Origin of the sequence: Pseudomonas sp. efr-133-TYG-23 (assembly GCF_030209215.1) — a bacterium.
Taxonomy (GTDB): domain Bacteria; phylum Pseudomonadota; class Gammaproteobacteria; order Pseudomonadales; family Pseudomonadaceae; genus Aquipseudomonas; species Aquipseudomonas rhodesiae.
Genome location: NZ_JARVSL010000015.1, coordinates 111,624 through 226,966, shown reverse-complemented (window position 1 = coordinate 226,966; position 115,343 = coordinate 111,624). Strand labels below are relative to the sequence as shown.

Here is a 115,343-nt window from a genome sequence, read left to right as displayed (position 1 = left end):
TCCCAAACAATGTCGGAGAACGTCTTTCGGCGTATCCAGGCCGCCATCGTTAAAGGTGAGATCGCCCCCGGCAGTAAGATCTCCGAGCCGGAACTGGCGCGCACCTACGGCATCAGCCGCGGCCCGCTGCGTGAAGCGATCCATCGCCTGGAAGGCCAGCGTCTGCTGGTGCGGGTGCCCCATGTAGGCGCGCGAGTGGTTTCGCTCAGCCATGCCGAGCTGATCGAGCTGTACGAAATCCGCGAATCCCTGGAAGGCATGGCCTGTCGCCTGGCGGCCGAGCGCATGACCGACGCCGAGATCGAAGAGTTGCGCCAGGTGCTGCATACCCATGAGCGGGATGCGGCGTTCCAGGCCGGTGTCGGCTATTACCAGCAGGAAGGCGACTTCGATTTCCATTACCGCATCATTCAAGGCGCGGGTAACCGCACCCTGACCCAGATGCTTTGCGGCGAGCTGTACCAATTGGTGCGCATGTACCGCATCCAGTTTTCCGCCACGCCCAACCGTCCACGCCAGGCGTTTGCCGAGCACCATCGCATTCTGGATGCGATTGCCGACCGCGACGGCGAACTGGCCGAATTATTGATGCGCCGGCATATCGGCGCCTCCAAGCGCAATATCGCCCGTCATTTCCCCGACGGCGCCACCCAGACAGCCACTCAGCGAGGTGAGTCATGAGTTCCAACAATAACAGCACCCCAGGCCAGCGTTTCCGTGATGCGGTGGCCAGTGAGCACCCCTTGCAGGTGGTCGGCACGATCAACGCCAACCATGCGCTGCTGGCCAAGCGCGCCGGCTTCAAGGCCATCTACCTCTCGGGCGGCGGGGTGGCCGCCGGCTCCCTGGGCGTGCCGGACCTGGGCATCACCGGCCTGGATGACGTGCTGACCGACGTGCGCCGCATCACCGACGTGTGCGACCTGCCGCTGCTGGTGGACGTGGACACCGGTTTCGGCTCCTCGGCGTTCAACGTGGCGCGCACCGTCAAGTCGATGATCAAGTTCGGCGCGGCCGCCATCCATATCGAGGACCAGGTCGGGGCCAAGCGCTGCGGCCATCGTCCGAACAAAGAAATCGTGTCCCAACAGGAAATGGTCGACCGCATCAAGGCTGCCGTGGATGCGCGCACCGATGACAGCTTCGTGATCATGGCGCGCACCGATGCCCTGGCCGTCGAGGGCCTGGAGTCCGCTCTGGAGCGTGCCGCAGCGTGCATCGAAGCCGGTGCTGATATGGTGTTCCCGGAAGCAATCACCGAGCTTGAGATGTACAAACTGTTCGCCGCGCGGGTGAAAGCGCCGATCCTGGCCAATATCACCGAATTCGGCGCGACCCCGCTGTACACCACCGAACAGTTGAAATCTGCGGATGTTTCCCTGGTGCTGTACCCGCTCTCGGCCTTCCGTGCCATGAACAAGGCCGCCGAAAACGTGTACACCGCGATCCGTCGCGACGGCACTCAACAGAATGTGATCGACACCATGCAAACCCGCATGGAGCTTTACGATCGCATCGACTACCACACCTTCGAGCAGAAGCTCGACGCGCTGTTCGCCGCCAAAAAATAAGCGCAGCGCCTCCCAGATAACTACAAAATTGGAGAAGAACCATGGCTGAAGCAAAAGTATTGAGTGGCGCCGGCCTGCGTGGTCAGGTGGCCGGGCAGACTGCACTGTCCACCGTGGGCCAGGCCGGTGCCGGCTTGACCTATCGCGGCTACGATGTGCGTGAATTGGCCGCCGACGCGCAATTCGAAGAAGTCGCCTACCTGTTGCTGTACGGCGAGCTGCCGAGCAAGACCGAATTGGCAGCCTACAGTGCCAAGCTGAGCAAATTGCGCGACCTGCCTCAGGCGCTCAAAGAAGTGCTCGAACGCATCCCCGCCGACGCCCACCCGATGGATGTGATGCGCACCGGTTGCTCGTTCCTGGGCAATGTCGAGCCGGAAAAAGACTTCAGCGCCCAGCGCGATGTCACCGACCGCCTGCTCGCCGCGTTCCCAGCGATCATGTGCTACTGGTACCGCTTCAGCCACGACGGCCAGCGCATCGACTGCGTGAGCGACGAGCCGAGCATCGGCGGGCACTTCCTGCACCTGCTGCACGGCAAGACGCCGAGCGAGTTGCACGTCAAAGTGATGAACGTGTCGTTGATCCTCTACGCCGAGCATGAATTCAACGCCTCGACCTTCACGGCGCGAGTCTGTGCCTCGACCCTGTCCGACCTGTATTCCTGTGTCACCGCCGCCATCGGTTCCCTGCGCGGCCCACTGCACGGCGGCGCCAACGAAGCGGCGATGGAGATGATCGAACGTTTCGCCTCGGCCGAAGAAGCGGTGGAAGGCACCCTCGGCATGCTGGCGCGCAAAGACAAGATCATGGGGTTCGGCCACGCGATCTACAAAGACAGCGACCCGCGTAACGAAGTGATCAAGGGCTGGGCGAAGAAACTCGCCGATGAAGTGGGCGACACCGTGCTGTTCCCGGTGTCCGAAGCCATCGACAAGACCATGTGGGAGCAGAAGAAACTGTTCCCCAACGCCGACTTCTACCATGCCTCGGCATACCACTTCATGGGCATCCCGACCAAGCTGTTCACGCCGATCTTCGTGTGCTCGCGCCTGACCGGCTGGGCCGCCCATGTGTTCGAACAACGTGCCAACAACCGCATCATCCGTCCGAGCGCCGAGTACATCGGCGTCGAGCAGCGCAAGTTCGTGCCAATCGAACGTCGCTGAATGGGAACACCGACGATCTCGAAGTAGAAACCGGACCCAGTGTGGGAGGGGCAAGCCCCTTCCACATTTAAGTCGCATTTCAATTTTGGATCGGCGCAGGTCTTCCTTTTGCAATCACCGTGACCGAGTCCTGACCGATGAACACTGAATTTCGCAAACCGCTCCCCGGCAGTCGCCTGGATTACTTCGATGCCCGTGCGGCGGTCGATGCCATTCGTCCCGGCGCCTATGCCACGCTGCCTTATACCTCTCGTGTGCTTGCCGAGAACCTGGTGCGTCGCTGCGACCCCGCCACCCTCAACGCCTCCCTGAGCCAACTGATCGAGCGCAAGCGCGACCTGGACTTTCCGTGGTTCCCGGCACGTGTTGTGTGCCATGACATCCTCGGTCAGACCGCCCTGGTGGACCTCGCCGGCCTGCGCGATGCCATCGCCCAACAAGGCGGCGACCCGGCGCAGGTCAATCCGGTGGTGCCGACTCAGTTGATCGTCGACCACTCCCTGGCCGTCGAAGCGGGCGGTGCCGATCCGCAGGCTTTTGAGAAAAACCGCGCCATCGAAGACCGTCGCAACGAAGACCGTTTCCACTTTATCGAGTGGACCAAGAAGGCTTTCAAGAACGTCGACGTGATCCCGCCGGGCAACGGCATCATGCACCAGATCAACCTGGAGAAAATGTCTCCGGTGATCCAGGTGCGCGACGGGGTGGCGTTCCCCGATACCTGCGTCGGCACCGACAGCCATACCCCCCATGTGGATGCTCTGGGTGTGATCGCCATCGGCGTCGGCGGCCTGGAAGCCGAGAGCGTGATGCTCGGCCGCGCCTCATGGATGCGCCTGCCGGAAAGCGTGGGCGTGGAGCTGACCGGCAAGCTGCAACCGGGCATCACCGCCACCGATATGGTGCTGGCATTGACTGAGTTCCTGCGCCAACAGAAAGTGGTTGGCGCCTGGCTGGAATTTTTCGGTGAGGGCGCGTCCAAACTGACCCTCGGCGACCGCGCGACCATCTCCAACATGGCTCCGGAGTACGGCGCCACCGCGGCGATGTTCTACATCGATCAACAGACCATCGCTTACCTCAAACTCACCGGGCGTGAAGACCAACAGGTCGCGCTGGTCGAGCAGTACGCGCGTCACACAGGGTTGTGGGCCGACGATCTCAAGGGCGCCCAATACGAGCGCGGCCTGACCTTCGACCTCTCCAGCGTCGTGCGCAATATGGCCGGCCCGAGCAACCCCCACGCTCGCGTCGCCACCCGCGACCTGGCCTCCAAAGGCATCAGCGGCCAATGGGACGAAGTGCCCGGTCAAATGCCCGACGGTGCCGTGATCATTGCCGCCATCACCAGCTGCACCAACACCAGCAACCCGCGCAACGTGATCGCCGCCGGCTTGCTGGCGCGCAATGCCAACAAACTGGGGCTGACACGCAAGCCGTGGGTCAAATCGTCCCTGGCACCGGGTTCGAAAACCGTGGCCATGTACCTGGAAGAAGCCGGCCTGGGCCATGAACTGGAAAAACTCGGTTTTGGCGTGGTGGCGTTTGCCTGCACTACCTGCAATGGCATGTCCGGCGCGCTGGACCCGGTGATCCAGCAGGAAATCATCGACCGCGACCTGTACGCCACCGCCGTGCTGTCGGGCAACCGCAACTTCGATGGGCGTATTCACCCGTACGCCAAGCAGGCGTTTCTCGCCTCGCCGCCGTTGGTAGTGGCCTACGCGATTGCTGGCACCATCCGTTTCGATATCGAAAAGGACGTGCTCGGCCACGACGCCCATGGCAAGGAAATCCGCCTGCAGGACATCTGGCCAAGCGATGAGGAAATCGACGCAGTGGTTCAGGCGTCGGTCAAGCCGGAGCAGTTCCGCGCCGTGTATATCCCGATGTTCGCGGTGCACGAGGACACCGGCCCGAAAGTCGCGCCGCTGTACGACTGGCGCCCGCAAAGTACCTATATCCGCCGTCCGCCGTACTGGGAGGGCGCGCTGGCCGGGGCGCGGCCGCTCAAGGGCATGCGCCCGCTGGCGGTGCTGCCGGACAACATCACCACCGATCACCTGTCGCCTTCCAACGCGATCATGCTCGACAGCGCCGCCGGCGAATACCTGGCGAAAATGGGCCTGCCGGAAGTGGACTTCAACTCTTACGCCACCCACCGTGGCGACCACCTGACCGCGCAGCGCGCCACCTTCGCCAACCCGAAACTGTTCAACGAAATGGTCGTCGAGAACGGCAAGGTCAAGCAGGGCTCCCTGGCGCGCATCGAACCGGAAGGCAAGGTCACGCGGATGTGGGAAGCCATCGAAACCTACATGGAGCGCAAGCAGCCGTTGATCATCATCGCCGGCGCCGATTACGGTCAGGGCTCGTCGCGAGACTGGGCGGCCAAGGGCGTGCGTCTGGCCGGTGTGGAAGCGATTGCCGCCGAAGGCTTCGAGCGTATTCACCGCACCAACCTGGTGGGCATGGGCGTGTTGCCGCTGGAGTTCCTGCCGGGCACCAACCGCCATACCTTGCAGATCGACGGCAGCGAAACCTATGACGTGGTCGGCGCCCGCACCCCGCGCGCGCAATTGACCCTGGTGATCAATCGCAAGAATGGCGAACGTGTCGAAGTGCCGGTGACCTGCCGCCTGGACACCGCCGAAGAAGTGTCGATCTACGAGGCGGGCGGCGTGTTGCAGCGTTTTGCCCAGGACTTCCTGGAATCGGCGGCCACCGCCTGAAGAGGATGAACATGGCACACGCACCGCAAATCAAAATCCCCGCCACCTATATGCGTGGCGGCACCAGCAAGGGCGTTTTTTTCAGCCTCCAGGACCTGCCCGCGTCGGCGCAGGTGCCGGGGGCCGCACGCGACGCCTTGTTGCTGCGGGTGATCGGCAGCCCCGACCCCTATGACAAACAGATCGACGGCATGGGCGGCGCCACGTCGAGCACCAGCAAAACCGTGATCCTGGCCAAAAGCACTCGCCCCGAGCACGACGTGGACTATCTGTTCGGCCAGGTCTCCATCGACAAGCCCTTTGTGGACTGGAGCGGTAACTGCGGCAATCTGTCGGCGGCGGTGGGCTCGTTCGCCATCAGCGCCGGCCTGGTGGACCCGGCCCGCGTGCCGCGAGATGGCGTGGCCGTGGTGCGCATCTGGCAGGCCAATATCGGCAAAACCATCATTGCCCATGTGCCGATCACCGACGGCGCGGTCCAGGAAACCGGCGACTTCGAGTTGGACGGCGTGACCTTCCCGGCCGCCGAAGTGCAGTTGGAATTCATGGACCCGGCGGCGGAAGAAGAGGGCGGCGGTGGCTCGATGTTCCCCACCGGCAACCTGGTGGACGAGCTGGAAGTGCCGGGTGTGGGCACGTTCAAAGCCACGCTGATCAACGCCGGCATCCCGACGATTTTTATCAACGCCGAAGACCTCGGCTACACCGGCACCGAACTGCAAGGCGCGATCAACAGCGACCCCAAGGCCCTGGCGATGTTCGAGACCGTGCGCGCCCATGGCGCCTTGCGCATGGGCTTGATCAAGCATCTGGACGAAGCCGCCCAGCGTCAGCACACGCCGAAGGTCGCGTTTGTGGCCAAGCCCGCCGATTACGTGGCGTCCAGCGGCAAGGCAATCAAGGCCGGCGATGTCGACCTGCTGGTGCGCGCCCTGTCCATGGGCAAGTTGCACCACGCCATGATGGGCACCGCGGCGGTGGCGATCGGCACCGCGGCGGCAATCTCCGGGACGCTGGTCAACCTGGCGGCCGGGGGTGTCGAGCGCAACGCCGTGCGTTTCGGGCATCCGTCCGGCACCTTGCGCGTCGGCGCCGAGGCCACTCAAGTAAACGGTGAATGGGTGGTGAAGAAAGCCATCATGAGCCGCAGTGCGCGGGTGTTGATGGAAGGTTTCGTACGCATCCCCGGTGACTCTTTCTAAGCCCGACACCCATCCTCTGTGGGAGGCGGCAAGCCCCTCCCACAGCCATAAGCAGGCACTCAGACCTGCGAAGCGATCAACCCTGACCCTGAGGACGGAGCACCCCCCAACCAACTGTGGAGAACTGCCATGAGCGCCAATGTCGACCAGAATAATCGTCCTGACTATGACCAGGTCTTGCAGGACATCGCCGATTACGTCCTCACCTACCGCATCGAGTCGCAAACCGCCCTGGACACCGCACGCCACTGCCTGATGGACACCCTCGGCTGCGGCCTGCTGGCCTTGCGTTTCCCGGAATGCACCAAGCATCTGGGGCCGATGGTGGAAGGTACGATGGTGCCGTTCGGCGCGCGAGTGCCGGGTACTGCCTATCGGCTGGACCCGGTCAAGGCGGCCTGGGACATTGGCTGCAGCGTGCGCTGGCTCGACTACAACGACACCTGGCTGGCCGCCGAATGGGGCCACCCCTCGGATAACCTGGGCGCCATCCTCGCCGTGGCCGATCACCTGTCGCAAAAGCGCGTGGCCAATGGCGATGCGCCGCTGACCGTGCGTGCGGTGCTGGAAGCGATGATCATGGCCCATGAAATCCAGGGCGTAATTGCCCTGGAAAATTCGTTCAACCGTGTCGGCCTCGACCATGTGCTGCTGGTGAAAGTCGCCTCTACCGCCGTCAGCGCAAAGCTGATGGGCGCCAATCGCGAGCAGTTGCTGTCGGCGCTGTCCCATGGGTTTGTCGATGGGCAGGCACTGCGCACTTATCGCCATGCGCCGAATGCCGGTTCGCGCAAATCCTGGGCGGCGGGGGATGCTTCCAGCCGCGGCGTGCGCCTGGCAGACATCGCGCTGCGCGGTGAAATGGGCATTCCCGGGGTGTTGAGCGCGCCGCAATGGGGCTTCTATGACGTGTTGTTCAGCCACACCAACCAGGACCTGGCCCTCAAGCCCGAAGACAAGCGGGCGTTCAGCCTGAATCAGCCTTATGGCACTTACGTGATGGAAAACGTGCTGTTCAAGATCAGCTTCCCCGCCGAGTTTCACGCGCAGACCGCTTGCGAAGCGGCGGTGACGTTACATCCGCAGGTCAAGAACCGTCTGCACGAGATCGAACGCATCGTGATCACCACTCACGAGTCGGCGATTCGCATCATTTCCAAGGTCGGCCCACTGGCCAATGCCGCCGACCGCGATCACTGCCTGCAATACATGACCGCCGTGCCCCTGGCGTTTGGCAACCTGGTGGCCGAGCACTACGAAGATGCGTTCCACGCTGCGCACCCGATCATCGACGAGCTGCGCGACAAGATGGTCATCGTCGAAGACCCGCGCTACAGCCGCGAATACCTGGAGGCCGACAAGCGTTCGATTGCCAATGCGGTGCAGGTGTTCTTCACCGACGGCAGCTGTACCGAACAGGTGGCAGTCGAATACCCCATCGGCCATCGCCGTCGCCGCGTAGACGGAATTCCTTTGCTGGAAGACAAGTTCAAAGCCAACCTGGCCACGCGGTTTACCGCGCAGCGCAGTGCTGAGATTTTTGCATTGTGCAAAGACCAGGCGAAGCTTGAGGCCACGCCGGTCAATCGTTTCGTGGACCTATTCGTGATCTGATAAACGCCGCAAAACAATGTGGGAGAGGCAAACGCCCTCCCTCATGTGCAACCCCACTTACTCGAACCGTAGGATCACGCGACGGTTGTGCTTGCTCTTCTTCTCGATCTTCTCGCAGAACACCCGCCCGATTTCCTCGGTGTTGAGCACATGGGTGCCGCCGCAAGGCTGGATATCGATACCGGCAATTTCAATAACCCGCACCGAGCCCTGCATCACCGGCGGTGCGACGGCCTGGGTACGGGTGATCTGCAATAAAGTGCTGTATTCCGAGGCGGGCATCGACAGGGTGTTGACCGGGTGCGCCTGTTCGATCAGGGCATTGAGGTCGCGGGTGAGGGTGTCTTTGTCGAGGGTCATTTCCGGCAGGTCGAAATCCAGGCGGCCTTTGTCGGCGCTGATGCTGCATCCGGTCACTGGCGCGTCGATAAGCGAGCACAGCAGGTGCAAGCAAGTGTGCATCTTCATGTGCTGGTAGCGCCGCTCCCAGTCCAGGCCGGCATCCACCTGCACGCCGGCGGTCAACTGTTCGGGCCGCTGCTCGACCTGGTGCCAGATAATCGAACGCAAGGCCGGGTCGCGCACGGTGCCGATCACCTCCACCCGGGTGCCGTCCGGCAAGGTGAAGTGCCCGGTGTCACCCGGTTGGCCGCCACCGGTGGGGTAGAACAAGGTGTGCTCCAGCGCGATTCCTTGTTCGCTGACCGCAATCACCCGGGCGCTGAAAGCGTTCTGATAGGGCGCGCTGTCGAACAGCGCCAGGGTTTCCATGGTATGCACGGACATGTTCATCCTCCGACGATCAGTGGGCTGGCTTGCAATAGATGACGCACCATTGCACTCAAGCCAGGGGGGGAGAGCAGGGTGATCTCGAATTCCGGCCCGCAAACCTTGAGGTTCAGCGGCAGGCGCGGCAGGTGGCTGGCGGGTTCTACGCGGTGCAGACGAAACTGCAGGTGATGGCGCTCCTTGACGGTGGGCTCCAGCATCAATCCCGGCAGCGGGTGGAAATCGGCATCGAGCACGGTGACCTTGTGGCTCGTATTGATCTCGCCGACCACATGCAGGCGCTCGTCCAAGGCGAACGCACCGAGGTACTTGCTGTTGTCCGACTCATCGTGCTTTTGCAGCTGGATCTGGTTGACCACCTTGACCTTGGTGCCGGCCGGCACGTCCTGGGTAATCACACAGGACGGGCTGATAAACACGTTGTCACCGATCAGCACATAGCCGAGCACGCGGGCCCCGGAGCCAACCTCGACATTGTTGCCCAGGCGCGGATGGCGCTTGCCGTCGGGGTTGTTGGCAATGCCTCGGGCACCCAGGGTCACGCCGCAGAGAATGTAGCAGTCGTTGCCGATCTCGCAGGTTTCGCCAATCACCGTGCCGTAGCCGTGGTCCAGCACAAAACGCCGGCCGATACGGGCCGCCGGGTGAATTTCGGCGCCTGAGAGCACCTTGCCCTGGTTGCTCAGTTTGAGGGCGATGCGCGAGAACATGCCGTTGGGGGTGTCGGGAAAATTCCACACCAGATGGGCCAGGCGGTAGTACAGCACCGCTTTGAACGACGCATAGGACTCCAGAATCAACTCGCCCCTTCCACGGGATGCCGGGTCGCGATAGGCATAGGCGATCAAATCCTCGGCAATCGCTTGGGCGGCGTTCTGGATCAGCGGCGCCAGATGCGGCTCCAAATGCTTCATCTGCGCGGGCGTCAGGGTCTTGATGAGATGGGTGAGCAACTCATCGTGCAGGTGTTGCATGTCGATAAAGCCGCCCATGGAGGCATCCCCGCATTCTGGAGGGTTGGAAAACCGGTTAGTCGAAACTGGGCAGGTAGCTGTCGGCATTGTCGTAGACCATGGTCAGCACCACCGTTTCGGGCGGTAATTCGGGAGCGAGCCTGGCGATGGCCACCATATTGGCGGCGGATGACAGGCCCAGGCTGATGGCATCGGTGCGCATGATGCGTTTCATCATGTCATTGCAGTCCTGGTGCGACACCTTGAGCATGCCGTCGATCACATCCACGTTGAGGATGCTGGGGATCAGCCCGATCGACAGGCCCTGGATATGGTGCGGTGCGTGCTGGTTTTTCAGCAGGTCGCATTCTTCCGGCTCCACGCCCATTACACGGATGGCGGGCCAGGCGGTCTTCAGGGTTTCGCCGATACCGGTGATATGCCCGCCGGTGCCGATGCCGCTGACGAAGTAGTCCACATGGCGGTCGCCGAAGGCGCGGATGATTTCCCGTGCGGTGGTGTCGCGGTGGGTTTGCGGGTTGGCGCCGTTGCGCTGCTGGTTGAGCATCACGTAGCTGGGGTTCTCCAGCTGTAATTCCATGCACTTTTCGCCATGGGAATTGTTCCCGAGGCGGCTGTCCGACAGCACCACCTTGGCTCCGTACAGGCGCAGCAATTTTTGTTTTTCCGGGCTGTAATTGTCGGGAATCACCAGCACCACTTTATAGCCGAGCACGTTGCCGGCCATGACCAGGCCGATGCCGGTGTTGCCGCCGCTGGGCTCGATGATGGTTTGCCCGGAGTCCCGGATCAGCACGCCTCGGCGCTCGGCGTCGAGGATCATGCCCAGGGCGATGCGCGCCTTGTGGCTTCCGCCGGGGTTGAGCGATTCCAGCTTGGCGTAGACCTCGATGCCGAGGTCTTCGGAAAATTGCGCCAGGCGCACGATGGGCGTCTGGCCGATGGCGTCGAGAATAGAGTTATGCAGCATGAGGTAGGAGCCCATGGCCGGTGGTCAGTACAAAGGCATGTCGGGTTCGACGTCGCGAACCCAGTGCTTCATGCCGCCTTGCAGGACTTTGGTGTTGGCAAAGCCCGCCGCCAGCAACGTGCTGGCGGCCTGCTCGGCGCGGGTGCCGGCATAGCAGATCAGGTAATGGGTGTTGTCGCGGTTGAGGCGATCCAGCTGCCCATCCAGCTCCGCCAGGGGGATATGCACCACCCCCGGCAACTTGCATACCTCCAGTTCACTGGCGTCGCGTACATCCAACAGTACGTCGGCGCTGCTGGGGTGTTCGATGACCTGTTTGAGCCCTTGGGGCTTGATGTAGCGTTCCTCGGCCAGTGAAGGCGCGCGCAGCATGGCATCGGCGCACACGGCCGGCGCCACGGCTTGGCTGTGGCGCAGTTCCGAACAGCACGGGCAGTCGGCGCGGCGCTTGAAGCGGATCTCGCTGAATTTCATCGCCAGGGCGTCGAAGCGCATCAACCGGCCGGACAACGGTTCACCAATGCCAATCAACAGCTTGATGGCCTCGGTGGCCTGGATCATTCCGACTACCCCCGGCAGCACGCCGATCACGCCACCGGCGCTGCAATTGGGCGCCAGTTCGGCGGGCGGTGGGCTGGGGAACAGGCAGCGGTAGCACGGCCCGCCCTGGTAGTTGAGCACGCTGATCTGCCCGTCGAAACGGTAGATCGCGCCGTATACCAAGGGCTTGCCCAACTGTACGCAGGCATCGTTGACCAGGTAGCGGGTGTCGAAGTTATCGGTGCCGTCGATCACCAGGTCATAGGCGCCCACCAGGTCCAGGGCGTTGTCGGCATTCAGGGCGGTGTCGTGGGCATTGATCCGGATATGCCGATTGAGGTCCAACAAGCGCTGTTTGGCTGATTCGACCTTGGGCAGGCCGAGAGTGCTGTTGCCGTGGACGATCTGGCGTTGCAGGTTGCTGCTTTCCACCACGTCGAAGTCCACCAGCCCCAGGGTGCCGACGCCGGCCGCCGCGAGGTACAGGCTGATGGGCGAGCCGAGGCCGCCGGTGCCGATGATCAGCACCTTGGCTTTCTTGAGGTTCAACTGACCTTCGCGACCCACGCCGGGCAGCGTGATATGGCGCACGTAGCGCTGCACTTCTTCGTTGCTCAAGGTGTCGACGTCCATCCCGCCCGATGTAGCGAGCAGCACTTCGATGCTGGCTTTTTCCGGCAGCGGGTCGTCGGCGCTGATCAACTCTTGCTCGGCGGTAAACAGGAAGTGTTCCTTGAGCTGGTTGTTCTTTTCGTGGAACAGATGCGGACGCAGTTGCGGGTGGCTGCTGCAGAGGTTTTCAATGACTTCGCGCAATGTCGATCCGGTGCCCTCAAGGGTCGATTCCGGCAGCTTGGCCACGCGGACCAGAATGTCGGGGAAAGAGACAGCGTTCATGGACAACTCCGTGTGCAGGTCGTTGAAAGGGTTAAGGGCGAACTGCTTGCCATCCCAGGCAAACAGCTTGGAACCCAGGGCCTGGCCCTGGCGAACATCGACCACCAGGTAGCTGACCGGGTAGATCGGTTCGCCCATGAACAGCGCCTTGTCCTGGTCTTCGTCGCTGAAATAGGCGCCGACATCCGGGTGTGAGTGGTAGATCACTACCACCGGGTTGTCGCTGCGAAACGCCTTGTTCATCAGCAGGGTGTCGGCTACCGAGAAGGTGTAGCCATTGGCCGCGCTGCGCGGGTACATCTCGGGGTTCTTGCGGTGCAGCTCATTCTGGATATTGCTGCCCTGGTACACACTGCCGTCGGCGAAGACGAAGCCACAGCATTCCTCTGGATAGGTGCGGCTGGCGTGGGTGTAGATCTGTTCCAGGGCGTCGGGGCGGAGCACGTCCATGTTTCTCTCGCGTGGTTGAAGGTGATGGGTCGGGCAGGTCAATTTTTCTTGGCCAGGAATTTTTCGATCGGCAGTTTGGTGATTGCAAAACCGGCCAGCAGGATGGCCGAGTACAGCATCAGGTCGCGGGAAATCGGCACGCCTTCGTACCAGGCGCCGATGATCACTGCGAACACCGGAAAAATGATGAACACAAACGACAGGATGATCGGGCTCAAGCGCTTGAGCAGCATGAAATACACGATGAACCCGCCCACCGAGGCCACCAGCCCGAGGTAAACCAGCGCGCTCCATGAGCGCAGGGTGATGGCATCGAACGTCGGCGTTTCAAACAACAGGCCGGCGATAAACAGCATCATCCCGGCAATCCCGATGGGCAGGGTGTTGTAGGTGATCACGCTGATGGCGCTGCCTTTTTGCTTGGTAATGACATAGCACAAGGCATGCATGATCGCGGCGGTCAGAATCGCCAACACCCCGAAGAACTCGGCGTGGTCCAGGTGCAGGCCCTGGCTGCGGATGATCATGTAGAGGCTGCCGAAGCCGATGCCGATGCCGACCACCTGGGAAAAATAGATGCGCTCGCGCAGGAACAGCGCCGAGAAAATCAGGATGAACACCGGCATGCAGCTGAACAGCAGGGCGGTGAGGCCGGACGACACATGCATCTCGCCGTAGTTGAGCAGGTAGTAGGGCACGCTGAAGTAGGACAGGGTCACGAACACAAAGAACCAGCGGCTCTCGCGGGGAAACAGAATCGGCTCGCGACGGGCCATGGCAAAGCATAGGAACAACGGAAAGGCGATCAGAAAACGCAGGCCCGCCGAGGTCAGTGGCGGCACGCTCTCCACGGCGATCTTGATCCCAAGCCAGGTGGTGCCCCAGCTCAGGCACACGATCAGAAACATGACGCTGGTTACCAGCCCGGCCACCCACTGTTTCTGGGTTTTGGTTTTGGCGGTGTTTTCGAGGACGGCGGACATTGGCATCGTTTATTGCTTCCCTGAGCCGAAATTGAACTCTATATTGAACTTGTAATGACTGGTTAAATTCGGCGATTGAACCCGTAAAAGCACACTATTAGGGCGAAAGATGGCTGTCAAAACAAATATTGACATGGTGTCAATTATGCGTGAGGGGCTGTCCAGCGGGCAGGGCGTGAAGTACAAGCGCCTGTCCGATGTGATGGAGCGAGGCATCCTTGAAGGCTTGATTGAACCGGGGCGAAAACTGCCGCCCCATCGGGTGCTGTCCGATAACCTGGGGGTGACTATCGGCACCATCAGCCGGGCTTACGGTGAACTGGAGCGCCTTGGGTTGGTGGTGGCTCGGGTAGGTGACGGCACTTTCGTGCGCAAGCGTGGGATGGAGCGCCAGCGCGATGAAGGGTTTCGCAACTTCAGTGAGGAACCGCGCCAGTACTTCGACATGAGCCGCAATATGCATATCCCGGGGCAGGAAACCACGTTCCTGGCCCAGAGCTTCCAGACCCTGTCGACCAACGCCAAGTTCTTGCAGGACATCAGTGCCTACACCCCGGATGCCGGTCTGCCGCGCTACCGCGACGCGGGCGCGCAGTGGCTGGTGCAGAGCGATTTCCATCCGATTCCCGAACAGGTTATCTGCGTCAATGGCGGCCAGCATGGCTTGCTCTGCGCAATGATGGCGCTGTTGCGCGCGGGCGACACCGTGGTCACCGAACAACTGACTTACCCTGGACTGATCACTGCCGCGCGTATGCTCGGCGTCCGCTTGATCGGCCTGGAAATGGACGACGAAGGGGTACTGCCCAGTGCGCTGGATGAAGTCTGTCGTAATCACCGGATTTCGGCGTTGTACTGCACACCGACGATTCAGAACCCGACCACCGCAGTGTTATCGGTGGCGCGTCGCGAAGCACTGGTCAAGGTGTGCCGCGAACACAACCTGCTGATTCTGGAGGACGAAGCCCATGGTGTGCTGGTGGAAGATCGGCCACCGCCGCTGAGTTTTTTCGCACCTGAGCGTACGATTTTGATCAGTAGCCTGAGCAAGGCCGTATCCGCAGGCCTGCGGGTGGGCTATGTGCATGCACCGCCGGCATTGGTCAGCCGTATCTCGGCAGCGTTGCGTTCGACGTGCTGGATGGCCACGCCGGTTACCCTGGAGCTGGCCACGCAGTGGATTGAAAACGGCACGGCGCAATACCTGCTCAGCCAGCAGATCAATGAGATCAGCCGGCGCAAAGCCCTGGTGCGCGGCCTTCTGGAGGGGCTGGAGTACCGCACCCATCTCAACAGTCCGCACTTCTGGATTGAAGTCCCTGAGCCGTGGCGTGCGTCGGAAATCGAGGCGGAACTCAAGCAGAATAATTACCTGATCGCCACTGCCGAAGCCTTCGCCGTGGGGCAGACCGCCGTGCCGCAGTTTATCCGGGCGAGTATCTGCAACACTTCGGGGGACGATCAGTTGTTGCGCGCGGGGTTCGATGCGTTGGCCACGGCGTTAGGGCAGGGAGGGGGGCGGTTTCAGCTGTAGTTGGGATAGCGGCAAGCTGCAAGCTTAGAGCTGAGTGGCCGTGGCCTGCGGCTTCAACTTGCAGCTGCCTCACTTAAACCTACGCTCTACGCCCTTCTCCACCAGAATCTTCGCGGAAATCTCTTCCACCGAAAAATGCGTGGAATTGATGTGCGCAATATTCTCGCGGCGGAACAGATTCTCCACCTCGCGCACTTCAAACTCGCACTGGGCGTAGCTCGAATAGCGGCTGTTGGGCTTGCGTTCGTTGCGGATGGCGGTGAGGCGGTCCGGGTCGATGGTCAGGCCGAACAATTTGTGCGAATGGGCGCGCAGAGCGGCCGGCAGGGTCAGATGCTCCATGTCGTCTTCGGTCAGCGGGTAATTAGCCGCGCGGATACCGAATTGCATGGCCATGTACAAGCAGGTGGGCGTTTTGCCGCAGCGCGACACGCCCACCAGGATCAGATCGGCCTTGTCGTAGTAGTGGGTGCGGGCGCCATCATCGTTGTCGAGGGCAAAGTTTACCGCCTCGATACGCTCCATATAGTTGGAGTTATGCCCAATGGAATGGGACTTTCCGACCGAATAGGAGGAATGTTCGCTCAACTCCTGTTCCAGTGGCGCCAGGAACGTGGAGAAAATGTCGATCATGAAACCATTCGAGGTTGCGAGAATCTCACGAATGTCTTGATTGACGATGGTGTCGAAAATGATCGGCCGAAAACCGTCTTTTTCAGCCGCCAGATTGATTTGTTGTACCATGGCCCGCGCTTTTTCCACGGTGTCGATGTAAGGCCGCGTGAATTTGGCGAAGGTAACGTTTTCGAACTGCGCGAGCAGGCTTTGACCCAGTGTTTCGGCTGTAATGCCGGTGCCGTCGGAAATAAAGAAAGCAGATCGTTTCATTTGAGCCCTGGGCCTTAAGCTGATGACGAATCTTGGATATGATAGGCGCGATTTTGCCGTCCCACAGTGGGCCGCATTCTCACTTATTTTCCAGGTCCAGGCCACAAACGCTGGCGAATGCTCCTACGAGCAGCCGGCGTCCTGAGCTTTTCCAACACAGTTAGTGGAGAGATCACCTTGGTAGAGTACGTAGTTTCCCTCGATAAGCTCGGCGTCCATGATGTAGAGCATGTGGGGGGCAAGAACGCATCCCTCGGCGAGATGATCAGTAATCTTGCGGGCGCCGGTGTCTCGGTGCCGGGTGGTTTCGCCACCACGGCCCAGGCTTACCGCGATTTCCTCGAACTGAGCGGTCTCAATGCTCAGATCCACGCCGCGCTGGATGCCCTGGACGTCGACGACGTCAATGCCCTGGCCAAGACCGGTGCCCAGATCCGCCAATGGATCATGGAAGCCGAGTTCCCCGAGAAGCTCAACGAAGAAATCCGCACCGCGTTCGCGACCTTGTCGGCGGGCAACCCGGATATGGCCGTTGCCGTGCGCTCGTCAGCTACCGCCGAAGACTTGCCCGACGCTTCTTTCGCCGGCCAGCAGGAAACCTTCCTCAACATCCGCGGCGTGGAAAACGTGATCCGCGCGGCCAAGGAAGTGTTTGCCTCGCTGTTCAACGATCGCGCGATTTCCTACCGCGTGCACCAGGGCTTCGACCATAAGTTAGTTGCCCTGTCTGCCGGCGTGCAGCGCATGGTCCGTTCCGAAACCGGCACCGCCGGCGTGATGTTTACCCTCGATACCGAATCCGGCTTCCGTGACGTGGTGTTCATCACCGGCGCCTACGGCCTGGGTGAAACCGTCGTACAGGGCGCGGTCAACCCCGACGAATTCTACGTACACAAGGGCACCCTCGAAGCGGGGCGCCCGGCCATCCTGCGCCGTAACCTGGGCAGCAAGGCCATCAAGATGATCTACGGCGACGAGGCCAAGGCCGGTCGTTCGGTAAAAACCGTTGAAGTCGACAAGGCCGAACGCGCGCGTTTCTGCCTGACCGACGCTGAAGTCAGCGAGTTGGCCAAACAAGCGATGATCATCGAAAAGCACTACCAGTGCCCGATGGACATCGAATGGGCCAAGGACGGTGACGACGGCAAGCTGTATATCGTGCAGGCCCGTCCGGAAACCGTGAAGAGCCGCACTTCGGCCAATGTCATGGAGCGCTACCTGCTCAAAGAAACCGGTACCGTATTGGTGGAAGGCCGCGCCATCGGCCAGCGCATTGGCGCCGGCAAGGTTCGCATCATCAAAGACGTCTCCGAGATGGACAAAGTCCAGCCAGGCGACGTGCTGGTCTCCGACATGACCGACCCGGACTGGGAGCCGGTGATGAAGCGCGCCAGTGCCATCGTCACCAACCGTGGCGGGCGTACCTGCCACGCGGCGATCATCGCTCGTGAGCTGGGGATTCCTGCGGTCGTGGGCTGCGGCAATGCCACGCAGTTGCTCAAGGACGGCCAGGGCGTGACCGTGTCCTGCGCCGAAGGCGACACCGGTTTCATCTTCGAAGGCGAACTGGGCTTCGATATCAAGCAAAATTCCATCGACGCCATGCCGGACCTGCCGTTCAAGATCATGATGAACGTTGGTAACCCGGACCGCGCCTTCGACTTCGCGCAGTTGCCGAACGCCGGCGTGGGCCTGGCCCGCCTGGAATTCATCATCAACCGTATGATCGGCGTGCACCCCAAGGCTTTGCTGAACTACGATGGCCTGCCGCTGGATATTAAGGAAAGCGTCGATAAGCGCATCGCCGGTTACAACGACCCAGTGGGTTTCTACGTCGAGAAACTGGTGGAAGGCATCAGCACTCTGGCGGCGGCGTTCTACCCGAAAAAGGTCATCGTGCGTCTGTCGGACTTCAAGTCCAACGAATACGCCAACCTGATCGGCGGCAAGCTCTACGAGCCGGAAGAAGAAAACCCGATGCTGGGCTTCCGTGGCGCCTCGCGTTACATCAGCGAAACCTTCCGCGACTGCTTTGAGCTTGAGTGCCGCGCGCTCAAACGCGTGCGTAACGAGATGGGCCTGACCAATGTCGAGATCATGGTGCCATTCGTACGGACCTTGGGCGAGGCGAGCCAGGTGGTTGACCTGCTGGCTGAGAACGGCCTGACCCGCGGCGAGAACGGCCTGCGTGTGATCATGATGTGCGAACTGCCATCCAACGCGATCCTGGCTGAAGAGTTCCTGGAATTCTTCGACGGTTTCTCCATCGGTTCCAACGACCTGACTCAGCTCACCCTGGGCCTGGACCGTGACTCCGGGATCATTGCGCACCTGTTCGACGAGCGTAACCCGGCGGTCAAGAAGCTGCTGGCCAATGCCATCCAGGCCTGTAACAAGGCCGGTAAGTACATCGGCATTTGCGGCCAGGGCCCTTCGGACCACCCTGACTTGGCCAAATGGCTGATGGAACAGGGCATCGAAAGCGTTTCGCTGAACCCCGATTCGGTGCTGGAAACCTGGTTCTTCCTGGCGGAAGGCCAAGCGTCCGCCTGAGGTCGATCCGTGAAAAGTGCCGGTCAGCCGTGAGGTTGACCGGCATTCTTATCTGTACAGGGCGGGAATCCATGTGGACGCCGCCCTTTTTTGTGCAAGAACATTATGCAAAGCAGCAGCAACCTGTTTCCCGTCGCCTTGATCAGCGCTGAGCGTCGTGGCGACCTGAGTGAAGATGTGTATCGCCTCAAACCCGGCAACAGCCCGGACGGCAGCGTCGAACTGGCGGTGACCCGTTTGGGGCTGGCCGATGTCCCTGAAAACCGGGGCATCCCGGTTATTTTGTTGCACGGCAGTTTTTCCAATCGACGCTTCTGGTACTCGCCCAAGGGCATTGGCCTGGGCGCCTATCTGGCTCGTAGAGGCTTTGACGTGTGGATTGCGGAAATGCGCGGCCATGGTCTGTCCAAGCGCAATCAAGCGTATGCGCGTAACCGAGTGGCTGATTATGCGCGTTACGACTTGCCGGCCATCGGCGCGTTCGTGCGTGAGCAAAGCGCGCAAATCCCGCACTGGATCGGCCATTCTCTGGGCGGTACGACCTTGGCGGCGGCCCTGGGTGGGCAGTATCTGGGGGCGCCGGCGGTGGCTTCGGTCGCGTTGTTTGGCTGTCAGGTCAGCCGCACCTACTGGCCGTTGAAAATTCCACCGGTGGAGTGGGGCGGGCGCTTTATTCTCAAGCGAATGGCTGAAGTGTCCGGTGCGCGTTTCAAACGCGGGCCCGAAGACGAGCCGGTGGGTGTATTGATTGAAAATATGCGCTGGCACGGGCTGTTCGGGCGCTTCGGCGATGCCGAGCGTGACTGGTGGAAGGGCTTGGCGGACGTCGACGTGCCGTTGTTGGCGGTAAGTGCGGCGGGCGACCATCAGGACCCGGACTGGGCTTGCCGCAAGCTGTTCGAACAAGTCGGCACTGAGCATCGGCAATATGTGTGTCTGGGACGCAAGCACGGGTTTACCGAAGATTTCGGGCATGTCGAGATGCTGGTCAGCAAAGCTGCCCAAGACGAGGTCTGGCCTCTGGTGGAGCAGTGGTTGAAAGACCCAATTACACCATTGCTCGGCGCGCCGGCGCAGGCCCTCGCGGCGGTTTGACCAAGCGCTCTACCAAGGGCGTTTCACTCCTGCGAGGTTGCGGCTAAGATATGACGCGCCGGACGCTTCTGGTCATATTCAGTCGCGTAGAGGCTATTGCGTTGCAGTGGAACCGATGGGATGTTTCCCACCCGTTTCGCCCGGTACTTCTTTGAAAGACACTTCTCTGGCAGAAAGGAATTTTTCGATGAACCATTACGTGACCCCCGACCTGTGCGACGCCTACCCTGAATTGGTGCAGGTGGTCGAGCCGATGTTCAGCAATTTTGGCGGCCGAGACTCCTTTGGCGGCGAGATTGTCACCATCAAGTGCTTTGAGGATAACTCGCTGGTCAAGGAACAGGCCGAGCAGCCGGGCACCGGCAAGGTGCTGGTGGTCGACGGTGGTGGTTCCCTGCGCCGCGCGCTGCTGGGCGACATGATCGCCGAGAAAGCTGCAAAAAACGGTTGGGAAGGGCTGGTCATCTACGGTTGCATCCGTGATGTCGACGTCATCGCCCAGACCGACCTGGGCGTACAAGCCCTGGCCAGTCACCCGATGAAAACCGACAAGCGCGGCATTGGCGACCTGAACGTGGCGGTCACGTTTGCCGGCGTCACCTTCCGCCCGGGTGAATACGTGTATGCCGATAACAATGGCGTGATCGTGTCGCCCAGCCCGTTGAAAATGCCTGAATAAATCGTAAAAGCCGACAGGGGTGAGGATGTTCGAGGAAGAAAACGCGCAATGGGGGCTGGTGCATGCCCTGGTGCTGGACGGTAAAGGCGGTGCGCGTTCGATTGCCCGGACTGAGCTGGATGACCTGCAGTTGCAGCCCCAGGAAAGCCTGTGGCTGCACTGGGATCGCAGCCATCCCCAGACGCAGACCTGGCTGCGCAAATCCAGTGGCTTGAGTGAATTCGCCTGCGACCTGTTGCTTGAGGAAAACACTCGCCCGCGCCTGTTGCCGCTGCCGGATTCGCAGTTGTTGCTGTTTCTGCGAGGGGTCAACCTCAATCCCGGCGCCGAACCGGAAGACATGGTCTCGGTGCGCATTTTCGCGGCGGCCAACCGGGTGATTTCCCTGCGTCTGCGCCCGTTGCGCGCCACCGATGAGTTGCTGTTGCAACTGGCGGATGGCAAGGGGCCGCGCACCGCGTCGGAACTTATCCTTTATATGGCGCAGTACCTGACCAATAAAGTGCAGGATCTGGTCACGGATTTGTCTGAAATCGTCGATGCCGAGGAAGAAAAACTCGATACCGACGAACGGTATACCCCGGAGCATGGCAGCGTGTTGCAGATCCGCCGGCGAGCAGCCGGGCTCAAGCGATTTCTGGCACCGCAGCGGGATATTTTTGCTCAGCTCACGCGGATCAAATTGCCGTGGTTCTGCGACGACGATGCTGATTACTGGAACGAATTGAACAACAGCCTCACACGCTATCTGGAAGAGCTCGAATTGACCCGGGAGCGCGTGGGGCTTGTGCTGGAGGCCGAAGACCGGCGCTTGAGCGTACGCATGAACCGCACCATGTACCGCTTCGGAATCATCACTGGAATCTTCCTGCCGATGAGCTTCCTGACCGGTTTGCTGGGCATCAATGTGGGCGGCATTCCGTTCTCGGCCAGCCCCTATGGATTCATGCTTGCGTGCCTGCTGATGGTCGCGGTGGCGCTCGGGCAATGGTGGCTGTTTCGACGGTTGCGCTGGGTTTGAGCTGAATATGAGCTGAACGTAGGAAGGGTCCCATGTGACCCCATGAAATTTACCCTCGTCTTTTAAATCACTTGCGAGAGGTCTTTATGCACGATCCGTTCGAACAGTCTTTGCGTGACATGCTCAATGCTTCGCCGTCCAACCGCGATGACGATGCTTGCCTGGGGCGCGTGTTGAAAACCGCCAACCGCCAGGTCGGGGCGGGGGATCTGTTCGGTCTGCTCGGTCGTTGGCTGCCGGCCTTGATGATGGCGCTGAACAATGGTTCTGCCCACGTTTCACCGGTTTCCCGTCGTAAACCTCTTGCTCGCACTGCTGATAAGGCTGATTGAATATGGAACTTGATCTCTGGACCCAGAGCCTGGTCACCGCGATGACCGCATTGTGGACCAAGGTGGCGAACTTCATTCCCAACCTGTTCGGTGCGCTGGTCCTAGTGTTGCTGGGTTTTGTCGTGGCCAAGCTGCTCGACACCCTGCTGTCCAAATTGCTCGCGAAACTGGGCCTTGATCGCTTGATGGCAGGCACCGGCCTGACCAAGCTGCTGGGGCGCGCCGGGTTGCAAGTGCCGATCTCCACACTGGTCGGCAAGATCGTCTACTGGTTCGTGTTGCTGATTTTTCTGGTTTCTGCCGCTCAATCCCTTGGCCTTGAGCGAGTTTCAGCTACGCTCGACATGCTTGCGCTGTATTTGCCGAAGGTTTTCGGCGGCGCGCTGGTGCTGTTGGTAGGTGTTTTACTGGCGCAGTTGGCCAACGGGCTGGTGCGCGGAGCCGCCGAAGGCGTGGGGTTGGACTACGCTGCCGGTCTGGGGCGGATCGCCCAGGGGCTGGTGATCATCATCAGTATTTCGGTCGCGATCAGCCAGTTGGAGGTCAAGACTGACCTGCTCAACCATGTGATTGTGATCGTTTTGATTACCGTTGGTCTGGCCGTTGCGCTGGCCATGGGCTTGGGTAGCCGGGAAATTGCCGGTCAGATTCTTGCAGGAATTTATGTGCGCGAGTTGTACCAGGTGGGCCAACAGGTGCGTGTGGGCGAGGTCGAAGGGCAAATCGAGGAGATCGGCACAGTCAAGACGACCGTGTTGACCGATGACGGCGAGCTGGTGTCGCTGTCCAATCGCATTCTCCTGGAACAGCAGGTCAGTAGCCGCTAAACCGGCAAACCCTGCTAATGTACGCCGCCGCGAACCCGGGTGACCGGGCCGCAGCGGACATTGACCTGACTGTCGGCACGACTTGTTTTGAATAAAGCCCAATCGCTGTCCACGCGCTATGACCCCCGTGAGCTCTCTGATGAGGAGTTGGTCGCGCGTTCGCACACGGAGCTGTTTCACGTAACTCGCGCGTACGAAGAATTGATGCGCAGATATCAACGCACTCTGTTCAACGTTTGTTCAAGGTATTTGGGGAACGATAGAGATGCTGACGATGTCTGTCAGGAAGTGATGCTCAAGGTGTTGTACGGCCTGAAGAACTTCGAGGGCAAATCGAAGTTCAAGACCTGGCTCTACAGCATCACGTACAACGAGTGCATCACGCAGTATCGAAAGGAACGGCGAAAGCGTCGCTTGATGGACGCTTTGAGCCTGGACCCCCTTGAGGAGGCGTCTGAAGAAAAGGCGCCGGCACCCGAGGAAAAGGGCGGGCTCGATCGCTGGTTGGTGCATGTGAATCCGATTGACCGAGAAATTCTGGTGCTACGTTTTGTCGCAGAGCTGGAGTTTCAGGAAATCGCCGACATCATGCACATGGGTTTGAGTGCTACAAAAATGCGTTACAAACGTGCTCTTGATAAATTACGTGAGAAATTTGCGGGCGAGACTGAAACTTAGTGCGTGGCAAATATCTCTTACGTGTAGGCAAGTTCTGTTAGACTTGTCGCCGAGTTGTCCCCCGGTTTGTGGGACTGCTTTACAATCACCAGATGGGGATTTAACGGATGAAACTGAAAAACACCTTGGGCTTGGCCATTGGTTCTCTTATTGCCGCTACTTCTTTCGGCGTTCTGGCACAAGGCCAAGGCGCAGTTGAAGGCGAGCTGTTCTACAAGAAGCAGTACAACGATAGCGTCAAGCACATCGAAGACGGCTTCAATCCTGGCGCTCGCATCGGTTACTTCCTGACCGACGACCTGTCCTTGAACCTGTCCTACGACAAGACCAACCACACCCGTTCGAACGACGGTACTGGTAACCAGAAGATCAAAGGCGATACCGGCAGCCTGGTTGCCCAGTATCACTTCGGTCAAGCTGGCGTAGACTCCCTGCGTCCATACGTAGAAGGCGGTTTCGGTCACCAGAGCCGTACCAACGTACAGGCTGACGGTCACAGCGGTCGCGATCAGACCACTTTCGCCACTGTCGGTACCGGCGTTAAGTACTACTTCACCAACAACCTGTACGCTCGTGCCGGTGTTGAAGCTGACTACGGTCTGGACAACGGCAAGTGGGATTACTCCGCACTGGTCGGCCTGGGCGTGAACTTCGGCGGTAACGCTGGCGCAGCTGCTCCAGCTCCTACCCCAGCACCAGCTCCAGAGCCAACTCCAGAGCCAGAAGCTCCAGTTGCTCAGGTTGTTCGTGTTGAGCTGGACGTTAAGTTCGACTTCGACAAAGCCGTTGTTAAGCCTAACAGCTACGGCGACGTGAAAAACCTGGCCGACTTCATGGCTCAGTACCCATCTACTAACGTAGAAGTAGCTGGTCACACTGACTCCGTAGGTCCAGACGCTTACAACCAGAAGCTGTCCCAGCGTCGTGCTGACGCTGTTAAGCAAGTCCTGGTTAAAGACGGCGTGGCTCCTAGCCGTGTAACTGCTGTAGGTTACGGCGAATCCCGCCCAGTTGCTGACAACGCAACTGAAGCTGGTCGCGCTATCAACCGTCGCGTAGAAGCTTCGGTTGAAGCTACCGCTCAGTAATTACTGAGTTGTAGAAAAAACCCGGCTCAGGCCGGGTTTTTTTTCGCCTACCATTTGTGTCATGCGCTGGCGGCGGCTGCGACATATGCAGCTTGTTCTCTGGCGGCAACACGGCCAATGACCAGGATCGCCGGGCTTTTAAGGGCGAATGCGTGGGCATCCTTGTGCATGCGCGATAACAGGCTACGGTACTCGCGCTGCTGGGGCAGCGAGGCATTCTCGATCATCGCCACGGGCATATCTGCCGCCATGCCACCCTCCATCAACTGCTGACGAATCTCTTCCAGTTTTGCCACCCCCATGTACACGACCAGGGTAGTCCCGCCCTCGGCCAGGGCGCGCCAGTTCAGTTGGCTGTCATCCTGGGTGTGCGCAGTAACCAGCGTTACGCCACGGCTTACACCACGCAATGTCAGAGGAATCCCACAGTTGGTCGCGCCTGCCAGCCCTGAGGTGATGCCATTGACCAGTTCCACCTCAATGCCCCGATCCCGCAGCCACAGCGCCTCTTCGCCGCCTCGTCCGAAAATGCACGGGTCACCGCCCTTGAGGCGTACCACGCATTTGCCCTGGCGTGCGTAGCGCAACATCAGGCGGTGGATAAAGTCCTGAGGGGTGGAGCGGCAGCCACCGCGTTTGCCCACGGTGATCACGCGCGCCGCGGCGCAGTGGTCCAAAACTGCCGGGTTGACCAGATCATCGATCAACACCACGTCGGCTTCACACAGGGCGCGGACCGCCTTGAGGGTCAACAACTCCGGATCGCCGGGACCTGCGCCCACCAACCAGACTTTTGCGTTCATAAGGTTGCCCTCGTGTAGAGATACTCAGTTATGAAGGAGTGCATACAGCAACACCAGATTGATCAGCACCGACAGCAGTGCCACGGTTTGCCAGACTTTTAGCGGTTCTCGCTCCAGCAAAGGCCTGGGGCGGACGCTCAGCTCACGCCGGTCAGCCTGCTCCAGTACCAGTAGCCATTCTTCGGCGGTTTCGTAACGCTGCGACGGCTGGGCGGCCACCGCCCGTTCCAGGCTCAGCGGCAGCCAGTCAGGCAGGTCGGGGCGATAGCGGCTTGCGCTGACAGGCTGGGTGAATCTGGGCCGTTGGAAGGCTTCGATTTCGCCGTAGGGGTAATGCCCGGTCAGCAGGAAATACAAGGTGACGCCAACGCTGTATAAATCTTGTTGGGCAGTAGGCCCTTGGCCATTGAAGGCTTCGGGCGCGATAAAACTTGGAGTGCCCGGCAGTTCGTGGGCACGGTCTTCCGACAGGCCGGGGCAGTAAGCCAGGCCGAAATCCAGCACGCGCAACTCGCCGTCGTCTCCCAACAACAGGTTTTCCGGTTTGATATCGCGGTGCAGGATTTGCCGCCGGTGCAGCAGGCCCACGGCCCGCAGCAAGCGCTCGGCGACGGACTGCCATTGGGCCAGAGGCAGGGGCCCCTGAAGCTGGAACAGGGTGGCGAGGGTCTGCCCCGGATACTCGCGCATGACGTAATACAAGTGCTGCCGGCTACCGGCGCTGTGCACTTCTGGGAATGCGCGTCCGGCCATGCGCCGCAAAAACCACTCTTCGGCCAGCAAAGCCTGGCCGGCTTGGCTATCGTCGTCATGGCTCAGTGGCAAGGTTTTCAACAGCCAGGGCTGTTGCTGGGTATCGCGGACCCGGTAGAGCAAGGATTGTCGACTTTGCGCCACTAATGCTTCCACCCGCCAGCCTTCGAACGGTTGGCCGGGTTTCAATGGCGGTGGCAGCGGCCATTGCTGTAACTGGACTAGGGCGTCGCCGAGGGTGGCGGCACCCAAGGCATCAACGCGTACCAGCAACGCGCTGGCATTGTCCTGGCTGCCGGCCAAGTGGGCGGTGTTGACCAAGGTGGCCACGGCTATGTCCAGGTCCGCCTGCTCACGCAGGATGGCCTGGATGCTGTGCTCGGCCAAGGTTGCCCATACGCCGTCGCTGAGCAGCAGGAAGTACTCGCCCTCGCGCAATTGGCCGTCGAGAAAATCCAGCACCACATGTTGATCCAGGCCCAGCGCACGTTTAAGAACGTGCTGCATGCCCGGCTGTTCCCAGACGTGATCCTCGCTGATGCGTTGCAGCTGGCCGTCCAGCCAGCGATAGACCCGGCAATCGCCGACATGGGCCAAGGTAAAACGCTGACCCCGAAACACCAGGGCACTTAGAGTCGTTAGCAGCGGCTGGCCACCACCGTTGGCTTGCAACCAGCGATTCTGGGCCAGCAGTAAACGTTCCAGTGCCTGGGCTACGCTCCAGGTTTGCGGCGTGGCGTAGTAGTCCATCGCCAGGGCTTGCAAGGTCGAGCGCGCGGCCAATCCGCCATCGGCACATTGGCTGACGCCGTCGGCCATGGCGCACAGATAGCCTTTGCTGGCCGCCAGTTCCGCCACGGGGGTGACCACCCGCAGCGCATCCTGGTTTTCCGGGCGCGGGCCGATGGCACTGGCCTGGGCGACGCTCAGTTGCAGGCTCATCAGACGCGTGCAGCCGTCACGGCGGCCGAGCCCCAAGTGGTTCTCCAGCGACGCTTGACGCCGTGCAGGCCGAACCATGCCAATACGCCCAGGCTGGCGAACAACCACAGGGCCAGTTGATAGCTACCGGTGCTCTGTTTGATCGCGCCCATGCCGGCCGCGAGCGCGAAGCCACCGATGCCGCCGGCCATGCCGATCAACCCGGTCATCACGCCGATTTCACGGCGAAAGCGCTGCGGAACCAATTGGAACACCGCGCCGTTGCCTGCGCCGAGACCGAGCATGGTGCAGACGAAAAGCGCCAATGCTGCGTACGAACTGGGTAGGTTGAAGCCCACGGCGGCAATGCAGATGGCCGCGATGCTGTACATGCCCAGCAGGGTGCGGATGCCGCCGAATCGGTCCGCCAGAGCCCCCCCCAGCGGACGCATCAGGCTGCCGCCAAACACGCATGCGGCGGTGTAGTAGCCGGCAGTCACCGGACTGAGGTGGTATTGATCGTTGAAATAGCCGGGCAATGCGCTGGCCAGGCCGATAAAGCCGCCGAACGTTACGCTGTAGAAAAACATGAACCACCAGCTGTCACGATCGCCCAGGGCCTTGAAGTAGTCGGCCATGGATTTGGCTTTCGGCCGTTCAGGGGCATTGCGCGCCAGCCAGGCGAAGACCACAAGCGTCAAGATCAACGGAATCAGCGCAAACCCGAACACATTGCTCCAGCCAAACGCCGCTGCGAGCACCGGGGCCAGCAAGGCAGCGAATACCGTGCCCGAATTGCCGGCACCGGCAATGCCCATGGCTTTGCCCTGGTGTTCGGCTGGGTACCACTGTGAAGCCAGGGGTAGCGCCACGGCGAAGGACGCGCCGGCCATGCCCAGAAACAGCCCCAGCAGCAGGGCCTGTTCGTAACTGTGGATGCCCAGTTTCCAGGCCCCGAACAGCGCGACAATCACGATCACCTGGCCGATCAGCCCGGCGGTCTTGGGCGACAGCCTGTCGGCCAGCATTCCCATCAGAAAACGCAGCACCGCACCGGCCAGGATCGGTGTTGCCACCATCAGGCCGCGTTGCTGGGTGGTCAATTGCAGGTCGGCGGCAATCTGCACCGCCAGCGGGCCCAGCAGATACCAGACCATGAAACTCAGGTCGAAATACAGGAACGCGGCAAACAGGGTCGGGGTGTGCCCGGATTTCCAGAAGCTTGATTTCATCACGCACCTCAACGGTTAGGAGTCTTGTAAGAAGGCCTGGTGATGGAACAGCCACTACGGCCGCCCCACCGGCCCCACACAGGGGCCAAAACGAAAAAAACGCCGCCACCGGGTTCGCGAGGGCAAACCGGATGTGCGACGTCTTTGTCGTGGAGGGGCAACCGCCGTTGGTTACCTGTGATGATTCATTAGCAAGAGCTGAGCCAAATCAACCGAGCAGCTCACTCATGGCGATGATCTGCTCCGCCACCTGGATCAATTTCTGCTGGCGGCTCATGGCTTGGCGGCGCATCAAGGTGTAGGCGTCTTCTTCATTGCAGTCCTTTATTTTCATCAGCATGCCCTTGGCCAGCTCGATGCGTTTGCGTTCCGCCAGCTGTTGGTCCCGCGCCTGCAACTGCGCGCGCAAGGCCTGATCGCTCTCGAAGCGGGCCATGGCCACATCGAGGATCGGCTGCAGACGCTGGGCCTGGATGCCTTCCACGATATAGGCGCTGACCCCGGACTTGATGGCCTGGCGCATCACATTCGGGTCATGTTCATCGGTGAACATCACAATGGGGCGTGGCTGGTCGCGACTGACCAGCACCACTTGCTCCATCACATCGCGGCCCGGTGACTCGGTATCGATCAGAATCACGTCCGGACGCACCGTTTCGACGCGTGCTGGCAGGTCGATGGTCAGGCCGGACTCGTCGATCACCTCGAAACCGGCTTCGATCAGCGCCGTGCGCAAGCGCCCGACCTTGCGGGGGGTGTCATTGATCAACAGGATTCGCAGCATGGCAGTTCTCCTGTCAGCGCAAGGCTTGGCGGTTGGCGTGATCGGCCAGCGCATGCAAGCGGAAGCTGCGGGCGTAGCCGTTCGGGTCCGAGCCGTCCCAGACTTTGCCGTCGATCAACTGGCTGCTGCGCAGGTCCTGGTCCCCGGCGTTGAGGCCTAAGGCGGTGGCGGCCTCGCGATACAGCGCCAGTTGCTGCACCTGGCGCGCCACGCCCAGGTAATCCGGGTCGTCGCGCAACAGGCCCCAGCGGCGAAACTGGGTCATGAACCACATGCCGTCGGAGAGGTACGGCAGGTTGACCTCGCCACCCGCAAAAAACCGCAGCGCGTGAGGGTCCTGCCAGTGGTTGCCCAAGCCGTCGTCATACGCCCCGAGTAAACGTGGCTCAATACAATCGAGCGGCGCGTCGAGGTATTCGCGGCCGCTGAGTAATTGCGCCGTGGAGCGCCGGTTTTCAATGCTCTGTTCAATGAAGCGGCTGGCTTCGAGGATGGCCATCACCAGTACCCGCGCCGTGTTGGGGTATTGCTCGACGAACGCGTGGGTACAGCCGAGGACTTTCTCTGGATGGTTTGGCCAGATCGCCTGGCTGGTCGCCAGGGTAAAGCCCTGATCTTGCGCGACCGCGTTGGCGCTCCAGGGCTCGCCCACGCAAAACCCGTCGATCCGGCCGGCTTGCAGATGCGCAAGCATTTGCGGGGGCGGCACCACCACACTGTCAACGTCCTGCAACGGATGAATGCCTTGGCTCGCCAGCCAGTAGTACAGCCACATCGCATGGGTGCCGGTGGGAAATGTCTGAGCGAAGGTCAGTTTTGTTCGGCTTTGGTGCACATGGCGATCCAATGCCTCAGGAGTGACCACCCCTTGTTGTTGCAGACCACGGGAAAGATTGATGCTCTGACCGTTTTGGTTCAGGCCCATCAACACGGCCATGTCGGTGGGCGCCACGCCACCGATACCCAGGTGTACGGCGTAGATCAGCCCATACAGGCTGTGGGCGGCATCCAACTCCCCACTGACCAGCTTGTCACGCAGGTTGGCCCAGGAAGATTGACGCTTGAGATTCAGGGTAAGGCCGTAGGGTTGTGCGAAACCCTGGGTCGCCGCCACTACCAACGAGGCGCAATCGCTCAAGGCCATAAAGCCCAGGTCGAGAGTGCTCTTTTCCGGCGCATCGCTGCCGTTCACCCACGCCAGCGCGTTGCTTATCGGGCCGTTGCCCACCGAATCGTTCATCCGCACCTACCTTTTCATTCAAAAAAAAGCGTCGCTCCCTCAGATGGCGATGCATGGCCATTGCGGGTAACGACGCCTTTGTCCGTAAGCCCGTTCCGCCGTTGGTACGCGCTTTGATACAGAGTTCATAGCAAGGCACATGCCACGGGGTGAGCGTGATGGGCAGCCGTTAAATTTCCATCAAGATTGAAAAGAGGCGGCCTCGCAGTATGGCCGCTTTCCTCTGCCAGCCCCCAGGAACTTCCACGGTGTACGCTGACTTCCTCGAACGCATGTCTCGCCGCCGCCTTCGCCGCTGGTGGCTGTGTGCCGCGCTGTGGCTGGCATGTGGAGTGGCCTGGGGCGAGACCTATCAGGCCCGGGAGGAGAGCCTGCATACCGTGTTCACCGCGCTGTCGGTACCCTTGGGTCTGCCGATCGTGGTGAGTCGCGAGGTGGCGCGCAAACGCGTCAGTGGTCTGTTTGATTTGACTGCGCCACAGCAGACCCTGGAAGAACTGGCACGGCAGCATGGCTTGATCTGGTACAGCGACGGCCAAGGGTTTTATCTCTATGACGCCAGCGAAACGAAAAGCTCGGCGGTGTCGTTGCGGCATATTTCCATTGATCGGTTTCGCAGCCTCATGCGTCGCTCTGGGCTGCAGGAATCCCACTTTCCCCTGCGTGCCGACGGCGCGCGCACATTCTATGTGTCCGGCCCGCCGAGCTATGTCGACCGGGTGTTGCGGCTGGCGCAATTGATGGACCGCGAGCGCGCTGAACTGCGCGTGGGTGACCAGGCCTTTGGGGTGGTTCAGGTACTCAACACCCATGTGGCGGACCGTGAGTACGCGATAGGTGAGGGCAAGGTCAGGGTCGCGGGGATAGCGTCAATAATCGAAGCGGTGCTGGCCAGTGAGCACAAGGGGGTGCTGGCCGACAAAAGTCTTGCGGTCATCGCTTATCCGGACACCAACAGCCTGCTGATCAGAGGCAAACCTGCACAGGTGCGGTTTATCGAACAACTGGTGGCGGAACTGGATACGCCCAGGCGATCGATCGAAGTGTCGCTGTGGCTGGTCGACATGGGCCGCGATGAGCTGAAAAAACTCAACCTGGCCTTGGATGAAGATGCCAAAACCTCGACCACTCGTGTCATGGAGCCGCTGGAGGATAACCGCCTGATGGCGCAGATCGCTGCGCTGGAGCGCCGCCGTCGAGCAAAGGTGGTGACGCTGCCGGTGATTCTGACTCAGGAGAACGTGCCGGCGGTGTTTAACGACAACCATACGTTCTATCTGCCGGCCCGCGCGGATGACACCGCCGAGTGGAAGCCTGTGCATTACGCCACTCAGGTCAGTGTGCTGCCGCGTTTTGCCGAGGCGAACGAAATCGAGATGCTCCTGGATATTGAGGATGGTCGCCCCATGAGTGCCAAGGGGCGGCGCGATAAACCGGCAGGGGTCGGGCGGGTAGGGGTCAGCAGCGTGGTGCGAGTCTCCCAGGGCAAGCGCCTGTGGCTGGGCGCGTTCCCCCGTGACTCGCGCGAACAGAGCCGTAGCACGGTGCCCGCACGCTCGGCTGATGTCCGCCTGTTTGTGATTCAGGCCCGCGCTGCCGCAGCAGAGGCGAAAGGCGCGGCCGCAGGCAGCGGGCCGCCTCCATTGACCGCGGCGCAATACGAGCGTGTGCAACGTGCGTTCGTGCGGCCAAATCGCGACGGATCCCGTGAATAAAGGCATTGACCCATGCATTTGGAAATTCTTCTGCAGGAACAACTGATCAGCCGCAAGCGTCTGGCCGCTTTTGCGCCAGGGAAGGTGTTGCCGTTGGCGCCAGCGGTCATTCACTGCGTGGAAGTTCGGGTCAACGGCCAACTGCTGGCCTTGGGCGAGTTGGTGCAACTGGAGGACCGCTTGGGGGTTGAGCTGCATGAGGTTTATCAAGAGTGGGCCCCAGGTGCGTTCACGTTGTGAAACGCCCTACGCAGTGATCCCAAAAAACGCAGGATCTCTGAGCTTTTTCCTAGGGTGGGTTGTCAGGCGGGTTTTTATAGTCGTCGCGTGGGCGCAAGCGCCAGTCAAGGAAATAAGGACTTCAATGTCAGTTGTCGGATACCGAGGTAGATATGGGCGTCGTGAATGATGAATTGACGACGGTTTCCCTGGCTTTTGCCTGTTGGACCTTGCATGGCGATGGGCGCTTGACCGGTGAGGGCGCCGATATTCAATTGCCGCCCAAGGAGTGGCATGTCTTGCGATTGCTGCTGGTGTCGGGTGGTGCGCTGATGACTAAGGATCGCTTGCTGGAGCTGGTTTGGCCCCAAGGCGAGGTCGCCGAAGAATCCCTGACACGGTGCATCTACTCGCTGCGCAAACATTTGGGCGCCGATAAGGGGTTTATCAAGACGATCTACGGCAGGGGCTATCGCTTTAACTGTCCGGTCAAAGTGCGCCGAGACGGGCACACTCAAGGGGGGCAAGTGTGTTCTGCCTGCGGTCAGGTCCGACATGGATAAGCGTTGGAGCAAGGCGCTGCTCTTTGGTTGGTTGATGAGCGCGCATCCGGCGTTGGCCTACTGCTGGGAGGAAATTGCCGGTCGTTACGACATTGAACCGGAGTTATTGCAAGCCATCGCCGCGGTGGAGTCGGGCTATCGAGCTGACGCGGTAAACACCGCCAACAGCAACGGCACCCGAGACATCGGCCTGATGCAGATCAACAGCATGCATTTGCCGCGCCTGCTCAAGTTGGGGATTACCGAGGAGCGTTTGTTGAACGAGCCGTGCCTGTCGGTGGAGGTTGGCGCGTCGATACTCGCCGAGTTTATCCAGCGCTTCGGCTACAACTGGACAGCAGTGGGCGCCTACAATGCGGGACCGGGTTCTGGGCCGGAGCGCGATGTACTACGCCAGCGCTATGCCGAAAAAATCTGGGCGCGTTATGAGGCCCTGGTCATGCAGCGTTAGCGACGTTGGGCGGCACGCCTCGCCTGCGCGCGGTTACCCCGGCTATAATCGCCGCCACCTTCGTCGCCATCCGAGTCTAGCCCGCCCATGTATACCCTGGCCCGCCAGCTGTTGTTCAAACTCTCCCCGGAAACCTCCCACGATCTGTCCCTGGACCTGATCGGTGCCGGTGGCCGCTTGGGACTCAATGGTCTGGTGTGCAAGGCGCCGGCAAAAATGCCAGTATCGGTGATGGGGCTGGACTTCCCCAACCCGGTCGGGCTGGCTGCCGGCCTGGACAAGAACGGTGCGGCCATTGATGGTTTCGCGCAATTGGGCTTTGGCTTTGTTGAGATCGGCACCGTGACGCCGCGACCGCAGCCGGGCAACCCCAAGCCTCGCATCTTCCGCCTGCCGGAAGCCGAGGCGATCATCAATCGCATGGGCTTTAACAACCTGGGCGTCGATCACCTGCTGTCACGGGTCCAGGCCGCGAAGTACAGCGGCATTCTCGGCATCAATATTGGCAAGAATTTCGACACGCCGGTCGAGCGCGCGGTGGACGACTACTTGATCTGCCTGGACAAGGTCTATGCCCACGCCAGCTACGTCACCGTTAACGTCAGTTCGCCGAATACCCCAGGCCTGCGTAGCCTGCAGTTCGGTGATTCCCTCAAGCAATTGCTCGAAGCCCTGCGCCAGCGTCAGGAAGACCTGGCCGTTCGGCATGGCAAGCGCGTGCCGCTGGCGATCAAGATCGCCCCGGACATGAGCGACGAAGAAACCGTGCTGGTGGCCCAGGCTCTGGTGGATTCCGGAATGGACGCGGTGATTGCCACCAATACCACTTTGAGTCGTGCCGGCGTTGAAGGTCTGGCCCATGGTGACGAGGCGGGCGGTCTGTCGGGTGCGCCGGTCCGCGATAAAAGCACTCATATCGTCAAGGTGCTGGCCGCCGAGCTGGCGGGGCGCTTGCCGATCATCGCGGTGGGCGGCATCACTGAAGGCAAGCACGCGGCCGAGAAAATCGCCGCGGGTGCGAGCCTGGTGCAGTTGTACTCTGGCTTTATCTATAAAGGCCCGGCGTTGATTCGTGAGTCGGTGGATGCGATTGCCGCATTGCCCAGAAAGGCCTGAACGGCGCCCATAAAAAAGGGCTCCATCAAGGAGCCCCCTGGGCCGAAGCCCGCCGCCCGGATGGGGCGCGCATGGTAAGTCGTTACAGCTTCAAAGGTGGTGTGTCGGAATTAAGTGCCCTGATTAGCCGACGGCGTGAAGTTCGTTGAGTCTGTGGATTCCCGCAGTGCCTGTCATACCGTCCCAGTTGTCGCCGCGTCCTTCGCGCCAGCCGTTGATCCAGGCTTGGCGTACCGACGGTAGAGTAAATGGGCAAAGCTCACGGGATTTGCCATGAACGCCATATTGATATCCGCGTAAAAACGCTCTTTCCAACGGATCACGCTTAAGTCTTCTCATAGGGTGTTTCCCTCACTTGTTGACTGTCTTGATATCCTTCGGCCTCGTCTGAGGCCGGGCAGAGTTTTTCTGCCGTTGGTGGGCTCGCTGCCGGCGTGGCGAGCCGATGTGTCGGCGTCGTTACGGCGCCAACCTGTGGTGAGTTCTAACCAATAGGTCACATGGATTCAATGATCGTTTTGTCATAAGCACGTAACGATAACGATGCTATAGCCATAAGCTGGGATGGCTTTACGCCCCATTTGTCTGGCAAAGCCAGCTATGATGCACCCCGCATAGAGGAAAGGTTTAATCCTTAAGTAAGAATGTCCGTCTGTTGCAGTCGGTTATTATTCGACGAAGGGTCGGAATATTTCTTTTTGTTGCTGCACATTTTTATCTGCCCCGTAAATAAAGGCTCAACGGCCTGGCAGCCGGGGTGGAACGGCACATTCGTGCCACGCGAGCACTCTTCAAGAAAAGTGCTTGATTGAAAACCGAACCGGCGATGCGTCGCCCGTTCACTTATTGCTGAAAAGCCTGGAATGCCCCATGTCGGACCGTTTTGAACTCTTCCTCACCTGCCCCAAGGGCCTCGAAGGCCTGCTGATCGAGGAAGCCGTCGGGCTTGGCCTTGAGGATGCGCGCGAGCACACTTCGGCCGTGCGCGGCATGGCCGACATGGAGACCGCTTACCGGCTGTGCCTCTGGTCGCGCCTGGCCAACCGCGTGCTGCTGGTGCTCAAGCGTTTCCCCATGAAGGACGCCGAAGACCTCTACCACGGCGTGCTGGATATCGACTGGGCCGACCACATGGTCCCCGACGGCACTCTGGCAGTGGAGTTCAGCGGTCACGGCTCCGGTATCGACAACACCCACTTCGGCGCGCTGAAGGTCAAGGATGCGATCGTCGACAAACTGCGCACTCCGACCGGCGAGCGCCCGTCCATCGACAAGATCAATCCGGACTTGCGTATCCACCTGCGCCTGGACCGTGGCGAAGCCATCCTGTCCCTCGATCTCTCCGGTCATAGCCTGCACCAGCGCGGCTATCGCCTGCAGCAGGGCGCGGCGCCGCTGAAGGAAAACCTGGCGGCCGCGATCCTGATTCGCGCCGGTTGGCCGCGTATCGCCGCTGAAGGCGGTGCGCTGACCGACCCGATGTGCGGCGTGGGTACCTTCCTGGTGGAAGGCGCGATGATTGCGGCCGATATGGCGCCCAACCTCAACCGTGAACTGTGGGGCTTTACCACCTGGCTCGGTCATGTCCCAGCGCTGTGGAAAAAGCTGCACGCCGAGGCCAGCGAGCGCGCCGCGATTGGCATGAACAAAACGCCGCTGTGGATTCGAGGTTACGAAGCCGACCCGCGCCTGATTCAACCCGCGCGCAACAACATTGAGCGCGCCGGTCTGAGCCATTGGATCAAGGTGTACCAAGGGGAGGTCGGGACCTTCGAGCCGCGCCCGGACCAGAACCAGAAAGGCCTGGTGATCTGCAACCCGCCTTACGGCGAGCGTCTGGGCGATGAAGCCAGCCTGTTGTACCTCTACCAGAACCTCGGCGAACGTCTGCGCCAAGCCTGCATGGGCTGGGAAGCCGCAGTGTTCACCGGTGCGCCCGACCTGGGCAAGCGCATGGGCATCCGCAGCCACAAGCAGTACTCGTTCTGGAACGGCGCCTTGCCGTGCAAATTGCTGCTGATCAAGGTCAACCCCGACCAGTTCGTCACCGGCGAGCGCCGTACCCCGGAACAGCGCCAGGCCGAACGCGAGCAGGCTGCATACGACCAGGCCCCGACCGAGCCGCAAGAGCGCCAGTACAACAAGAACGGTAACCCGATCAAACCGGCCCCGGCTCCCGTGGTCGAGCAGGCGCGCCTGAGCGAAGGCGGGCAGATGTTCGCCAATCGCCTGCAAAAAAACCTCAAGCTGCTGGGCAAGTGGGCCAAGCGTGAGGGCGTGGATTGCTACCGTGTGTATGACGCCGATATGCCGGAATACTCCATGGCCATCGACCTGTACCACGACTGGGTGCATGTGCAGGAGTACGCCGCGCCCAAGTCCATCGACCCGGAAAAAGCTTCCGCGCGCATGTTCGATGCTCTGGCGGCCATTCCCCAGGCGCTGAACATCGACAAGAGCCGCGTGGTGGTCAAGCGTCGCGAGCGTCAGAGCGGTACCAAGCAGTACGAGCGTCAGAGCGCCCAGGGCAAGTTCACTGAGGTGAGCGAGGGCGGTGTGAAGCTGCTGGTCAACCTCACGGATTACCTGGACACCGGCCTCTTCCTCGACCACCGCCCGATGCGTATGCGCATTCAGAAAGAGGCGGCCGGCAAGCGCTTCCTCAATCTGTATTGCTACACCGCCACTGCCAGTGTGCACGCGGCCAAGGGCGGTGCGCGCAGCACTACAAGTGTCGATCTGTCCAAGACCTACCTGGACTGGGCGCGTCGCAACTTCTCCCTCAACGGTTTCTCCGACAAGAACCGCCTGGAGCAGGGCGATGTGATGGCGTGGCTGGAAGCCAGTCGCGATGAGTTCGACCTGATCTTCATCGACCCGCCGACCTTCTCCAACTCCAAGCGCATGGAAGGCATCTTCGACGTGCAGCGCGACCATGTGCAGTTGCTCGACCTGGCCATGGCCCGCCTGGCACCGGGCGGCGTGCTGTACTTCTCCAACAACTTCCGCAAGTTCCAGTTGGAAGACAATCTCAGCGAACGCTATGCGGTCGAGGAAATCAGCGACAAAACCATCGACCCGGATTTCGCGCGCAATGCGAAAATCCACCGTGCGTGGAAAATCACCGCTCGCTGATGGCTGCATAAAAAGCCGCAAGCCAGGATATTCCAGGCTTGCGGCTTTTTTGCGCTGGTCAAACTACTGGCCGATAGCTATAACTTAAGGCCAAGCCAAAGTGACACCCCCCGCACGCTGGCGTTGTGAGTGTTGCCTATGCCGTTGCAAGCCGTTCGCCCGAAAATCCTAGGCTTCATCAGTGAGCAGGCATCGGCTTGGCTGGTGGCATTGGTGGTGCTATTGGCCGGTTGTACCTTGACGGGTATCGTCGCCTGGGCCACTCACGATCTGTATCAGCAGCAGGTACGCCAGCGCTTTCAACTGCTGGTCAACGAGCGCTACACCCGTTTGCAGGAGCGCTTTGAAGATCAGGAACAACGCCTTAACAGCCTTCGGCGTTTTTTTGTCAATTCCTCCGATGTGTCCCGCGAAGAGTTCGATGGGTTTACCCAGCCATTGCTCCTGCGCGCCCGCGCATACGCCTGGGCGCCACGGGTGGTGCGTCAGCAACGCAGCCAGTTTGAACAGCAAGTGTCCCGAGAAAGGGGCGTGGATTTCGTGATCCGTGAGTTGAACGCGGCGGGTGAACTGGTCCCCGCGCCGGAGCGCGATGAGTACGTGCCGGTGCTCTACAGCCAGACCCAGAGCCTGTTGGGTTCGCCCTTGGGCTTTGACCTATTGGCCCAGCCCTTGCGGCGTTCGGCGCTGGAGCGCGCGCATAAAAGCGGCAAGCTTGCAGTGTCTCAACCCATGCAGTTGGTGGGCTTGGAGCCGGCCTATGCAGCCGGCGTATTGCTGGTGGCCCCCGTGAGCCGAGAGGCGGGTACTGAACAGCCCTATGGCTACGTCATGGCGGTGATCAGCATGCGCCAGCTGATGGCCGACGGTTTGCCCAAGCCGGAGCGGGACAACCTGGTGATGCAGATTGTCGACACCTCGGACCAGCAACAACGTGTGCTCTATGAATCCAACAATGCCGTGGCCGACAGCCGCCTCGAGGGGGTACGGCGCCTGACCCTGGGCGATCATGTCTATGCCTTGACCCTGCGCCCGAGCGAAATATTCGCGCGGGCCAACCATTCTTCGCTGGCCGCTATCCTGATCATGGGCAGCTTGCTCAGCCTGCTGCTGAGCATCTTGCTGTATATGCTGGTCAGCCAGCGCCAGCGTGCTTTGAAAATGGTCGAGCAGCGTACCCAGCAGTTGCGTCTGCGTGAGCAGGAATTGCGCGGTGCCCACGGCCAGTTGCGCAGTGTGCTGAACGCGGCCACCCAGGTTGCCATCATTGCCACTGACTTGCGCGGTGTGATCAACACGTTCAATGCCGGCGCTGAACAGATGCTCGGCTTCACCGCCGACCAGGTGGTGGGCAAGTTGACCCTGGAAAGTCTGCACCTGGCGACAGAACTGGAAATGCGTTCCGCCAAACTGGGCGTGACCCTGGGCAAGCGCATTCCCGCCAGCCAGGCCATGTTGGTGGAAAGCCCCGACAGTTTGCACGAAGCGCGCGAGTGGACCTTGATCCGAAACGACGGCAGTCCGCTGAGCGTCACCATGCTGGCCACCGTCCTGCTGGATGACCACGGCCTTTGGGTCGGGCATCTGGCGATTTACCTGGATGTGACCGAGCAAAAGCGCGCCTACGAAGCTCTGGCCGTCCGCGACCGGCTGCTTAAAAAGCTCAGCGCCCATGTCCCCGGCGGGATCTTTCAGTTCACCCTGGAACCTCAGGATAACTGGCGCTTTATCTATGCCAGCGACGGCATGCGCGATATCTACGAAATCGAAACGGGGTTGTTGCAGCAGGATGCCAAGCGCGTGTTCGAGCGCATCCATCCGTTGGACGCAGAGCGGGTGCGCGCTTCGGTGCGCCTGTCCGCATTGCAACTGAGCCATTGGCGCGAAGAGTATCGCGTGCTGTTGCCGCAGCGCGGCCTGCGCTGGATTCGTGGCGAAGCAACCCCGGAAGAGTTACCCGGCGGCGGTACGTTGTGGCATGGGTATGTGTCGGATATTTCCGATCTCAAGCGGGTGGAAGAAGAGTTGCGTGCCTTATCCATCACCGACTCGCTGACCGGCATTTACAACCGGCGCTACTTTCAGGATCGCTTGCGCGCCGAAATTGCCAGGCTCAATCGAACCCAGGGGGCATTGTCGGTGATCATGTTGGATGTCGATCATTTCAAGCGCATTAACGACAAGCATGGCCACGCAGTAGGCGATGGCGTGTTGCAGGAGTTGTGCTCGCGCATCAGCCAGCGTCTGCGCCGCACCGATGTGTTCTGTCGTTTTGGGGGTGAAGAGTTCATGGTGTTGTGCCCCACCACCGATGCTGAACAGGCCTACAGCCTGGCGTTGGAATTGTGGCAGTCGTTGCGCAGTGCGCCGATGGACCCGGTGGGGATCGTCACCGCCAGCTTTGGCGTGGCCAGTTGGCGGGGCGATGAAGGCATCGATGGGTTGCTGCTACGCGCCGACTCGGCGGTGTACGTGGCCAAGCAGGCGGGTAGGGACCGGGTTGAGGCGCAGAGGGTTCAGGCTTGAAAGCCCGGTGGGATACTTAAAGGCTCACACATGACTCGGTGGTGAGCAGGACAAGCCTACTCGCCACGATAAACCCCTTCCACAGGTGAACGACGGTGGGTGCTAGAGCACCGGTGCCGCCGCCGTCAGTTTTGGCTGGCGATACAGATCCAGCAGCACCTGGTCGAGCACTGACGATGCGCCCCATGGCTTCGGATCGTTGAGGATCGCCACCACGACCCACGAATTGCCGTTGTTGTCGCGGCTGAAGCCGGCGATGGCGCGCACAGTGTTCAAGGTGCCGGTCTTGACGTGGGCTTCGCCGCGCATGGCGGTGGTCTTCAAGCGCTTACGCATGGTGCCGTCGGTGCCGGCGATGGGCATCGAGCTGATGTACTCCGCCGCGTAAGGGCTTCGCCACGCGGCTTGGAGCATGGCTGCCATCTCACGGGCGCTGACCCGTTCGGCGCGGGACAGGCCGGAGCCGTTCTCCATCACCAAGTGCGGCGCGGTGATGCCTTTTTTCGCCAGCCACTGACGCACCACGCGCTGCGCAGCCTTGGCATCGTCGCCGTCGGCATCGTTTCTGAATTGTGCGCCCAGGCTCAGGAACAACTGCTGGGCCATGGTGTTGTTACTGTATTTGTTGATGTCGCGGATGATTTCCGCCAGGTCCGGCGAGAATGCGCGCGCCAGGACCTTGGCATTCTTGGGCACCGGCGCCTGGATGTCGCGGCCCTGGATGCTGCCGCCCAGTTCCTTCCAGATCGCCCGCACCGCGCCGGCCGTGTAGGTGGCGTGGTCGAGCAGCGACAGGTACGTCTGTGAACTGCAGCCGTCGGCCAGTTGCCCGCTGACGGTCACCGTCACGCTGCCATCGGCGGCGGTCACCGGGTTGTAGCGCACATCGCCGGTGCATTGCTTGGCGTTGGAAACCTTGACCTGATTGTCGATACGAATGCTGGCAATCGGTGGCTCTACCGAAACGAGCACCCGTCCGCCATCGTTGCGCGTGACGAAACGCAGGGCCTTGAGGTTGACCAGCAGCGCATCGGGCTTGACCAGGAACGGCTTGTTCTCGTCATTGCCATCGTCGTTGAATTCCGGCAATTGCGGTGGGATGAAGAAGCCGCGATCCAGCACCAGATCGCCGGTGACTTGCTGCACACCGTTGGCGCGCAGATCGCGCATCAGCAGCCACAGCTTTTCCATGTTCAGCTTGGGGTCACCGCCGCCCTTGAGGTAGAGGTTGCCATGCAGCACGCCACCGTTGAGGGTGCCGTCGGTATAGAACTCGGTTTTCCACTGGTGGTTGGGGCCGAGCATTTCCAGGGCCGCATAGGTGGTGACCAGTTTCATGGTAGAGGCCGGGTTCACCGAAACGTCGGCGTTGAATACGGTGGGCGTGCCGGGGCCGTTGAGCGGCAGCATAACCAGGGACAACGCAGTATTTTGCAGTTTGGCTTTTTGCAGGGCCTGCGCAACGTTGGGCGGCAGGGTGGTGTTGATCGGAGCGGCGGTGACGGAAAAGGCCAGCGGCAGAAGAAACCCGGCAAGTAACAATGGACGCAAAGATTTGATCATAAAGAATAAGACCCTACTGCTGAGGAGGGTGAAAAAGGCGAGGGGTAAATAGGAAAAATCCCTCAATGGTCAAGAAAGTGTCGGCATTATGCCCCAAGGCATAGATACTTGTAGCTGAACGATAGCTGCTAATCCGCGTTTTTTTTCCAGGCAAAACGCCGCCTGTCCCAGAGAGTCGGGCAATCGCCGCCTTAAGCTGCTAAAGTGCCGGCCGTTATTACTTAAGAGGACTGTTCCAATGGCGACTAACCGTTCCCGGCGTCTGCGCAAAAAACTGTGCGTTGATGAATTTCAAGAGCTGGGTTTCGAACTGAACCTGGACTTCAAAGAAGGTTTGGACGATGAAGCGGTTGACGCTTTCCTCGAAGCATTCCTGACTGAAGCGATGGACGGCAATGGCCTGGACTACGTAGGCGGCGACGACTTCGGTCTGGTGTGCTCGGCCAAACGCGGTTCGGTCAGCGAAGAGCAGCGTGCAACCGTCGAGGCGTGGCTCAAGGCCCGCCCAGAGCTGACTCGCGTTGAAGTGAGCCCGCTGTTGGACGCATGGCACCCAGAGACGCCGATCAACCCGGTAGCCTGATGTGCTGAAACAGCGACCCGCCCGGGTCGCTGTTTCGTTTGGGGCTTTGAAAACTCAGGCCTTGCGCCCATTCAGAATCAACAGCGTCAACACCCCCGCCACGATCCCCCAGAACGCCGAGCCGATGGAAAACAACGTCAAGCCTGACGCGGTGACCATAAAGGTGATCAGCGCCGCTTCCCGTTCCTTGGGTTCATTCATGGCAATGCTCAAGCCGTTGATGATCGAGCCAAATAACGCCAACGCCGCAATCGACAGCACCAGCTCCTTGGGCAACGCTGCGAACAATGCCGCCAGTGTCGCGCCGAACACCCCGGCAATGCCGTAGAACACACCGCACCAAACCGCTGCTGTGTAACGCTTGTTACGGTCTTCGTGGGCGTGGGGGCCGGTGCAGATGGCCGCGCTGATCGCCGCCAGGTTGATGCCGTGGGAGCCGAACGGTGACAGCACCAACGAGGCCAGGCCGGTGGCGGTGATCAGCGGCGAGGCCGGCACGTCATAGCCATCGGCACGTAACACCGCCACGCCCGGCATGTTCTGCGAGGTCATCGCCACCACGAACAGCGGAATGCCGATGCTGATGGTGGCTGCCAGCGAGAAGTGCGGGGTGGTCCACACCGGCGTGGCGACTTCCAGATGAAACCCGCTGAAATCCAGCAACCCCATCGCGCCCGACAACAGGGTGCCGATGATCAGCGCGGCAAGCACGGCATAGCGCGGCGACATGCGCTTGATGATCAGGTAGGTGAAGAACATCCCCAGCACCAGGCCGGTGCGATGCTGCGCCGCGACGAAAATCTCACTGCCGATCTTGAATAGAATGCCAGCCAGTAACGCGGCCGCCAGCGACGCCGGAATGCGCTTGACCAGTTTTTCAAAGCTGCCGGTCAGCCCGCATAGCGTCACCAGCACCGCGCAGGTGATATAGGCGCCGATGGCTTCGCCGTAGGTGACACCGCCCAGGCTGGTGATCAACAGCGCCGCGCCGGGCGTGGACCAGGCTATGGTGATCGGCGTGCGGTAACGCAGGGACAAGCCAATGCTGCACACCGCCATGCCGATGGAAATCGCCCAAATCCATGAGGAGATCTGCGCCGTGGTCAAGCCCGCGGCTTGTCCGGCTTGGAACATCAGCACCAAGGAGCTGGTGTAGCCGGTCATCATGGCAATAAAACCGGCGACAACCGCCGAAGGGGAAGTGTCGGCCAGTGGGCGCAGGGGCGCTTGGGTGGCGTCAGTCATGAACGCTGTTCCTTTTTACCTGGGGTTTGCCGGTGAAGGCGCAGATTCAAGCCTAAACTCAAACGTAACGACGCATTGCAATACAGCCGACCGCGCAAACAGCCGTACAGTGTGTTGGCCCATTGGGTTGTGTACAATGTGCGCTGTTTTTAGCGGATACTTGCCAGCGACCCGCTGTTGCCGTATTACCGTAAAGTCGCCGTATCACCGATAATTCGCCGCCGTTCTCCAAACCCGAGTGCCCATGAACGAACAGTTGCAACCTCTCAAGAAACAACCGCGAGCCGGCAAGGCCGGTCGCAGCGGAACCCAGGACGATATTGTCTATGCGCATATCTTCGAGGCCATCCTTGAACAACGCCTGGCGCCTGGAACCAAGTTGAGTGAAGAGGCACTGGGGGAAATCTTCGGCGTGAGCCGCACCATCATTCGTCGCGCCCTGTCGCGCCTGGCCCATGAAGGCGTGGTATTGCTGCGGCCCAATCGCGGCGCGGTGGTGGCCAGCCCGAGCGTCGAAGAAGCGCGTCAGGTGTTCCTGGCCCGTCGCCTGGTAGAGCGGGCGATCACCGAGCTGGCCGTGCAGCACGCCACTGCCGAGCAACTGGCCGAGTTGCGCCAGATGGTCAACGACGAGCGCGACAGTTTTTCCCGTGGCGATCGCGGTGCCGGTATCCGCCTTTCCGGCGAGTTCCACCTCAAGCTGGCCGAAGCGGCAAAGAATGCACCGCTGATCAGCTTCCAGCGCAGCCTGGTGTCCCAGACCTCATTGATCATCGCTCAGTACGAAAGCGGTAACCGCTCCCACTGTTCCTACGATGAGCACACCCAGTTGATCGATGCCATCGAAGCTCGCGACGCGGCGTTGGCGGTGAACCTGATGATGCATCACATGGATCACATCGACAGCAAGCTCAACCTCGATGAAGAGAGCGCGTCGGATGATCTGCATGCGGTGTTCTCGCATCTGTTGCAGACCAAGAAGCCTGGGCGTTCCTCGATAAAGCTGTAATTTTCCTGGTTTGCCAAGGACAAAATGTGGGAGGGGGCTTGCCCCCGATAGCAGTGGAACAGTCACCTCATGCAGTGACTGACACTCTGTTATCGGGGGCAAGCCCCCTCCCACATTGGTTTTGTGCTGGTGCCAAGATCAGCGCTGGTGCACCCGTTGGCCGGCGGCATAGGTCTGCAGCACGGTGCGGTCATCTCCCAGGGTCATCAATACAAACAACGTTTCGTCGATGCTGTTCGACTGCTTCAGACGGTAGCTGAGCAGCGGTGTGGCGTTGTAGTCCAGCACCAGGAAGTCCGCATCCGTGCCCGGTTGCAACGTGCCGATCTTGTCTTCCAGGCGTAGCGCCCGCGCGCCGCCCAGGGTCGCCAGGTACAGCGATTTGAACGGGCTCAACCGCGCGCCTTGCAACTGCATGACTTTGTAGGCTTCGTTCAAGGTTTGCAGCAGCGAGAAACTGGTGCCGCCGCCCACATCGGTGCCCAGGCCAACGTTCAGTTTGTGCTTCTCGGCCATCGGCAAGTTGAACAGGCCGCTGCCCAGGAACAGGTTCGAGGTCGGGCAGAAGGCGACCGCCGAGCCGGTTTGCGCCAAGCGCGCGCATTCGTCGTCGCACAGGTGCACGCCGTGGGCAAACACCGAGCGCTCGCCCAGCAGCTTGTAATGGTCATACACGTCCAGGTAGCCGCTGCGCTCCGGGAACAACGCCTTCACCCACTGCACTTCCTGCAGGTTCTCGCTGATGTGGGTCTGCATATACAGATCCGGATATTCCCCCAGCAGCTGCCCGGCCAGTGTCAATTGCTCCGGCGTGCTGGTGGGGGCGAAGCGTGGCGTGACCGCATAGTGCAGCCGGCCTTTGCCATGCCAGCGCTCGATCAACATCTTACTGTCCTGATAACTGGACTCGGGCGTGTCGGTCAGATAGTCCGGCGCGTTGCGGTCCATCATCACCTTGCCAGCGATCATGCGCAGGTCGAGTTTCTGCGCCGCTTCGAAAAACGCGTTCACCGATTGCGGGTGCACACTGCCGAACACCAATGCGGTGGTGGTGCCGTTGCGCAGCAGTTCCTTGATGAAAATATCCGCCACTTGCTCGGCATGGGCCTTGTCGGCGAACTGGCTTTCGCAGGGGAAGGTGTACGTGTTGAGCCAATCCAGCAACTGTTCGCCATAAGCGCCGACCATCCCGGTTTGCGGCAGGTGGATATGGGTGTCGATCAGGCCGGGGGTGATCAGCGCGTCCTGGTAGTGGGTCACGTCAATATCGGCCGGCAGTGTCGGCAGCAATTCGCTGGCGTGCCCGAGGGCGCTGATCTGGCCGTTATCAATCACCAGCAGGCCGTCTTCGAAATACTCATAGGACGCTTCGATGCCCACCTCGGCGGGGTCGGCAATGCTGTGCAGGATGGCGGCGCGGTAGGCTTTGCGGGTCAAAGGCATGGTCTTCTCAATGGGTCGCTTGGCTGCGGCGTGACACCGGCAGCAGTTTGGCAATCGGTTCGGCGCTGGCGTTGTGCTGGCCGAAATTGGCGTTGTAAGTGGCGATGATTTCGCCCGCGATGGAAATGGCGATCTCCACCGGTAATTTGCCCTTCACCTCGGTGAGGCCCATGGGGCAGCGCATGCGTTGCAACTGGGCGGCGTCGAAGCCGCGATCACGCAGGCGGTGTTCGAACTTGACGCGTTTGGTCTGCGAGCCGATCAGGCCGAAGTAGGCGAAATCGTTGCGTTTGAGCAACGCGGCGCTCAGTTCCAGGTCGAGTGCGTGATTGTGGGTCATGACGATGCAGTAGCTGCCCACCGGCAAGTCGGCGATTTCGTCGACCGGTTCTTCGCTGACGATTTTACGCACGCCCTCGGGGATCTGTTGCGGAAACTCCTGCTCGCGCGAATCGATCCAGCGCACCCGGCACGGCAGGCTCGCCAGCAACGGCACCAGGGCGCGTCCCACATGGCCGGCGCCGAATACCGCAATCTGCGCCTGCACCTGGCCCATGGGTTCAAACAGCAGCACTGTGACGCCGCCGCAGCACTGGCCCAGGCTCGCGCCTAGGCTGAAGCGCTCCAGATGGGTGTTTTGCTGGCCACGGGCGAGCATCTCGCGGGCGATCTGCATCGCTTTGTATTCCAGGTGCCCACCGCCAATGGTGTCGAAGGTCTGCGATGCACTGATGACCATCTTGGAACCGGCATTGCGTGGCGTGGAGCCGAGTTCTTCAATGATGGTCACCAGGACGCAAGGTTCGCCCTGGTTCTGCAGGTCGGCGAGGGCGCTGATCCAATTGTTCATAGTCACCTCATAGTGGTGTCTGTCAGGCCGCTATCGGGGGCAAGCCCCCTCCCACATTTGAACGCATTCGCAGATCACTATGTGGGAGGGGGCTTGCCCCCGATGGCAGCACCTCGATCTAGAGCGAAGCCATCTCGGCTTCAGTCTCAACGGCTGTCGCCGCCTGCAACTTGCGCATCTGTTCGCAACCCCACAACACCCGCTCGGGTGTCGCCGGCGCGTCGATCTTCGGCTGATGGCGATAACCTCCAAGGCTCGCCACCGCATCCTTGATGGCGCACCACGAGGCAATGCCGAGCATGAACGGCGGTTCACCCACGGCCTTGGAGTGGAACACCGTGTCTTCCGGGTTCTTGCGGTTTTCCACCAGCTTCACCCGCAGGTCCAGGGGCATGTCGGCGACCGCCGGGATCTTGTAGCTGGCCGGGCCGTTGGTCATCAATTTGCCTTTGTCGTTCCACACCAGTTCCTCCATGGTCAGCCACCCCATGCCCTGGATGAAACCGCCCTCCACCTGGCCGATGTCGATGGCCGGGTTCAGCGAAGCGCCCACATCATGAAGGATGTCCGTGCGCAGCATCTTGTATTCGCCGGTCAGGGTATCGACGAGCACTTCGCAACACGCCGCGCCGAACGCGTAGTAATAGAACGGCCGGCCACGGGACTGGCTGCGGTCGTAAAAGATTTTCGGGGTCTTGTAGAACCCGGTGCTCGACAGCGAGACCTGGGCGAAGTATGCCTGCTGAATCAGCGCCTCGAAGGTCAGGATCTGCTCGCGCACCCGCACATGGCCATTGTGAAACTGCACATCCGCTTCACTGACGTCGTACTTGCGCGCAGCGAATTCCACCAGGCGCTGCTTGATGGTTTCGGCGGCATTTTGCGCGGCCTTGCCGTTCAGGTCGGCACCGCTGGAAGCGGCGGTCGGCGAAGTGTTGGGCACCTTGTCGGTGTTGGTGGCGGTGATCTGCACGCGGTCGATGCTGACCTGGAACACTTCGGCCACCACCTGGGCGACCTTGGTGTTCAGCCCCTGGCCCATCTCGGTGCCGCCATGGTTCAGGTGGATGCTGCCGTCGGTGTAGACATGGATCAGCGCGCCAGCCTGGTTGAGGAAACTGGCGGTAAACGAAATGCCGAATTTGACCGGGGTCAGCGCCAGGCCTTTTTTCAGGATCGGGCTATGGGCGTTGTAGCGACGAATGGCTTCGCGGCGTTCGGCATATTGGCTGCTGGCTTCCAGTTCGGCAGTCATCTCTTCGAGCATGTTGTGCTCGACGGTCTGGTAGTAGTGGGTGACGTTGCGCTCGGTCTTGCCATAGTAGTTGGCCTTGCGCACGGCCAGCGGGTCGAGCGCCAGATGGCGGGCGATGGCGTCCATCACTTCTTCGATGGCAACCATGCCTTGCGGGCCGCCGAACCCCCGGTAAGCGGTGTTGGACGCGGTGTTGGTCTTGCAGCGATGGCCGTTGACCGTGGCGTCGCCCAGGTAATACGAGTTGTCGGCGTGGAACATGGCGCGGTCGACAATCGAGTTCGACAGGTCCGGCGAGCAGCCGCAATTGCCGGCTAGCTCCAGATTGATGCCGTGCAGACGACCGGTGTCGTCGAAGCCCACGTCGTATTCGATATAGAAGGGGTGGCGCTTGCCGGTCATCAGCATGTCTTCGACCCGCGGCAGGCGCATCTTGGTCGGCTGGCCGGTCAGGTGGGCAATCACCGCGCACAGGCATGCCGGGCTGGCGGCCTGGGTCTCCTTGCCGCCGAAACCGCCGCCCATGCGACGCATGTCCACGACGATTTTATTCATCGAAACGTCCAACACTTCGGCCACCAGCTTCTGTACTTCGGTGGGGTTTTGCGTGGAGCAATAGACGATCATGCCGCCGTCTTCGGTGGGCATCACCGAGGAGATTTGGGTTTCCAGGTAGAAGTGCTCCTGGCCGCCGATATGCAGCGTGCCCTGAATGCGATGTTGAGCCGCGGCCAACGCGCCCGCCGAATCGCCACGCTGGTGGGTGTGGCTGTCGAGCACGAAGTGTTTATTGCGATAGGCCTCGACCACATCCAGCGCCGGTTCCAGGTCCTGGTATTCGATCACCGCCGCCATCGCCGCTTTACGCGCGGTCTCCAGGTCGCGGGCGGCGACAGCCAGCACCACCTGGCCGACGAACTGCACAGTGTCGATGGCCAGCAGTGGATCGCCAGGCAACAGCGGGCCGATATCTTTCAAACCTGGCACGTCTTCATGGGTGATGACGATGCGCACACCCTCGAAGGCGTAGCAGGGGGCGGTGTCGATGCTGAGGATGCGGGCGTGGGCGCGGTCGGACAGACGCGCGTACACATGCAACTGGTTGGGGAATTCCAGGCGGTCGTCGATGTACTGCGCCTCTCCCGATACGTGCTTGGCGGCGCTGTCATGCTTGACGCTGCGCCCGACTCCGCTGGTCAAGTCCTGGGCGAACAGTTCTGCCAGCTCGGCCTGGGTTTTTTCCACGGCGTGATGGTTAGACATAAGCGGTCACCCGAGTCTCGATATGCGGCGTTTGCAGCTCGATGAAATATTTGCGCAGCAGGTTCTGCGCGCTGAGCAGGCGGTATTCCTTGCTGGCGCGGAAGTCCGACAGCGGGGTGAAATCCTCGGCGAGGGCGGTGCAGGCTTGCTCGACCGTAGCGGCGTTCCAAGTCGCGCCCACCAGCACGGCCTCGCAGTGCCGCGCGCGTTTGGGGGTGGCGGCCATGCCACCGAAGGCCACGCGGGCGGCTTGGACCACACCGTTGTCGAGGGTCAGGTTGAAGGCGGCGCAGACCGCGGAAATATCGTCATCCAGGCGTTTGGAGACTTTGTAGGCACGGAACAGCGTATGGCCCTTGGGCACGATGATTTTCTCGATGAATTCGCTGTCCTGGCGCGCGGTCACGCGGTAATCGATGAAGTAGTCCTCCAGCGCCAGGGTGCGCCGGGTGTTGCCTTTGCACAACACGATCTGCGCGCCCAGGGCGATCAGCAGCGGCGGCGAATCGCCGATCGGCGAGGCGTTGCCGATATTGCCGCCCAGGGTGCCCTGGTTGCGGATCTGCAGGGAGGCGAAGCGGTGCAGCAGATCGCCGAAGTCCGGATACGCCTGGTGCAACGCGGCGTAGCAGTCGGAGAGCGGGGTGGCGGCGCCGATTTCCAGGCGGTCGTCGAACGACTCGATGCGCTTCATTTCTTCAATGTTGCCGACGTAGATCATCACCGGCAGCGTGCGGTGGAACTGGGTGACTTCCAGCGCCAGGTCGGTGCCGCCGGCCAGTAAGCGGGCTTGCGGATAGGCGTCGTAGAGGTCGGCCAGGTCGGCCACGGTCAGGGGCACCAGGCAGCGTTTATCGCCACTGTTAAGTTCGCCGGTCTGGGTCGGGGCGATGGCTTTAAGGCGTGCAATGGTCTGGGCTTGGCGGCTGTCGAACTGGTCTGCGGGCTTGTTGCAGCAGGCCTGTTCGGCGGCGGCGAGAATCGGCCGGTAGCCGGTGCAGCGGCACAGGTTGCCGGCCAGGGCCTCATGGGCCTTGGCGCTGTCGGGGGCGTCGCTGTTTTTTTGCAGGGCAAACAACGACATCACGAAACCGGGGGTGCAAAACCCGCATTGCGAGCCATGGCACTCGACCATCGCCTGTTGCACGCTGTGCAGTTGGCCTTGGTGCTTGAGGTCTTCGACGCTGATCAGTTGTTTGCCGTGCAATGACGAAACGAAGGTCAGGCACGAATTAAGGCTGCGATAGCGAATCTGCTCGACGCCCTGGGCATCGCTGTGCAGCTCGCCGACTACCACGGTGCAGGCACCGCAATCGCCGCTGGCGCAGCCTTCCTTGGTGCCGGATTTGCCCACATGCTCACGCAAATAGTTGAGCACGGTCAGGTTGGGGTCCAGGGCGTGCTCGCTACGGAGTTCCTGGTTGAGTAAAAACTGGATCACGGAAGGCCTCGCAGACTCATTATTGTTGTTAACCGCTGTGGGCCGAATCTAGTCATGTCTGACTTTTCGGTCAATTGTTTTCTGACCTAAGGGTCAAGAAAATGCGGTCACAACCCATTCAATTATGGTTCAGTCTTCTGGAACCGGCGTTTTTGGCGGCGTGTAGACAGGCAGAGCTGCTTATTTCATGCCAATTCGCGACAGTGGGCGTAGCGCCATCAGCGGGCCAATGCGCTACACTGCCGCGCTTGTACCGATAGACGATTTTGAAGGAAAACCATGACGTTCAAGGCGCCGGACAGTCTCGCCGAGCAGATCGCTCACCACCTCGCCGAACGTATCATTCGCGGCGATCTCAAGCCTGGGGAGCGCATCCAGGAACAGAAGGTCACGCTGGCACTCAATGTCAGCCGCGGCTCCGTGCGCGAAGCCTTGCTGATCCTTGAACGCCGGCACCTGATCGCGATCCTGCCGCGCCGTGGCGCCCACGTCACCGAACTCACCGCGCACAAGGTGCAAAGCCTGTGCACGTTGATGGGCGAGCTGTACATCCTGCTTGGCAATGCGGTGGCGCAGGGCTGGCAGACCCAGGCCGATATGGCGCCGTTCGTGCAGATCCAGCAGCGTCTGGTGAGCAATTTCGAACGTCAGGACATCCGCGCGTTCGTCGAAGAAAGCTTCAATGTGATGCGCGCCGCGTACCCCTTCGCTAACAACCCGTACCTGCAGGAAACCGTCGAAAACCTGCAACCGGCGATGAACCGCGCCTATTACCTGGCGCTGGACCAGCGCAAGGCCGAGATGAGCGAGTACCTGGCGCTGTTCGAGCAACTGCTCGCCGCCGTGCTGGCCCGTGACTTGCCGCAGATCCGCCAGGTGCTGTCGGCCTACGGTCAGCGCAGTTGCTCGCTGGTTATCGCAGCGTTGGCGGACGCCTAAACGTGCGGCTCAAGTGCATCAAACTGGCGGGGTTCAAATCCTTCGTCGACCCGACCACGGTGAACTTCCCCAGTAATATGGCGGCGGTGGTCGGGCCCAATGGTTGCGGCAAGTCGAACATCATCGACGCCGTCCGCTGGGTGATGGGCGAGAGCTCGGCCAAGAACCTGCGTGGCGAGTCGATGACCGACGTCATCTTCAACGGCTCCACCAGCCGCAAGCCAGTGAGCCAGGCCAGTATCGAGCTGGTGTTCGACAACTCCGACGGCACCCTGATCGGCGAATACGCGGCCTATGCGGAAATCTCCATCCGCCGCAAAGTCACGCGCGACAGCCAGAACAGTTATTTCCTCAACGGCACCAAGTGCCGCCGTCGCGACATTACCGATATTTTCCTCGGCACCGGCCTGGGCCCGCGCAGCTATTCGATCATCGAACAGGGCATGATCTCCAAGCTGATCGAAGCCAAGCCCGAGGACCTGCGCAACTTTATCGAGGAAGCGGCCGGCATCTCCAAGTACAAGGAACGCCGCCGCGAGACCGAAAACCGCATCCGCCGCACCCACGAAAACCTCGCCCGCCTGACTGACTTGCGCGAAGAGCTGGAGCGCCAGTTGGAGCGCCTGCACCGTCAGGCCCAGGCCGCCGAGAAGTATCAGGAGTACAAGGGCGAAGAGCGCCAGCTCAAGGCGCAATTGTCGGCCCTGCGCTGGCAAGCCTTGAACGATCAAGTGGGCCAGCGAGAAGCGATCATCGGCACCCAGGAAATCAGCTTCGAAGCGCTGGTGGCTGAGCAGCGCAACGCCGACGCCAGCATCGAACGCCTGCGCGACGGGCACCACGATCTGTCCGAGCGCTTCAATCTGGTGCAGGGCCGCTTCTATTCGGTGGGCGGCGATATCGCCCGGGTCGAGCAGAGCATCCAGCACGGCCAGCAGCGTCTGCGCCAATTGCAGGACGATCTGAAGGAAGCCGAGCGCGCGCGGCTGGAGACCGAATCCCACCTGGGCCACGACCGCACCTTGCTGCTGACCCTCGGCGAAGAGCTGGACATGCTCACCCCCGAGCAGGAGATCACCAGCGCCGCCGCCGAAGAAGCCGCCGCCGCCCTGGAAGAAGCCGAAACCACCATGCACGGCTGGCAGGAACAGTGGGATGCCTTCAACCTGCAATCGGCCGAACCGCGCCGCCAGGCCGAAGTGCAGCAGTCGCGCATCCAGCAACTGGAAACCAGCATGGAACGTCTGGCCGAGCGCCAGCGCCGCTTGCAGGAAGAGCGCGTGCTGCTCGCCGCCGACCCGGAAGACGCGGCGATCATGGCGCTCAGCGAGCAACTGGCCGAAAGCGAAATGACCCTGGAAGAACTCGAAGCCAGCGAAGAGCAGCAAGTCGAGCGCCTGGAGCAACTGCGCCAGCAACTGCAACAGGCGACCCAGGCCCAGCAGCAGGCTCAGGGCGACCTGCAACGGCTCAACGGGCGTTTGGCGTCCCTTGAAGCCTTGCAACAAGCCGCGCTGGACCCGGACACCGGCACGGCCGAGTGGCTGCGCGACCAACACCTGGCCGAGCGCCCGCGCCTGGCCGAAGGTTTGAAGGTCGACGCCGGTTGGGAGCTGGCCGTGGAAACCGTGTTAGGCGCCGACCTGCAAGCCGTGCTGGTGGACGATTTCGGCGGCTTCGACCTCGCCGGCTTTGCCCAGGGCGATCTGCGTTTGCTCAGCCCCGCCGCCGATGGCGCGCGGGTGCCGGGCAGCTTGCTGGATAAGGTCGAGGCCGCAATTGATCTGTCGCCGTGGCTGGGCCAGGTGCGGCCGGTGGAGTCCCTGGAGCAGGCCCTGGCCCAGCGCGGTCAACTGGCGGTCGGCGAAAGCCTGATCAGCCGCGACGGTTACTGGGTCGGCCGGCACTTTTTGCGCGTGCGTCGCGCCAGTGAAGCGCAAAGCGGCGTTCTGGCCCGTGGCCAGGAAATCGTCAATCTGAGCGCCGAGCGCGAAGAGCGCGAAGCCACCCTCGAACGCCTGGAAACCGAACTGCAAACCCTGCGCGCCACCCAGCGTCAGCAAGAGACCGGCCGCGAGCACCTGCGTCGCCTGTTGCAGGATGAGGCGCGCCAGCAAGGCGAACTCAAGGCGCAGCTATCGGCGAGCAAGGCCAAGGTCGAGCAACTGAGCCTGCGTCGCACCCGTCTCGACGAAGAAGTCGCCGAGATGGGCGAGCAACGCGCGCTGGAGCACGAACAAATCGGCGAAGCGCGCCTGCACTTGCAGGAAGCCCTCGACAGCATGGCTCAGGACACTGAGCAACGGGAACTGCTGCTGGCCCAGCGCGACAGCCTGCGCGAACGTCTCGACCGCGTGCGCCAGGAAGCGCGCCAGCACAAGGATCACGCCCATCAGTTGGCGGTGCGCCTGGGCTCGCTCAAGGCCCAGCACGCGTCCACGGCCCAGGCCCTTGAGCGCCTGGAGATGCAATCCGAGCGCCTGACCGAAAAGCGCGAACAACTGAGCCTGAATCTGGAAGAGGGCGAAGCGCCGCTGGAAGAGCTGCGCCTCAAGCTCGAAGAGTTGCTCGACAAGCGCATGACCGTCGACGAAGAACTCAAGACCGCACAGATCGCCCTGGAAGACGCCGACCGCGAACTGCGCGACGCGGAAAAACGCCGGACCCAGGCGGAACAGCAGTCCCAGTTGATTCGTGGCCAGCTCGAACAACAGCGCATGGAATGGCAAGCCCTGACCGTGCGCCGCAAAACCTTGCAGGACCAACTGCTCGAAGACGGCTACGACCTGCACGGCGTGCTCAATACCCTGACCGCCCAGGCCAACGAGAAAGACGCCGAAGAAGAACTCGAACGCATTGCCGCGCGGATTCAACGCCTCGGCGCGATCAACCTCGCGGCCATCGACGAATACCAGCAGCAATCCGAACGTAAGCGCTACCTGGACGCTCAGGACGCGGATCTGGTGGAAGCCCTCGACACCCTGGAAAACGTAATTCGCAAGATCGACAAGGAAACCCGCAACCGTTTCAAAGATACCTTTGATCAGATTAATGGCGGTTTACAGGCGTTATTCCCAAAAGTTTTCGGTGGCGGCAGCGCTTACTTGGAACTGACGGGCGAAGATCTACTCGATACAGGGGTGACGATCATGGCGCGCCCACCGGGTAAGAAGAACAGCACCATTCATTTGCTGTCCGGTGGGGAAAAAGCCCTGACCGCCTTGGCGTTGGTGTTTGCGATCTTCAAGCTGAACCCGGCGCCGTTCTGCATGCTCGATGAAGTGGATGCACCGCTCGATGATGCGAACGTTGGACGCTACGCGCGGTTGGTCAAAGAGATGTCCCAGACCGTGCAGTTCATCTATATCACCCACAACAAGATCGCCATGGAAATGGCTGATCAACTGATGGGGGTGACGATGCACGAGCCGGGTTGTTCGCGCTTGGTGGCGGTGGACGTGGAAGAGGCGATGGCCATGGTGGACGCCTGACGGCAAGCTTCAAGCGGTAAGTGAGTCAGCTTGAAGCTTGTCGCTCAGGGCCGTGACTCACAGTTGGCGTCTGCTGTAGGAGATTGCCTGCTACGCCTGAAAGCTGGCAATTCGACACATTTCGCGCCAACTGTGTAAAGTTATCTTTGGTCGTGCTAGTTTAATGTCAATTTTTCGTGTGCGTGGGCAAAACGTCAGTCAGAACATAGAGTTGGCGCCACGTTTTAAAGCGGTTTGCACGATGCTAAACCCCTTATTTTTCAGCATTTTTTATTAGAGGCACGGGATTACATGGAAATCGGTCTGCGCGAGTGGCTGATCGTCATCGGCATTATTGTCATTGCCGGTATTCTTTTTGATGGCTGGCGCCGCATGCGCGGTGGCAAGGGCAAGCTCAAATTCCGTCTGGACCGTAACCTGTCCAACCTGCCCGACGACGACGGCAGCGCCGAGCTGCTGGGGCCGCCCCGTGTGCTGGACACCCATAAAGAGCCGCAACTGGACGAGCACGACCTGCCGTCGATGAGCGCGCCGGTGCGTGAAGCCCGCGAGCCATCGTCCAAACGCGGCAAACGCAGTGGCGCAGCGGTTGCCGAACCCCATCAGGGTGACCTTAACCTCGACGTGGATGAAGGCCCGAGTTTCAGCAGCCGTGACGACGATTTCCCCGATGAGAACGCCGCCAAGAACGCGCCGCGCCAATCGGTCAACGATCAGCCGGCCGCCGAAGAAGTGCTGGTGATCAGCGTGATCTGCCGCGACGCCGCCGGTTTCAAAGGCCCTGCGCTGTTGCAGAACATTCTCGAAAGCGGCCTGCGGTTCGGCGAGATGGATATCTTCCACCGCCACGAAAGCATGGCGGGCAACGGCGAAGTGCTGTTCTCCATGGCCAATGCCGTCAAGCCAGGTACTTTCGATCTGGACGATATCGACCTATTCAGCACCCCTGCGGTGAGCTTCTTCCTCGGTCTGCCAGGTCCTCGTCACCCGAAACAAGCGTTCGATGTGATGGTGGCCGCAGCACGCAAGCTGTCCCAGGAACTCAACGGCGAGCTGAAGGACGACCAACGCAGCGTCCTGACCGCCCAGACCATCGAACACTACCGTCAGCGCATCGTCGAGTTCGAGCGTCGCGCCCTGACACAGAAACGCTGAGGATTGGCCTCAAGCGTTGTCGATAGAATAAGCGCACCACCATTTGAGCAGCTTCGGCTGCTCTTTTGCTTTATGAGAGAACACCCATGACCGCCGCCCATACCCGCATCCTCGAACTGCGCGCTGAACTGGATCAGCACAACTACCGGTATTACGTCCTCGACGAGCCGAGCATCCCGGACGCCGAATACGACCGGCTGTTCCACGAACTCAAGGCACTTGAAGACGAGCACCCGGAGCTGGTCACGCGGGATTCACCGACGCAGCGGGTCGGCGGCGCGGCGCTGTCGGCGTTCACCCAGGTCAAGCATGAGATTCCAATGCTCAGCCTGGGCAACGCCTTCGATGAAGCCAGCATGCTTGAGTTCGATCGTCGTGTTACTGAAGGTCTCGATCTGCCGGTGGGGGATCTGTTTGGCGGTGGCGCGGCGGTGGAGTACAGCTGCGAGCCGAAACTCGATGGCCTGGCGGTCAGCCTGTTGTATCAAGACGGCGAGCTGGTGCGCGGCGCCACCCGGGGCGACGGCACCACCGGCGAAGACATCAGCGTCAACGTGCGCACCGTGCGCAATATCCCCTTGAAGCTGCATGGCAGCGGCTGGCCGGCGACCCTGGAAGTGCGCGGCGAGGTATTTATGTCCAAGGCCGGGTTCGAGCGGCTTAACGCTTCGCAACTGGAGGTGGGCGGCAAGACCTTTGCCAACCCTCGCAATGCCGCTGCCGGTAGCCTGCGCCAGTTGGATTCGAAAATCACTGCCAGCCGCCCGCTGGAGTTCTGCTGCTACGGGATTGGTCAGGTCACGGCGGATATCAGCGACACCCATATCGGCAACCTCAAGCAGTTGCAGAAGTGGGGGCTGCCGATCAGTCACGATCTGAAGTTGGCCAAGGGGATTCAGGAGTGCCTCGATTACTACCGCGACATCGGCGAGCGACGTAACAGCCTGCCGTATGAAATCGACGGTGTGGTATTCAAGGTCAACAGCCTTGCCTCCCAGCGCGAGCTGGGCTTTCGCGCCCGTGAGCCGCGCTGGGCCATCGCCCACAAATTTCCGGCCATGGAAGAACTCACCGAACTGCTCGACGTGGAATTCCAAGTCGGCCGTACCGGCGCCGTGACTCCGGTGGCCCGCCTGAAACCGGTCAAGGTCGCGGGGGTGACCGTGTCCAACGCCACCTTGCACAACATGGACGAAGTGGCGCGCCTGGGCCTGATGATCGGCGACACCGTGATCATCCGCCGTGCCGGCGATGTGATCCCGCAGGTGGTCTCAGTGGTCACCGATCGCCGCCCGGAACATGCGCGTGCGGTGCAGATCCCTGAAAGCTGCCCGGTGTGCGGTTCCCATGTGGAACGCACGCAACTGGTCAAGCGCAGCAAGGGCAAGGAAACCGTCAGCGAAGGCGCGGTGTACCGTTGCGTCGGGCGCCTGGCCTGTGGCGCGCAGCTCAAGCAAGCGATCATCCACTTTGTGTCCCGTCGCGCCATGGATATCGACGGCTTGGGCGACAAAACCATCGAGCAATTGGTGGATGAACATCTCATCGCGTCACCGGCCGACCTGTACAAGCTCACATACGAGCAGATCATCGACCTGGAAGGCTTTGCCGATGTTTCCAGCAAAAAGCTGATCGCCGCCATCGAAAACAGCAAATCGCCGACCCTCGCGCGCTTTATCTACGCCCTGGGCATTCCCGATGTGGGCGAGGAGACCGCCAAGGTGTTGGCGCGCTCGCTGGCGTCCCTTGCGCGCGTGCAGCAGGCGCTGCCAGAGGTGCTGACGTACCTGCCGGATGTGGGCCTTGAGGTGGCGCATGAGATCCACAGTTTCTTTGAGGACAGCCATAACCAGCAGGTGATCGGCGCGTTGTTGTCACCGGACGAATGCGGCCTGCAATTGCAGGATCAGGGCGACCTGAGCGCGGAATTTGCCGCCAGTGCGACCCTGGGTGGGCTGCTTGACAAGCTCAATATCCCCAGCGTCGGCCCCGGCGCTGCGCAGAAATTGGCGGACAAGTTCGGCAGCCTTGACGGCGTAATCCAGGCCGACTGGCTGGACATGCGTCAGGCACTGCCGGAAAAGCAGGCCAAGGCCGTGCGCGACTTCTTCGATAATCCGCAGAACGCCCGCCGTGCACAGGCCATCGAGCAGCAGCTCAAGGATTTCGGCATGCACTGGCACAGCGCGAAGAAAGTCGTCGAAGGCTTGCCGGAAGCCGGTCACACCTGGGTGCTGACAGGCTCGTTGGAGCTGATGAGCCGCGATGTGGCCAAGGACAAACTGGAAAGCCTGGGCGCCAAGGTCGCCGGTTCCGTCTCGGCCAAGACCCACTGTGTGGTCGCTGGCCCTGGGGCTGGTTCAAAGCTGGCCAAGGCCACCGAACTGGGCCTGAAGGTGCTGGATGAAGAGGCGTTTGTTGCCTTTCTGGCCCAGCACAACGTGACTGTCTGATGGCGTGTGCCGGGCGCGGGCTTGTCGCGCGCCGGGCGGCGTTGCAACCCTTACAGCAGTGAAGTGGAACGATCCCAAGCCCTGAATGATCTAGTCTGGGTCACCTAGGGAGAGATCGCCATGTTCCGCTATTTCGAGCAACTCAGTTCGCGCATCGCCGCACCGTTCATGGCCGATACTTCGCGTAACAGCAAAGTCTGGCAATGCCGCTGCGGCCAGCCGCTGTTCTTTCGCAATAGCCAGTGTCTGGCTTGCGCGGCGCTGTTGGGGTACCAGCCGCAGCAGAGCCGCTTGGCGTCCCTACAGCCCGGGCCCGTTGCCGGAACGTGGCTGCAGGACGGCAATCTCGACGCCGGGGCCTTCCGTCGCTGCGCCAACCTTGACACCCCGGCGGCCTGCAACTGGCTGATCCCGGCCCACAGCACCGCGCCGCTGTGTGTGGCTTGCAGCCTCAATCGCACCATTCCCGACCTGTCCATCGTGGACAACCACGAACGCTGGCGCAAAGTGGAAACCGCCAAGCGTCGCCTGGTGGCGCAATTGATCAGCCTGGGCCTGCAGGTGGTGCCCAAGAGCGTCGACGAAGAGACCGGCCTGGCCTTCGACTTTATCGGTGTCGACCTGGAGGGCAACGCGCCCACCACCGGGCATGCCAACGGCCTGATCACCCTCGACATCAAGGAAGCCGACGACGCCCACCGCGAGAAAGTCCGCGTGCAGATGCACGAGCCTTACCGCACCTTGCTCGGTCATTTTCGCCATGAAGTCGGCCATTACTATTGGGATCGCCTGATCGCCGGCAGCCACTGGATCGAACCGTTTCGCCAACTGTTCGGTGACGAACGCGCCAGCTACGCCGAGGCCCTCGACCGGCATTATCAGCACGGCCCGCGGCCGGACTGGCAGGAAACCTGCGTCAGCGCCTACGCCACCATGCACCCCTGGGAAGACTGGGCGGAAACCTGGGCACATTACCTGCACATGATGGACGCCGTGGATACCGCCCTAGGCTTCGGCATGAGCGCGCGGGAGATGGACCTGGATTACCAGCCATTCCCCCTTGCCACCCTCTACGATCCCGCGCACCCCGGCGGTCCGGCGTTTCTGGCGTTCGTCAATGCGTGGATCGAACTGGCCGGCATGCTCAACGAACTGTCGCGCAGCATGGGCCAACCGGATTTCTACCCCTTCGTACTGCCACCGGCAGTGATCGCCAAACTGCACTTTATCCATCTGGTGATCCAGGAAGAGGGCGGCCGCGCGGACGAGGTGCTGCAAGCACAATGATTAACCATGTGGGAAGGGCGTGCTGACGGCCATGGCAAGTGCTTGAACCTCTTCATATTTTTAATCCGTCACCAACGGTTGTAACTTCCGATGAGATCGGTACAATGGCGCGGCTTGCCGAGAGGCCAGCGTCGTTATGGTGACCCCATCGGTCCCCCCGCAACGATTACCCGTTAACCTGGTCAGGCCCGGAAGGGAGCAGCCACAGCGGGAACATTGTGTGCCGGGGTGTGGCTGGTGGGGTTGCCTCCATAACGCTCTTCTTTAGTTGTTCATCCCAATATCCAAAAAAACTGTTTGCGAACCATCTGCCCTTGAGCAGTCCATGGTGGCATTGTCGCGACGGTCAAAAACTCACGCCAGCTCGGCAGTTTATCGGTGGCATACTTCATTGCCTGGCAACCGGAGGCAGCGCAAGTGGAAAAAGTTGACGACCTCACACGAGAAAAACTGCGGGAATGGCAGATGCGGCGTTTGGAGATCAAGGACCGTATCCAGGCACACCCGGAGCAGACCCTGGCGTTGTCGAAGGTGTTGGACCTGATGGACGAGGAGCACGCCGAGATTATGAGCGGTGCGCAGTTTGTCCGTACTGCCGAGCCGAGCCCTGGGCCGAGCGTCGATCAGCCTCCACCGATCGCCGCTACCTACCAGTTGCACTTGGACGTGTCCGCCCACAGCGCCGAAGACCTGCGGCGTTTGCTCGATATGGCCGTTCATGAACTGCAACGGCAGATTGAACTGGCCAGCGCCCCGGCCTCCACCGGGCCACGGCGTTACCCCGGTGGCATGGCGGGCTCTCTGGGTGGCTATCAATTCGAGGTGGGCGTCGGTCAGGATGCCTGACAGGCTTAACCGCTGAATCCATTTGACTGACCTCATTCGGCCTCTGGCCGCGAGGATGTATGCAACCGGAACACTTCGATTTATCCAGCCCCGTTTTCCTGCCGGTTACCGACGACACCTGCAGCGCCTTGCTCGGTGCCGACGGTGCCACGCACCTGGACACCCTGACAGACCTTGAGCTGGCGGCGGTGCTGGTCATTCAGAACCTGGCGCAGGCCGCGCCAGCGGACCTCAACGGTGCCGCCGCCGAGCGTGTGCTGGTCAAGTTGATCGGTTGGGCGCTGAACACGCCGACGTCCGGCACGGCGGCGTTGCTGTCCGAAGCGCGGCGGTTGTTCGATCCGCGCAAGCTGTACTTCGGCATCAATGCGCTCAAAAACCTCAACCTGCGTCTGTTACTGGCCGAAGAAGTCGCGGCGCGCGATTATCTGCTGCCCGACGGTCAGTGGGATGTGACCTACAAAGTCCGCCAACGGCGCGGCAACGATCCCTTCAGCCAGCAGATGATCACTCCCCGGCACCGCGAGCGTTGGCTCAGCCCGGCGCAGGACAAGCTGGTGCGTACCTTTCGCGCCAACCTCAATGAAGACCTGCATGTGCAAGGCTATGCCGGTATCGGCAAGAGCCACTTGCTGGGCGCGTTGCTGGAGTGTCTGCGCCCGGAAAAAACCCTGATCCTGGCGCGCACCGGAGCCAAATTAGCTACGTTGCGCGAGCGCATGGGGCTGACGCGGGACAGCAAGGCCGGTTCGACCTTCGCCGCGTTTGCCAAAGCGCTGTTGCAGAACGGGCGGCCAACCGCAGACAAAACACCGGCCAGGTTGCCCAGCAAGCAGGCGGTGGCCCAAGCCCTGGATATCCTGGGTTGGCGCGGCCACGATGGTCAGGCGACGTTGAATGTGTGCCTCAAGGTGCTTGAGAACTACTGCGACTCCAGCCATCACAGCCTCTCGGCCCGGCACTTTCCTCACTTCAAGCACGCCTTGTCCAGTCTGGATGCACAGGTCTTGCTGGAATACTCAAGCCGCGTGTGGACGTACCTGGAGCGCCATCCGCAGTGGGTCGTCCAGACCGAGTTCGCCACATTGTGGTTGATCAAGCGCGCCAGCCTGGAAGGCTGCGAAGTGCCGCCGCGGTTTACCCATGTGCTGATCGATGAAAGCCAGGACATCCCGGCCTCGTTGCTGCAGATCATCGAGCGCGGCCGTCAGGTGCTGATCACCCTGGGCGACGAATACCAGTTGGCCACCGGCGTGATGGTGCGGCGCAAGCGTGAGGTCCGGCACACCGATATCAGCTATTCGGTGCGTTCCGGCCGCAATGTCGAGCGCCTGGTCAACCCCTTGATCAGCGTGCATTCGCAGAAGAGCAAGGTTCCGTTTGAAGGCGCGCGGGACGCCGATGTCAGCATCGAACATTACCCCCAGGGCTTCGTGCCGCCGGAAGGCTGCGTAGTGTTGACCGCGTCCCCTTGGGACACGATGAAGTGGGCGATCCAGTTACAGCAGGCCCATTGCCCGTTCGCCTTGTTCGACAGCGCGGCGCAGCGCGATTTGGAGCGTTTTATGATCAGCGCCATTGCGTTGTTCAAACCGCAGTTCTACAGCACCGAGCACACCGACAAAGGCCCCCACGCCTATTTCAGCGACCTGGCCGACTGGCAGCAGGTGCGCGAGGCCGGGCAGTTCGACGAAGCGTTCCTGTGGGTCGAGCATGAGCTGGAAAAAGGCTTCAACGTGGCCGATGTCACCCGCCTGAACCGACTGGCCGGCGAGCCCGACAAACGCTGCCGGCTGATGCTGGCGCAAGAGGCCGGCGGCATGGAGTTCGACTGCGTGTTGCTCACCCCGGAATTGCTGAGCAACGTGAAATTCAAGGATGCGTATGCCTTCGATCAACGATTGTGCGAGGTGTACATCGCGATTTCACGGGCCAGGCGCCAGCTCTATCTGCCTTACGATGTGGTCGAGTGGATCGATTACCACAAGTATCAGAAGACCCGTGAAATTCATGGTTATTAAGGGATTTAGTTCGGTTGTCTCACAACTTTTGAGCGCCCCTCTGGACAACCTAAAACTGCCTTGCTAGTTTCCGCCAGCTGCATGTTTCAGAATATGACAACAGTAACGCATTGATATTGAAGTGATATCACTTCTTTAACTAACAAGGATGTCTCTGATGAAAAGCCTGCAAGGGTTGCCCCGTCTGATCAGTGCTTCGGTGGGTGCTCCCGGTAAAGCCCGCAATTTGCCCGCCGATGTGCAGTGCATCCAGTATTTATTCAATCTGATCATTCCAAAAATGGGCTTTCCCCTGCCGGAAAACGGCAAGTGCGACGGCCAGTTGGTGCAGTGCATCAGCCAGTATCAGTTTCGCCACCTCAAGTACGCCCATCCCGACGGCGTGATCGACCCCACCGGCCGTACGTTCAACAGTCTGATCGAAGAGGCCGTCAAGGTGCCGGTCAAGGCCTCTCCAACGCTGCGCATTCCAACCTTCCTGAATGCCTTCGGCAATAACCACGGCGATGCAGTGCAGGCTACGGTGAATGTGTACTTGGACCGCATGCGCGCGATGATCGAGGCGGAGCGCCGCAACCGGCAACTGATGTTGCAGCCCACCTGCGACGGTGGCATGACCCTCTCCGACACTGATTTCCAGAACGCCGCCACCCAGTTGGGCAACGGCATTTCGGTCAATATCATCAAGGCCTTCGCCACCGTGGAATCCGGCGGGCGTTCGGGGTTCGGGCCGGCCAAGTTGCCGGTGATCGCCTTCGAAGGGCACCTGTTTCGCAAGTACACCAAGCGCATCTACGACCAGGCCCACCCGCTGCTGTCTTACCCCTACGTGAAAAAGGCCGGGCCGCAGTGGCAGACCAACAACAAGGACCAGACCAAGGCCTGGGAAACCATGGCGACGGCATTTGCTCTGGATCAGGAAGCGGCCTTGATGTCGGCGTCCTGGGGCATGTTCCAGATCATGGGCTTCAACTTCGAATCGTGCGGTTACAAGACCGTGTTTGAATTCGCGGCCGCCTTGAAAGTGAATGCTGGCAACCAGCTCAAAGCCTTCCTGGGTTTCTGCAGCAAGAGCCCAGCGTTGATGAAAGCCATGAAGGCCAAGGATTTCACCGGCATGGCGCGTAATTACAACGGTGAGGACTACGGCAACTACGACGTCCTGATGAAGAAAGCCTACGAAAAACTTGAAGGGAAAAAATAGGATGACGCGTTTTCTGACGATGGGTGTGTTGTCGTTGTGCTTTGCAGTGCCGGCATTGGCCGCCAGCAGCGCTTTGCATTCGGGCAAGTATGAAGGCCTGATGCTGGCGGTCACGCCGCAGCAGCAGGTCGAAGGCTACTACGCCGAAGAGATGGGCGAGGGCGTCACCCGCGGCTGCACGTTTTACCTGCAGGGTAAACCGGGCGCGCTGACCACTTGGGGCCAGGAAGCTTATCCCGGCAGCATCGCAGCGTCTGGCGATGGCGTGACCCTGACCGTGGAACAAGGCCGCCAGCACCCCGGTTGCCTGAACGTGTTGATGCCGGAAATCGCCACCGGCCTGGACCTGAGCCAGACCGCCAGCAAAAACTGGATCGGCCTGGTCACGGTGTCCGCCGACAAGGCTTACTTGCAGAAAACCCCAGGTGCCAAGGTCGCCAAGCGCCCGTATATCGTGAAGCGAGACGTGGTCGGTGTGCTGGCGTACAAGGACGGCTGGGCCCAGGTCGAGTTCGTCAACGCCGAAGGCCGCTCGTTCATTGGTTGGATCAGCCAGGACCAGTACAGCCGTCTGGCTGCGCCCACCGCGCAAAACTGAGCCACAAAAAAACGCCGCCGTGTGCCTGGTACACGGCGGCGTTTTTTATGGGCGGGGTTCAGCCCTTATTGCGGCTGAACAACTTGCGGATACCGGCGAGCAACGCCACCACGCCGATGACCAAAAACTTCTTCGCCGCCAGCAGGAAAATGCCGATCTTGGCGAACAACCCGGCCTTGGCGGCGATCCCACCGGCCACCAGTGCCGCTAGGCCATAGGTGGCCATTTTGTCGGTGCTGGGGTTGAAGTCGGTGTACAGGTTGCCATCGGTGAAGTTGGTGAAGGCCAGCACCTTGGGCAGCTCTTGCTTGATGGTCGGCAGGTCGGCCATGGCGGCAACGGCATTGAGTTCCAGCACGCCTTCACGGCCCAGTACGCGGATGCTGTAGTTGAGGGTGTTCTGATCGGCGTCGTCGGCTTTCAGCTCGCGGGCCCAGTACATCTTGTGGGTGGTGTCGTCATAGTGCGGCGGCTCGGCCCAGCCCAGCAGATGCAGGCCGGCGTAGCCTTGTTTCTTGCGTTCCTGGTTCTCGGCCTCGTCTTCTTCCTGCATCTGCTTGAGCAGGTCGGCGTAGTCGATTTTTGCCGCGTCCTCGTCGGAAATATGCCCATCGGCCTTGTAGCTGACGATCACGCCCCAGCCACGCTCGGACAGCGGGCTAACGGCTTTGGGTACGATCATGCCCAGGGTCTTGAAGCCCGGTGGGTTGCCCCAGCCGTCGGTCAGCAGGCGCTCGGTATCGGCCGGGTCGAGGTAGTAGAACTCGTCGTTGAGTTTGAGGGTGGCGATGCCGCTGGGCAGGGTGACCGTGCCGGTTTTTTTCTTCAGCGAAGCCAGGAAATGTTCGGCGGTTTCAGCCGGTTCAGCGGCGGCGCTGGCTTCGACCGGTGCAGGCGTGGCGGCGGCGAAGGCGGGTACGACGGGCAGGCTCAGAGCAGCCGCCGCAAGCAACAAGCGGAAGTAATTCACGGTAGTCCCTTACATTTTGAATTAATTTCGCGGGAGGATAACGGAAAAACCTGCTACAGGCATCCAGATATGGCTTAGCCAAAGGTTTCGCGCAGCAAATCGGCAAAGGCATCCCGCGCCAGGTGCCGCTGCGTGTCGGTGTGCCAGAACAGCAGATTGTCCACGGCCTCAAGCTCCTCGAACCGGTACGACGCCAACTGACTGGCCTGCTCATAACGCGCCAGAATCCCTTCCGGCGCCAACGCCACGCCGATTCCGGCGCTGACACAGCCGATGATCGTGCCCCAGCTGGCATAGGTGGCGATGCTCGGTGTGACGTCATGGGGTTTAAGCCAGTTCTCCAGCGCCGCGCGATAGGGGCAGCCACTTGGCCACACCAGCAGCGTGCGGCCCGCCAGGTCCTGTGCGCCGTGAATGGGCGCGCTGCACGCGCTGGCGATCAGCACCAGGCGTTCGCGGTAGACCACGCTGTGTTCGAGTTTGGCCCGCGAGTTACCGGCGGCCACCAGGGCCACGTCCAGGCGATGGTGTTGCAGGTCGTCCAGCAATGGGCTCCAGGCTCCGGTCACCAGTTCCAGGCTGACCTGTGGGTAACGCCGGTGATATTCCGCCAGCAGCGGTGGCAAGCGGCCGCTGGCGCTGGATTCCACCGCGCCGATGCGCAAGGTGCCACGGGGGATGGCAGTGGCATCCACTGCGCGTTTGGACTCATCCACCAGCGCCAGGATGCGCTCGCAGTAGTCGAGAAAAATTTCACCCGCCGCACTGATCGCCAGCCCGCGTCCGGCGCGGATAAATAACGGCGTGCCCAGTTCGCTCTCCAGCTGCTTGATGCGCGTGGTGATGTTGGAGGGCACGCAATGCAGCTGCACGGCTGCCTGGGCCACGCTGCCCGTCTGCGCCACGGCGCGCACCATTTTCAGTTGGGCCAGTTCCATTGCTCAATTCCCGTGATTTCAGAAGTCAGAAACGCTTAATTGTCCTGCGCCGCGTCCGGGCCAAGACTGAAGGCCTTCTTTCGCGGTTTCCGGACGCTCTCGATGAACACACCGTCACGCCTGAAGCTTACGCTAGTCACCGCCAGCGTGATCCTCTGCTGGGCCTATTCGCCGATTGGCGTGCATCTTGGCCTGCACAGCTACAGCCCCGGCCAGCTGGCGTTGTTGCGCTTTTTGATCGCGTCGCTGTTTATGGCCGGGGTGGCGCTGGTACTGGGCATTGGCCGACCGCGCTGGCGGGACGTGCCCTGGTTGCTGGTGCTGGGGTTCTTCGGCGTGTTCCTGCACCACACAGCCCTCAACTATGGACAGCAATGGGTCACGGCGGCGGCCTCCAGCGTATTGGCGCAGTCGGCACCGCTGTTCAGTGTGCTGATCGCGTTTTTGGTTTTAAAGGAGCGGGTGAGTGTGTGGCGTTGGGTGTGTGTGTCATTGGGGCTGGTCGGGGTAGGGGTGGTGATCTGCGGTGATCGGGGCATCGGCGAGATCGACCCGCGCGGCGTGCTGATCCTGCTGGCAGCGCTGTCCTGGAGTGTGTATTTCGCCCTTCAGAAACACTACGCCCATCGCTACAGCCCGCTGACCATGGCGTGCTACATGGTGTGGGCGGGCACCCTGATGCTCTGCGTGAACCTGCCGGGCCTGCCCGCGGCGGTGCTGCGGGCGCCGTTGACGGAAAACCTGGCGGTGCTGGTGCTGGGCATTTTCCCGAGCGCTCTGGCCTATCTGGCGTGGGGCTATGTGTTGAAACATGTGGAGGTCAGCCGCGCGTCGGTGGCGATGTACCTGATTCCGCCCGTGGCGATGCTGATGGCCGCCACTCTGCTGGGTGAGCAGGTGACGCCCTGGGTGGTGCTCGGTGCGCTGATCGTGCTGGCCAGCGTGGCGGCCATCAGCCTGGAGGGGCGCAGGCGCTTAGTCGTGCAGGCAGAATGCGCGCAACCGGTGGCCGTCGAGGTCCTCGGCGACGAAGGTATAGCCGAAGTCCAGATCCGTCGGTGACTGAATGATCGTGGCGCCCCGTGTCGACCACTGCGCGTGCAAGGTGTCCACAGTGGTTTTGTCCGCCAGTGACAGCCCCACTTCAGCGCCGCCGCCCGTCAGCGTGGCGGCCGGTTCTACGGTGTGGCGCGACCACAGCCCCAGCTTGACGCCGTTATCGAGTATGAACAGGGCAAAGGTCGGGTTGAGTTCCACGGGCGGCTTATCGAGCAAGCGGCTGTAGAAATTCGCGCTGGTGGCCGGGCTGTCGACATACAGCAGGAAATAATGGGCGACGGTGTGCATGCAGGCTCCTTGAGGGCAGGCGGTTAAGTCAGCCCAGTCTAAAAGGTCGCACTGTCAGTTCTTGTCAGGAGCGTGGGGCGCCGATGGAATTTGGCCGGTGTACAGCTGAATGATCTTGTCGATTTCCCCTGACATTTTCATGCGCTGCAATGTGTCCAGAATCTGTTGCACCGGCAGGTTTGGATCGTTGCGCACCAGGCAGCTCAGGTTCAACTCATCGACCACGGCGACCTTATGCAGACGCCGACCAAGCGGCAGGGATTGGTTGAAGCGATCAACCGTCCATTCGTTGATGACGGCGTACTGAAAGCGTCCGGCCAGCAGTTTGTGCAAGACCTGTTCTTCGCTGCGGGCATCGTCACGGGTCAGCCGGCCGCTGGCGAACAACGCGGCCAGGCCGGTGTAGCGGTAATTGAGCACGGTGCCGATGGCTTGCGGGGCCAGGTCGGCCAGCGTGATCGGTTGCTCGGCGGCACTGACCAGGACGCTGCGCTGCACCATCAGCGGCACGCTCCAGGCGTAGTCGCCGGGGAGGTCATCGAGCCAGGCCTGGGTGACATAACAGCGCACGTCGATGTCGCCATGGAGCAAGGCAGTGGCGATGCGCGCGCGTGCCAGCACCTGGAACCGGGCCGGTAGGCCGAGCTGTGTGGCCAGGCTCGCCATCACGTCATACAAAATGCCCTGGGTCGGCTGACCGTTCTCCACCTGCACCATCGGCATCGCCCAACTGTCGGAAATCGAAAAACGCAGCGGGGCAGGCGCCGCCAGGCTGGCCGTGGTGATCATCCATAAAGCGCCCAGGACTACGCGCATACACTCTCCAGGTTCAGGCCGTTTCGGGGGCCAGTCAGCAGAGCTTAGTCAGATTAGACGAGCGTGCCGGATGCAATTTCCCCCTTGCTCCGCTAGCATTACCGGCCTCTGCTTCCCAGTTGCGACGGTTTTCGATGAGTTATCAGGTTCTTGCACGTAAATGGCGCCCGCGCTCGTTCCGCGAAATGGTCGGCCAGACCCATGTGCTCAAGGCTCTGATCAATGCCTTGGACAGCCAACGGCTGCACCACGCCTACCTGTTTACCGGTACCCGGGGGGTGGGCAAGACCACGATCGCGCGGATCATCGCCAAGTGCCTGAACTGTGAAACCGGGATCACCTCAACGCCCTGCGGCACCTGTTCGGTATGCCGGGAAATCGACGAAGGGCGTTTCGTCGACCTGATCGAGATCGACGCCGCCAGCCGCACCAAGGTCGAAGACACCCGCGAGCTGCTGGACAACGTGCAGTACGCCCCGAGCCGTGGCCGCTTCAAGGTCTACCTGATCGACGAAGTGCACATGCTGTCCAGCCATTCCTTCAACGCCTTGTTGAAAACCCTGGAAGAGCCGCCGCCCTACGTCAAATTCATCCTGGCCACCACCGACCCGCAGAAACTTCCTGCAACCATTCTGTCGCGGTGCCTGCAGTTTTCCCTGAAGAACATGACTCCCGAGCGAGTGGTCGAGCATTTGACCCATGTGCTGGGTGTCGAGAACGTGCCGTTCGAAGACGACGCGCTGTGGCTGCTCGGCCGCGCGGCCGATGGCTCGATGCGTGACGCCATGAGCCTCACCGACCAGGCCATCGCCTTTGGCGAAGGCAAGGTCATGGCCGCCGATGTGCGTGCCATGCTGGGCACCCTGGATCACGGCCAGGTCTTCGACGTGCTGCACGCATTGATCGACGGCGATGCCAAGGCGTTGCTGGAGGCCGTGCGCCATTTGTCGGAGCAAGGCCCGGACTGGAACGGCGTGCTCTCCGAAATCCTCAATGTGCTGCACCGCGTCGCCATCGCCCAGGCCCTGCCTGAAGGTGTCGACAACGGCCACGGCGACCGCGACCGGGTGCTGGCGTTGGCCCAGGCATTGCCGGCCGAAGACGTGCAGTTCTATTACCAGATGGGCCTGATCGGCCGTCGCGATTTGCCCCTGGCGCCGGATCCGCGCGGCGGTTTTGAAATGGTGCTGTTGCGCATGCTGGCGTTCCGGCCCGCCGATACGGCGGATGCGCCGAGACAGCCGCTAAAGCCAGTGGGGATCAGCCAGGCCACAGTTGATTCCGCCAAACCTGTGGCTGGCGCCGCCGTGGTTGCGCCAGTTGCCGCAGCGCCTGCGCCGGTAGCGCCTCCAGCCGTGGCGCCTGAGCCAGTAGCGGTTGCCGCGCCTGAGCCCGAACCTGTGGTCGACCTGCCGTGGAACGAGCCGGCGGACGCTGAGCCCGAGCCCGAGTTGCAGCCCGCCGTGGAGCCCGTGCTGGAAACCACCGGCGAGCAACCCGAACTGACCCCGATGCCCACGCCGACGCCTGACAGCGTGGTGCCGGATGCGCCGGAGTGGGTGTCCGCGCCGGTGCCAGAGCCGACGGTCGCCCAAGTCGACGCGGCCACGCCGGGCATCGACCTCGACGACGAGCCGCCGCTGGACGAAGACTACATCGAGCCGGACATGGATTCGGCCTACAGCTACCTGGACGAATTGGCCAGCGAACACGCCGCCGAACCGGCCCCGGAGCCCGAGCCTGAACCCGCCGCGGCGCCGGCCACCGGCCTGGCTCTGCAGTGGCTGGAACTGTTCCCGAAATTGCCGATTTCCGGCATGACCGGCAGCATCGCCGCCAACTGCACGCTGATCGCTGTCGACGGCGACCACTGGTCGCTGCACTTGGACCCGGCCCATAGTGCCTTGTTCAACGCAACCCAGCAGCGTCGCCTCAATGATGCCCTTAACCAGTACCATGGGCGCACGCTGACGATCAGCATCGAATTGATCAAGCCTGAGCAGGAAACCCCGGCCCAGGCCGCGACGCGCCGGCGTCTGAACCGCCAGCGTGAAGCCGAGGACGCGATCCACGCCGATCCGCTCATCCAGCAAATGATGCAGCAGTTCGGTGCGGTGGTGCGCCACGATACTATTGAACCTGTCGAAGCTCCGGTGCCCCAGGCGTCATGACACCGGGCTACTAACTTGATCCACGTACTTTTGAGGTGATTCCCATGATGAAAGGTGGCATGGCCGGCCTGATGAAGCAGGCGCAGCAGATGCAGGAAAAAATGGCCAAGATGCAGGAAGAACTGGCCAACGCCGAAGTCACCGGTAAAGCCGGTGGCGATATGGTCAGTGTGGTGATGACCGGTCGTCACGACATCAAGCGCGTGAGCATCGACCCGAGCCTGCTTGAAGGCGTCAGCGATGACGACCGTGAGGTGCTGGAAGATCTGTTCGCGGCTGCCGTGAACGACGCCGTGCGCAAGATCGAAGCCAACAGCCAGGACAAAATGTCCGGTATGACCGCCGGCATGCAACTGCCGCCGGGGATGAAGCTGCCGTTCTGATCCGCAGGCTTTAGCTAGACTCCAATGCCAGGCATCGCGCCTGGCATTTTTGTTTATGCCGATCCGATCGAACCCCGGCACGGCACCCATGGTCTGCACCCTATACCGATGAATTCGATAAGGAGCCCTCTGATGCCTCACGAACCGACACTCAACCAGCGAATCGTCCTGGTTTCGCGCCCTAAAGGTGCGCCGACCCCGGAGAACTTCCGCCTGGAGCGTGTGACTTTGCCGGAGCTGGCGGACGGCCAGGTGCTGCTCAAAACCCTGTACTTGTCCCTTGACCCCTACATGCGTGGGCGGATGAGCGATGCGCCGTCCTACGCGGCACCGGTGGAAATCGACGAGGTAATGACCGGCGGTGCTGTCAGCCGTATCGAGCAGTCGCGTCATCCGAAGTTTGAAGTGGGTGATCTGGTGGTCGGTGCGACCGGCTGGCAGAGCCACAGCATTTCCGACGGCCGCAACCTGATACCGGTGCCTAAGGGGCTGGCCAGTCCTTCCATGGCGCTGGGTGTGCTGGGCATGCCCGGCATGACCGCCTACATGGGCCTGATGGACATCGGCCAGCCCAAGGCCGGCGAAACCCTGGTGGTGGCCGCGGCGTCCGGAGCGGTCGGCTCGGTGGTGGGGCAGGTGGCTAAGCTCAAGGGCCTGCGTGTGGTCGGTATCGCGGGCGGCGCGCAGAAGTGCCGCTATGTGGTGGACGAGTTGGGCTTTGATGCCTGTATCGACCATAAAAGCGAGGACTTTGCCGACGAGCTGGCCCAGGCCTGCTTCAAAGGTGTGGACATCTATTTCGAAAACGTCGGCGGCAAGGTCTTCGACGCAGTGTTGCCGCTACTGAATGCCAAGGCACGGGTGCCGCTGTGCGGCCTGATTGCCGGCTACAACGCCCATGAGGCGCCCAGTGGTCCAGATCGTCTACCGGCCCTGCAACGGACTCTGCTGACCAAGCGCGTGCGCATCCAGGGCTTTATTGTGTTCGATGACTACGGCGACCGTCAGCCCGAGTTCCTAAGCGCCATGGCGCCGTGGGTGCGCGAGGGTAAGATCAAGTTCCGCGAAGATGTGGTCGAGGGCCTGGAGCAGGCGCCCGAAGCCTTTATCGGCCTGCTCGAAGGGCGCAACTTCGGCAAGTTGGTGGTGCGCGTCGCGCAGGATTGATCATTTGACGCTAATCCGGGGCGCGGGTATAAACCGCGTCTCGTCGTTTTGTCGGACCCATGCCCCATGAGCTTCAGCCCCCTGATTCGTCAACTGATCGACGCCCTGCGTACTTTGCCGGGTGTCGGCCAGAAAACCGCCCAGCGCATGGCGCTGCAATTGCTGGAGCGTGACCGCAGCGGCGGCACTCGCCTGGCCCAGGCCCTGAGCCAGGCCATGGAAGGCGTTGGCCACTGTCGCCAGTGCCGCACTCTCACCGAAGAAGAGCTTTGCCCGCAATGCGCGGACCCGCGCCGCGACGACACTTTGCTGTGCGTAGTGGAAGGGCCGATGGATGTGTATGCGGTGGAACAGACCGGTTATCGCGGACGCTACTTCGTGCTCAAGGGCCACCTCTCGCCGCTCGACGGCCTCGGCCCGGAGGCCATCGGCATCCCGCAACTGGTGGCGCGTATCGATGAGCAGGGCACCTTTACCGAAGTCATCCTCGCCACCAACCCCACGGTGGAAGGTGAAGCGACTGCCCATTACATTGCCCAACTGCTGACCAACAAAGGCCTGATTACTTCACGCATCGCCCACGGCGTGCCGCTGGGTGGCGAGTTGGAACTGGTGGACGGCGGCACCCTGGCGCACTCTTTCGCCGGCCGCAAACCCATCGCCCTCTAGCCATCCCGGCTGTTGTAGTGAGCAGGCTTGCCCTGCGCTGGGCTGCGAAGCCGCCCTACAACCAGGCGACCGTTTCCGCCTGACCCACCGGAGCGCCTGCAGACAGGGCCGCTTCGCGCCCCAGCGCGGGGCAAGCCCGCTCACCACTGCAAGCATGTGCGCCGCTCCCTGTGTAGTGAGCAGGCTTGCCCTGCGCTGGGCTGCGAAGCAGCCCTACAACCTGGCAACCGTTTCTGCCTGACGCACCGCAGCGCCTGGAGACAGGGCCGCTTCGCCGCAACAAGTGCGTGGCGTGTTCAGTTCGGATTTCTTTGGCACCGCGCTCTCTCGAATGCTTGTTAACCAAGCAAGCGCTTGGTAATTTCTCTCCACCGTAGCGTGGAGTTTGCCGATGTCTGCCTATCAGGATTACTTCGACCCCCATCACCAACTGATCCGCGACAGCGTGCGTCGCTTTGTCGAGCGCGAAATACTGCCGGGCATCGAGCACTGGGAGGAGGCGCAAAGTTTCCCCCGCGACCTCTACGACAAGGCCGGTGCGGCGGGGATCCTTGGCATCGGGTATCCAGAATCATTGGGTGGCAGTCACGAAGGCGATTTGTTCGCCAAGGTTGCGGCCAGCGAAGAGTTGATGCGCTGCGGCTCCGGCGGCGTTGTCGCGGGGCTCGGTTCGCTGGATATCGGCTTGCCGCCGGTCTTCAAATGGGCACGGCCCGAAGTGCGCGAGCGAGTGGTGCCGCAGGTGTTGGCAGGGGCGAAGGTCATTGCTCTGGCGGTTACCGAGCCGGGTGGCGGTTCCGATGTGGCCAACCTGCACACCCGCGCCGTGCGCGACGGCGACTGTTACCGCGTCAGTGGCAGCAAAACCTTTATTACCAGCGGCGTGCGCGCCGACTTCTACACCGTGGCGGTGCGCACCGGTGGGCCGGGATTTGCCGGTATCAGCCTGCTGTTGATCGAAAAAAACACCCCTGGTTTTACCGTCGGTCCACCACTGAAGAAGATGGGCTGGTGGGCGTCGGACACGGCTGAGTTGTTCTTCGATAACTGCCCAGTGCCCGTCGGCAATCTGATCGGCGCCGAGAACATGGGATTTGCCTGCATTATGGGCAACTTCCAGAGCGAACGCCTGGCTCTGGCATTGATGGCCAATATGACCGCGCAGATGGCCCTTGAACAGAGCCTGCAATGGGCCGCTCAGCGTGAGGCGTTCGGCAAACCCATCGGTAAATTCCAGGTGCTCAAGCATCGCTTGGCGGAAATGGCCACGGCCGTGGAAGTCTCGCGGGAGTTCACTTACCGCCAGGCAGCGAAGATGGCGGCGGGCAAAAGTGTGATCAAGGAAATTTCCATGGCCAAGAACCTGGCCACCGACACCGCCGACCGCGTCACCTACGACGCCGTGCAGATTCTCGGCGGCCAGGGCTATATGCGCGGCAATCTGGTGGAGCGGCTGTATCGCGACAACCGCATCCTGTCCATCGGCGGGGGGACTCGGGAGGTGATGAACGAAATCATCAGCAAGCAGATGGGCTTGTGATGGGCAGTGCCATTAGCGTTCAGTCAATGAAAACTGCGTCAGGCAAAACGTCGGGATGCCCATGTCTTCCAAGCGCTGCGAGCCACCCAGCTCCGGCAGGTCGATGATTGCGGCGGCTTCGAACACCTTCGCACCCATGCGCCGTACCAAGTTCGCAGCGGCGATCAGCGTACCGCCAGTGGCGATCAGGTCATCGAATATCAGCACCGAGTCGCCTTCGCACAAGCTGTCGGCGTGCACCTCCAGGAAGGCTTCGCCGTATTCGGTCTGGTAACCCTCGGCCAGCACATCGGCCGGCAGTTTGCCTTGCTTGCGAAACAGGATCAGCGGCTTGTTCAACTGATAAGCAATGATTGAACCGATCAGAAAACCACGAGCATCCATCGCGCCGATGTGGGTGAACTCGGCTTCGACGTAGCGCTGGGCAAAGCTGTCCGCCACCAGGCGCAGGGCCTTGGGCGATTGGAACAGCGGGGTAATGTCACGGAAGATCACCCCAGGCTTGGGGAAGTCGATGACAGGGCGGATCAGGGATTTGATGTCGAACGAGTCGAAGGTCATCGTCGAGGAGTCCTGGGTGCGGAAAACGGACTCGAAGTATACCTGCGACCTCGCCGATTGGCGCGGCCGCAGGTGTCTGCATCAACCTTCTATGGAGCCACCGGCCAGCGCGCACAGCTGGATCGGGTCGAGGATATGCACTTCCTTGCCTTCGGCGGCGAGCAGTTCGTTCTGCTGGAAACGGGTGAACACGCGGGACACGGTTTCCACCGCCAGCCCCAGGTAGTTGCCGATTTCGTTGCGCGACATGCTCAGGCGGAATTGGTTGGCCGAGAACCCACGGGCGCGAAAACGGGCAGAGAGGTTAACCAGGAAGGTGGCGATGCGCTCGTCGGCGGTTTTCTTCGACAGCAGCAGCATCATCTGTTGATCGTCGCGGATCTCGCGACTCATCACACGCATCAACTGGCGGCGCAGTTGTGGCAATTGCAGCGCCAGCTCATCCAGGCGTTCGAAGGGGATCTCGCACACCGAGGTCGTCTCCAGCGCCTGGGCCGATACCGGGTGAATCTCGGTGTCCATGCCCGATAACCCCACCAGCTCACTCGGCAGATGGAAACCGGTGATTTGTTCCTCGCCGCCGTCGCTCAGGCTGAATGTCTTCAACGCGCCGGAGCGTACTGCATAGACGGAATCGAACTTGTCGCCCTGGCGAAACAGAAACTCGCCTTTCTTCAGCGGGCGACCGCGTTTAACGATGTCGTCCAGCGCATCCATGTCTTCCAGATTCAGCGAAAGTGGCAGGCAGAGGGGGGCCAGGCTGCAATCCTTGCAATGGGCCTGGTTATGAGCGCGCAGCTTGACTGGCTCGGACATTACTAAAATCCTTGTGGGGAATCACACATAATGCGTAAGGGTAACGCACTGTGGGCAGTCAGGCCAGCCTGTACAAAAAAGCACCAATGGTATAGAGATTTGCGCAACGCCCCGGCCCTCATCGCGCCGGGACTTGCCCTTCAGATCACCCGCGAAAACCGCTGCCGGTTCTGGTGCTCCAAGTACGCATCGAACACCATGCACACCGAACGCACCAGCAGTCGACCTGCCGGCAGCACGCGAATGCCGTGTTCGTCGATGGTGATCAGGCCGTCCGTGGCCATCGCCTCCAGTTGCGGCCAGAGATCGGCGAAATACCCGCGAAAATCAATATTGAAAGCCTGCTCGACGGGTTCGAAAGCCAGGCTGAAATTGCAGATCAGTTGCTGAATCACTTCACGGCGCAAACGATCGTCCGTGGTGCAGACCAGGCCACGGCTGGTGGCCAGTTGCGCGCCAGCCAAGGTGTTCTGGTAGGTATTCAGGTCACTGCTGTTCTGGCAGTACAGATCGCCGATCTGGCTGATGGCCGACACCCCAAGCCCGATCAGATCGCAATGACCATGGGTGGTGTAACCCTGGAAGTTGCGTTGCAGCCGGCCCTCTTCCTGGGCGATGGCCAGCTCGTCGTCGGGCAGGGCGAAGTGGTCCATGCCGATGTAGCGATAGCCGGCCTGGGTCAGTTGTTCGATGGTGGTTTGCAGCATCAACAGTTTTTGCGCCGGGGAGGGCAGTTCGTCGCTGTTGATCCGGCGTTGCGGCATGAAACGTTCCGGCAGGTGCGCATAGTTGAACACCGACAGGCGGTCTGGCTGCAGCTTGATGACTTCCTCCACGGTGCGCGCGAAGTTGATCGGCGTCTGTTTGGGCAAGCCGTAGATCAGGTCGATGTTGATCGAACGAAATTGCAGGGTGCGTGCCGCGTCGATCACCGCGCGGGTTTCTTCCAGACTTTGCAGGCGGTTCACTGCGCGCTGGACCTCGGGATCGAGGTCTTGCACGCCGATGCTCACGCGGTTAAAGCCCAGCTCGCGCAGCAGGCCCATGGTGGCCCAGTCGGCTTCGCGCGGGTCGATCTCGATGCCATAGTCGCCGGAGTCATCGTCCAGCAGGTTGAAGTGCTGGCGCAGGCAGGTCATGACCTGGCGCAGTTCGTCGTGGCTGAGAAAGGTCGGAGTGCCGCCGCCGAAGTGCAGTTGCTCCACCGGCTGCTTGGGGTCCAGGTGGCAAGCCACCAGTTGGATCTCCTGCTCCAGGCGTTGCAGGTAGGCGTGGGCGCGGCCTCGGTCCTTGGTGATGACCTTGTTGCAGGCGCAGTAGTAGCAAATGTTCGCGCAGAACGGCACATGCACGTACAGCGACAGCGGCCGTGTGGCCTTGCGGCTGTCACGCAGGGCGTGGAGCAGGTCGAATGTGCCGACTTGGCTGTCGAATTGCACGGCGGTCGGGTAGGACGTGTAGCGCGGCCCTGCCAGGTCGTAGCGGTTAATCAGATCGGTGTCCCAACGAATGGCGTCGAGCATGCGGGCGTCCCCCGGATAGGCTAGTGGGCCGAGTCTAGGGGTTGGCCGTAGGGGGCGCCTTGATTTGCGTCAACGGGGAGCGGCGCTATGCCACACGGCGTTTCAATGCCCCATCAACCAGTGCTGATGCGGGCCGGGCAGGGTCCAGATACCGAAGAGCACCACCAGCACACCGCCGGCCATGCGCACGCTGCGCTTGCGCAGTAAGGCAGTGACGCGTTCCGCCGCCAGCCCGGTGGCCAGCAACACCGGCCAGGTGCCCAGGCCGAATGCCAGCATCAGCAAACCACTGTCCAGCGCATTGCCTTGGCTGGCGGCCCAGAGCAGGGTGCTGTAGACCAACCCGCACGGCAACCAACCCCACAGCGCGCCCAGCAACAACGCGCGGGGCAGGCTGGACACCGGGAGCAAACGGTTGGCAATCGGCTGGATATGCCGCCACAGGCCGCGCCCGAGGCGTTCGATGCGGGTCAGACCGCTCCACCAGCCGGCCAGGTACAGGCCCATGCTGATCAGCAGCAGACCGGCCAACACCCGCAGAATCATGGCCGCCGGGCTATTGGCCACGGCCCAGCCGGCCATGCCGATCAGCAGCCCGGCGCAGGCGTAGCTGAGGATGCGCCCCAGGTTGTATGCCAGCAGCAGACGAAACCGACGGCTGCGCTGCTCTTGAGGGATGGCCAGGGTCAGCGCCCCCATCAGTCCGCCGCACATGCCCAGGCAATGGCCGCCACCGAGCAGGCCGAGGATCAGCGCGGAAACCAGTAACGGCGCCAGTTCAAGCATGGGGTGGTTCTTGGGGCTTGGGCGGTTGCTCGGGGCTGTTGGCTTCTTCGACGCCGGCCAAGTGGTTGGGGTCCTGGTCATCGAACAGCACGCTGTGGGCCGGGCCGTCGAGGTCGTCGTATTGGCCGCTGTCCACGGCCCAGAAGAAGATGTAGATGGCGACGCCCACTAATAGCAGCGCCGCCGGAATCATCACGTATAAAGCTGGCATCTGCACTCCATGCCCGCGCGGCTCAAGCCGGCAGCGGGCGGGTTACTTGAGGGGCGCTGGCGGCCGGCGCGCTCGGCAGGCGAGTCAGGCGCAGGGCGTTGAGCACCACGGTCAACGAACTGAGGGACATGCCCACCGCCGCCCAAATAGGCGTGATCCAGCCGAGGGCGGCGAACGGCAGCATAAGGCCATTGTATAGCCCCGCCCACACCAGGTTTTCAATGATCACCCGTCGGGTGCGCCGCGCCAGGCTGAAGGCCTGCACCAGCGCATCCAAGCGGTTGGACAGCAGCACCGCGTCGGCGCTGGTCTTGGCCAGGTCGGTGGCCGAGCCCATGGCCACACTGATATCCGCGGCGGCGAGCACCGGCACATCGTTGACTCCATCGCCGAGCATCAACACCCTGCGGCCTTCCCGGTGCAGGCGTTGCAGCACTTGCAGTTTGTCGTCGGGGCGCAAGCCACCGTGGGCTTCGTCGATGCCCAACTCAAGCGCGACGCTGGCGACCATCGGCGAACTGTCCCCCGAGAGCAGCAGGGTGCGCCAGCCGCGTGCCTGGCAGGCTTGCAGCAAGGCCGGTGCGTCGCTGCGCAGGCGGTCGTCGAGCACGAACCAGGCGAGCGGGCCCTGGCTGTCACCCAGCAGCAGCCATTGTCCGGCTTCGTCGGGTGAGGCGGGCAAGACGCAGCCGCTGAGCTCACACACGAACCCCGGCTGGCCGATGCGCAGCAGGCGCTCGCCCACGCGACCCTCCAGGCCGAGGCCGGGGGTGCTCAGCACTTCATCGGCAGCCAGCGGCGCACGCCCGAAGGCACGGGCAATCGGGTGCTCTGAACGGTTTTCCAGGGCGGCGGCCAGGCCCAGGCAGGCATCACTGTCCAACGGGCCCAAGGGGCGAATCGCTCGCAGCGCCAGGCGGCCTTCGGTGAGGGTGCCGGTCTTGTCGAAAATCACCGTGTCGATTTGGTTAAGACCCTCCAGCACATGGCCGCGGGTCAGCAGCAAACCGAGTTTGTGCAGGGTGCCGGTGGCGGCGGTGAGGGCGGTGGGTGTGGCCAGCGACAAGGCGCACGGGCAGGTCGCCACCAGCATCGCCAGTACGATCCAGAATGCCCGCGACGCGTCCAACTGCCACCACCACAAGCCGATCAGCGCGGCGGCAAGCAGCGAGCCCAGCAGGAACCATTGCGCGGCACGGTCGGCGATCTGGGCCAGCCGCGGTTTCTCGGCCTGGGCCCGTTCCAGCAAGCGCACGATGGCGGACAGGCGGGTGTCGTGGCCCAGGGCACGTACTTCAACGGTCAGCGCGCCTTCCACATTCAGGGTGCCGGCGGTGACGCTATCGCCCACCTGTCGCGCTTGCGGCAGGTACTCGCCGGTCAGCAGCGACTCGTCGATGCTGGACTGACCGTCGAGGATCACCCCGTCCGCCGGCAGTACCGCGCCAGGGTGTACGCGCACGCGGTCGCCCACGGCCAGTTCGCTGAGCAGGATGCGCTCGCTCTGGCCGTCGCTTTGCACCCGCAGGCACGACGCCGGCAGCAGGTTGACCAGTTGCGCAGTGGCGGCGGCGGTGCGTTCGCGGGCACGGCGTTCCAGATAGCGCCCGGCCAGCAGGAACAGCGCGAACATGCCCACTGCATCGAAATACAGCTCGCCCACGCCACTGATGGCGGTCCAGATGCCCGCCAGGTAGGCGCCGCCAATCGCCAGGGACACCGACACATCCATGGTCAGATGGCGGGTGCGCAGGTCGCGCAACGCGCCCTTGAAAAACGGCGCGCAGCTGTAGAACACGATGGGGGTGGTCAGAAACATCGCTACCCAGCGCAGGATGACGTGCAGCTCTGGGCTCAGGTCGATATTGAATTCCGGCCAAGTGGCCATGGTTGCCATCATCGCCTGGAACCACAGCAAGCCGGCCACGCCCAGTTGGCGCAGGGCCAGACGGTTTTCACTGGCCAATTGCTCAGCGGCGCGGTCCGCCTGATACGGGTGGGCGGCATAGCCGATATGGCGCAGTTCGCTGAGCACCTGGCTCAACGGCAGTTGCCCATCGGCCCAGCGGACCTGCAAGCGATGGTTGGACAGGTTCAGCCGTGCCTCGGCCACGGCGGGCAGGCTGCGCAGGTGTTTTTCGATCAGCCAGCCACACGCCGCGCAACTGATGCCTTCCATCAGTAGGGTGGTTTCGGCCAGTTCGCCGTCATGGCGCACAAAGGGTTTTTGCACGTCGGCGCGGTCATACAGCGCCAGCTCCTCCACCAGTTGCACCGGCAGCGCTTCGGGGTTGGCCGAAGCTTCGCTGCGATGCTGGTAATAGCTTTCCAGGCCCCCGGCCACAATCGCTTCGGCCACCGCCTGGCAACCTGGGCAGCAGAGTTCACGGCGCTCGCCGAGGATCTGAGCGGTGAACCGGCTGCCGGGCGGCACGGGCAGGGCGCAGTGGTAGCAGGGAAGCGGGGTGGTCATGGCTTGGAATCTTTAGGGGCTGGTAGGGCCTCGTCGCGGGCCAGCCCGGCTCTCGCAGGGAGGGGCGGGGCCGCGACGTGCGAAGCGCAGAGTGTTTACTTCTTCAGGTCTTCGGCGCCCTGCAAGGGCTCATCCCCCAGCAGTAAGTCTTTGTCGTGGCTGACTTCTTCTTCCTCGAACAAGCGCCAGGTCTTGTCGCCTTCCACACCCAAAAGCTCCACGAAACGGCGGCCTTCGACCTTATCGGTCACCTGACCCAGGTAGCGGCCCGGCTCGCTGTCGCTGCGGGTCAGGTTGATCTTGCGGTCTTTCTCCGGCTGGGTCGGTGAAATCAGGTTCAGTTGCAGGGTGTTGGGGTTGCTGTAGCCGGTGAGGTTCAGCTCGACCTCGCCGGTCAGTTCGTCCAGGTGCAGCTTGGCGCGCAACTGCAGGGTCTGGGCCAGGCGTTCACGATCCAGGGAGCGGTTGATGCCTTTGCCGGCCTCGTAGTAGTTGTCGTTGACCAGGTTGTCCGGGTTGTTCACCGCGATCGTCACCATGGACAAGGTCAAGGCCACCGAGCAGGCGAGGATACCGATGATGATCCAGGGCCAGAGGTGCTTGTACCAAGGGCTTGCGGCAGTGGCTACGGGCATTGTTCGGCTCTCTGTTTAACAACGTTGGGTTAACGGACCTGAGGGCCGATGAATCGGCTCTTGGCTTCGACGTGAATGCTCGGGTCATCGGCATCCTTGAGGATGAACGTCACCTCGTTGGTACTCGATGGCACTTGTTCCGGCGCACTCGACAGTTCCACCGGCATGCTCACGATATCGCCGGCGGACACCTTGATCTCGCGGCGGCCCTGCAACTTGAGATCCGGCAGGCCGGCGGCATCGAGCACGTAGGTGTGGTCGCGCTGGTCCTTGTTCATGATCTTCAGGCTGTAGACGTTTTCGATGCGGCCTTCGGCGTTTTCGCGGAACAGCACGCGGTCTTTGCTGACGTCGAAGCCCACCAGCGAACGCATGAAAAACGCGGTGACCAACAGGCTGATCATCGCCAGCAATACCAACGCATAGCCGATCAGACGTGGACGCAGCTTGTGGGTTTTCTGGCCGGACAGGTTGTGTTCGGTGGTGTAGCTGATCAGGCCGCGTGGGTACTCCATCTTATCCATGATGTTGTCGCAGGCATCGATGCACGCCGCGCAGCCGATGCACTCGATCTGCAGGCCGTCACGGATGTCGATGCCGGTCGGGCATACCTGTACGCACATGGTGCAGTCGATGCAGTCGCCCAGGCCCTGGGCCTTGTAGTCGGCGCCTTTTTTACGTGGCCCGCGCAGTTCGCCACGGCGTGGGTCGTAGGAGACGATCAGGGTGTCCTTGTCGAACATCACACTCTGGAAACGCGCATAAGGGCACATGTAGATGCACACCTGTTCGCGCAGCCAGCCGGCGTTGCCATAGGTGGCAAGGGTGAAGAAACCGACCCAGAAATACGACCAGCCATCGGCCTGGCCGGTGAAGAAGTCGAAGACCAGTTCGCGGATCGGCGAGAAGTAACCGACGAACGTCATGCCGGTGACGAAACCGATGATCAGCCACAGGCTGTGCTTGCTGAACTTGCGCAGGAATTTGTTGGCGCTCATCGGCGCTTTGTCCAGCTTGATGCGTTGGTTGCGGTCGCCTTCGGTGACCTTCTCGCACCACATGAAGATCCACGTCCACACGCTTTGCGGGCAGGTATAGCCGCACCACACGCGCCCGGCGTACACCGTGATAAAGAACAGGCCGAACGCGGCGACGATCAGGATGCCAGACAGCAGGATGAAGTCCTGAGGCCAGAAGGTTGCGCCGAAAATAAAGAACTTACGTTCCGGCAAATTCCACCACACGGCCTGGTGACCGCCCCAGTTCAGCCACACCGTGCCGAAGTAGAGCAGGAACAGCGCGGCACCGCCGAGCATGCGCAGGTTGCGGAACAGGCCAGTGAAGGCACGGGTGTAGATCTTCTCGCGCGCGGCGTAGAGATCGACCGTCTGGCTTGAATGTTTGGCAGGCGGGGTAACGTCATGTACCGGTATTTGGTCGCTCATCATTGCATCCCACGGCGGTGGAGATTTGCCTCGGCCAGTACGTGCCAACCGGGGTCAAATTAAGGATGTTGCAGTAGCGTAATGATACGCCCCCGATGGTACGCCAAGGGTGCGACCTTTGGTCGCGTTGGGGGAAATCAATTGATGGTGTACGTGATCTGGATCAATTGACTTGGGAAGTATGGACGGTTTTGCCGGTTCGACCTTCAAAAATGCCAGAGATCCAATGTGAGAAGGGCTGGCCCCCGATAGCAGAGTGTCAGTCAATAAAGGCATGACTGGCCCACTGCTATCGGGGGGCCAGCCCCCTCTCACATGGGTTGTTTCTGTGTTGCTAAATAACGATCAGTCTCACTGCTCCTCGGCCTTTTTGTCTGCATGAGACAAGCTGTACACATACGCCGCGAGCAAGTGCACCTTGTCGTTGCCTTGCAGTTGTTCCTGCGCAGGCATCTGGCCCTGACGGCCGTAGCGGATGGTCTGCTGCAACTGAGCGAAGCTCGAACCGTAGATGAACGCGCCGGGGTGGGTCAGGTCGGGGGCGCCCATGGCGGGGGTGCCTTTGCCGGCGGGACCGTGGCAGGCCACGCAGTTGGCGGCGAAGAGTTTTTCGCCGTTGGCCACGTCGGCCTTGGCCCCTTCAGGCAGCTTGCGACCGTCGAGCTTGGTCACCACAAAACCGGCCACATCGGCCACGCCTTGTTCGCCAATCACTTCGGCCCAGCCTGGCATCACCGCGTGGCGGCCTTTGAGGATGGTTTCCTTGATGGTGTTAGGTTCGCCGCCCCAGCGCCAGTCGGCGTCGGTCAGGTTGGGGAAGCCATAGGCGCCCTTGGCGTCGGAGCCGTGGCACACCGAGCAGTTGGACGCGAACAGGCGGCCGCCCATTTTCAGCGCTTGCGGATCCTTGGCAACTTCTTCGATCGGCATCGAGGCGAATTTGGCGAAGATCGGCCCGAACTTGGCGTCCGAACGGGCCATTTCCTTCTCCCATTCGTGCACGCCGGTCCAGCCGGTCTGACCGTTGGCGAAGGGGGTTTGCTTGTCGTTGTCGAGGTAGTTGTAGCCCGGCAGCAGACCCTTCCAGTTGCCCAGGCCCGGGTACAGCACCAGGTAACCAAGGGCAAACACGATGGTGCCGACGAACAGCATGAACCACCACTTGGGCAGCGGGTTGTCGTACTCCTCGATGCCGTCGAACGAGTGGCCGACGGTTTCGTCGGTTTGCTCGGCGCGCTGGCCCTTGCGGGTCGACAGCAGCAGCCAGGTCAGGGCGAAGATGGTACCCAGACTGAGGACTGTGACGTACAGACTCCAGAACGTAGTCATTCTTTGTTACTCCTAGAAGCTTGCTCGACGTGCTTGATGGCTTCGGGGTCATCCGCAAAGGGCAGCATGGTTGCGTCGTCAAACTCCGACTTGCGCTTGGGGCTGAATACCCACAGCGCCAGGCCGACAAAGGCCACCATCACCACAACGGTGCCCAGGCCACGAATCATCCCGATATCCATGAAGAATCACCGTTTGCTTTTGATGATGGTGCCCAGGCCCTGCAGGTAGGCCACCAATGCGTCCATTTCGGTCTTGCCCTTCACGGCAGCCGCGGCACCGGCGATGTCTTCGTCGGTGTAGGGCACGCCCAGGGTGCGCAGGACTTCCATCTTCTTCGCGGTGTCCTTGCCGTCGAGCTTGTTTTCCACGAGGAACGGGTACGCCGGCATTTTCGACTCGGGCACGACGTTGCGCGGGTTGTACAGGTGCGCACGTTGCCAATCATCGGAGTAACGCCCGCCCACGCGCGCCAGGTCCGGGCCGGTGCGCTTGGAACCCCACAGGAACGGGTGGTCCCACACGCTTTCGCCGGCGACCGAGTAGTGGCCGTAGCGTTCGGTTTCGGCGCGGAACGGGCGGATCATCTGCGAGTGGCAGCCCACGCAGCCGTTGGCGATGTAGACGTCGCGGCCTTCCAGTTCAAGGGCGGTGCGCGGCTTCATGCCTTCGACCGGCTTGTTGGTCACGTCCTGGAAGAACAGCGGGACGATTTGGGTCAAGCCGCCGATGCTCACGGCGATGACCATGAAGAAGGCCAGCAGGCCGATATTCTTCTCGACTACTTCATGCTTCATCAGTGGGCTCCCACAACGGCGATCTTGGCGGCGGCTTCAGCTTTTACAGGGTCCGAGGCCCGCACGGTGCGGAACACGTTGTAGGCCATGAACAGCATGCCGGCGGCAAAGAATGCACCCCCCAGGGCACGAACGATGTAGCCCGGGTGGCTGGCTTGCAGCGCTTCGACGAAGGAGTAGGTGAGGGTGCCGTCATCGTTGATCGCACGCCACATCAGGCCCTGGGTGATGCCGTTGACCCACATCGAAGCGATGTAGAGCACGGTGCCAATGGTGGCCAGCCAGAAGTGCGTGTTGATCAGCCCGACGCTGTGCATCTGCTCGCGGCCGAACAGTTTGGGGATCATGTGGTACAGCGCGCCGATGGAGATCATCGCCACCCAACCGAGGGCGCCGGCGTGTACGTGGCCGATGGTCCAGTCGGTGTAGTGGGAGAGCGAGTTGACGGTCTTGATCGCCATCATCGGACCTTCGAAGGTCGACATGCCGTAGAACGCCAGGGACACCACCAGGAACCGCAGGATCGGGTCGGTGCGTAATTTATGCCAGGCGCCCGAGAGGGTCATCATGCCGTTGATCATGCCGCCCCAGCTTGGCGCCAGCAGGATGATCGACATGGCCATGCCCAGGGATTGCGCCCAGTCCGGCAGCGCGGTGTAGTGCAGGTGGTGCGGACCGGCCCAGATATACAGGGTGATCAGCGCCCAGAAGTGCACGATGGACAGGCGATAGGAGTAGATAGGGCGTTCGGCCTGTTTCGGCACGAAGTAGTACATCATCCCCAGGAACCCGGTGGTGAGGAAAAAGCCCACGGCGTTATGCCCGTACCACCACTGGATCATTGCGTCCGTCGCGCCCGAATAAGCCGAATAGGACTTGAACAGGCTGACCGGCAACGACGCGTGGTTGACGATGTGCAGCATCGCCGTCACCAGGATGAACGCGCCGTAGAACCAGTTGCCCACATAGATGTGCTTGGTCTTGCGCTTGATGATGGTGCCGAAGAACACCGCAGCGTAGGTCACCCAGACCACGGCCAGCAAAATGGCGATGGGCCATTCCAGCTCGGCGTATTCCTTGGTGGTGGTGTAACCCAACGGCAGGGTGACGATGGCGCCGATGATGACCGCTTGCCAGCCCCAGAAGGTAAAAGCGGCGAGGCCATCGGAGATCAGTCGCGTCTGGCAGGTTCGCTGCACGACATAGTAGGAGGTGGCAAACAATGCACATCCGCCGAAGGCGAAAATCACCAGGTTGGTGTGCAGCGGGCGCAGGCGACCGAAGGTCGTCCAGGGCAGGTCGAAATTCAATTCCGGCCAGACCAGTTGCGAGGCGATGAAGACCCCGAGCCCCATGCCAAGGATCCCCCAGACCACCGTCATGATGGCGAACTGGCGGACTACCTTATAGTTATAAGCAGTCGGACTGATTGCTGTGCTCATTCTAAGGTTCCACGGTTTAGGTTTTTTTATAGGTAAAAATCGGCCGCAAGTATGTAGAAAGCGAGGGGTCATTGCAACGCAATGACTGACCTGTATCAATGCGTTCCACGCCAGATTCTGCGCCCTTTCCATGTTTGGCGTAAGGACAAAATCCGAAATGGAAAGCTGATCAAGTGGACAGGAAATTTTGCAGGTCGCAACGTGACTCGTCGCGTACACCAGGATCGGTCCACTGTGCAAGCAAGCGTAGACCCGAATGGGAGGAGGGGAAAGGTTTGCTTTAGACGGGTGCGACACTTGGTCGCGTAGGGCGGTCGGTGTGGGAGCGAGCAAGCCCGCTCCTACAGACGAAGCAGCGGCCGCCCCGGGCGGGGCGGCCTTGAGTGGTTATTGCGCTTGGCTTTCTGGCTTTGCGCCATCAGCGTTGTGGGACAGGCTGTACACGTAAGCCGCCAGCAGGTGCACTTTGTCATTGCCTTGCAGGGCTTCCTGCGCTGGCATCTGGCCTTGACGGCCGTGACGGATGGTCTGCTGCAATTGCGCCAGGCCGGTGCCGTAGATGAAGCCGGCGGGTTCGGTCAGGTTAGGCGCGCCCATGGCTTCCACACCGTGGCCTTGCGGGCCGTGGCAGGCAACGCAAGTGGTGTTGAAGGTGGCCTGGCCAGCGGCCAGATCGACGGTGCTATCGGCCGGCAGCGGCAACTTGGCCAGGTCGTGGCGCACATAGGCCGCGACGTTTTTCACGCCGTCTTCGCCCAGTACTTCACCCCAGGCCGGCATCGCCGCGTGGCGACCGTTCATGATGGTGGTCTTGATCGCCTCGGCAGAGCCGCCCCAGCGCCACAGGTTGTCGGCCAGGTTTGGGAAGCCGTATGCGCCCTTGGCATCCGAGCCGTGGCACACGGCGCAGTTGGAGGCGAACAGGCGGCCACCCATTTTCAGCGCTTGTGGGTCTTTGGCTACTTCTTCCACGGGCATGGCCGCGAATTTGGCGTAGATCGGCCCAAATTTCGCATCGGCCTTGGCCATTTCCTTTTCCCATTCCTTGGCCTGGGTCCAACCGCCTTCATAGCCCGGCAGCACGCCTTTCCAGTTGCCCAGGCCCGGATAGAGGATCAGGTAGCCGACCGCGAACACCAAGGTGCCGACGAACAGCATGAACCACCACTGGGGCAGGGGGTTGTCGTATTCCTCGATGCCATCGAAGGCGTGGCCCATGGTCTGGTCGACACTGCCCTTGGTCTCGCCCTTGCGGGTGGAGATCAACAGCCAGGTCAGCCCGATCAGGCTGCCGATGGTCAGTACGCAGATCCATGTACTCCAAAATAGGGTCATGGCCGAGTGCTCCTTATTGCAGGCTCTTCTTGAGCGTCGGATGGGGGGGCGGTGGGCTCGTCGGCGAACGGCAGCAGGCGCGCCTGCTCGAATTCCGCATTGCGCCGATTGTTGAACACCCACAGCGACAAGCCGATAAAGGCGATGGCGACCACCAGCGTGCCGAGGCCGCGGATGGTGCCCGCATCGAATTCAAATCCCATGGCTCACCTCTTGCTCTTGATGGCAGTGCCGAGCACTTGCAGGTACGAGACCAGCGCGTCCATCTCGGTTTTGCCCTTGAGGCTGGCCACGGCGCCCTTGATGTCGTCGTCGGTGTACGGCACGCCGAGGGTGCGCATTACGTTCAACTTGGTCTCGGTGTGGCTGCTGTCGACCGGGGCCGTGACGAGCCACGGGTAGGCCGGCATTTTCGACTCAGGCACCACGTTGCGCGGGTTGTACAAGTGCGCACGGTGCCAGTCGTCGGAGTAGCGTGCGCCGACGCGCGCCAGGTCCGGGCCGGTGCGCTTGGAGCCCCACAGGAACGGGTGGTCCCACACGCTTTCGCCGGCGACCGAGTAGTGGCCGTAGCGTTCGGTTTCGGCGCGGAACGGGCGGATCATCTGCGAGTGGCATTGCACGCAGCCTTCGCGGATGTAGATGTCGCGGCCTTCCAGTTGCAGCGCGGTGTAGGGCTTCATGCCTTCGACCGGCTTGTTGGTCACGTCCTGGAAGAACAGCGGGACGATCTGGGTCAGGCCGCCGATGCTCACGGCGAGCACCATCAGCAGCATCATCAGGCCGACGTTCTTTTCAATCGTTTCGTGTTTCATCACTGACTCCTCAGGCCATCTGCGCGACAGGGGCGGCTTCGACAGGTTGTGCCGAGCGCACGGTGCGCCATGTGTTGTAAGCCATCAGCAACATGCCGCTGAGGAACACCGCGCCGCCCACCAGCCGCACGATGAAGCCTGGGTGGCTGGCCACCAGGGTCTCGACGAAGGAGTAGGTCAAGGTGCCGTCGTCGTTGATCGCACGCCACATCAGGCCCTGGGCAATGCCGTTGACCCACATCGAGGCGATGTAGAGCACGGTGCCGATGGTGGCCAGCCAGAAGTGCGCGTTGATCAGGCCAAGGCTGTACATCTGCTCGCGGCCGAAGACTTTCGGGATCATGTGATACAGCGCGCCGATGGAGATCATCGCCACCCAACCGAGGGCGCCGGCGTGAACGTGGCCGATGGTCCAGTCGGTGTAGTGGGAAAGCGAGTTGACGGTCTTGATCGCCATCATCGGACCTTCGAAGGTCGACATGCCGTAGAACGCCAGGGACACCACCAGGAAGCGCAGGATCGGGTCGCTGCGCAATTTATGCCAGGCGCCCGAGAGGGTCATCATGCCGTTGATCATGCCGCCCCAGCTTGGCGCCAGCAGAACCAGCGACATCACCATGCCCAGGGACTGTGCCCAGTCCGGCAGTGCGGTGTAGTGCAGGTGGTGCGGACCGGCCCAGATGTACAGGGTGATCAGCGCCCAGAAGTGCACGATGGACAGGCGATAGGAGTACACCGGACGCTCGGCTTGCTTGGGCACGAAGTAATACATCATGCCGAGGAAACCGGCGGTGAGGAAAAAGCCTACCGCGTTGTGCCCATACCACCACTGCACCATGGCATCCGTCGCACCGCCGTACAGCGAGTAGGACTTGGTCAGGCTGACCGGGATTTCCAGGTTGTTGACGATATGCAGGATGGCCACGGTGATGATGAACGCACCGAAGAACCAGTTACCGACGTAGATGTGCTTGGTGTTGCGCTTGGCCACGGTGCCGAAGAACACAATGGCGTAGGCCACCCAGACGATGGTGATCAAGATGTCGATCGGCCATTCCAGCTCGGCGTATTCCTTGGAACTGGTGTAGCCCAGCGGCAAGGTGATTGCGGCGAGCAGGATCACCAGTTGCCAGCCCCAGAAGCAGAACGCGGCGAGTTTCGGCGCGAACAGCTGGGTCTGGCAGGTGCGCTGCACCGAGTAGAAGGAGCTGGCGAATAGCGCACAGCCACCGAACGCGAAGATCACCGCGTTGGTATGCAGTGGGCGTAAACGGCCAAAGCTGGTCCAGGGCAAATCGAAGTTGAGCGCGGGCCAAACCAATTGGGCGGCGAGAAAAACCCCGAGCCCCATGCCGACGATGCCCCACACCACCGTCATAATGGCGAATTGGCGGACCACCTTGTAGTTATAGGCGGTACTTAATGTAGTGTTCATGGTTCCCCATCCACGGTTCAACCCAAGCCGAGCGGCACTTGGGCTGGAGTTATAGGCAGACTAAATAGCGAGGCAAGCATGGGCAAAGAGCACAAGGCCAGTATTGACGGGGATCAATGGGCGCAGTGTGCGCGGGAACATGGCTGGTTGTGGGATGTCGCGTCCAACGCGCCTTCGGGCGGGCCGATCACGCTTATCCTGGCCCACGGCGCCGGCGCGCCAATGGACTCGACCTTTATGAACGACATGGCTGCACGCCTTGCCGCACAAGGCGTGAACGTGTTGCGCTTCGAGTTTCCCTATATGGCTCAGCGCCGGCTCGACGGCGGCAAACGCCCACCTAACCCGGCACCGAAACTGCTGCAGGCCTGGCGTGAGGTGTATGCCGAGGTGCGGCGTCATGTCGCTGGGTCTGTGGCCATCGGTGGCAAGTCCATGGGCGGGCGCATGGCCAGTCTGGTGGCCGACGAACTGGGCGCCGAGGGGTTGGTGTGCCTGGGGTATCCGTTTTATGCGGTGGGCAAGCCGCAGAAGCCTCGGGTCGAACATTTGGCCGAGCTGAAGACCCCGGCCTTGATCGTGCAAGGTGAGCGCGATGCCCTGGGCAATCGGGCCGCGGTGGAGCGTTATGCGTTATCGCCGAGCATCGAGGTGATGTGGCTGGTGGCGGGGGATCACGACTTGAAGCCGTTGAAGGCTTCGGGGTTTACGCATGAGCAGCATTTGGAGGCTGCGGCCGTGCAGGTGGCTGAGTTTCTCAGCGTCTGTTAGGGCCAATCGGGAGCAAGCCCCCTCCCACATTCGACCGCATTCCAAGGGATGTACGCGGTTAACTGTGGGAGGGGGCTTGCTCCCGATAGCGGTCTAACGGTTGAAACGTTCGACCAAGGAATACTGGCTATTAGCTGTGTGGGTCAGGTCTTCACTCAATTGCGCCGAGTTCAGTGCCTGTTCCGAGGTTTGATCGGCCAGCAGTGCAATGGTGCTGATATTGCGGCTGATCTCCTCAGCCACCGAGCTTTGCTCCTCGGTCGCGGCGGCGATCTGGCTGGTCATATCGGTGATGTGCGCCACCGCTTCGCTGATGCCCACCAGCGCCTGATCCGCTTCCATTACCCGTGCCACGCCTTCTTCGGCCTGGCGATGCCCGGCATCCATGGTCTGCACGGCCGCGCTGGCGGTTTGTTGCAGCTTGGCGATCAAGGTATGGATCTGCCCGGTAGACTCGGCGGTACGTTGCGCCAGTTGGCGAACCTCGTCGGCCACTACGGCAAAGCCTCGACCCATTTCACCGGCACGCGCCGCTTCAATGGCGGCGTTCAGCGCCAGCAGGTTGGTCTGGTCGGCAATGCCTTTGATCACATCGACCACGCCACCGATTTCATCGCTGTCCTTGGCCAGTTGGGTCACGGTGACACCGGTTTCACCCACGGCGGTGGACAAGCGCTGAATTGCCTCGCGGGTTTCCCCGGCGATATCGCGGCCGCGACCGGTCAGGCGATTGGCTTCCTGCGTGGCATCGGCGGTGCGCTGCACGTGGCTGGCCACTTCCTGGGTGGTCGCGGCCATCTGGTTGACGGCGGTGGCCACTTGCTCGGTTTCGACGCGCTGGCGTTCCAGGCTGCTGGAGCTGTTATGCGCCAGGGTATTGGACTGCGACGCCTGATCGTTGAGGTGCTCGGCAGTGTCCTGCAAGCGGGTCAGACACGTCCTCAGACGCGCCTCCTGGCTGAGGATCGACATCTCCAGACGCGCCTGGGCGCCACGGCTGTCGGTGTACATCTGCGCGATCAACGGGTCGGACGTGGTCTGCTCGGCCAGGCGCAGCAGGCGCTTTAGGCCGCGCTGTTGCCAGCTCAGGCCCAGCAGGCCCAAGGGCACCGACAGCGCCGCGGCCAAGGCAAAACCCCAGTGGGAGTTAAGCCAGGCACCGATCATAAAGCTCAACTGGCTCACCAGAATAAAAGGCACCCAGTCCTGTAGCACCGGTAGCCACTTGTCGCGCCGTGGAATCGCCGACTTGCCCTGGTTGATGCGTTGGTAGAGCGCTTCGGCCCGGCGGATCTGCTCGGCGGTGGGTTTGACCCGCACCGATTCGTAGCCGACCACCTGGTTGCCATCGAAAATCGGCGTTACATAGGCGTTCACCCAGTAATGATCGCCGGTCTTGCAGCGGTTCTTGACAATGCCCATCCATGGCAAGCCTTGTTTGAGCGTCGTCCACATGTGCGCGAACACTGCCGCCGGAACATCCGGGTGACGTACCAGGTTGTGCGGGGCGCGCAGCAGTTCTTCACGGCTGAACCCACTGATCTCGACAAACGCGTCGTTACAGTAAGTGATCACGCCCTTGGCATCCGTGGTGGAGATCAACCGTTGCTGAGCGGGGAAGGTACGTTCGCGCTGGGTAACGGGCTGGTTATTACGCATGATTGTTCAATCCGCAAGGCTTTCAGGGGGTATCGACCGGCACGGGGGTTTATTTAACTTATTTTTGCAACAATCAACCGGCCAGCATCGGATACGTAAACAAGCCGAAGTGAAGCAGGTTCAAGCCAAAGTGCGTGGCAATCGCCGCCCCCAGGCCGCCAAACCGGTATGCCAAGCCGTAACCGACCCCGGCAATGCTCGCCAGCAGCACCCAGTGCCACCCCGCCCCCAGGTGCACCAGGCCAAATAGCAGCGACGCCAACAACAGCGCCAGGTTGTCGCCATAGGGCAGGTGCTTGAAGCGCCGGCTCAAGCCGCCTTGAATGTAGCCACGGAACAGCGCTTCTTCCACCAGCGTGACCAACAGCAGATTATTGAGCACCCACAGCCACGCCGGATCCGGCCATTTCGGTGCCCAACTGATGATGCCAAGCAGCGCCGCGCCGCCCAGTGCCGCGATGGCGGTGAGGGTCAAGGCCAGGGCGGTGACACAGATCGACAGGCGCAACGCGCGCCGCGCCACGATCCAGGGGCAGGCCAGCAGCAGCCAGAAGCCGATCAGAGGTTTGTCCTGATTCAGGTACATCGAGAACGGCACTGCATCGGGGGTGAAGCGTTGCGGGTCGATCCCGCGGCCGTTATAGAAGCCCGGCAACCAATGCATCGCCAGGCCCAGCGCCAATACGATAAACAAGCCGTGGCCCAGGTAGCGCGCCCAGGGTGTGTGTTGTTGGCGCACGGCATAGCCGGCGACCAGCAGCAGGGCGACTGACACCAACGCCAGTGCACCCAATTGTCCGTAAACCAGGGCCATTACATAGCCGATGGAAAGCAGTGCCAGGTACAGCCAGGGCAGGGTCAGCATGGGGGGAATCCTTGAAAATACCGGGCGGCAGTATAACGACCGTCCCTGACTCCCGCATGAAACCTGCCTACAAGGTCTTGGCCAGTTTCCCTACCCGTAATACCAGCCACAACGCGCCCGCGATCAACACCCCACCATATAGATGAGCCATGGACAGCGGCTCATCCAGCAATAAGGCGCCCCACAGCACGCCAAACGGCGGGATCAGGAATGTGGTGGTCATCGAGCGCACCGGCCCGATGGCCGTCAGCAAGCGGAAGTACAGCACGTAGGCAAACGCCGTACACACCAACCCGAGCCCCAGCAGCGATGCCCAGACCTGCCAACCGCCCCAACTGGCCGGTGGCTGATATAGGGCACTGACGGCGAAGAATGGCAGTAGAAACAAGGTCGCGCCGAGCATGCTGCCTAGAGCGGCGAGGCGGCTGTCCAGGCCGCCGCGTCGATCCAGCCAGCGGCGTGCCAGGAACCCGGCAAAGCCATAGCAGGTGGTGGCCAGCAGGCAGGCGAGGGCACCCATCAGCAGGGGCAGGTCGAATGCCACCGGCCCGGCGCGGGTCAGCACGGCCACGCCCAGCAGGCCCAGGCACACGCCGGCGATTTTCGAGGGGGTCAGGCGTTCGCTGAAAAACAACCCGCCGATCAACACGCCCATCAGCGGCGTGGTGGCGTTGAAAATCGCCGAATAGCCGGCCGGCAGCACTTGGGCGGCCACCGAGTACATGGTGGCGGGGATCCCGGAATTGATCACCCCCAGCAGCAGGACGGTTCTGAATTTACCCTGGAAATCCCATTTCACCCGCATCACGGCCAGCATCACCAGCAAGCCGGCGGCGGCGATCGATACGCGGAAGAACGCGGTGGGCAGCGTACCTATTTCCGGCGCAATGATGCGCATAAACAAGAAACTCGCGCCCCAGATAGCGGCCAGTCCCAGCAGGTAGAGGGTGTCGACAGGTCTCACGGAAAACTTCCTACGCGAATAAGCCGGCGAGTGTTGCCCAGCGCCCTGCGCGACACAATCCCTGATTACACGACGAAGCGCAGCACCATGCCATTGAGGTCCACCGCCAGGCGCGACAGCTCTTGGCTGGCGGCCGATGTCTGGGTGGCACCGGCGGCGGTCTGGGTGGACAGGTCGCGGATATTGACCAGGCTGCGGTCGACCTCGCGCGCCACCAGCGCCTGCTGCTCGGCGGCGCTGGCGATCACCAGATTGCGCTGGCTGATCTGCGAAATGGCGGCGGTGATCTTTTCCAGCGCGCTGCCGGCGCTGTTGGCCCGCTGCAGAGTCTGGCCGGCGTGCTCGGCGCTGCTGTTGAGTGCGTCAACGGTGGCTTGGGTGCCTTGCTGGATGCCGCTGATCATCTGCTCGATTTCTTCGGTGGAGTCCTGGGTGCGCTGCGCCAATGAACGCACCTCATCGGCGACCACCGCAAAGCCCCGCCCGGCCTCGCCTGCGCGCGCCGCTTCAATCGCCGCATTCAGCGCCAGCAAGTTGGTCTGCCCGGCAATGCCCCGTATCACCTCAAGCACCTTGCTGATGTCCTGGGCCTGTAGCGCCAAGCCCTCGGCTTTATTCGAGGCGCCGAGCACTTCGTCCACTAGGTTCTGGATTGAGCTGATGGTTTCACTGATCTGGTAGTGGCCATGTTTGCTGTCTTCGTCGGAGGCCTGGGACGCCTCGGCGCTGGACACCGCATTGCCCGCTACCTCGTCGACGGCCGCGCTCATTTGGTTGACGGCGGTCGCGGCTTGCTCGATTTCGTCGTTCTGGGCCTGCAAGCCGCGTGTGCTCTGATCCATCACCGAGCTCATCTCCTCGGCGGCCGAGGCCAGTTGCCGGGCCGATTCGCTGATTCCACGAATGGTGCCCTGCAACTGTGCTTGCATACTGGCCAGGGCGGTCAGTAGCTGAGCTGCTTCGTCCTTGCCGCTGACGGTGATGGGCTGGCTCAGGTCGCCGTTGGCGATGGTGCGGGCCACCCCCAGCGCCTGGCCGATCGGCACGGTGATGCTGCGGGTGAGCAACCACGCCAGCAGGAGGGTAGCGATCAGTGCAACCACGATAATCAGGCCGACCACCCACTGCGCGCTCCCATACAGCTGCGCGGCCGAATCGGCAGCGGCTTCGACGCCGTTCTGGTTGAACACAATCAAGTTTTCCAGGCTCTGGCTCAGCACGCCGCCCTGGGGCGCGAGGCGACCGACTAGCAAGTCGAGGGCTTCCTGCTGTTGGTCCTGGTCCACCAGCGCGATCATTTGCGCGACGATGGCGAGGTAGGTGGTTACGTGGCCTTTGAGGGTCTTGAGCAGGTCGCGTTCGGCGTCGTTGCTCAGCAGGGCTTCATGCCGGTCGAGCAGCTTTTGCAGTTCATCGCTGGTGCGGCTGATCACTGCTCTGCTGGTGTCACGCACGCGAGATTCGTCGGTGCTTACCAGGCGCAGGGACTCCAAGCGGATAGTGGCCACCAGGGCCGCACTGTCGTGAATGTTCTCGATGCTGGGCATCCACGTTTGCTCAATCACCAGCGCGCTTTCACGCAGCTTGGCCATCTGGCCCAGGCCAAACAGCCCCACCATCACCAGCAAACTGGCCAACGCGGCAAAACTCAGACCGGCGCGCATACCGATTCTCATGTTCCTCAATGACATCTCAATGCTCCTTGGACGATTAGAACCTCTTCCCGCATCGGCCTATGGCCTTGTCAGGGTGGGAAAGGGCGCGCTGTATATCAAAGTGCCATCAAGGTGGTAATCAGGGTTTCCCTTAGTTGGATCCAAAATCGAATTTTGTGTCGGGGGCTGGCGATAGGCGCCTTTTTCTTGGATTCAAGCGCCAGGCCACGCTGTGAGAGGCTCAGGCGAATGACGCGTTGCACGTTTCTAGTGCGTTAGTTGACCATCCGGTCGACTTATAAAAATTGCAAATTAATGTACAAAGTTGACAAGGTTGTAGAACGGCGCGGCGAAAATCCTTCTTCTCCTGGGTTCCCGCACTGGCTAAGCTCAGGGCTTCCCGATGCCCGTTCGAGGTTTCCCGCATGTCGCAGCCCACGTCCGCCCTTGCCATCGCCCGCACCATCCTTGAGGGCTTCGATGACTACCGCGAACACTTTCGCCAGATCACCGATGGTGCGCGCGAGCGTTTCGAAAAGGCCCAATGGCAGCTGGGCCAAGCAGCATCGGCGGCGCGGATCAACCTGTATGAAGAAAAGGTCGGCGAAGTCACCACGCGGCTGCGCGCGTGGTTCGAGGCCGCCGATTTGCTGGACATCGACCTATGGCCTTTGGTGAAAAGCGCCTATATCGGCCTGATCGACCTGCGTTTCGACGATGAATTGTCCGAGACCTGGTACAACTCGATCTTCTGCGGCCTGTTCAGCCACGACCTGATCAGCGACGGCTGTATGTTTATTCACACCACCCGGCCCAGTCTGCGTCGCGCGCGGGCGGCGCAAACCCGTGTCTACGCGCCGGCCGGGCAGATTGCCGAGATGCTCGCGCAGATCGTCGAGGACTACCGCTTCAGCGAGCCCTACGCCGACCTGGCGGCCGACTTGCGCCGGCTCGAAGCCCAACTGCGGGAAAACCTGCCGGATTGGGTGTGCAAAGACCCGGACCTCAAAGTCGAGCTGTTTTCGTCGGTGCTCTACCGCAATAAAGGGGCCTACCTGGTCGGGCGCATCTATACGCGCGATGAGCAATGGCCGCTGGTTATTCCGCTGCTGCACCGCGAAGGGCAGGGCATCCGCATCGATGCGCTGATCACCGATGAGGCCGAGGTGTCGATCATCTTCTCGTTCACCCGTTCCTACTTCATGGTGGATGTGCCGGTGCCGGCGGAGTTCATCGGGTTTCTCAAGCGCATCCTGCCGGGCAAGCACATTGCCGAGTTGTACACGTCCATCGGTTTCTATAAGCACGGCAAGTCGGAGTTCTACCGCGCGCTGATCAACCACCTGGCTACCACGGACGACCGGTTCATCATGGCCCCCGGCGTGCGCGGCATGGTCATGAGCGTGTTCACCCTGCCGGGCTTCAACACCGTGTTCAAGATCATCAAGGACCGTTTCTCACCGTCGAAAAACGTCAACCGCGCCACCGTGATCGAAAAGTACCGCCTGGTTAAAAGCGTCGACCGTGTGGGGCGCATGGCCGATACCCAGGAATTCGCCGATTTTCGCTTTCCCTTGAGCAAGTTCGACCCCGATTGCCTGGCCGAACTGCTGGACGTGGCCGCCGGGACTGTCGAAGTCGAAGGCGACACCGTGCTGATCCGCCACTGCTGGACCGAACGGCGCATGACCCCGCTCAACCTCTACCTGGAAAACGCCAGCCCCGCACAGGTACGCGAAGCCCTGGAAGATTACGGCCTGGCCATCAAACAGTTGGCGGCGGCGAATATCTTCCCCGGTGACATGCTGCTCAAGAACTTCGGCGTCACCCGTCACGGCCGCGTGGTGTTCTACGACTACGACGAAATCTGCTTTCTCACCGAGGCCAACTTCCGCCACATTCCCGCCCCGCGTACACCCGAGGATGAAATGGCCTCCGAGCCCTGGTACTCCATCGGCCCGCTGGACGTGTTCCCGGAGGAATTCCCGCCGTTCCTGTTTGCCGACATCGGCCAGCGCAAGCTATTCAACGAACTGCATGGCGAGTTGTACAACGCGGATTATTGGAAGGGCCTGCAGGAGGCGATTCGGGCGGGGAAGGTGATTGATGTGTTTCCGTATCGACGCAAGTGAGGAGAGGTGTCTTGAACCGCTCAATGACTGTGGTTTAGCGCACCCTGAAGTGTTCCCACTGAATAAAGCTACTGGCAATTATAAAAATGCCAGTAGCAAGGTGATGCAAGTTATAAGTCGATATATCTAACGGTTCGCTTGAGTTTACTTCAGGAATGGTACGTCTTTGTTAGTTTCCAGTACCCTGTCGCTCCAGTTGGTCAAACGATTTCTGTCCACTTCGTTGGACGAACTGCTCTGGCCTTTAGCCGTTGCCTGGTAGAGGTCATTCATCGACTCTTTATATGCGTTGTCGACATTCTTGGTCGAATACCCTTTGTCCTGTAGTTCAATTTTTCTCTGTAGCAAACCTATAGGCTTGTCAACATGACTTTGACCGAATTTGGACGTAGGGAAGTCGGTGGGGAGACTTTTTAAAGTTTCTATGGTTTTCCACGAACTGGAGGACGATGCCGAGGCGCCTTGTGGCATGCTGTCGGGCGTGCGTTGGTGCTTTTCCGCAAATGAATGTCCATAGCCTCCGACACGAGATGAAGACATGCGATCTATAGGCATAAAAACTCCGATGACTGTTGTTGGCAACTGGTAAATAACGCGTCGAATATAGTTTCGAGATTGCATCAGTGCATTAGTGTTTTTTCACAAAAGCATAAAATGCTTCTTTATTTATTTAACTAAATAAAACGCTGTGTTTTTAACGGGGTATTAAAAGTATTGAATGGAAAGGTGAGTCTTCTTGGCTTTCGTTTGTTAATGGTCACTCATGAAGTTCACGCCTCGATTGGCCTGGCTTATAGAGTGATACTGCGAGATTCTATTTGCCGTCAGGTTGGTGGCCGGTGTGGATGGAGCACGGCTATTACTGGCCGAAGGTTGGGTACCTGTTGCTTGTGCATAGCTCGGAGGGTGCTCATAGGGCGGCGGGTTCCGAGGATTTGTTGCTTCGGCGTAGGAGGGCGGGTTGTGTGAGCGCGTAGTGGACGGACTTAGCGGCATGGAAACTCCGGTTCACGTTGAAAAATGAAGGTTGGCCAGAGGTGTCTGGAAGGTTCATTGAACCGTTCGCATGCCATCTATCCCATCGGACTTCTGCCATTAAGACGACAGAGTGATCTACTCAGTGGCGTAGTAAATATCGTCGTCGGCGGTAAGTCAGCGCAGTCGTAATTGACTGACCGTCTCCATACTGGTCGAAATCTGCGACAATCCCGCCCTCTCTGATGACTTACGCTGCGCAGGCCTCACCTGCCTCACCCAAAAGACCCTTGCCGCCCTGATGACTGACCAAGCGCCCACTATCGACCAACTGCTCAGAAACCTCGATCACGCCATGCTCGCCGACCGCCACCGCTTGCGCCGGCAGTTGCTTGAGCTGCGCAAGAAACCCGACGAGGAAAAGTTGGCGCAGTGGGTCGCGCGCATGCAGGCCTCCTGTGCCCAGGTGACGGCGCGGCGCGCCAGCCTGCCAGTGATCCGCTATGACGACAGCCTGCCCATCGCCGCCAAGCGCGATGAGATCAAGGCCGCGCTGAGCAAGCACCAGGTGTTGATCATTGCCGGCGAAACCGGCTCGGGTAAGACCACCCAGTTGCCGAAGATCTGCCTGGAAATCGGTCGCGGCCAGTACGGCCTGATCGGCCATACCCAGCCACGCCGGATTGCCGCGCGCAGCGTGGCCAGCCGCGTCGCCGAAGAACTGGCCACGCCCCTCGGCGCGCTGGTCGGTTACCAGGTCCGTTTCGAAGACCAGAGCGACGCCAACACCCTGATCAAGCTGATGACCGACGGCATCCTGCTGGCGGAAACCCAGAACGACCGTTATCTGGAACGCTACGACACGATCATCGTCGACGAAGCCCACGAACGCAGCCTGAACATCGACTTCCTGCTCGGCTACCTCAAGACCCTGTTGCCGCGTCGCCCGGAACTCAAAGTGATCATCACTTCGGCCACCATCGACCTGGAGCGCTTCTCCAAGCACTTCGACGATGCGCCCATCGTGGAGGTCTCGGGTCGTACGTTCCCGGTGGAGACCTGGTACCGCCCGCTGACCCTGGAGCAGGACGAGGAGGGCAACCGTGTCGAGGACGACCTCACCGTCGACCAGGCGATCCTCGCCACCCTCGATGAAATCGCCGCCTACGAGCGCAGCGAACGGCGTAGCCCCGGCGACGTGTTGGTGTTCCTGCCGGGCGAGCGCGAGATTCGCGACGCCGCCGACATGCTGCGCAAGGCCCAGCTCAAGCACACCGAGATTCTGCCGTTGTATGCGCGCCTGTCGCCCGCCGAGCAGCAGCGGATCTTCCAATCCCATCCGGGCCGTCGCGTGGTGCTGGCGACCAACGTCGCGGAGACCTCGCTGACGGTGCCGGGCATTCGCTATGTGATCGACAGCGGCACGGCGCGCATCAGTCGCTACAGCTACCGCGCCAAGGTGCAGCGCCTGCCCATCGAAGCGATTTCCCAGGCCAGCGCCAACCAGCGTAAGGGCCGCTGCGGCCGGGTTGAGCCGGGCATCTGCGTGCGTTTGTACAGCGAAGAGGATTTTATCGGCCGTCCGGAATTCACTGACCCGGAAATCCTGCGCACCAACCTCGCCGCGGTGATCCTGCAAATGCTGCACCTGCGCCTGGGCGAAATTACCGACTTCCCGTTTATCGAACCGCCGGACGGCAAGGCCATCAGTGACGGTTTCAATCTGCTGCAAGAGCTGTCGGCGGTGGACCGAAACAGCCAGTTGACCCCACTGGGCCGCCAGTTGGCGCGCCTGCCCGTGGACCCACGTATGGGCCGCATGCTGCTGGAAGCGGCCAAGCTCGGCAGTTTGCAGGAAGTGCTGATCGTCGCCAGCGCCATGTCGATCCAGGACCCGCGCGAGCGCCCACCGGAGCGCCAACAGGCCGCCGACCAGGCCCACGCGCAGTGGAAAGACCCGGATTCGGACTTCGCCGGCTTGGTCAATCTGTGGCGCGGCTTTGAAGAGCAGCGTCAGGAACTGACCGCCAGCCCGCTGCGCAACTGGTGCCGCAAAAACTTCCTCAACTATTTGCGCCTGCGCGAGTGGCGCGATTCCCATCGCCAGTTGAGCCTGATTTGCCGCGATATGCAGTTGGCCATCAATAAAGACCCGGCGGACTACCCGAAACTGCACAAAGCCGTGCTGTCCGGCCTGCTCAGCCAGATCGGCCAGAAGACCGAAGACGGCGATTACCTGGGGGCGCGTCAGCGGCGCTTCTGGATCCACCCGTCCTCGGGCATCGGCAAAAAGCGCCCGCAATGGCTGATGACCGCCGAACTGGTGGAAACCACCAAGCTGTATGCGCGAATGGTGGCCAAGATCGACGCCGACTGGATCGAGCCGCTGGCCGGGCACTTGATCAAGAAGAACCACTTCGAGCCCCATTGGGAGAAGAAGCGCGGCCAGGTCGTGGCATTTGAGCAAATCACCCTGTTCGGGCTGATCGTGGTCGGCCGCCGGCCGGTGCATTACGGCCCGGTCGACCCGGTCGTCTCACGGGAATTGTTTATCCGCGAAGGTCTGGTGCGCGGCGAGATTCAATCCCGCGCCAGGTGCCTCAGCGCCAACCAGCGCTTGCTGGAGCAGCTCGACGAACTGGAAGCCAAGGCCCGCCGTCGCGATATCCTGGCCGACGAAGAAACCCTGTACGCCTTCTACGACGCGCGCTTGCCGGCGGAAATCCACCAGACCGCGACCTTCGATAGCTGGTACAAGATCAACAGCCAGAAAGATCCGCAATTGCTGATCATGCGCGAGGAGGACGTGCTGGCCCGCGAGGCCAGTGAAGTCACCGCCGCGCATTACCCCGACACCTTGCACTTGGGCGATCTGGCCCTGGCCTTGAGTTACCACTTCGAACCCAACCACCCGCGCGACGGTGTGACCTTGCGCGTACCGGCGCCGCTGTTGCCGGCGCTGCCCGCCGAGCGCCTGGAATGGCTGGTGCCAGGGTTGATCGAAGCCAAGTGCATCGCGCTGGTGCGCAACCTGCCCAAAGCGTTGCGCAAGAACTTTGTGCCGGTGCCGGACTTCGTCAAGGCCGCGCTGCAACGTATCGAGTTCGGCCAGGGCTCGCTGCCCCAGGCGCTGGGGCGCGAACTGCTGCGCATGACCGGTGCGCGGGTCAGTGACGAAGCCTGGGCCGAAGCGGCGCAGCAGGTGGAAAACCACCTGAAGATGAATCTGGAGGTGGTCGACGGCCAGGGCAAGTTCCTCGGCGAAGGCCGCGACCTGGCCGAACTGACCGCACGCTTCGCCGAAGCCAGCCAAGCCGCGCTCGCCGTGCCGCAGACCGCGAAAAGCCAGCAACCGGTGGAGGCCAAGGTGTTCGCGGCGGTGGCCGAGAAGACCCAGCAGAACATCGCCGGGCTGTCCATGACGGTGTACCCGGCGCTGGTGGAAGAGAACGGCACGGTCAAGGAGGGGCGTTTCTCAACCGCCGCCGAGGCCGAGTTCCAGCACCGTCGCGCTTTGCAGCGCCTCTTGATGCAGCAACTGGCGGAACCGGCGAAATTCCTGCGTGGCAAGTTGCCCGGTCTTACCGAACTGGGGCTGATGTACCGCGAACTGGGGCGTATCGACGCGCTGGTCGAAGACATCCTGTTGGCCAGCCTCGACAGCTGTGTGTTGGAAGGCGAAGCCAGCCTGCCGCGCGACGGCGCCGGCCTGGCGGCCCTGGCCGAGCGCAAGCGCAGGGGCTGGACCGAACACGCCGAGCGCCTGGCGCGCCTGACCCTGGATGTGCTGAAACTCTGGCACGGCCTGCAAAAGCGCTTTAAAGGCAAGATCGACCTGGCCCAGGCCGTGGCGTTGAACGACATCAAGCAGCAACTGAGCAACCTGGTGTACCCAGGCTTCGTACGTGAAACGCCGGCGCAATGGTTCAAGGAACTGCCGCGCTATCTCAAGGCCATCGAATTGCGTCTGGAGAAGCTGCCGAGCCAGGTACAGAAAGATCGAGTGTGGAGCGGTGAACTCAGCGGCCTGTGGACGCAGTACCAGAACCGCCTGAACAAACACACCCAAGAAGGCAAGCGCGACCCGCAACTGGAGCTGTACCGCTGGTGGCTGGAGGAGTACCGCGTGTCACTTTTTGCCCAACAGCTTGGAACCAAGGTGCCGATTTCCGACAAGCGATTGAGCAAGCAGTGGAGCCTGGTCGAGGCCTGATCGCTTTTTCGGTCAGCCAGGCAGGCAGATCAAAATAGGAGAGGGGGCTTGCCCCCTCTCCTATTGAAACCCGCTGGCAGATGGCGCCAAATCCCGGTGTTTGTGGCAAACTTCGCCGCTATAAATGCCGGGATCGTCGCAGAAGTCTGCGGCGCGATGGAATAAAGCGATGCCAGTTTGGTGTCCGCGGTGCGGAATCGGACTACTTACAGTTTGGTACGACGGTACCAATATCTTCTGCCTGACAGATTTAGAGGAACGACCGTGCATAACGTCGTCATCAGCGGCACTGGCCTGTACACCCCGGCCAATAGCATCTCCAACGAAGAGCTGGTGCAGTCTTTCAATACCTACGTGCATCAGTTCAACAGCGACAACGCCGCCGCCATCGAGCGCGGCGATGTGCAAGCGCTGACCGAGTCCAGCGCGGCCTTTATCGAGAAAGCATCGGGTATCAAAAGCCGCTTCGTGATGGACAAGGACGGCATTCTCGACCCCCAGCGCATGACCCCGAGCCTGCCAGAGCGCAGTAACGACGAATGGTCGGTGCTCTGCCAGATGGCCGTCGGTGCCGCTGAACAGGCCCTGCAACGCGCCGGTAAGACCGCCGCCGACATCGACGGTGTGATCGTCGCCTGCTCCAACCTGCAGCGCGCTTACCCGGCCATCGCCATTGAAGTCCAGGAAGCCCTGGGTATCGCAGGCTTTGGTTTCGATATGAACGTGGCCTGTTCTTCCGCTACGTTTGGCATCCAGAATGCCGCCAACAGCATCCAGCTGGGCCAGGCCCGGGCGATCCTGATGGTCAACCCGGAAGTTTGCACCGGTCACCTGAACTTTCGTGACCGCGACAGCCATTTCATCTTCGGCGATGCCGCCACGGCGGTGATCCTGGAGCGTGCCGACCTAGCCACCTCCGAGCATCAATTCGACGTGGTCAGCACCAAGCTGCTGACCAAGTTCTCCAACAACATCCGCAACAACTTCGGCTTTCTCAATCGCGCGGCGCCGGAAGGCATCGGTGCGCCGGACAAGCTGTTCGTGCAGGAAGGCCGCAAGGTGTTCCGCGACGTATGCCCGATGGTCGCTGAGCTGATTGGCGTGCACCTGCAAGAAAACCAGCTGAATGTGGCGGATGTGAAGCGCTTCTGGCTGCACCAGGCCAACCTGAGCATGAACCACTTGATCGTGAAGAAACTGCTGGGCCGCGAAGCCACGGTGCAAGAGGCGCCGGTGATTCTCGATACCTACGCCAACACCAGTTCGGCCGGTTCCGTGATTGCGTTTCACACTTACCAGGACGACTTGCCCAAGGGCTCGGTTGCCGTGCTCAGTTCGTTCGGCGCGGGTTATTCGATCGGCAGTGTCATCCTGCGCAAGCGCTGAATAACCGGAGTCTTTAATGGCTGCAGCGGACGACGCGCACCTGCTTGAACGTTTGCTCAAGGGCGAGCAGCAGGCTTACAAAGAACTGGTCAGCACCTATCAGAGCGCGATGCGGGCGGTGGCTTATGCCATCGTCGGCCAGCGCCATGCCGATGAAGTGGTACAGGACGCCTGGCTGTCGGTGGTGCGCAACCTGGCGAAGTTCGAGGGGCGTTCCAGCCTCAAGACCTGGTTGCTGACCATCACCGCCAATGCCGCCAAGGGCCGTTACAAGCAGAATCGTCGGGAGGTGCTGCTCGACGATTTGCCTTCGCCCCACGGCACCATCGGCGACGACCGTTTCAGCCCCGATGACGGTCACTGGGCCGTCGCCCCTTATGCCTGGCACCAGGACACGCCGGAGGCGTTACTCACCGAGGACGAACTGCGCGACTGCCTGGAACATACGTTGCTGAGCTTGTCCGAGCTGCAAAGCAGTGTGTTGGTCTTGCGCGAACGCCAGGGCCTGGCGTTGGAAGAAATCTGTAATCTGCTGACCCTCTCGCTCTCCAATGTGCGAGTGCTGTTGCATCGGGCACGGCTTAAAGTCTTCGCCACGGTGGAGCATTTTGAGGAAACCGGCGAATGCTGACCTGTAAAGAACAAGTGGCACGTTCCAGTGATTATCTCGATGGGCAATTGACCTTTCGCGAGCGCCTGATGGTGCGTCATCACTTGATGTTCTGCGCGAACTGCCGCCGGTTTATCCGCCAGATGCGCCTGATGCAAGCCACCTTGAAGATGATGCCCGACGCGCCGGTCAAGAATGTGGATGCCTTGGCGCAGCGGCTCGCTGACGAGCGGCGCAAGGATCGCAAAGACGGGAAATAAACAGGCTCGCGTGGGTGAGCCGAACGGATGATGGGGATCGCCCCGCCCACGCCAGACTGTGACAACCACCTTGGGCCTTCCTGGCCCAAGGCTTACAACGCCTAGCTTCAGAACTTGGCTTCGGCATCCAACTGCAGGGTGTTGGTGTCGGCGTCGCGCTGGGTACGGCTGGAGAAGTCCGCCTTGGTCAGGAAGTACGTGGCACCGACCGCGAAGTTCTTGTCGATGTCGTAACCCACTTTGAACTTGTGACCGCGCGAACCGGTGGTGCCGTTGGCGAAGTCCGAGTCGGTGAAGGCGCCGACCACGGCGTTACGCTGGGTGTCGCGGTAGTTGTAGTCCAGGTTGAAACCGAACACCTTGGACTTGGCGCCCAGCAACCAGGCGGTGTCCTGATCGGTGGAGGCGTCGTTGTTTTTTACGTATTGACCGTACAGCGACAGCGGTACGGCCAGGCCGCCGATGTCCAGTTGGCTGAAACCTTCGTACAGGCGGAACTCTTCGTTGGCCGAGTTACCGTTGACCGCCAGCGCGCACGGCGTGGTGGTCGTGGTGCAGCGGCTGTCCTCATCGTTCTGATAGGCGTAGACGCTGCCGCCCACGGTCAGTTTCAGGTTGTCGGTCAGCGAGAAACGCGAGCCCAACTGGCCGGCGGTCAGGCGCAGGTCGTGGCGGAATTGCACGCCGTCGCCGTCGACGTTGTCTTTGAGGTTGTAGTTACCAATGCTGCCGAACAGCTCGGCGCTGCTGCCCAGCGGGTACTTGTAGGTCAGGGCCAGGCCTTCAGGGTTGATATCGCTATCCCAGATCACATCGCCCATGTTGACCCACGGTTGCAGCATCTTGCCGCCGATCACGTGCAGGTTCTTGATCTGGTCGGGGTGGTAGTCGATGTAGCCCAGGTCCAGCCAGATCGACTTCTTGTCGAAGTAGCCATCCTGATCCTGGTTGGTGGAGCGCGCGTCGTCGCCGCCGCCGGTGGCGATACGGATGCCGGTGTCCACTTGCGGGTTGATCTCAGTGTAAGCGCCCAGACGCGCACGGATGCGCTGACGATCCTTGTCACGCCCGCCGTTGTTGGGTTCGCCGTCGATCTTGATGGTTTCCTGGCGGAAGCGTACATCGCCCTTGAACTGCGTCTTGGCGGCCCAGGCCAGCTTCTGGTCGAACACGCTCAGTTCGTTGGCTTTCTTGGCGGTGGCCGCGATCTGTTCGTTGGTCTCTTGTTGAGCTTGCCGTGCGATCTGCTGTTCTTTCTGGTCTTTGGCCAACTCGTTTTGCAGTTCGGTGTACTGCGCCGCAGTGATCTGGCCGTTGGCCTTGAGCATGTCGAGCAATTTCGCGTCGACTGCGGCGCTGGCCGGAACGCTCAGGGCCAGCAACAGGCCGCCACACAGGACCGCCGCAGTTTTAGTGGAAGCAAGACGCATATCAATCTCCGAAAGTGGGGAGGGATGGCAAACCATCCAGGACACAACCGACCGTTGACGGACGGAAAAAATAACCGCCTGCTAGAACCAGGCGCTCTAAAAACAGGCGTCAGTATCGCGGTGGTTTATGACGGAACAGTGGCAAAGTAATGTCATGTCGGTGACAAATTGTTCGGGCGTGGAACTATTGGTTTAGAGCCTTGTCCGGCGATTCGAGGGTGTGCTGGTCGCGGCGATAAGCGATACTCGCGAAGCTTTCACGCCATGATGTAGTGAGGATGCCGATGCCGTTGCAACGCCTGGACAGCCTGTCCGAAATCGCCCCGCATACATGGGATGCGCTGCTACCGAGCGCCCAGCCCTTTGTGCGACATGCCTTCCTCAGCGCTTTGGAGGACAGTGCCAGCCTGGGCCCACAGTCAGGCTGGCAAGCGGAGCATTTGCTGCACTGGGAGGGCGATCGACTGGTGGCGGCGCTGCCCGGTTATCGCAAATGGCATTCCTATGGCGAGTACGTGTTCGATCACGGCTGGGCCGATGCCTGTGAGCGCGCCGGTATCGATTACTACCCCAAACTGCTGGTTGGCGTGCCGTTCAGCCCGGTAAGCGGCCCGCGTTTGCTGGCCGCCAGCGTCGAGGATGGTTTCGAGCTGCTCAACAGCCTGCCCGGTTACCTGGAAATCGAAGGGCTTTCCAGCGCGCATATCAACTTTACCGACGGGTTGGCTGATGAGGCCTTGGCCGGCCAACCGGGCTGGTTGCAGCGCCTGGGTTGTCAATTCCACTGGCAGAACCGCGGCTACCGCGACTTTCAGGATTTCCTCGACGCCCTGAGCTCGCGCAAACGCAAGCAGATGCGTAAGGAGCGCGAGCAAGTGGCGGGGCAGGGCATCGAGTTCGAATGGCTGCAAGGCCACGAACTGAGCGAGGCGCAGTGGGATTTTGTCTACGCCTGTTACGCCAACACCTATGCAGTCCGTCGCCAGGCGCCGTACCTGACCCGCGCCTTTTTCAGCCTGCTGGCCGAACGTATGCCCGAGGCAATCCGCGTGGTATTGGCCAAGCAGGGCACACGCCCGGTGGCCATGGCTTTCAGCCTGATCGGCGGCGACAGCTTCTACGGCCGCTATTGGGGCTGCCTGGCGGAATTCGACCGCCTGCATTTCGAAACCTGTTTCTACCAGGGCATGGACTACGCCATCGCTCACGGCCTGCAACGTTTCGACGCCGGTGCCCAGGGTGAGCACAAACTGATCCGTGGGTTCGAGCCGGTGATCACGCGGTCATGGCACTACCTGCGGCATCCGGGCTTGAAAAAGGCGGTGGAGGATTTTCTCGAGCGCGAACGGGTAGGCGTTTTGGCCTATGCCGAAGAAGCGAGGGCGGCGCTGCCGTATCGGCAGGCGTAGACCGTTCGTCCGCGTCGCGGCAAACGAACTGTAAAATTGACTATTTTGTATGTACAAAAGTACATACAGGCATTGCCATGCGTTTTGAATGGGATGAATCAAAAAACAAGGTCAATATTTCCAAGCACGGAATCGATTTCAATGACGTACCCGATATTTTTCGCCATCCGATGCTGGCCTTGCGCGATGATCGAGCGGATTATGGGGAAGAGCGTTGGATCTGTATTGGCTGGATAAAACGGTTAATGGGTGTAGTCGTATACACCGAGCGGTGTGGTGATGTGATTCGTATCATCTCCGCCCGAAAGGCAACTAAGAAGGAGGCCAAATACTATGACGCAAACATCCAAAACTGATTGGGAGCGCCTGGCCAAGATGAAAGATAAAGAAATCGATACCAGCGATATCCCTGAGTTGGACGCCGAATTTTTCCGACGTGCGGAGTTACGTGTGCCTGTAAAACAGGCGGTGACTATTCGGCTGGATGCTGACGTTCTTGAGTGGTTCAAAGGTCAGGGTACGGGCTACCAGACACGGATCAACCAATTGTTGCGTCAATACATGCAGGCCCATCAGGGTTAAGTCAGCCTCTATTGAATGCAGCCCTGCCCTGTATCGGCAGGGCTGCCCCGGCCCATCGTGGTATTGGGGCGTCAGGCTGGAGGCTCCTTACCCAACCATCCGTAAATAAAACCGCCGATCGCCGCACCCAGCAACGGCGCCAGCCAGAACAACCACAACTGCTGGATCGCCCACCCACCCACGATCAGCGCCGGGCCTGTACTGCGCGCCGGGTTGACCGAGGTGTTGGTCACGGGAATGGAGATCAGGTGGATCAGGGTCAACGCCAGGCCGATGGCGATGGGCGCCAGGCCCTTGGGGGCACGTGGGTCGGTGGCGCCGAGGATGATAACCAGGAACATCGCCGTCATCACCAGCTCACTGACGAACCCCGCCGCCAGCGAATAGCCGCCGGGTGAGTGGTCGCCATACCCGTTGGCAGCCAGCCCCGACGCCAATTCGAAGCCCGGCTTGCCGCTGGCGATCATATACAACAATGCCGCCGCGACTACGCCACCTATGACCTGGGCGATGATATAGGCCGGTAACTCCTTGGCCGGAAACCTCCCGCCGACCACCAAGCCCACCGTCACGGCCGGGTTGAGGTGACAACCGCTGATATGGCCGATGGCGACGGCCATGGTCAACACCGTCAGCCCGAACGCCAGGGACACCCCCAGCAACCCGATCCCAACCGCTGGGAACGCTGCGGCCAATACCGCGCTGCCGCACCCACCCAACACCAGCCAAAACGTACCCAGCCCCTCTGTGACTGAACGCTTGAACAAAGACATGAAACCCGTCCTTGATAGATCGCTCTACCGAATCAGTAAATCAGTGATGCTCCCTGCAGATTTACTTCAGCGCCCGTCTGGGCACTGCACTGAATTACAGCATGGTCAGCGCAAAGTGCCAGGCGGACGGTGCAACCAGCGTTGTGTTCAGTCGATACCGACGAAGCCGCCGGTTTGATGCTGCCACAGCCGCGCATACAGCCCGCCATGGGCCAACAGTTCGGCATGGCTGCCGCTCTCGGCGATCCGGCCTTTCTCCAGCACCACCAAGCGGTCCATGCGGGCGATGGTCGACAGGCGGTGGGCAATCGCGATCACGGTTTTGCCTTGCATCAGCGTTTCCAGGCTTTCCTGGATCGCCGCTTCTACTTCCGAGTCCAGCGCCGAGGTGGCCTCGTCCATGATCAGGATCGGTGCATCCTTGAGCAGCACCCGCGCAATGGCGATGCGCTGGCGCTGCCCACCGGAGAGTTTCACCCCGCGCTCGCCGACGTGAGCGTCCAACCCGGTACGGCCTTCGGCGTCCGACAGCAGCGGGATGAATTCATCGGCGCGGGCTTTGTGGATCGCGCTCCAGAGTTCTTCATCGGTGGCGTCAGGCTTGCCGTAGAGCAGGTTGTCGCGGATCGAACGGTGCAGCAGCGAGGTGTCCTGGGTGATCATGCCGATCTGCTCGCGCAAGGTTTCCTGGGCCACCTCGGCGATGTTCTGGCCGTCGATCAGGATGCGCCCACCTTGCAGGTCGTACAGGCGCAGCAGCAGGTTGACCAAGGTCGATTTGCCCGCGCCGGACGGCCCGATCAGGCCGATTTTCTCCCCGGCCTTGATGGTCAGATTCAGGCCGCCAATGATCCCGCTCTGTTTGCCGTAGTGAAAGTCCACCTGTTCGAAGCGCACTTCGCCATGGGGCACGCTCAGGCGCGGGGCGTTTTCACGGTCGACCACGGCCAGCGGTTGGGCGATGGTTTTCAGCCCGTCCTGCACCATGCCGATGTTTTCGAAAATACCGTTGACCACCCACATGATCCAGCCGGACATGTTGACGATGCGGATCACCAGGCCCGTGGCCAGGGCGATGGCGCCCACCGAGATCAGCGACTGCGTCCATAACCACAGGGCCAGGCCCGTGGTAGTGACGATCAACAGGCCGTTCATGGTGGTGATCGCGATGTCCATGCTGGTGACCACACGGCTGGCCAGCTGGGTTTTTTCGGTCTGCTCGATGATCGCTTCCTTGGCGTATTGCTGCTCGTACTGGGTGTGCGCGAACAGCTTCAAGGTGGTGATATTGGTATAGCCATCGACGATGCGCCCCATCAATTTGGAGCGCGCCTCGGAGGAAATCACCGAGCGCTCTTTGACCCGCGGCACGAAATACCGCAGCGCCAGGCTGTAGCAGATGATCCACGTCACCAGTGGGATCATCAGGCGCCAGTCCGCTTCGGCAAACAGCACCAGAGAGCTGATGGCATAAATCGTGACGTGCCAGATCGCATCCACCGCCGCCACGGCGGAATCGCGCAGCGAGTTGCCGGTTTGCATGATGCGCTGGGCGATCCGCCCGGCGAAGTCGTTCTGGAAGAAATTCAGGCTCTGTTTGAGCACGTAGCTGTGGTTCTGCCAGCGGATCAGGCTGGTCATGCCGGGGCTGATCGTTTGATGCACCAGCAGGTCATGCAGGGCGCCGAAGATCGGGCGCAGCAACAGGGCGACCACGGCCATCCAGATCAGCTCGCTGCTGTGCTCCTGGAAAAAATTCGCCGGCGGCGTGCCCTGGGCCAGGTCGATGATGCGGCTCAGGTAGCTGAACAGCGCGACTTCGATCAGCGCACCGATCAGGCCCACCACCAGCAGGGCGGCAAAATGCGGCCATACTTGGCGCAGGTAGTAGAGGTAGAAGGGTAGGACTTTGTCAGGTGGTGCGGCGCTGGGCGCGTCGCGGAAAATATCGATCAGTTGTTCGAAACGACGATAGAGCATTGGGGTTGACGCCCGCCGAGCGGGCTCTCCTTTCAGGTGCGCGCACAGCCTTGTGGGCTGTGCGCGGAGCATCCTGCAGACGTCAGTCGATGCGCTTGGCCGACTTGATCACGACAGGGTCGATCGGCACGTTTTGCATGCCTTGCTTGTTGGTGGTCTGGGAGTTGACGATGATGTCGACCACGTCCATGCCCTTGACCACTTTAGCGAATACCGCGTAACCGGCGTCACGGCCTGGGTCGAGGAACGCATTGTCAGCCACGTTGATGAAGAATTGGCTGGTGGCCGAATCCGGGTTGGAGGTGCGTGCCATCGACAGCGTGCCACGCACGTTGTGCAGGCCGTTGCTGGCTTCGTTCTTGATCGGCGGCTGGGTGTCTTTCTGCTGCATCTGTGGAGTGAACCCCCCGCCCTGAACCATGAAACCCGGAATCACGCGATGGAAAATGGTGTTGGTGTAAAAGCCTTTGTCTACGTAGGCCAGGAAGTTTTTGGTACTGATCGGCGCCTTGACCGGGTCCAGTTCGACTTCAATGTCACCATTGGTGGTGGAAATCAATACGTGTGGCGCCTTGGCCGGCTGGGCCGCCATCAGGTTGGCAGCGAACAGAACGGAACCGGCAAAGAAGGCGATTTTTTTCAGCATGGGTCAGTGATCCTGAGCAGTGGTGTCGACGGTCTTTAGAAATTCGAGCAGGGTTGCGTTAAAGACCTCGGGTTGATCCAAGGGCGTGGCATGGCGGGAATCTTCGATGACCACCAGGCGCGCATCGGGCAGCAGTTTTACATAGATTTGTTTTTGCGCCACAGGGGTGTAGTCGTGGTCGGCGCTGATGACCAGGGTTGGACAGGCGATGCTGGACAGTCGTTCCTGCACGCCCCAGCCCACAATGGCGTCGAAGCTGGCGAGATAAGCACGTTTGTCGTTTTTTGCCCAGCGTTCGGCCATCTTGCGCCGCAGGTCGGCCTGCTGCGGTTTGGGAAACAGCCGGTTACCGAGAGCCTTGCCGATGGTGTTCAGGCTGAGCACCCGGGCCAGCGTCCAGCGTTTGGTCCATTGCCAATAGTCATTGGCGCTGCGCACCTTGACCTCAGGCGCGCTGTTGACGATGCACAGGCTGCGGACGCTGCCGGGCTCGTCCACCGCCAACTGAAACGCAATCATGCCACCCATGGACAACCCCACCACATGGGCCGGCGGCAGGTCGAGGTGTTCTATCAGTGCGCTCAGATCGGCGCTGAAGCCAGGGATGCTGTAGCGTTCGCGGGGTTTGTCGGAGCGCCCATGGCCGCGTACATCTACCACGATCAGGCGGTAGTGCCGGGACAGCACCGGCAGCTGCAGCTCCCAGTCCTGGCTGCTGGAGCCCAGGCCATGAATCAAGATCAGTGGGGTGCCGTGGCCGTATTCCTCGTAGTGCAGGCTGCAGTCGTCATGGTCGAACCAGGGCATGCTTGAACTCCGTTTCAGGCTTGTCGAGGGGCGGCGAAAGGGGCGTCCAACGGGGCGGTGTCGAAAGTGCGCAGCAATTCCACGAGGATCTGCGTGGCCGGCCCCAAAGGTTTGTCTTTGTTCGAATAGAGGTAGAACGTGGGATGGCGGCTGCCGCCCTGTTCCAAAGGTAGCTGCTTGAGCACGCCCTCGGCGAGTTCGCGTTCGATCATGTGCCGTGGCAACCAGGCAAAGCCCAAGCCGCTGCCCACAAAGGACGCTGCCGTGGCCAGGCTGCCGACGGTCCAGCGCTGTTCGGCGCCGAGCCAGCCCACATCCCGCGGCTGCTGGCGGCCGGAGTCGCGGATCACCACTTGCATCTGGCTTTCCAGGTCCTGGAAGCTCAGCGCGCGGTTCATGCGGTGCAGGGTGTGCTCGGGGTGGGCCACGGCGACAAATTCCACATCGCTCATCTCGGTGCCCAGGTAGCCGGGGATACTGAAACCGCAAATCGCCAGGTCGGCCACGCCTTCGATCAGCAGCTCTTCGACGCCGGACAGCACTTCCTCACGCAAGCGCACGCGGCAACCGCGGCTTTGCGGCATAAACGCACTCAAGGCGCGCACCAGGCGTGCGTTGGGGTAGGCGGCGTCCACCACCAGGCGCACTTCGGCTTCCCAGCCTTGCTCCATATGGTGGGCGAGGTCTTCCAACTGGCTGGCGTTTTTCACCAGTTGCCGCGAGCGGCGCAACAGCACTTCACCGGCGTCGGTGAGTACAGCCTTGCGCCCGTCGATGCGCAGCAGCGGCACGCCGAGCTGGTCCTGCATGCGGGCTACGGTGTAGCTCACCGAAGACTGCGAACGGTGCAGCGCTTCGGCCGCCTGGGCGAAGCCGCCATGGTCGACCACCGCTTGCAGCGTGCGCCATTGATCGAGGGTAACGCGGGGCGCTTTCAAGATGGGTTCCTCTTGTCCTAAGCTGGCGGTCCTTATTGGAGACTGCCGAATGAGAAAATTCTGTTGTGTGCTGCTGGCGCTGCTGCCGTTGAGCGCGTTCGCCTACCCTATCGATGTGAGCAAAAAGATCGACGGCGTGAGCGTGGACTACACCGCGACCGACGTGGATGCCGATATCAGTTCGATTCAACTGAATAACTACGGCACCAACGATGCCCAGTGCTCGGTAGTCTTCACCAACGGTCCGGAGTCGCCGCGTCGGCGTACCGTCTTGGTACCGGCCGGCAAGAGCACCAACACCACGGTCAAATTCAACCGCGCGATTATCAAGATGCGTATCGCCCTGACCTGCACCCCGAAATGACGCATCAGCGGAGCAGGCCAACAGGGATACTCCGCTTATCAACAAATTTCTAGATGGGTTATAGCAGTTTTTTGCGCTTTTTTATCGAATGAGCCCTGGTTAATCTTTTCTCCATCGACTTACAGCAGTTTCAGATGGAGCCTACATAGCCATGTCCAACGTTCTGATCATCGAAAGCAGTGCACGCCAGCAGGATTCCATTTCCCGCCAACTCACTCAGCAGTTCATCAGCCAATGGCAGGCCGCCCACCCGGCGGACCGGATCACCGTGCGCGACGTGGCCCTCAACCCGGTTCCGCATTTGGACGCCAACCTGCTCGGCGGCTGGATGAAACCGTCGGAACAGCGCAACGACGACGAACAGATCTCTCTGGACCGCTCCAACGAATTGACCGATGAGCTGTTGGCCGCCGACGTGCTGGTACTGGCCGCGCCGATGTACAACTTTGCCATCCCCAGCACCTTGAAAGCCTGGCTGGATCACGTATTGCGCGCTGGGGTCACGTTCAAATACACCCCCACCGGGCCCCAGGGCCTGCTGACCGGCAAGCGCGCCATTGTGCTCACCGCGCGCGGCGGCATTCATACCGGCGCCAGCTCTGATCATCAGGAACCGTATCTGCGGCAGGT

Annotated in this window: 99 protein-coding genes and 1 other RNA gene (2 of these 100 cut by a window edge); 51 read left to right on the top strand and 49 right to left on the bottom strand. The window is 61.2% G+C overall.

All coding sequences use genetic code 11. The features are described from left to right. The 6 genes from QRN41_RS10810 to prpD all read left to right on the top strand — a co-directional run. Positions 1-681, top strand: the 3' portion of a protein-coding gene (locus tag QRN41_RS10810) for a GntR family transcriptional regulator (RefSeq protein WP_034099733.1). 42 nt of this gene lie to the left of the window's left edge; 681 of the gene's 723 nt are visible here — the last part of the coding sequence; the start codon falls outside the window, past its left edge; its stop codon occupies positions 679-681. After that, entirely contained in the window at positions 678-1,571 is an 894-nt protein-coding gene (prpB, locus tag QRN41_RS10805; protein WP_034099732.1) for a methylisocitrate lyase, read from the top strand. The genes QRN41_RS10810 and prpB overlap by 4 nt, the downstream gene beginning before the upstream one ends. A gap of 41 nt (positions 1,572-1,612) precedes the next feature. Further along, positions 1,613-2,740 carry a bifunctional 2-methylcitrate synthase/citrate synthase gene (prpC, locus tag QRN41_RS10800; RefSeq protein WP_285421544.1) on the top strand — a complete coding sequence of 376 codons (1,128 nt, stop codon included), beginning with the start codon at positions 1,613-1,615 and terminating at the stop codon, positions 2,738-2,740. 137 nt (positions 2,741-2,877) lie between these two features. Further along, positions 2,878-5,472: a Fe/S-dependent 2-methylisocitrate dehydratase AcnD gene (acnD, locus tag QRN41_RS10795; RefSeq protein ID WP_034099730.1), complete on the top strand. Its 2,595-nt coding sequence runs from the start codon at positions 2,878-2,880 to the stop codon at positions 5,470-5,472. Between the two features lie 11 nt (positions 5,473-5,483). Next, entirely contained in the window at positions 5,484-6,674 is a 1,191-nt protein-coding gene (gene prpF / locus QRN41_RS10790) for a 2-methylaconitate cis-trans isomerase PrpF (RefSeq protein WP_167416848.1), read from the top strand. 129 nt (positions 6,675-6,803) lie between these two features. Then, positions 6,804-8,288 (top strand): 2-methylcitrate dehydratase, encoded by a 1,485-nt coding sequence (gene prpD, locus QRN41_RS10785; protein WP_285421543.1) that lies wholly within the window; start codon positions 6,804-6,806, stop codon positions 8,286-8,288. Between the two features lie 57 nt (positions 8,289-8,345). Here the strand turns inward: prpD and QRN41_RS10780 are convergent, their stop codons facing one another. Genes QRN41_RS10780 through QRN41_RS10760 form a run of 5 tightly spaced genes read right to left on the bottom strand, consistent with a single transcriptional unit; the run spans position 8,346 to position 13,840 of the window. After that, positions 8,346-9,074: an alanyl-tRNA editing protein gene (locus QRN41_RS10780; RefSeq protein WP_167416850.1), complete on the bottom strand. Its 729-nt coding sequence runs from the start codon at positions 9,072-9,074 to the stop codon at positions 8,346-8,348. 2 nt (positions 9,075-9,076) lie between these two features. Beyond that, positions 9,077-10,069 (bottom strand): serine O-acetyltransferase, encoded by a 993-nt coding sequence (locus QRN41_RS10775; RefSeq protein ID WP_034138961.1) that lies wholly within the window; start codon positions 10,067-10,069, stop codon positions 9,077-9,079. A gap of 37 nt (positions 10,070-10,106) precedes the next feature. Further along, positions 10,107-11,021 (bottom strand): PLP-dependent cysteine synthase family protein, encoded by a 915-nt coding sequence (locus QRN41_RS10770; RefSeq protein WP_285421557.1) that lies wholly within the window; start codon positions 11,019-11,021, stop codon positions 10,107-10,109. Between the two features lie 24 nt (positions 11,022-11,045). Further along, positions 11,046-12,908, bottom strand: a complete 1,863-nt coding sequence (gene moeB / locus QRN41_RS10765) for a molybdopterin-synthase adenylyltransferase MoeB (RefSeq protein WP_034138960.1) — start codon at positions 12,906-12,908, stop codon at positions 11,046-11,048. 38 nt (positions 12,909-12,946) lie between these two features. Beyond that, positions 12,947-13,840, bottom strand: coding sequence for a DMT family transporter (locus QRN41_RS10760; protein WP_162276715.1), 894 nt, complete (start codon positions 13,838-13,840; stop codon positions 12,947-12,949). Between the two features lie 160 nt (positions 13,841-14,000). On the opposite strand from QRN41_RS10760, the gene QRN41_RS10755 reads away from it, so the two are divergent. Then, positions 14,001-15,425: an aminotransferase-like domain-containing protein gene (locus QRN41_RS10755; protein ID WP_094065014.1), complete on the top strand. Its 1,425-nt coding sequence runs from the start codon at positions 14,001-14,003 to the stop codon at positions 15,423-15,425. 69 nt (positions 15,426-15,494) lie between these two features. On the opposite strand, the gene ppsR is transcribed toward QRN41_RS10755, so the two are convergent. Next, positions 15,495-16,313, bottom strand: a complete 819-nt coding sequence (gene ppsR / locus QRN41_RS10750) for a posphoenolpyruvate synthetase regulatory kinase/phosphorylase PpsR (protein ID WP_285421542.1) — start codon at positions 16,311-16,313, stop codon at positions 15,495-15,497. A 177-nt stretch (positions 16,314-16,490) separates the two neighbouring features. Between ppsR and ppsA the strand changes: the two genes are divergently transcribed. The 8 genes from ppsA to QRN41_RS10710 all read left to right on the top strand — a co-directional run bounded on the left by ppsA (position 16,491) and on the right by QRN41_RS10710 (position 24,586). Continuing rightward, positions 16,491-18,866 carry a phosphoenolpyruvate synthase gene (gene ppsA / locus QRN41_RS10745; RefSeq protein WP_034099721.1) on the top strand — a complete coding sequence of 792 codons (2,376 nt, stop codon included), beginning with the start codon at positions 16,491-16,493 and terminating at the stop codon, positions 18,864-18,866. Positions 18,867-18,971: 105 nt separating this feature from the next. After that, positions 18,972-19,961 carry an alpha/beta fold hydrolase gene (locus tag QRN41_RS10740; RefSeq protein WP_285421541.1) on the top strand — a complete coding sequence of 330 codons (990 nt, stop codon included), beginning with the start codon at positions 18,972-18,974 and terminating at the stop codon, positions 19,959-19,961. 187 nt (positions 19,962-20,148) lie between these two features. Further along, complete coding sequence (gene rraA, locus QRN41_RS10735) at positions 20,149-20,640, top strand: ribonuclease E activity regulator RraA (protein WP_285421540.1); 492 nt, start codon at positions 20,149-20,151, stop codon at positions 20,638-20,640. Between the two features lie 25 nt (positions 20,641-20,665). Continuing rightward, positions 20,666-21,661, top strand: coding sequence for a divalent cation transporter CmaX (gene cmaX, locus QRN41_RS10730; RefSeq protein ID WP_167416853.1), 996 nt, complete (start codon positions 20,666-20,668; stop codon positions 21,659-21,661). Between the two features lie 86 nt (positions 21,662-21,747). After that, on the top strand, positions 21,748-21,993 hold the full coding sequence (locus QRN41_RS10725) for a hypothetical protein (protein WP_005790375.1): 246 nt from the start codon (positions 21,748-21,750) through the stop codon (positions 21,991-21,993). Between the two features lie 2 nt (positions 21,994-21,995). Beyond that, positions 21,996-22,820, top strand: coding sequence for a mechanosensitive ion channel family protein (locus QRN41_RS10720; RefSeq protein WP_034099717.1), 825 nt, complete (start codon positions 21,996-21,998; stop codon positions 22,818-22,820). A gap of 87 nt (positions 22,821-22,907) precedes the next feature. Continuing rightward, positions 22,908-23,498 (top strand): RNA polymerase sigma factor SigX, encoded by a 591-nt coding sequence (gene sigX / locus QRN41_RS10715; protein ID WP_034114827.1) that lies wholly within the window; start codon positions 22,908-22,910, stop codon positions 23,496-23,498. A 107-nt stretch (positions 23,499-23,605) separates the two neighbouring features. Further along, positions 23,606-24,586: an OmpA family protein gene (locus tag QRN41_RS10710; protein WP_034099715.1), complete on the top strand. Its 981-nt coding sequence runs from the start codon at positions 23,606-23,608 to the stop codon at positions 24,584-24,586. Between the two features lie 59 nt (positions 24,587-24,645). Here the strand turns inward: QRN41_RS10710 and cobA are convergent, their stop codons facing one another. The 5 genes from cobA to QRN41_RS10685 all read right to left on the bottom strand — a co-directional run bounded on the left by cobA (position 24,646) and on the right by QRN41_RS10685 (position 30,319). Beyond that, positions 24,646-25,389, bottom strand: a complete 744-nt coding sequence (gene cobA / locus QRN41_RS10705) for a uroporphyrinogen-III C-methyltransferase (protein WP_034099714.1) — start codon at positions 25,387-25,389, stop codon at positions 24,646-24,648. A gap of 24 nt (positions 25,390-25,413) precedes the next feature. Continuing rightward, positions 25,414-27,084, bottom strand: a complete 1,671-nt coding sequence (locus QRN41_RS10700; protein ID WP_285421556.1) for a bifunctional protein-serine/threonine kinase/phosphatase — start codon at positions 27,082-27,084, stop codon at positions 25,414-25,416. Further along, positions 27,084-28,295, bottom strand: a complete 1,212-nt coding sequence (locus QRN41_RS10695) for a nitrate/nitrite transporter (RefSeq protein WP_034099712.1) — start codon at positions 28,293-28,295, stop codon at positions 27,084-27,086. Before QRN41_RS10695 ends, QRN41_RS10700 begins: the two co-directional genes overlap by 1 nt. A gap of 208 nt (positions 28,296-28,503) precedes the next feature. After that, positions 28,504-29,079 carry an ANTAR domain-containing response regulator gene (locus tag QRN41_RS10690; protein WP_285421539.1) on the bottom strand — a complete coding sequence of 192 codons (576 nt, stop codon included), beginning with the start codon at positions 29,077-29,079 and terminating at the stop codon, positions 28,504-28,506. A gap of 13 nt (positions 29,080-29,092) precedes the next feature. After that, positions 29,093-30,319: a CmpA/NrtA family ABC transporter substrate-binding protein gene (locus QRN41_RS10685; RefSeq protein WP_167416857.1), complete on the bottom strand. Its 1,227-nt coding sequence runs from the start codon at positions 30,317-30,319 to the stop codon at positions 29,093-29,095. 272 nt (positions 30,320-30,591) lie between these two features. Here QRN41_RS10685 and sctC point away from each other — a divergent pair, with 272 nt between their 5' ends. From sctC to QRN41_RS10660, 5 genes are all read left to right on the top strand, one after another. Beyond that, entirely contained in the window at positions 30,592-32,034 is a 1,443-nt protein-coding gene (gene sctC, locus QRN41_RS10680) for a type III secretion system outer membrane ring subunit SctC (RefSeq protein ID WP_285421555.1), read from the top strand. 12 nt (positions 32,035-32,046) lie between these two features. Then, the gene (locus QRN41_RS10675; RefSeq protein ID WP_034099709.1) at positions 32,047-32,274 is read left to right on the top strand and encodes a FliM/FliN family flagellar motor switch protein; all 228 of its coding nucleotides are present in this window, start codon (positions 32,047-32,049) and stop codon (positions 32,272-32,274) included. 152 nt (positions 32,275-32,426) lie between these two features. Then, the gene (locus QRN41_RS10670) at positions 32,427-32,816 is read left to right on the top strand and encodes a winged helix-turn-helix domain-containing protein (RefSeq protein ID WP_034138949.1); all 390 of its coding nucleotides are present in this window, start codon (positions 32,427-32,429) and stop codon (positions 32,814-32,816) included. Continuing rightward, a complete protein-coding gene (locus QRN41_RS10665; protein ID WP_123478849.1) occupies positions 32,809-33,267 on the top strand; it encodes a transglycosylase SLT domain-containing protein in 459 nt (152 codons plus the stop codon). Before QRN41_RS10670 ends, QRN41_RS10665 begins: the two co-directional genes overlap by 8 nt. A gap of 87 nt (positions 33,268-33,354) precedes the next feature. Then, positions 33,355-34,383, top strand: a complete 1,029-nt coding sequence (locus QRN41_RS10660; protein WP_034138947.1) for a quinone-dependent dihydroorotate dehydrogenase — start codon at positions 33,355-33,357, stop codon at positions 34,381-34,383. 123 nt (positions 34,384-34,506) lie between these two features. Here QRN41_RS10660 and rmf read toward each other — a convergent pair whose 3' ends face one another. Then, positions 34,507-34,722, bottom strand: coding sequence for a ribosome modulation factor (gene rmf / locus QRN41_RS10655; protein ID WP_002553055.1), 216 nt, complete (start codon positions 34,720-34,722; stop codon positions 34,507-34,509). 531 nt (positions 34,723-35,253) lie between these two features. On the opposite strand from rmf, the gene rlmKL reads away from it, so the two are divergent. After that, positions 35,254-37,518 (top strand): bifunctional 23S rRNA (guanine(2069)-N(7))-methyltransferase RlmK/23S rRNA (guanine(2445)-N(2))-methyltransferase RlmL, encoded by a 2,265-nt coding sequence (rlmKL, locus tag QRN41_RS10650; protein ID WP_236216510.1) that lies wholly within the window; start codon positions 35,254-35,256, stop codon positions 37,516-37,518. A gap of 138 nt (positions 37,519-37,656) precedes the next feature. Beyond that, complete coding sequence (locus tag QRN41_RS10645) at positions 37,657-40,044, top strand: sensor domain-containing diguanylate cyclase (protein ID WP_285421538.1); 2,388 nt, start codon at positions 37,657-37,659, stop codon at positions 40,042-40,044. A 102-nt stretch (positions 40,045-40,146) separates the two neighbouring features. Here QRN41_RS10645 and dacB read toward each other — a convergent pair whose 3' ends face one another. Then, positions 40,147-41,607 carry a D-alanyl-D-alanine carboxypeptidase/D-alanyl-D-alanine endopeptidase gene (dacB, locus tag QRN41_RS10640; protein ID WP_034138945.1) on the bottom strand — a complete coding sequence of 487 codons (1,461 nt, stop codon included), beginning with the start codon at positions 41,605-41,607 and terminating at the stop codon, positions 40,147-40,149. Positions 41,608-41,845: 238 nt separating this feature from the next. On the opposite strand from dacB, the gene QRN41_RS10635 reads away from it, so the two are divergent. Next, positions 41,846-42,190: a YggL 50S ribosome-binding family protein gene (locus QRN41_RS10635; RefSeq protein WP_034099703.1), complete on the top strand. Its 345-nt coding sequence runs from the start codon at positions 41,846-41,848 to the stop codon at positions 42,188-42,190. Between the two features lie 54 nt (positions 42,191-42,244). On the opposite strand, the gene QRN41_RS10630 is transcribed toward QRN41_RS10635, so the two are convergent. Then, a complete protein-coding gene (locus QRN41_RS10630; protein WP_285421537.1) occupies positions 42,245-43,435 on the bottom strand; it encodes a benzoate/H(+) symporter BenE family transporter in 1,191 nt (396 codons plus the stop codon). 244 nt (positions 43,436-43,679) lie between these two features. Here QRN41_RS10630 and QRN41_RS10625 point away from each other — a divergent pair, with 244 nt between their 5' ends. Further along, the gene (locus QRN41_RS10625; RefSeq protein WP_015885332.1) at positions 43,680-44,444 is read left to right on the top strand and encodes a GntR family transcriptional regulator; all 765 of its coding nucleotides are present in this window, start codon (positions 43,680-43,682) and stop codon (positions 44,442-44,444) included. A 138-nt stretch (positions 44,445-44,582) separates the two neighbouring features. On the opposite strand, the gene guaD is transcribed toward QRN41_RS10625, so the two are convergent. The 4 genes from guaD to xdhA form a co-directional block, all read right to left on the bottom strand. Then, on the bottom strand, positions 44,583-45,887 hold the full coding sequence (gene guaD / locus QRN41_RS10620) for a guanine deaminase (protein WP_034138943.1): 1,305 nt from the start codon (positions 45,885-45,887) through the stop codon (positions 44,583-44,585). 7 nt (positions 45,888-45,894) lie between these two features. Beyond that, positions 45,895-46,737: a xanthine dehydrogenase accessory protein XdhC gene (gene xdhC, locus QRN41_RS10615; protein WP_040269108.1), complete on the bottom strand. Its 843-nt coding sequence runs from the start codon at positions 46,735-46,737 to the stop codon at positions 45,895-45,897. 118 nt (positions 46,738-46,855) lie between these two features. Beyond that, positions 46,856-49,255, bottom strand: coding sequence for a xanthine dehydrogenase molybdopterin binding subunit (gene xdhB / locus QRN41_RS10610; protein WP_285421536.1), 2,400 nt, complete (start codon positions 49,253-49,255; stop codon positions 46,856-46,858). After that, a complete protein-coding gene (xdhA, locus tag QRN41_RS10605) occupies positions 49,248-50,696 on the bottom strand; it encodes a xanthine dehydrogenase small subunit (protein ID WP_094065000.1) in 1,449 nt (482 codons plus the stop codon). The genes xdhB and xdhA overlap by 8 nt, the downstream gene beginning before the upstream one ends. Before the next feature lie 279 nt (positions 50,697-50,975). On the opposite strand from xdhA, the gene QRN41_RS10600 reads away from it, so the two are divergent. From QRN41_RS10600 to QRN41_RS10555, 10 genes are all read left to right on the top strand, one after another. Then, entirely contained in the window at positions 50,976-51,635 is a 660-nt protein-coding gene (locus QRN41_RS10600; RefSeq protein ID WP_034114814.1) for a GntR family transcriptional regulator, read from the top strand. 2 nt (positions 51,636-51,637) lie between these two features. After that, positions 51,638-55,126, top strand: a complete 3,489-nt coding sequence (smc, locus tag QRN41_RS10595) for a chromosome segregation protein SMC (RefSeq protein WP_220698934.1) — start codon at positions 51,638-51,640, stop codon at positions 55,124-55,126. Between the two features lie 291 nt (positions 55,127-55,417). Continuing rightward, complete coding sequence (gene zipA, locus QRN41_RS10590; RefSeq protein WP_034138939.1) at positions 55,418-56,281, top strand: cell division protein ZipA; 864 nt, start codon at positions 55,418-55,420, stop codon at positions 56,279-56,281. A gap of 86 nt (positions 56,282-56,367) precedes the next feature. Further along, positions 56,368-58,734: an NAD-dependent DNA ligase LigA gene (gene ligA, locus QRN41_RS10585; RefSeq protein WP_285421535.1), complete on the top strand. Its 2,367-nt coding sequence runs from the start codon at positions 56,368-56,370 to the stop codon at positions 58,732-58,734. Between the two features lie 120 nt (positions 58,735-58,854). Beyond that, positions 58,855-60,021 carry a zinc-binding metallopeptidase family protein gene (locus tag QRN41_RS10580; protein WP_167416864.1) on the top strand — a complete coding sequence of 389 codons (1,167 nt, stop codon included), beginning with the start codon at positions 58,855-58,857 and terminating at the stop codon, positions 60,019-60,021. A 146-nt stretch (positions 60,022-60,167) separates the two neighbouring features. Further along, positions 60,168-60,264, top strand: an RNA gene (gene ffs, locus QRN41_RS10575) — signal recognition particle sRNA small type. Between the two features lie 174 nt (positions 60,265-60,438). Further along, the gene (locus tag QRN41_RS10570; RefSeq protein WP_094064997.1) at positions 60,439-60,867 is read left to right on the top strand and encodes a hypothetical protein; all 429 of its coding nucleotides are present in this window, start codon (positions 60,439-60,441) and stop codon (positions 60,865-60,867) included. A gap of 59 nt (positions 60,868-60,926) precedes the next feature. Continuing rightward, a complete protein-coding gene (locus tag QRN41_RS10565) occupies positions 60,927-62,888 on the top strand; it encodes a P-loop NTPase family protein (RefSeq protein ID WP_285421534.1) in 1,962 nt (653 codons plus the stop codon). A 157-nt stretch (positions 62,889-63,045) separates the two neighbouring features. After that, entirely contained in the window at positions 63,046-64,092 is a 1,047-nt protein-coding gene (locus QRN41_RS10560; RefSeq protein ID WP_034114803.1) for an N-acetylmuramidase family protein, read from the top strand. 1 nt (position 64,093) lies between these two features. Continuing rightward, on the top strand, positions 64,094-64,690 hold the full coding sequence (locus QRN41_RS10555; RefSeq protein ID WP_034138934.1) for a hypothetical protein: 597 nt from the start codon (positions 64,094-64,096) through the stop codon (positions 64,688-64,690). A gap of 58 nt (positions 64,691-64,748) precedes the next feature. Here the strand turns inward: QRN41_RS10555 and QRN41_RS10550 are convergent, their stop codons facing one another. Further along, a complete protein-coding gene (locus QRN41_RS10550; RefSeq protein WP_034099688.1) occupies positions 64,749-65,660 on the bottom strand; it encodes a DUF2167 domain-containing protein in 912 nt (303 codons plus the stop codon). A gap of 74 nt (positions 65,661-65,734) precedes the next feature. Then, on the bottom strand, positions 65,735-66,598 hold the full coding sequence (locus QRN41_RS10545) for a LysR family transcriptional regulator (protein WP_258694956.1): 864 nt from the start codon (positions 66,596-66,598) through the stop codon (positions 65,735-65,737). 102 nt (positions 66,599-66,700) lie between these two features. Here QRN41_RS10545 and QRN41_RS10540 point away from each other — a divergent pair, with 102 nt between their 5' ends. Continuing rightward, a complete protein-coding gene (locus QRN41_RS10540) occupies positions 66,701-67,660 on the top strand; it encodes a DMT family transporter (protein WP_285421533.1) in 960 nt (319 codons plus the stop codon). On the opposite strand, the gene QRN41_RS10535 is transcribed toward QRN41_RS10540, so the two are convergent. Both QRN41_RS10535 and QRN41_RS10530 read right to left on the bottom strand, forming a co-directional pair. Next, positions 67,574-67,945 (bottom strand): VOC family protein, encoded by a 372-nt coding sequence (locus QRN41_RS10535; protein ID WP_258694954.1) that lies wholly within the window; start codon positions 67,943-67,945, stop codon positions 67,574-67,576. The genes QRN41_RS10540 and QRN41_RS10535 overlap by 87 nt on opposite strands. A 54-nt stretch (positions 67,946-67,999) precedes the next feature. Next, positions 68,000-68,761 carry a substrate-binding periplasmic protein gene (locus QRN41_RS10530; RefSeq protein ID WP_285421532.1) on the bottom strand — a complete coding sequence of 254 codons (762 nt, stop codon included), beginning with the start codon at positions 68,759-68,761 and terminating at the stop codon, positions 68,000-68,002. A gap of 134 nt (positions 68,762-68,895) precedes the next feature. Between QRN41_RS10530 and dnaX the strand changes: the two genes are divergently transcribed. From dnaX to QRN41_RS10505, 5 genes are all read left to right on the top strand, one after another. Continuing rightward, the gene (gene dnaX, locus QRN41_RS10525; RefSeq protein ID WP_094064990.1) at positions 68,896-70,932 is read left to right on the top strand and encodes a DNA polymerase III subunit gamma/tau; all 2,037 of its coding nucleotides are present in this window, start codon (positions 68,896-68,898) and stop codon (positions 70,930-70,932) included. Positions 70,933-70,976: 44 nt separating this feature from the next. Further along, positions 70,977-71,315 (top strand): YbaB/EbfC family nucleoid-associated protein, encoded by a 339-nt coding sequence (locus QRN41_RS10520; RefSeq protein WP_034138927.1) that lies wholly within the window; start codon positions 70,977-70,979, stop codon positions 71,313-71,315. Positions 71,316-71,447: 132 nt separating this feature from the next. Beyond that, a complete protein-coding gene (gene curA, locus QRN41_RS10515) occupies positions 71,448-72,482 on the top strand; it encodes an NADPH-dependent curcumin/dihydrocurcumin reductase (protein WP_034099683.1) in 1,035 nt (344 codons plus the stop codon). A gap of 66 nt (positions 72,483-72,548) precedes the next feature. Continuing rightward, positions 72,549-73,151, top strand: a complete 603-nt coding sequence (gene recR, locus QRN41_RS10510; RefSeq protein ID WP_167416872.1) for a recombination mediator RecR — start codon at positions 72,549-72,551, stop codon at positions 73,149-73,151. 391 nt (positions 73,152-73,542) lie between these two features. Next, positions 73,543-74,691 carry an acyl-CoA dehydrogenase family protein gene (locus QRN41_RS10505; protein ID WP_167416873.1) on the top strand — a complete coding sequence of 383 codons (1,149 nt, stop codon included), beginning with the start codon at positions 73,543-73,545 and terminating at the stop codon, positions 74,689-74,691. A gap of 12 nt (positions 74,692-74,703) precedes the next feature. Here the strand turns inward: QRN41_RS10505 and QRN41_RS10500 are convergent, their stop codons facing one another. From QRN41_RS10500 to ccoN (QRN41_RS10425), 16 genes are all read right to left on the bottom strand, one after another. Further along, complete coding sequence (locus QRN41_RS10500) at positions 74,704-75,252, bottom strand: adenine phosphoribosyltransferase (protein ID WP_034114796.1); 549 nt, start codon at positions 75,250-75,252, stop codon at positions 74,704-74,706. Positions 75,253-75,333: 81 nt separating this feature from the next. After that, the gene (gene fnrA, locus QRN41_RS10495) at positions 75,334-76,068 is read right to left on the bottom strand and encodes a Crp/Fnr family transcriptional regulator FnrA (protein ID WP_034099680.1); all 735 of its coding nucleotides are present in this window, start codon (positions 76,066-76,068) and stop codon (positions 75,334-75,336) included. A 140-nt stretch (positions 76,069-76,208) separates the two neighbouring features. After that, positions 76,209-77,591 (bottom strand): oxygen-independent coproporphyrinogen III oxidase, encoded by a 1,383-nt coding sequence (gene hemN / locus QRN41_RS10490; protein ID WP_167416874.1) that lies wholly within the window; start codon positions 77,589-77,591, stop codon positions 76,209-76,211. A gap of 102 nt (positions 77,592-77,693) precedes the next feature. Further along, positions 77,694-78,377 carry a sulfite exporter TauE/SafE family protein gene (locus tag QRN41_RS10485; RefSeq protein WP_034114795.1) on the bottom strand — a complete coding sequence of 228 codons (684 nt, stop codon included), beginning with the start codon at positions 78,375-78,377 and terminating at the stop codon, positions 77,694-77,696. After that, a complete protein-coding gene (gene ccoS / locus QRN41_RS10480; protein ID WP_034099677.1) occupies positions 78,370-78,588 on the bottom strand; it encodes a cbb3-type cytochrome oxidase assembly protein CcoS in 219 nt (72 codons plus the stop codon). Before ccoS ends, QRN41_RS10485 begins: the two co-directional genes overlap by 8 nt. A 22-nt stretch (positions 78,589-78,610) precedes the next feature. Beyond that, positions 78,611-81,061, bottom strand: coding sequence for a heavy metal translocating P-type ATPase (locus tag QRN41_RS10475; RefSeq protein ID WP_167416875.1), 2,451 nt, complete (start codon positions 81,059-81,061; stop codon positions 78,611-78,613). A gap of 95 nt (positions 81,062-81,156) precedes the next feature. Continuing rightward, positions 81,157-81,696, bottom strand: coding sequence for a FixH family protein (locus QRN41_RS10470; RefSeq protein ID WP_034099675.1), 540 nt, complete (start codon positions 81,694-81,696; stop codon positions 81,157-81,159). A 29-nt stretch (positions 81,697-81,725) separates the two neighbouring features. Further along, entirely contained in the window at positions 81,726-83,141 is a 1,416-nt protein-coding gene (gene ccoG / locus QRN41_RS10465; protein WP_034099674.1) for a cytochrome c oxidase accessory protein CcoG, read from the bottom strand. Positions 83,142-83,492: 351 nt separating this feature from the next. Continuing rightward, positions 83,493-84,470 (bottom strand): cytochrome-c oxidase, cbb3-type subunit III, encoded by a 978-nt coding sequence (ccoP, locus tag QRN41_RS10460; protein WP_034099673.1) that lies wholly within the window; start codon positions 84,468-84,470, stop codon positions 83,493-83,495. After that, complete coding sequence (locus QRN41_RS10455; protein ID WP_020372609.1) at positions 84,467-84,652, bottom strand: CcoQ/FixQ family Cbb3-type cytochrome c oxidase assembly chaperone; 186 nt, start codon at positions 84,650-84,652, stop codon at positions 84,467-84,469. The genes ccoP (QRN41_RS10460) and QRN41_RS10455 overlap by 4 nt, the downstream gene beginning before the upstream one ends. Before the next feature lie 6 nt (positions 84,653-84,658). Further along, positions 84,659-85,267 (bottom strand): cytochrome-c oxidase, cbb3-type subunit II, encoded by a 609-nt coding sequence (gene ccoO, locus QRN41_RS10450; protein ID WP_003193167.1) that lies wholly within the window; start codon positions 85,265-85,267, stop codon positions 84,659-84,661. After that, positions 85,267-86,709: a cytochrome-c oxidase, cbb3-type subunit I gene (ccoN, locus tag QRN41_RS10445; RefSeq protein WP_034138922.1), complete on the bottom strand. Its 1,443-nt coding sequence runs from the start codon at positions 86,707-86,709 to the stop codon at positions 85,267-85,269. Before ccoN (QRN41_RS10445) ends, ccoO (QRN41_RS10450) begins: the two co-directional genes overlap by 1 nt. Before the next feature lie 387 nt (positions 86,710-87,096). Next, entirely contained in the window at positions 87,097-88,044 is a 948-nt protein-coding gene (ccoP, locus tag QRN41_RS10440) for a cytochrome-c oxidase, cbb3-type subunit III (RefSeq protein WP_167416876.1), read from the bottom strand. Further along, a complete protein-coding gene (locus tag QRN41_RS10435; protein WP_034099670.1) occupies positions 88,041-88,247 on the bottom strand; it encodes a cbb3-type cytochrome oxidase subunit 3 in 207 nt (68 codons plus the stop codon). Before QRN41_RS10435 ends, ccoP (QRN41_RS10440) begins: the two co-directional genes overlap by 4 nt. Positions 88,248-88,250: 3 nt before the next feature. Next, positions 88,251-88,859: a cytochrome-c oxidase, cbb3-type subunit II gene (gene ccoO, locus QRN41_RS10430; protein ID WP_034099669.1), complete on the bottom strand. Its 609-nt coding sequence runs from the start codon at positions 88,857-88,859 to the stop codon at positions 88,251-88,253. 10 nt (positions 88,860-88,869) lie between these two features. Next, a complete protein-coding gene (ccoN, locus tag QRN41_RS10425) occupies positions 88,870-90,294 on the bottom strand; it encodes a cytochrome-c oxidase, cbb3-type subunit I (RefSeq protein ID WP_034138921.1) in 1,425 nt (474 codons plus the stop codon). Between the two features lie 78 nt (positions 90,295-90,372). Between ccoN (QRN41_RS10425) and QRN41_RS10420 the strand changes: the two genes are divergently transcribed. After that, positions 90,373-91,065, top strand: coding sequence for an alpha/beta family hydrolase (locus QRN41_RS10420; RefSeq protein ID WP_285421531.1), 693 nt, complete (start codon positions 90,373-90,375; stop codon positions 91,063-91,065). Between the two features lie 93 nt (positions 91,066-91,158). Here the strand turns inward: QRN41_RS10420 and QRN41_RS10415 are convergent, their stop codons facing one another. From QRN41_RS10415 to QRN41_RS10400, 4 genes are all read right to left on the bottom strand, one after another. Further along, positions 91,159-92,724 carry a methyl-accepting chemotaxis protein gene (locus tag QRN41_RS10415; RefSeq protein ID WP_034099665.1) on the bottom strand — a complete coding sequence of 522 codons (1,566 nt, stop codon included), beginning with the start codon at positions 92,722-92,724 and terminating at the stop codon, positions 91,159-91,161. Between the two features lie 73 nt (positions 92,725-92,797). Beyond that, a complete protein-coding gene (locus QRN41_RS10410) occupies positions 92,798-93,589 on the bottom strand; it encodes a CPBP family intramembrane glutamic endopeptidase (RefSeq protein ID WP_034138919.1) in 792 nt (263 codons plus the stop codon). A gap of 67 nt (positions 93,590-93,656) precedes the next feature. Next, the gene (locus QRN41_RS10405) at positions 93,657-94,553 is read right to left on the bottom strand and encodes a DMT family transporter (protein ID WP_034114788.1); all 897 of its coding nucleotides are present in this window, start codon (positions 94,551-94,553) and stop codon (positions 93,657-93,659) included. 65 nt (positions 94,554-94,618) lie between these two features. After that, the gene (locus QRN41_RS10400; RefSeq protein WP_502941886.1) at positions 94,619-96,172 is read right to left on the bottom strand and encodes a methyl-accepting chemotaxis protein; all 1,554 of its coding nucleotides are present in this window, start codon (positions 96,170-96,172) and stop codon (positions 94,619-94,621) included. Positions 96,173-96,633: 461 nt separating this feature from the next. Here QRN41_RS10400 and aceK point away from each other — a divergent pair, with 461 nt between their 5' ends. After that, entirely contained in the window at positions 96,634-98,340 is a 1,707-nt protein-coding gene (aceK, locus tag QRN41_RS10395) for a bifunctional isocitrate dehydrogenase kinase/phosphatase (protein WP_285421529.1), read from the top strand. 144 nt (positions 98,341-98,484) lie between these two features. Here the strand turns inward: aceK and QRN41_RS10390 are convergent, their stop codons facing one another. Further along, positions 98,485-98,895, bottom strand: coding sequence for a hypothetical protein (locus QRN41_RS10390; RefSeq protein ID WP_034138915.1), 411 nt, complete (start codon positions 98,893-98,895; stop codon positions 98,485-98,487). Between the two features lie 721 nt (positions 98,896-99,616). Between QRN41_RS10390 and hrpA the strand changes: the two genes are divergently transcribed. The 4 genes from hrpA to QRN41_RS10370 all read left to right on the top strand — a co-directional run bounded on the left by hrpA (position 99,617) and on the right by QRN41_RS10370 (position 105,784). Next, positions 99,617-103,528, top strand: a complete 3,912-nt coding sequence (gene hrpA / locus QRN41_RS10385; RefSeq protein WP_285421528.1) for an ATP-dependent RNA helicase HrpA — start codon at positions 99,617-99,619, stop codon at positions 103,526-103,528. Between the two features lie 264 nt (positions 103,529-103,792). Next, positions 103,793-104,914, top strand: a complete 1,122-nt coding sequence (locus tag QRN41_RS10380; RefSeq protein WP_034099658.1) for a beta-ketoacyl-ACP synthase III — start codon at positions 103,793-103,795, stop codon at positions 104,912-104,914. 16 nt (positions 104,915-104,930) lie between these two features. Continuing rightward, the gene (locus QRN41_RS10375) at positions 104,931-105,545 is read left to right on the top strand and encodes an RNA polymerase sigma factor (protein ID WP_034114785.1); all 615 of its coding nucleotides are present in this window, start codon (positions 104,931-104,933) and stop codon (positions 105,543-105,545) included. Beyond that, positions 105,539-105,784, top strand: coding sequence for a zf-HC2 domain-containing protein (locus QRN41_RS10370; protein WP_034099654.1), 246 nt, complete (start codon positions 105,539-105,541; stop codon positions 105,782-105,784). Before QRN41_RS10375 ends, QRN41_RS10370 begins: the two co-directional genes overlap by 7 nt. A gap of 107 nt (positions 105,785-105,891) precedes the next feature. Here QRN41_RS10370 and QRN41_RS10365 read toward each other — a convergent pair whose 3' ends face one another. Further along, a complete protein-coding gene (locus QRN41_RS10365) occupies positions 105,892-107,214 on the bottom strand; it encodes a putative porin (RefSeq protein ID WP_034138912.1) in 1,323 nt (440 codons plus the stop codon). 284 nt (positions 107,215-107,498) lie between these two features. Between QRN41_RS10365 and QRN41_RS10360 the strand changes: the two genes are divergently transcribed. The 3 genes from QRN41_RS10360 to QRN41_RS10350 all read left to right on the top strand — a co-directional run bounded on the left by QRN41_RS10360 (position 107,499) and on the right by QRN41_RS10350 (position 109,205). Beyond that, positions 107,499-108,623: a GNAT family N-acetyltransferase gene (locus QRN41_RS10360; RefSeq protein WP_285421527.1), complete on the top strand. Its 1,125-nt coding sequence runs from the start codon at positions 107,499-107,501 to the stop codon at positions 108,621-108,623. Between the two features lie 77 nt (positions 108,624-108,700). Next, entirely contained in the window at positions 108,701-108,979 is a 279-nt protein-coding gene (locus QRN41_RS10355; RefSeq protein WP_034138911.1) for a BrnT family toxin, read from the top strand. Next, the gene (locus tag QRN41_RS10350; protein ID WP_034114783.1) at positions 108,957-109,205 is read left to right on the top strand and encodes a BrnA antitoxin family protein; all 249 of its coding nucleotides are present in this window, start codon (positions 108,957-108,959) and stop codon (positions 109,203-109,205) included. Before QRN41_RS10355 ends, QRN41_RS10350 begins: the two co-directional genes overlap by 23 nt. Positions 109,206-109,276: 71 nt before the next feature. On the opposite strand, the gene aqpZ is transcribed toward QRN41_RS10350, so the two are convergent. The 5 genes from aqpZ to QRN41_RS10325 form a co-directional block, all read right to left on the bottom strand. Continuing rightward, positions 109,277-109,978: an aquaporin Z gene (gene aqpZ / locus QRN41_RS10345; protein ID WP_094064979.1), complete on the bottom strand. Its 702-nt coding sequence runs from the start codon at positions 109,976-109,978 to the stop codon at positions 109,277-109,279. A 147-nt stretch (positions 109,979-110,125) separates the two neighbouring features. Continuing rightward, on the bottom strand, positions 110,126-111,958 hold the full coding sequence (locus QRN41_RS10340; RefSeq protein WP_285421526.1) for an ABC transporter ATP-binding protein: 1,833 nt from the start codon (positions 111,956-111,958) through the stop codon (positions 110,126-110,128). An 82-nt stretch (positions 111,959-112,040) separates the two neighbouring features. Then, positions 112,041-112,604: a peptidylprolyl isomerase gene (locus QRN41_RS10335; RefSeq protein ID WP_285421525.1), complete on the bottom strand. Its 564-nt coding sequence runs from the start codon at positions 112,602-112,604 to the stop codon at positions 112,041-112,043. A 3-nt stretch (positions 112,605-112,607) separates the two neighbouring features. Then, positions 112,608-113,411 carry an alpha/beta fold hydrolase gene (locus QRN41_RS10330; protein WP_034138907.1) on the bottom strand — a complete coding sequence of 268 codons (804 nt, stop codon included), beginning with the start codon at positions 113,409-113,411 and terminating at the stop codon, positions 112,608-112,610. Positions 113,412-113,425: 14 nt separating this feature from the next. After that, entirely contained in the window at positions 113,426-114,349 is a 924-nt protein-coding gene (locus QRN41_RS10325; RefSeq protein WP_094064976.1) for a PA3225 family LysR-type transcriptional regulator, read from the bottom strand. A 49-nt stretch (positions 114,350-114,398) separates the two neighbouring features. Between QRN41_RS10325 and QRN41_RS10320 the strand changes: the two genes are divergently transcribed. After that, positions 114,399-114,713: a 3-phosphoglycerate kinase gene (locus tag QRN41_RS10320; protein WP_094064975.1), complete on the top strand. Its 315-nt coding sequence runs from the start codon at positions 114,399-114,401 to the stop codon at positions 114,711-114,713. Between the two features lie 151 nt (positions 114,714-114,864). Next, on the top strand, positions 114,865-115,343 hold the 5' portion of the coding sequence (locus QRN41_RS10315; protein WP_034114781.1) for an FMN-dependent NADH-azoreductase. It continues 121 nt past the right edge of the window; 479 of the gene's 600 nt are visible here — the first part of the coding sequence; it begins with the start codon at positions 114,865-114,867; its stop codon lies beyond the right edge, outside the window.

Coding starts and splice junctions, on each gene's coding strand:
- prpB (WP_034099732.1), top strand. CDS start 678: ATGAGTTCCAACAATAACAGCACCCCAGGCCAGCGTTTCCGTGATGCG.
- prpC (WP_285421544.1), top strand. CDS start 1,613: ATGGCTGAAGCAAAAGTATTGAGTGGCGCCGGCCTGCGTGGTCAGGTG.
- acnD (WP_034099730.1), top strand. CDS start 2,878: ATGAACACTGAATTTCGCAAACCGCTCCCCGGCAGTCGCCTGGATTAC.
- prpF (WP_167416848.1), top strand. CDS start 5,484: ATGGCACACGCACCGCAAATCAAAATCCCCGCCACCTATATGCGTGGC.
- prpD (WP_285421543.1), top strand. CDS start 6,804: ATGAGCGCCAATGTCGACCAGAATAATCGTCCTGACTATGACCAGGTC.
- QRN41_RS10780 (WP_167416850.1), bottom strand. CDS start 9,074: ATGTCCGTGCATACCATGGAAACCCTGGCGCTGTTCGACAGCGCGCCC.
- QRN41_RS10775 (WP_034138961.1), bottom strand. CDS start 10,069: ATGGGCGGCTTTATCGACATGCAACACCTGCACGATGAGTTGCTCACC.
- QRN41_RS10770 (WP_285421557.1), bottom strand. CDS start 11,021: ATGCTGCATAACTCTATTCTCGACGCCATCGGCCAGACGCCCATCGTG.
- moeB (WP_034138960.1), bottom strand. CDS start 12,908: ATGGACGTGCTCCGCCCCGACGCCCTGGAACAGATCTACACCCACGCC.
- QRN41_RS10755 (WP_094065014.1), top strand. CDS start 14,001: ATGGCTGTCAAAACAAATATTGACATGGTGTCAATTATGCGTGAGGGG.
- ppsR (WP_285421542.1), bottom strand. CDS start 16,313: ATGAAACGATCTGCTTTCTTTATTTCCGACGGCACCGGCATTACAGCC.
- QRN41_RS10740 (WP_285421541.1), top strand. CDS start 18,972: ATGCAAAGCAGCAGCAACCTGTTTCCCGTCGCCTTGATCAGCGCTGAG.
- rraA (WP_285421540.1), top strand. CDS start 20,149: ATGAACCATTACGTGACCCCCGACCTGTGCGACGCCTACCCTGAATTG.
- cmaX (WP_167416853.1), top strand. CDS start 20,666: ATGTTCGAGGAAGAAAACGCGCAATGGGGGCTGGTGCATGCCCTGGTG.
- QRN41_RS10725 (WP_005790375.1), top strand. CDS start 21,748: ATGCACGATCCGTTCGAACAGTCTTTGCGTGACATGCTCAATGCTTCG.
- QRN41_RS10720 (WP_034099717.1), top strand. CDS start 21,996: ATGGAACTTGATCTCTGGACCCAGAGCCTGGTCACCGCGATGACCGCA.
- QRN41_RS10710 (WP_034099715.1), top strand. CDS start 23,606: ATGAAACTGAAAAACACCTTGGGCTTGGCCATTGGTTCTCTTATTGCC.
- cobA (WP_034099714.1), bottom strand. CDS start 25,389: ATGAACGCAAAAGTCTGGTTGGTGGGCGCAGGTCCCGGCGATCCGGAG.
- QRN41_RS10700 (WP_285421556.1), bottom strand. CDS start 27,084: ATGAGCCTGCAACTGAGCGTCGCCCAGGCCAGTGCCATCGGCCCGCGC.
- QRN41_RS10695 (WP_034099712.1), bottom strand. CDS start 28,295: ATGAAATCAAGCTTCTGGAAATCCGGGCACACCCCGACCCTGTTTGCC.
- QRN41_RS10690 (WP_285421539.1), bottom strand. CDS start 29,079: ATGCTGCGAATCCTGTTGATCAATGACACCCCCCGCAAGGTCGGGCGC.
- QRN41_RS10685 (WP_167416857.1), bottom strand. CDS start 30,319: ATGAACGATTCGGTGGGCAACGGCCCGATAAGCAACGCGCTGGCGTGG.
- sctC (WP_285421555.1), top strand. CDS start 30,592: ATGTCTCGCCGCCGCCTTCGCCGCTGGTGGCTGTGTGCCGCGCTGTGG.
- QRN41_RS10675 (WP_034099709.1), top strand. CDS start 32,047: ATGCATTTGGAAATTCTTCTGCAGGAACAACTGATCAGCCGCAAGCGT.
- QRN41_RS10670 (WP_034138949.1), top strand. CDS start 32,427: ATGGGCGTCGTGAATGATGAATTGACGACGGTTTCCCTGGCTTTTGCC.
- QRN41_RS10665 (WP_123478849.1), top strand. CDS start 32,809: ATGGATAAGCGTTGGAGCAAGGCGCTGCTCTTTGGTTGGTTGATGAGC.
- QRN41_RS10660 (WP_034138947.1), top strand. CDS start 33,355: ATGTATACCCTGGCCCGCCAGCTGTTGTTCAAACTCTCCCCGGAAACC.
- rmf (WP_002553055.1), bottom strand. CDS start 34,722: ATGAGAAGACTTAAGCGTGATCCGTTGGAAAGAGCGTTTTTACGCGGA.
- rlmKL (WP_236216510.1), top strand. CDS start 35,254: ATGTCGGACCGTTTTGAACTCTTCCTCACCTGCCCCAAGGGCCTCGAA.
- QRN41_RS10645 (WP_285421538.1), top strand. CDS start 37,657: ATGCCGTTGCAAGCCGTTCGCCCGAAAATCCTAGGCTTCATCAGTGAG.
- dacB (WP_034138945.1), bottom strand. CDS start 41,607: ATGATCAAATCTTTGCGTCCATTGTTACTTGCCGGGTTTCTTCTGCCG.
- QRN41_RS10635 (WP_034099703.1), top strand. CDS start 41,846: ATGGCGACTAACCGTTCCCGGCGTCTGCGCAAAAAACTGTGCGTTGAT.
- QRN41_RS10630 (WP_285421537.1), bottom strand. CDS start 43,435: ATGACTGACGCCACCCAAGCGCCCCTGCGCCCACTGGCCGACACTTCC.
- QRN41_RS10625 (WP_015885332.1), top strand. CDS start 43,680: ATGAACGAACAGTTGCAACCTCTCAAGAAACAACCGCGAGCCGGCAAG.
- guaD (WP_034138943.1), bottom strand. CDS start 45,887: ATGCCTTTGACCCGCAAAGCCTACCGCGCCGCCATCCTGCACAGCATT.
- xdhC (WP_040269108.1), bottom strand. CDS start 46,737: ATGAACAATTGGATCAGCGCCCTCGCCGACCTGCAGAACCAGGGCGAA.
- xdhB (WP_285421536.1), bottom strand. CDS start 49,255: ATGTCTAACCATCACGCCGTGGAAAAAACCCAGGCCGAGCTGGCAGAA.
- QRN41_RS10600 (WP_034114814.1), top strand. CDS start 50,976: ATGACGTTCAAGGCGCCGGACAGTCTCGCCGAGCAGATCGCTCACCAC.
- zipA (WP_034138939.1), top strand. CDS start 55,418: ATGGAAATCGGTCTGCGCGAGTGGCTGATCGTCATCGGCATTATTGTC.
- ligA (WP_285421535.1), top strand. CDS start 56,368: ATGACCGCCGCCCATACCCGCATCCTCGAACTGCGCGCTGAACTGGAT.
- QRN41_RS10580 (WP_167416864.1), top strand. CDS start 58,855: ATGTTCCGCTATTTCGAGCAACTCAGTTCGCGCATCGCCGCACCGTTC.
- QRN41_RS10565 (WP_285421534.1), top strand. CDS start 60,927: ATGCAACCGGAACACTTCGATTTATCCAGCCCCGTTTTCCTGCCGGTT.
- QRN41_RS10560 (WP_034114803.1), top strand. CDS start 63,046: ATGAAAAGCCTGCAAGGGTTGCCCCGTCTGATCAGTGCTTCGGTGGGT.
- QRN41_RS10555 (WP_034138934.1), top strand. CDS start 64,094: ATGACGCGTTTTCTGACGATGGGTGTGTTGTCGTTGTGCTTTGCAGTG.
- QRN41_RS10545 (WP_258694956.1), bottom strand. CDS start 66,598: ATGGAACTGGCCCAACTGAAAATGGTGCGCGCCGTGGCGCAGACGGGC.
- QRN41_RS10540 (WP_285421533.1), top strand. CDS start 66,701: ATGAACACACCGTCACGCCTGAAGCTTACGCTAGTCACCGCCAGCGTG.
- QRN41_RS10535 (WP_258694954.1), bottom strand. CDS start 67,945: ATGCACACCGTCGCCCATTATTTCCTGCTGTATGTCGACAGCCCGGCC.
- QRN41_RS10530 (WP_285421532.1), bottom strand. CDS start 68,761: ATGCGCGTAGTCCTGGGCGCTTTATGGATGATCACCACGGCCAGCCTG.
- dnaX (WP_094064990.1), top strand. CDS start 68,896: ATGAGTTATCAGGTTCTTGCACGTAAATGGCGCCCGCGCTCGTTCCGC.
- QRN41_RS10520 (WP_034138927.1), top strand. CDS start 70,977: ATGATGAAAGGTGGCATGGCCGGCCTGATGAAGCAGGCGCAGCAGATG.
- curA (WP_034099683.1), top strand. CDS start 71,448: ATGCCTCACGAACCGACACTCAACCAGCGAATCGTCCTGGTTTCGCGC.
- recR (WP_167416872.1), top strand. CDS start 72,549: ATGAGCTTCAGCCCCCTGATTCGTCAACTGATCGACGCCCTGCGTACT.
- QRN41_RS10505 (WP_167416873.1), top strand. CDS start 73,543: ATGTCTGCCTATCAGGATTACTTCGACCCCCATCACCAACTGATCCGC.
- QRN41_RS10500 (WP_034114796.1), bottom strand. CDS start 75,252: ATGACCTTCGACTCGTTCGACATCAAATCCCTGATCCGCCCTGTCATC.
- fnrA (WP_034099680.1), bottom strand. CDS start 76,068: ATGTCCGAGCCAGTCAAGCTGCGCGCTCATAACCAGGCCCATTGCAAG.
- hemN (WP_167416874.1), bottom strand. CDS start 77,591: ATGCTCGACGCCATTCGTTGGGACACCGATCTGATTAACCGCTACGAC.
- QRN41_RS10485 (WP_034114795.1), bottom strand. CDS start 78,377: ATGCTTGAACTGGCGCCGTTACTGGTTTCCGCGCTGATCCTCGGCCTG.
- ccoS (WP_034099677.1), bottom strand. CDS start 78,588: ATGCCAGCTTTATACGTGATGATTCCGGCGGCGCTGCTATTAGTGGGC.
- QRN41_RS10475 (WP_167416875.1), bottom strand. CDS start 81,061: ATGACCACCCCGCTTCCCTGCTACCACTGCGCCCTGCCCGTGCCGCCC.
- QRN41_RS10470 (WP_034099675.1), bottom strand. CDS start 81,696: ATGCCCGTAGCCACTGCCGCAAGCCCTTGGTACAAGCACCTCTGGCCC.
- ccoG (WP_034099674.1), bottom strand. CDS start 83,141: ATGAGCGACCAAATACCGGTACATGACGTTACCCCGCCTGCCAAACAT.
- ccoP (WP_034099673.1), bottom strand. CDS start 84,470: ATGACTACGTTCTGGAGTCTGTACGTCACAGTCCTCAGTCTGGGTACC.
- QRN41_RS10455 (WP_020372609.1), bottom strand. CDS start 84,652: ATGGATATCGGGATGATTCGTGGCCTGGGCACCGTTGTGGTGATGGTG.
- ccoO (WP_003193167.1), bottom strand. CDS start 85,267: ATGAAGCATGAAGTAGTCGAGAAGAATATCGGCCTGCTGGCCTTCTTC.
- ccoN (WP_034138922.1), bottom strand. CDS start 86,709: ATGAGCACAGCAATCAGTCCGACTGCTTATAACTATAAGGTAGTCCGC.
- ccoP (WP_167416876.1), bottom strand. CDS start 88,044: ATGACCCTATTTTGGAGTACATGGATCTGCGTACTGACCATCGGCAGC.
- QRN41_RS10435 (WP_034099670.1), bottom strand. CDS start 88,247: ATGGGATTTGAATTCGATGCGGGCACCATCCGCGGCCTCGGCACGCTG.
- ccoO (WP_034099669.1), bottom strand. CDS start 88,859: ATGAAACACGAAACGATTGAAAAGAACGTCGGCCTGATGATGCTGCTG.
- ccoN (WP_034138921.1), bottom strand. CDS start 90,294: ATGAACACTACATTAAGTACCGCCTATAACTACAAGGTGGTCCGCCAA.
- QRN41_RS10420 (WP_285421531.1), top strand. CDS start 90,373: ATGGGCAAAGAGCACAAGGCCAGTATTGACGGGGATCAATGGGCGCAG.
- QRN41_RS10415 (WP_034099665.1), bottom strand. CDS start 92,724: ATGCGTAATAACCAGCCCGTTACCCAGCGCGAACGTACCTTCCCCGCT.
- QRN41_RS10410 (WP_034138919.1), bottom strand. CDS start 93,589: ATGCTGACCCTGCCCTGGCTGTACCTGGCACTGCTTTCCATCGGCTAT.
- QRN41_RS10400 (WP_502941886.1), bottom strand. CDS start 96,172: ATGGTGGGGCTGTTTGGCCTGGGCCAGATGGCCAAGCTGCGTGAAAGC.
- aceK (WP_285421529.1), top strand. CDS start 96,634: ATGTCGCAGCCCACGTCCGCCCTTGCCATCGCCCGCACCATCCTTGAG.
- QRN41_RS10390 (WP_034138915.1), bottom strand. CDS start 98,895: ATGCCTATAGATCGCATGTCTTCATCTCGTGTCGGAGGCTATGGACAT.
- hrpA (WP_285421528.1), top strand. CDS start 99,617: ATGACTGACCAAGCGCCCACTATCGACCAACTGCTCAGAAACCTCGAT.
- QRN41_RS10375 (WP_034114785.1), top strand. CDS start 104,931: ATGGCTGCAGCGGACGACGCGCACCTGCTTGAACGTTTGCTCAAGGGC.
- QRN41_RS10370 (WP_034099654.1), top strand. CDS start 105,539: ATGCTGACCTGTAAAGAACAAGTGGCACGTTCCAGTGATTATCTCGAT.
- QRN41_RS10365 (WP_034138912.1), bottom strand. CDS start 107,214: ATGCGTCTTGCTTCCACTAAAACTGCGGCGGTCCTGTGTGGCGGCCTG.
- QRN41_RS10360 (WP_285421527.1), top strand. CDS start 107,499: ATGCCGTTGCAACGCCTGGACAGCCTGTCCGAAATCGCCCCGCATACA.
- QRN41_RS10355 (WP_034138911.1), top strand. CDS start 108,701: ATGCGTTTTGAATGGGATGAATCAAAAAACAAGGTCAATATTTCCAAG.
- QRN41_RS10350 (WP_034114783.1), top strand. CDS start 108,957: ATGACGCAAACATCCAAAACTGATTGGGAGCGCCTGGCCAAGATGAAA.
- aqpZ (WP_094064979.1), bottom strand. CDS start 109,978: ATGTCTTTGTTCAAGCGTTCAGTCACAGAGGGGCTGGGTACGTTTTGG.
- QRN41_RS10340 (WP_285421526.1), bottom strand. CDS start 111,958: ATGCTCTATCGTCGTTTCGAACAACTGATCGATATTTTCCGCGACGCG.
- QRN41_RS10335 (WP_285421525.1), bottom strand. CDS start 112,604: ATGCTGAAAAAAATCGCCTTCTTTGCCGGTTCCGTTCTGTTCGCTGCC.
- QRN41_RS10330 (WP_034138907.1), bottom strand. CDS start 113,411: ATGCCCTGGTTCGACCATGACGACTGCAGCCTGCACTACGAGGAATAC.
- QRN41_RS10320 (WP_094064975.1), top strand. CDS start 114,399: ATGAGAAAATTCTGTTGTGTGCTGCTGGCGCTGCTGCCGTTGAGCGCG.